The organism is Luteimonas gilva, assembly GCF_005239095.1.
GTDB lineage: Bacteria > Pseudomonadota > Gammaproteobacteria > Xanthomonadales > Xanthomonadaceae > Luteimonas_C > Luteimonas_C gilva.
In genome coordinates this window covers 616,513-706,199 of record NZ_SZUA01000003.1, presented here as the reverse complement: position 1 = coordinate 706,199, position 89,687 = coordinate 616,513, and the positions used below count along the sequence as shown (strand labels likewise).

General features: G+C 66.2%; 79 protein-coding genes, 1 other RNA gene, 2 pseudogenes and 1 riboswitch (1 of these 83 running past the window's edge). Of the genes and pseudogenes, 30 read left to right on the top strand and 52 right to left on the bottom strand.

The genetic code is table 11. The annotated features are described in order from the left end of the window. Together FCE95_RS16990 and FCE95_RS16985 are read right to left on the bottom strand one after the other, a co-directional pair. Positions 1-418, bottom strand: a pseudogene (locus FCE95_RS16990) (RHS repeat domain-containing protein); the annotation flags it as partial. Further along, on the bottom strand, positions 415-2,256 hold the full coding sequence (locus FCE95_RS16985; RefSeq protein WP_189644821.1) for a DUF6531 domain-containing protein: 1,842 nt from the start codon (positions 2,254-2,256) through the stop codon (positions 415-417). The pseudogene FCE95_RS16990 and the gene FCE95_RS16985, both read right to left, overlap by 4 nt. A gap of 636 nt (positions 2,257-2,892) precedes the next feature. Between FCE95_RS16985 and FCE95_RS16980 the strand changes: the two genes are divergently transcribed. The 3 genes from FCE95_RS16980 to FCE95_RS16970 all read left to right on the top strand — a co-directional run bounded on the left by FCE95_RS16980 (position 2,893) and on the right by FCE95_RS16970 (position 5,795). Then, positions 2,893-3,318: a pilin gene (locus FCE95_RS16980; RefSeq protein WP_137268212.1), complete on the top strand. Its 426-nt coding sequence runs from the start codon at positions 2,893-2,895 to the stop codon at positions 3,316-3,318. Between the two features lie 71 nt (positions 3,319-3,389). After that, positions 3,390-5,309, top strand: coding sequence for a hypothetical protein (locus FCE95_RS16975; protein ID WP_137268211.1), 1,920 nt, complete (start codon positions 3,390-3,392; stop codon positions 5,307-5,309). A gap of 60 nt (positions 5,310-5,369) precedes the next feature. Further along, positions 5,370-5,795: a pilin gene (locus tag FCE95_RS16970; RefSeq protein ID WP_137268258.1), complete on the top strand. Its 426-nt coding sequence runs from the start codon at positions 5,370-5,372 to the stop codon at positions 5,793-5,795. Here FCE95_RS16970 and FCE95_RS16965 read toward each other — a convergent pair. From FCE95_RS16965 to FCE95_RS16950, 4 genes are all read right to left on the bottom strand, one after another. Next, positions 5,757-6,437, bottom strand: coding sequence for a class I SAM-dependent methyltransferase (locus tag FCE95_RS16965; protein ID WP_137268210.1), 681 nt, complete (start codon positions 6,435-6,437; stop codon positions 5,757-5,759). The genes FCE95_RS16970 and FCE95_RS16965 overlap by 39 nt on opposite strands. Then, the gene (locus FCE95_RS16960; protein ID WP_189644820.1) at positions 6,430-7,215 is read right to left on the bottom strand and encodes a hypothetical protein; all 786 of its coding nucleotides are present in this window, start codon (positions 7,213-7,215) and stop codon (positions 6,430-6,432) included. Before FCE95_RS16960 ends, FCE95_RS16965 begins: the two co-directional genes overlap by 8 nt. Positions 7,216-7,336: 121 nt before the next feature. Next, positions 7,337-8,440, bottom strand: coding sequence for a UDP-N-acetylglucosamine 2-epimerase (locus FCE95_RS16955; protein ID WP_189644819.1), 1,104 nt, complete (start codon positions 8,438-8,440; stop codon positions 7,337-7,339). Then, positions 8,433-9,284, bottom strand: a complete 852-nt coding sequence (locus tag FCE95_RS16950; protein WP_137268207.1) for a glycosyltransferase family 2 protein — start codon at positions 9,282-9,284, stop codon at positions 8,433-8,435. The genes FCE95_RS16955 and FCE95_RS16950 overlap by 8 nt, the downstream gene beginning before the upstream one ends. A gap of 127 nt (positions 9,285-9,411) precedes the next feature. Here FCE95_RS16950 and pilB point away from each other — a divergent pair, with 127 nt between their 5' ends. The 4 genes from pilB (at position 9,412) to coaE (ending at position 13,927) form a co-directional block, all read left to right on the top strand. Beyond that, positions 9,412-11,139 (top strand): type IV-A pilus assembly ATPase PilB, encoded by a 1,728-nt coding sequence (gene pilB, locus FCE95_RS16945; protein ID WP_137268206.1) that lies wholly within the window; start codon positions 9,412-9,414, stop codon positions 11,137-11,139. Between the two features lie 110 nt (positions 11,140-11,249). Next, positions 11,250-12,404 (top strand): type II secretion system F family protein, encoded by a 1,155-nt coding sequence (locus tag FCE95_RS16940; RefSeq protein ID WP_425481318.1) that lies wholly within the window; start codon positions 11,250-11,252, stop codon positions 12,402-12,404. Positions 12,405-12,411: 7 nt separating this feature from the next. Continuing rightward, a complete protein-coding gene (locus tag FCE95_RS16935; protein ID WP_137268204.1) occupies positions 12,412-13,278 on the top strand; it encodes a prepilin peptidase in 867 nt (288 codons plus the stop codon). Between the two features lie 34 nt (positions 13,279-13,312). Then, complete coding sequence (gene coaE, locus FCE95_RS16930) at positions 13,313-13,927, top strand: dephospho-CoA kinase (protein WP_137268203.1); 615 nt, start codon at positions 13,313-13,315, stop codon at positions 13,925-13,927. Between the two features lie 111 nt (positions 13,928-14,038). Here coaE and FCE95_RS16925 read toward each other — a convergent pair whose 3' ends face one another. The 3 genes from FCE95_RS16925 to FCE95_RS16915 form a co-directional block, all read right to left on the bottom strand. Then, complete coding sequence (locus tag FCE95_RS16925) at positions 14,039-15,106, bottom strand: Nudix family hydrolase (RefSeq protein WP_137268202.1); 1,068 nt, start codon at positions 15,104-15,106, stop codon at positions 14,039-14,041. After that, positions 15,090-17,825, bottom strand: a complete 2,736-nt coding sequence (gene secA, locus FCE95_RS16920; protein WP_137268201.1) for a preprotein translocase subunit SecA — start codon at positions 17,823-17,825, stop codon at positions 15,090-15,092. Before secA ends, FCE95_RS16925 begins: the two co-directional genes overlap by 17 nt. Before the next feature lie 312 nt (positions 17,826-18,137). After that, a complete protein-coding gene (locus FCE95_RS16915; RefSeq protein WP_425481317.1) occupies positions 18,138-19,028 on the bottom strand; it encodes a M23 family metallopeptidase in 891 nt (296 codons plus the stop codon). A 188-nt stretch (positions 19,029-19,216) separates the two neighbouring features. Between FCE95_RS16915 and FCE95_RS16910 the strand changes: the two genes are divergently transcribed. Beyond that, positions 19,217-19,675, top strand: coding sequence for a DciA family protein (locus FCE95_RS16910; RefSeq protein WP_425481316.1), 459 nt, complete (start codon positions 19,217-19,219; stop codon positions 19,673-19,675). A gap of 285 nt (positions 19,676-19,960) precedes the next feature. On the opposite strand, the gene lpxC is transcribed toward FCE95_RS16910, so the two are convergent. Further along, complete coding sequence (gene lpxC / locus FCE95_RS16905) at positions 19,961-20,869, bottom strand: UDP-3-O-acyl-N-acetylglucosamine deacetylase (protein ID WP_137268199.1); 909 nt, start codon at positions 20,867-20,869, stop codon at positions 19,961-19,963. 269 nt (positions 20,870-21,138) lie between these two features. On the opposite strand from lpxC, the gene FCE95_RS16900 reads away from it, so the two are divergent. After that, entirely contained in the window at positions 21,139-21,711 is a 573-nt protein-coding gene (locus FCE95_RS16900; protein ID WP_137268198.1) for a hypothetical protein, read from the top strand. A gap of 15 nt (positions 21,712-21,726) precedes the next feature. After that, the gene (locus FCE95_RS16895) at positions 21,727-22,725 is read left to right on the top strand and encodes a hypothetical protein (RefSeq protein WP_137268197.1); all 999 of its coding nucleotides are present in this window, start codon (positions 21,727-21,729) and stop codon (positions 22,723-22,725) included. A gap of 48 nt (positions 22,726-22,773) precedes the next feature. Here FCE95_RS16895 and FCE95_RS16890 read toward each other — a convergent pair whose 3' ends face one another. The 19 genes from FCE95_RS16890 to rsmI all read right to left on the bottom strand — a co-directional run bounded on the left by FCE95_RS16890 (position 22,774) and on the right by rsmI (position 43,396). Beyond that, complete coding sequence (locus FCE95_RS16890; protein WP_189644818.1) at positions 22,774-24,102, bottom strand: M48 family metalloprotease; 1,329 nt, start codon at positions 24,100-24,102, stop codon at positions 22,774-22,776. Between the two features lie 191 nt (positions 24,103-24,293). Then, on the bottom strand, positions 24,294-25,502 hold the full coding sequence (ftsZ, locus tag FCE95_RS16885) for a cell division protein FtsZ (protein WP_137268195.1): 1,209 nt from the start codon (positions 25,500-25,502) through the stop codon (positions 24,294-24,296). Between the two features lie 207 nt (positions 25,503-25,709). Next, the gene (ftsA, locus tag FCE95_RS16880; protein ID WP_137268194.1) at positions 25,710-26,945 is read right to left on the bottom strand and encodes a cell division protein FtsA; all 1,236 of its coding nucleotides are present in this window, start codon (positions 26,943-26,945) and stop codon (positions 25,710-25,712) included. Next, a complete protein-coding gene (locus FCE95_RS16875; protein WP_137268193.1) occupies positions 26,942-27,718 on the bottom strand; it encodes a cell division protein FtsQ/DivIB in 777 nt (258 codons plus the stop codon). Before FCE95_RS16875 ends, ftsA begins: the two co-directional genes overlap by 4 nt. Beyond that, entirely contained in the window at positions 27,715-28,668 is a 954-nt protein-coding gene (locus FCE95_RS16870; RefSeq protein WP_137268192.1) for a D-alanine--D-alanine ligase, read from the bottom strand. Before FCE95_RS16870 ends, FCE95_RS16875 begins: the two co-directional genes overlap by 4 nt. Further along, on the bottom strand, positions 28,665-30,101 hold the full coding sequence (murC, locus tag FCE95_RS16865) for a UDP-N-acetylmuramate--L-alanine ligase (RefSeq protein ID WP_137268255.1): 1,437 nt from the start codon (positions 30,099-30,101) through the stop codon (positions 28,665-28,667). Before murC ends, FCE95_RS16870 begins: the two co-directional genes overlap by 4 nt. An 11-nt stretch (positions 30,102-30,112) precedes the next feature. Next, entirely contained in the window at positions 30,113-31,207 is a 1,095-nt protein-coding gene (murG, locus tag FCE95_RS16860; RefSeq protein WP_189644817.1) for an undecaprenyldiphospho-muramoylpentapeptide beta-N-acetylglucosaminyltransferase, read from the bottom strand. Next, on the bottom strand, positions 31,204-32,511 hold the full coding sequence (gene ftsW, locus FCE95_RS16855) for a putative lipid II flippase FtsW (RefSeq protein WP_137268191.1): 1,308 nt from the start codon (positions 32,509-32,511) through the stop codon (positions 31,204-31,206). Before ftsW ends, murG begins: the two co-directional genes overlap by 4 nt. Next, positions 32,511-33,596, bottom strand: coding sequence for a phospho-N-acetylmuramoyl-pentapeptide-transferase (gene mraY / locus FCE95_RS16850; RefSeq protein WP_137268190.1), 1,086 nt, complete (start codon positions 33,594-33,596; stop codon positions 32,511-32,513). Before mraY ends, ftsW begins: the two co-directional genes overlap by 1 nt. Continuing rightward, positions 33,586-35,055: a UDP-N-acetylmuramoyl-tripeptide--D-alanyl-D-alanine ligase gene (locus FCE95_RS16845; protein ID WP_137268189.1), complete on the bottom strand. Its 1,470-nt coding sequence runs from the start codon at positions 35,053-35,055 to the stop codon at positions 33,586-33,588. Before FCE95_RS16845 ends, mraY begins: the two co-directional genes overlap by 11 nt. Further along, a complete protein-coding gene (locus tag FCE95_RS16840; protein WP_137268188.1) occupies positions 35,052-36,524 on the bottom strand; it encodes a UDP-N-acetylmuramoyl-L-alanyl-D-glutamate--2,6-diaminopimelate ligase in 1,473 nt (490 codons plus the stop codon). Before FCE95_RS16840 ends, FCE95_RS16845 begins: the two co-directional genes overlap by 4 nt. Beyond that, complete coding sequence (locus FCE95_RS16835; protein ID WP_137268187.1) at positions 36,521-38,335, bottom strand: peptidoglycan D,D-transpeptidase FtsI family protein; 1,815 nt, start codon at positions 38,333-38,335, stop codon at positions 36,521-36,523. Before FCE95_RS16835 ends, FCE95_RS16840 begins: the two co-directional genes overlap by 4 nt. Continuing rightward, the gene (ftsL, locus tag FCE95_RS16830; protein ID WP_137268186.1) at positions 38,332-38,598 is read right to left on the bottom strand and encodes a cell division protein FtsL; all 267 of its coding nucleotides are present in this window, start codon (positions 38,596-38,598) and stop codon (positions 38,332-38,334) included. The genes FCE95_RS16835 and ftsL overlap by 4 nt, the downstream gene beginning before the upstream one ends. Next, complete coding sequence (gene rsmH / locus FCE95_RS16825) at positions 38,595-39,497, bottom strand: 16S rRNA (cytosine(1402)-N(4))-methyltransferase RsmH (protein WP_137268254.1); 903 nt, start codon at positions 39,495-39,497, stop codon at positions 38,595-38,597. The genes ftsL and rsmH overlap by 4 nt, the downstream gene beginning before the upstream one ends. Before the next feature lie 56 nt (positions 39,498-39,553). Next, entirely contained in the window at positions 39,554-40,000 is a 447-nt protein-coding gene (gene mraZ, locus FCE95_RS16820; protein WP_137268185.1) for a division/cell wall cluster transcriptional repressor MraZ, read from the bottom strand. A 375-nt stretch (positions 40,001-40,375) separates the two neighbouring features. Then, on the bottom strand, positions 40,376-40,669 hold the full coding sequence (locus FCE95_RS16815) for a hypothetical protein (protein ID WP_137268184.1): 294 nt from the start codon (positions 40,667-40,669) through the stop codon (positions 40,376-40,378). A gap of 246 nt (positions 40,670-40,915) precedes the next feature. Next, an RNA gene (rnpB, locus tag FCE95_RS16810) (RNase P RNA component class A) lies at positions 40,916-41,265 on the bottom strand. A 78-nt stretch (positions 41,266-41,343) separates the two neighbouring features. Beyond that, complete coding sequence (chrA, locus tag FCE95_RS16805; protein ID WP_137268183.1) at positions 41,344-42,558, bottom strand: chromate efflux transporter; 1,215 nt, start codon at positions 42,556-42,558, stop codon at positions 41,344-41,346. Continuing rightward, positions 42,548-43,396 carry a 16S rRNA (cytidine(1402)-2'-O)-methyltransferase gene (rsmI, locus tag FCE95_RS16800; protein WP_137268182.1) on the bottom strand — a complete coding sequence of 283 codons (849 nt, stop codon included), beginning with the start codon at positions 43,394-43,396 and terminating at the stop codon, positions 42,548-42,550. The genes chrA and rsmI overlap by 11 nt, the downstream gene beginning before the upstream one ends. A gap of 192 nt (positions 43,397-43,588) precedes the next feature. Between rsmI and FCE95_RS16795 the strand changes: the two are divergent. The 4 genes and pseudogenes from FCE95_RS16795 to FCE95_RS16780 all read left to right on the top strand — a co-directional run. Continuing rightward, positions 43,589-44,866, top strand: a pseudogene (locus FCE95_RS16795) (penicillin-binding protein activator); the annotation flags it as partial. Further along, positions 44,856-45,236, top strand: a complete 381-nt coding sequence (locus FCE95_RS16790) for a YraN family protein (protein ID WP_137268180.1) — start codon at positions 44,856-44,858, stop codon at positions 45,234-45,236. The pseudogene FCE95_RS16795 and the gene FCE95_RS16790, both read left to right, overlap by 11 nt. A gap of 100 nt (positions 45,237-45,336) precedes the next feature. Further along, the gene (locus FCE95_RS16785; protein ID WP_137268179.1) at positions 45,337-46,713 is read left to right on the top strand and encodes an FAD-binding oxidoreductase; all 1,377 of its coding nucleotides are present in this window, start codon (positions 45,337-45,339) and stop codon (positions 46,711-46,713) included. Between the two features lie 37 nt (positions 46,714-46,750). Beyond that, a complete protein-coding gene (locus FCE95_RS16780) occupies positions 46,751-47,575 on the top strand; it encodes an SGNH/GDSL hydrolase family protein (protein ID WP_137268178.1) in 825 nt (274 codons plus the stop codon). 64 nt (positions 47,576-47,639) lie between these two features. Here the strand turns inward: FCE95_RS16780 and thiL are convergent, their stop codons facing one another. From thiL to glyA, 9 genes are all read right to left on the bottom strand, one after another. Then, complete coding sequence (gene thiL / locus FCE95_RS16775) at positions 47,640-48,626, bottom strand: thiamine-phosphate kinase (protein WP_137268177.1); 987 nt, start codon at positions 48,624-48,626, stop codon at positions 47,640-47,642. Next, a complete protein-coding gene (gene nusB, locus FCE95_RS16770; protein WP_137268176.1) occupies positions 48,587-49,051 on the bottom strand; it encodes a transcription antitermination factor NusB in 465 nt (154 codons plus the stop codon). Before nusB ends, thiL begins: the two co-directional genes overlap by 40 nt. After that, positions 49,048-49,515 (bottom strand): 6,7-dimethyl-8-ribityllumazine synthase, encoded by a 468-nt coding sequence (gene ribH, locus FCE95_RS16765; RefSeq protein ID WP_137268175.1) that lies wholly within the window; start codon positions 49,513-49,515, stop codon positions 49,048-49,050. Before ribH ends, nusB begins: the two co-directional genes overlap by 4 nt. Positions 49,516-49,673: 158 nt before the next feature. Then, a complete protein-coding gene (gene ribB / locus FCE95_RS16760; protein WP_137268174.1) occupies positions 49,674-50,780 on the bottom strand; it encodes a 3,4-dihydroxy-2-butanone-4-phosphate synthase in 1,107 nt (368 codons plus the stop codon). 115 nt (positions 50,781-50,895) lie between these two features. Next, positions 50,896-51,492 (bottom strand): riboflavin synthase, encoded by a 597-nt coding sequence (locus FCE95_RS16755; protein ID WP_137268173.1) that lies wholly within the window; start codon positions 51,490-51,492, stop codon positions 50,896-50,898. A 76-nt stretch (positions 51,493-51,568) separates the two neighbouring features. Then, positions 51,569-51,724, bottom strand: a riboswitch (FMN riboswitch). Positions 51,725-51,796: 72 nt separating this feature from the next. Next, positions 51,797-52,546, bottom strand: coding sequence for a class I SAM-dependent methyltransferase (locus tag FCE95_RS16750; RefSeq protein ID WP_189644816.1), 750 nt, complete (start codon positions 52,544-52,546; stop codon positions 51,797-51,799). Beyond that, entirely contained in the window at positions 52,543-53,643 is a 1,101-nt protein-coding gene (gene ribD / locus FCE95_RS16745; protein WP_137268171.1) for a bifunctional diaminohydroxyphosphoribosylaminopyrimidine deaminase/5-amino-6-(5-phosphoribosylamino)uracil reductase RibD, read from the bottom strand. Before ribD ends, FCE95_RS16750 begins: the two co-directional genes overlap by 4 nt. Before the next feature lie 166 nt (positions 53,644-53,809). Next, positions 53,810-54,331 (bottom strand): transcriptional regulator NrdR, encoded by a 522-nt coding sequence (gene nrdR / locus FCE95_RS16740; protein ID WP_137268170.1) that lies wholly within the window; start codon positions 54,329-54,331, stop codon positions 53,810-53,812. A 116-nt stretch (positions 54,332-54,447) separates the two neighbouring features. Then, positions 54,448-55,701: a serine hydroxymethyltransferase gene (gene glyA, locus FCE95_RS16735; RefSeq protein WP_137268169.1), complete on the bottom strand. Its 1,254-nt coding sequence runs from the start codon at positions 55,699-55,701 to the stop codon at positions 54,448-54,450. A gap of 149 nt (positions 55,702-55,850) precedes the next feature. Here glyA and lpxO point away from each other — a divergent pair, with 149 nt between their 5' ends. The 4 genes from lpxO (at position 55,851) to pyrF (ending at position 60,225) form a co-directional block, all read left to right on the top strand. Then, complete coding sequence (gene lpxO / locus FCE95_RS16730) at positions 55,851-56,759, top strand: lipid A hydroxylase LpxO (RefSeq protein WP_137268168.1); 909 nt, start codon at positions 55,851-55,853, stop codon at positions 56,757-56,759. A gap of 223 nt (positions 56,760-56,982) precedes the next feature. Further along, positions 56,983-58,644 carry an energy-dependent translational throttle protein EttA gene (gene ettA, locus FCE95_RS16725; RefSeq protein ID WP_137268167.1) on the top strand — a complete coding sequence of 554 codons (1,662 nt, stop codon included), beginning with the start codon at positions 56,983-56,985 and terminating at the stop codon, positions 58,642-58,644. A gap of 2 nt (positions 58,645-58,646) precedes the next feature. Next, positions 58,647-59,384, top strand: coding sequence for a type I methionyl aminopeptidase (map, locus tag FCE95_RS16720; protein ID WP_137268166.1), 738 nt, complete (start codon positions 58,647-58,649; stop codon positions 59,382-59,384). Positions 59,385-59,412: 28 nt separating this feature from the next. Continuing rightward, complete coding sequence (gene pyrF / locus FCE95_RS16715) at positions 59,413-60,225, top strand: orotidine-5'-phosphate decarboxylase (RefSeq protein WP_137268165.1); 813 nt, start codon at positions 59,413-59,415, stop codon at positions 60,223-60,225. A gap of 132 nt (positions 60,226-60,357) precedes the next feature. Here the strand turns inward: pyrF and FCE95_RS16710 are convergent, their stop codons facing one another. The 6 genes from FCE95_RS16710 to xerD form a co-directional block, all read right to left on the bottom strand. After that, positions 60,358-61,212: a glycosyltransferase family 2 protein gene (locus tag FCE95_RS16710; RefSeq protein ID WP_137268164.1), complete on the bottom strand. Its 855-nt coding sequence runs from the start codon at positions 61,210-61,212 to the stop codon at positions 60,358-60,360. Next, positions 61,209-62,081 carry a glycosyltransferase family 2 protein gene (locus tag FCE95_RS16705; protein WP_137268163.1) on the bottom strand — a complete coding sequence of 291 codons (873 nt, stop codon included), beginning with the start codon at positions 62,079-62,081 and terminating at the stop codon, positions 61,209-61,211. The genes FCE95_RS16710 and FCE95_RS16705 overlap by 4 nt, the downstream gene beginning before the upstream one ends. A 353-nt stretch (positions 62,082-62,434) precedes the next feature. After that, complete coding sequence (gene purL, locus FCE95_RS16700) at positions 62,435-66,442, bottom strand: phosphoribosylformylglycinamidine synthase (protein ID WP_137268162.1); 4,008 nt, start codon at positions 66,440-66,442, stop codon at positions 62,435-62,437. 79 nt (positions 66,443-66,521) lie between these two features. Continuing rightward, positions 66,522-66,953: a nuclear transport factor 2 family protein gene (locus tag FCE95_RS16695; protein ID WP_137268161.1), complete on the bottom strand. Its 432-nt coding sequence runs from the start codon at positions 66,951-66,953 to the stop codon at positions 66,522-66,524. 24 nt (positions 66,954-66,977) lie between these two features. Then, entirely contained in the window at positions 66,978-67,805 is an 828-nt protein-coding gene (locus FCE95_RS16690) for a DsbC family protein (RefSeq protein WP_137268160.1), read from the bottom strand. A gap of 148 nt (positions 67,806-67,953) precedes the next feature. Next, the gene (xerD, locus tag FCE95_RS16685) at positions 67,954-68,907 is read right to left on the bottom strand and encodes a site-specific tyrosine recombinase XerD (RefSeq protein WP_137268159.1); all 954 of its coding nucleotides are present in this window, start codon (positions 68,905-68,907) and stop codon (positions 67,954-67,956) included. 47 nt (positions 68,908-68,954) lie between these two features. Here xerD and FCE95_RS16680 point away from each other — a divergent pair, with 47 nt between their 5' ends. After that, positions 68,955-69,425, top strand: a complete 471-nt coding sequence (locus FCE95_RS16680) for an RDD family protein (protein WP_137268158.1) — start codon at positions 68,955-68,957, stop codon at positions 69,423-69,425. A gap of 108 nt (positions 69,426-69,533) precedes the next feature. Here the strand turns inward: FCE95_RS16680 and lptG are convergent, their stop codons facing one another. Beyond that, positions 69,534-70,637 (bottom strand): LPS export ABC transporter permease LptG, encoded by a 1,104-nt coding sequence (gene lptG / locus FCE95_RS16675; RefSeq protein ID WP_137268157.1) that lies wholly within the window; start codon positions 70,635-70,637, stop codon positions 69,534-69,536. Beyond that, complete coding sequence (gene lptF, locus FCE95_RS16670; RefSeq protein WP_137268156.1) at positions 70,634-71,716, bottom strand: LPS export ABC transporter permease LptF; 1,083 nt, start codon at positions 71,714-71,716, stop codon at positions 70,634-70,636. The genes lptG and lptF overlap by 4 nt, the downstream gene beginning before the upstream one ends. Positions 71,717-71,950: 234 nt before the next feature. Between lptF and FCE95_RS16665 the strand changes: the two genes are divergently transcribed. From FCE95_RS16665 to FCE95_RS16655, 3 genes are all read left to right on the top strand, one after another. Continuing rightward, positions 71,951-73,444: a leucyl aminopeptidase gene (locus FCE95_RS16665; RefSeq protein ID WP_137268155.1), complete on the top strand. Its 1,494-nt coding sequence runs from the start codon at positions 71,951-71,953 to the stop codon at positions 73,442-73,444. 78 nt (positions 73,445-73,522) lie between these two features. Beyond that, positions 73,523-73,948: a DNA polymerase III subunit chi gene (locus FCE95_RS16660; protein WP_137268154.1), complete on the top strand. Its 426-nt coding sequence runs from the start codon at positions 73,523-73,525 to the stop codon at positions 73,946-73,948. A 148-nt stretch (positions 73,949-74,096) separates the two neighbouring features. Next, a complete protein-coding gene (locus tag FCE95_RS16655; protein ID WP_137268153.1) occupies positions 74,097-77,036 on the top strand; it encodes a valine--tRNA ligase in 2,940 nt (979 codons plus the stop codon). A 178-nt stretch (positions 77,037-77,214) separates the two neighbouring features. On the opposite strand, the gene rimI is transcribed toward FCE95_RS16655, so the two are convergent. Genes rimI through pssA form a run of 3 tightly spaced genes read right to left on the bottom strand, consistent with a single transcriptional unit; the run spans position 77,215 to position 78,733 of the window. Beyond that, positions 77,215-77,709, bottom strand: a complete 495-nt coding sequence (rimI, locus tag FCE95_RS16650; RefSeq protein ID WP_137268152.1) for a ribosomal protein S18-alanine N-acetyltransferase — start codon at positions 77,707-77,709, stop codon at positions 77,215-77,217. Further along, positions 77,706-77,963 (bottom strand): hypothetical protein, encoded by a 258-nt coding sequence (locus tag FCE95_RS16645; RefSeq protein WP_137268151.1) that lies wholly within the window; start codon positions 77,961-77,963, stop codon positions 77,706-77,708. Before FCE95_RS16645 ends, rimI begins: the two co-directional genes overlap by 4 nt. Then, positions 77,960-78,733: a CDP-diacylglycerol--serine O-phosphatidyltransferase gene (gene pssA, locus FCE95_RS16640; RefSeq protein ID WP_137268150.1), complete on the bottom strand. Its 774-nt coding sequence runs from the start codon at positions 78,731-78,733 to the stop codon at positions 77,960-77,962. The genes FCE95_RS16645 and pssA overlap by 4 nt, the downstream gene beginning before the upstream one ends. A 107-nt stretch (positions 78,734-78,840) precedes the next feature. Between pssA and FCE95_RS16635 the strand changes: the two genes are divergently transcribed. The 3 genes from FCE95_RS16635 (at position 78,841) to FCE95_RS16625 (ending at position 81,368) form a co-directional block, all read left to right on the top strand. Beyond that, on the top strand, positions 78,841-79,233 hold the full coding sequence (locus tag FCE95_RS16635) for a DUF4124 domain-containing protein (protein ID WP_189644815.1): 393 nt from the start codon (positions 78,841-78,843) through the stop codon (positions 79,231-79,233). 10 nt (positions 79,234-79,243) lie between these two features. Beyond that, positions 79,244-79,519 carry a DUF4124 domain-containing protein gene (locus FCE95_RS16630; RefSeq protein WP_137268148.1) on the top strand — a complete coding sequence of 92 codons (276 nt, stop codon included), beginning with the start codon at positions 79,244-79,246 and terminating at the stop codon, positions 79,517-79,519. 154 nt (positions 79,520-79,673) lie between these two features. Beyond that, the gene (locus tag FCE95_RS16625; protein WP_137268147.1) at positions 79,674-81,368 is read left to right on the top strand and encodes a proline--tRNA ligase; all 1,695 of its coding nucleotides are present in this window, start codon (positions 79,674-79,676) and stop codon (positions 81,366-81,368) included. 43 nt (positions 81,369-81,411) lie between these two features. On the opposite strand, the gene FCE95_RS16620 is transcribed toward FCE95_RS16625, so the two are convergent. Further along, complete coding sequence (locus FCE95_RS16620; protein WP_223266943.1) at positions 81,412-82,659, bottom strand: threonine/serine exporter family protein; 1,248 nt, start codon at positions 82,657-82,659, stop codon at positions 81,412-81,414. Between the two features lie 116 nt (positions 82,660-82,775). Between FCE95_RS16620 and FCE95_RS16615 the strand changes: the two genes are divergently transcribed. The 4 genes from FCE95_RS16615 to FCE95_RS16600 all read left to right on the top strand — a co-directional run bounded on the left by FCE95_RS16615 (position 82,776) and on the right by FCE95_RS16600 (position 86,329). Then, the gene (locus tag FCE95_RS16615) at positions 82,776-83,897 is read left to right on the top strand and encodes an MlaE family ABC transporter permease (RefSeq protein WP_137268145.1); all 1,122 of its coding nucleotides are present in this window, start codon (positions 82,776-82,778) and stop codon (positions 83,895-83,897) included. Further along, positions 83,891-84,718: an ABC transporter ATP-binding protein gene (locus FCE95_RS16610; protein ID WP_425481315.1), complete on the top strand. Its 828-nt coding sequence runs from the start codon at positions 83,891-83,893 to the stop codon at positions 84,716-84,718. The genes FCE95_RS16615 and FCE95_RS16610 overlap by 7 nt, the downstream gene beginning before the upstream one ends. Position 84,719: 1 nt before the next feature. Beyond that, positions 84,720-85,646 carry an MlaD family protein gene (locus tag FCE95_RS16605; RefSeq protein WP_137268144.1) on the top strand — a complete coding sequence of 309 codons (927 nt, stop codon included), beginning with the start codon at positions 84,720-84,722 and terminating at the stop codon, positions 85,644-85,646. Between the two features lie 71 nt (positions 85,647-85,717). Further along, positions 85,718-86,329: an ABC-type transport auxiliary lipoprotein family protein gene (locus FCE95_RS16600; RefSeq protein WP_223266955.1), complete on the top strand. Its 612-nt coding sequence runs from the start codon at positions 85,718-85,720 to the stop codon at positions 86,327-86,329. Between the two features lie 33 nt (positions 86,330-86,362). Here FCE95_RS16600 and FCE95_RS16595 read toward each other — a convergent pair whose 3' ends face one another. Continuing rightward, positions 86,363-86,947 (bottom strand): alpha-ketoglutarate-dependent dioxygenase AlkB family protein, encoded by a 585-nt coding sequence (locus FCE95_RS16595; protein WP_137268252.1) that lies wholly within the window; start codon positions 86,945-86,947, stop codon positions 86,363-86,365. 270 nt (positions 86,948-87,217) lie between these two features. Here FCE95_RS16595 and FCE95_RS16590 point away from each other — a divergent pair, with 270 nt between their 5' ends. Beyond that, entirely contained in the window at positions 87,218-88,849 is a 1,632-nt protein-coding gene (locus tag FCE95_RS16590; RefSeq protein ID WP_137268142.1) for an electron transfer flavoprotein-ubiquinone oxidoreductase, read from the top strand. 30 nt (positions 88,850-88,879) lie between these two features. Here FCE95_RS16590 and FCE95_RS16585 read toward each other — a convergent pair whose 3' ends face one another. After that, positions 88,880-89,687, bottom strand: partial view of a reprolysin-like metallopeptidase gene (locus FCE95_RS16585; protein WP_189644814.1) — the 3' portion only. 659 nt of this gene lie beyond the right edge of the window; the window shows 808 of its 1,467 coding nt (coding positions 660-1,467); the start codon falls outside the window, past its right edge; its stop codon occupies positions 88,880-88,882.

The following is an 89,687-nucleotide window of genomic DNA, read 5'->3' as shown; positions in this document are numbered from 1 at the left end:
TGTCGGCGATGTCGGTCAGGCGATGGGCGGCGTCGTAGGTGTAGGCCGTGAACGCGCCGTCGGGTTGGGTGACCTTCTTCACCAGGCCGGTGGGCCAATACTCGATGGCGGTGATCTGGTCGTCGGCTTCCGAGGCGTTGTTGGTGCCGCGCACCTTGCGGGCGGTGAGCCAGCCGCGCGGGTGGTAGGTGAAGTCGGTGACGACGTTGTTCGCATCTTTCACCGACAGCACCCGGCCGGCGCCGTCGTAGGCCAGGGTCTCACTGATGCGGCCCAGCGCGTCGGTGACCTTCCACAGATCGCCCTTGCGGTGCGGACAGGTCGTAGGCGCGGACGCGCACGCCGCGTCGTCGCTGGCGTAGTAGGTGTAGGTGGTGGTGTCGCTCACGTCCGTGCGCGGGCCGTTGACCGAGGTCACCAGCCCAGCAGCGGGCAGGTGCCGTTGGTGAGGTCGGCCGCTTCGCAGTAGGTGGTCGTGGTGGTGCGGGTGGTGGAGGTGGCTGGATTGGTCTGGGTTGAGGTCAGCGTCTGGCCGCGCGAGTTGTAGGTCCAGGTGGATTTGGCGGTCAGATTGCCGGCGGCGCTATATACGCGGCGTTCGGTAGGCTTGCCGTGGCTAGACGACCAGTCCGTCTGAGTAGTACGCAGCTCGCCTGCGGACGGATTGGCCACGTCGATTCCTTCTTCTCGGGACGTTTCCCGGCCGAGACTATCGATGGCGAAGTTCGTGATTGCGCCGTCTTTTTGTTTGGCTTGGACGTATCCGTTCTGATCGTAGGTGTACGCGGTCGTGGAAGTTACGCAACCCGAACAGCTATCGATGATGGAAGTCGGAACGATGCGGCCGCGATACGCGACGTAGTCGATTCGGCGATTCGCGCCATTGGCCAGCGCAATGTCGGCGCGCGATACGAAATCGTGGTAGTTGGACGGCACGTATGTGGCCGACTCGGCGCCCAAGCCTCCGGCCAAGGTCGTGGCGTAGGCCCTGCGATCGCTATCGTATTTCGTCGTCGAAACGCGCACCCCATCTTCCAAAACGCCCGTAAGAGCGCCCTCCGACGAGGGACTGCCTACATGAGCGCTTTCGTCGTAAAGATAGGAGACGGCATGCCCGCCCGGATAATTGACTTCGGACAGGAACAGCCCTTGGTAACTGAAGGTCAAGACCTGGCCATCCGGAGTCGAAAGTTGCTGGAGCCGTCCGTCCGCGTCGTAAACGAACGCCAGGCTTCTTCCGTACTCGTCGCTCGCCGACTCTATCTTGCCGGCAGAGTCGTAAGCGATCTCGACCGTCTTGCCGTCTGGATTCGTCAGCTTCAGCAGTTTGCCGCCGGTGTCGAAATACTCCTCGTTGCCATAAGCATCAGAAAACCGCCAACCGCTTATCTCTTCGTTGAGCTCGTAGTGCGCTTCCGCCACAGGCACCCAGGAGGTCCCGTTGCTGTTGAATCTGACCGTGTTGCCGTCCGGCCTGCCGACATAAGCGGTCCGTGTACCGCCCTGCTCGGCCACTTCCACTCCGCGCGAGAAGACGGTGGAACGCATCGCGCCGAGCATGTCGCCCGGCGTGTGGACCGAGGACGCCCCTTTGCTGTTATATGTCCAAGCAAATTCCAACGGCGACGCCCCTACAGCGGGCACTTCGACTCGGTATTCGAATTTGTTACCGACTCCTGGATTGATAGGATCGCCAAAACAAGTTGGGCACTTCGGCCCCTTATTCTGCGAAGGATCCACTTTACCCAATTGAATCTCGCAAACCTCTGGAAGCGAGGGAGACCAAGGCTCTCGCCAATAATCGTCACCGCAGGTCCAATGTCGAGTAGATGAGTTGTACGGCCATGGCCCAGTCGAGCCGGAACCATCGCATTCCACGAGAAAATAGTTTGCTGACGCCATTTTTCCGTTGTAGCCCGGCTCCAGATAAGACTCGTTAAACACCCAATTGCGCACATCTCCAGGCCCGCAGGGTAATTCAGGGCCATTAGTTATCTCTCCGTACCAGAACCAATCCGAATAGGAAGCCTGGTAGGTCGAAAACCACCGCCGGTGCCACTGCGGTCTGCCTTGATACCAATTGTCGACCGCCCATTTAAATATCGGCGCATACGAATCCGTAGCCTGCGCCTTCACCTCGAACGCTGGCGCCGAAGCCAGCAGCCATCCGCACGCGAGGAGGAACGCAAGCAAAATTCCGGAGAAAAGACTCTTGCGCGATTGCAGACGGCAATCCGCAGGCGAAATCCGACTCATGACGACCCCCATCCCTGAGGCGCCCGCCGACCGGGGCCTCGGCCGACCATATCAAAGGCACAGCTTCGGTTTCGTGACTAGCTTGGCATTCGCATGGCGCCTAGTAAGGACGATTTCTGAAACAAAACAACCGCGCAAAATATGGCGCTAAGTGGATGCACCAACCTGTGCTTCTGCACCACATTGCAGCCCGCATTCGCGCAGGATGCGTATCATCCTTCCATCTCCGCACTCTCAACGACTGCGCTGCTCAGCGAATGCGCTATCGATACGATAGTAGTGGCGGTCAAACTGCGGTCGGCTCCGCTAGCGTCAGGGCACTCCGATGGGGACAACATCCAATAGGCTTGCAGCCAATGCTCAACGTCGACACGCAGGCCAAATCTGACCTAACCCCGAGCCCCGCACCAAAATGTGACGTCATGCGTCAGTTTCTGACATCGGCCTTCGTTAACGAGCCAACACTCCACTAGAGTCTGAAGTCACAGTTCGCGACACTCATCCGCCAAAACCGCCGTTTGGCACGGCTTCTGCGTATTATTCGGGTGCACGTGCGGTGTCGCACGGCTGCCCACGGACCGGAACAGTCGGCCTCCAGCGGCACGTGAATAGCTATCACTCCTAGGGGAAACATCCATGAAGAACGAACAGGGCTTTACCTTGATCGAACTGATGATCGTCGTCGCGATCATCGCCATCCTGGCCGCCATCGCTCTGCCGGCTTACCAGGACTACGTTGCCCGCTCGCAGGTGTCGGAAGGCATGAGCCTGGCCTCGGGCGTCAAGACCGCCGTGGCCGAGTACTATGCCAACTATGCGGCGTGGCCGACCACTAACGGCGCCGCTGGCGTCGCCGGCTCGGGCTCTATCACCGGTAAGTACGTTTCGTCGACCGCCGTTGGCGCCAACGGCCAGATCACCGTGCAGTTCCAAACCTCGTCGGCTAGCTCCAAGATCAGCAGCAGCAACCTGACGCTGACCCCCGCTGATCGCGGCGGCAGCATCGCCTGGACCTGCGGCGGCTCGCTGGCTTCGAAGTATCGTCCGAGCTCCTGCCGCTAATACCGGCCGGTTTCGGCAAGCAAGCAGAAGGGGCCGCACTGCGGCCCCTTCTTTTTGCCAGAATCCCAGACGTGAACCCCTACTTGAAATGGTGCGCGCCGATCGCGCTCCTGGCGGCCGGCCTGCTGGCCTATTGGGCCGGCCTGCACGGCGGCTTCATTTTCGACGACTTCGCCAACCTCGTCGAAGACCCCGACTGGAAAATGACCCATCTGGGCCTGGACGAATTGCGCCGGGCCGCGTTGAACGGCTTCGCCGGCGCCGGCGGCAGGCCGCTGGCGATCCTGAGCTTCGCGTTCAACCATTACTTCACCCAGATGGACGCCTTCGCGCTGAAGGGGACCAACCTTGGGATGCACCTGATCAACGGCTGCCTGGTCCTGGCGCTGTGCACCCGCATCTTCGCGCTGGCGCCAGTGGAAAACGCACGTCTGGGACGCTTCGCCGCCTGGGCGGTAGCGACCGCCTGGGTCGTGCACCCCTTGCAGGCGTCCACTGTGCTGTACGTGGTGCAGCGCATGGAGATCGGAGCGGCCATGGGCACCCTGCTCGCGCTGCTGGCCTACTTGCGCGCGCGCCGCCTGCAGATCGAAGGCCGCGCGAGCCTGCCCTGGTTCCTGGCCGCAGGACTGGCCGTGCTCTTCGGATTGGGTTTCAAGGAATCCGCGCTGTTGGCGCCGGGCTACGCATTACTGCTGGAAATTTTCGTCCTTCGTTTCCGCGTTTCCGCCGGACGTTCGAAGGCGCTGATCGGCCTGTATGCGGCCGGCATCGCCGTCGCGCTGATCCTGTTCGTCGGGTGGGCGCTTCCACACTACGCCTCGGGAGCCGCTTACGCCGCACGTGATTTCGGCTTAGGCGAACGCCTGCTGACTCAGGCGCCGGTCCTGACGATGTATCTCCGTCAGATCGTCGCGCCCACGCCGGGCGCGCTGCTGTTTTATTACGACAACTTCCCCATCTCCGGCGGACTGTTCTCGCCGCCGGCTACGGCCGTATCGCTGGCCGTGCTAGCGGCGCTGATCGCTTCCGCGTTCTTACTGCGCAGGCGTTGGCCGCTTTACGCGCTTGGCATCGGTTGGTTCTTCGTGGGCCATGCGCTCACCAGCAACGTGGTGCCGCTGGAGCTCGCGTTCGAACACCGAAACTATCTCGCGCTTCTGGGTATCCTGATCGCCATCGCGCAGATATTCGCCCGGATCGGCGCGCGCTTGAATACCGACGCGCGCAGAACTTTGGCGACCGCAGCATTGGCGGGTCTAGCGGCGCTATCCATCATTCAGGCGAGCACTTGGGGTGAGCCCATGCGCCTAGCGACGGCCCTGGCCTCGCGCAATCCCGATTCGCCCCGCGCCGGCTTCGAACTCGGCCGGTTGCTGTTGCAACAGTCCGGTGGCGATCCCTCTTCGGCGCAGTGGTTCCTGGCCCACAAAGAATTCGAGCACGCGGCCTTCCTGCCGCGCAGTTCGCCTCTCGCGGAGCAGGCGCTGATCATCATGGACAGCCGTTTGCGACGGCCGGTCCCGCAAGATATCTGGCGAAGCTTCCAGCGCAAGTTCCGCGAACGCGCGATCGGCCCCGAAGGCCTGAACGCGCTGCACGGAGTCCTGGCCTGCCGCCAAAGGGACGAATGCCATTTCGAAGATCGCGACCTCTACGACACCTTCGCCATTGCGCTAACCGTGAATCCAGATTCGGCCATCGTGCACTCCCTGTATGCAACTTTCGCCTTCAACATAATGCGCGATCATGAATTAGGCATTCGCGTAATGCGCGACGCCGTCCGGCTGGCGCCAAACGATGCGCAATACAAAGCGAACTTGGCCCAGTTGCTGGCAGCTTCCGGCGACGCCTCGCCGGAACTCGATGCCCTGATCGCCCAAGTCAACGCAGCGAACGGCAAGGGCACCTACACCGACGTTCTCCGGCAAATCCAAGCTTTGCGGCGGAACGCCGCCCGCCCCGTCCCCACCGGCAGTCCGGCGCGTTAGGCACGAATCTTGCCTGGCTGAATAGCAGGATTTTTGGCCGTGACCGACAGGGGAAGGGAGATGGCAAAAGAACGGGGTTTCACGCTGATCGAGCTGATGATCGTGGTGGCCATCATCGCCATTCTGGCCGCTATCGCTGCGCCCGCCTATCAGGATTACGTGGCTCGGTCGCAAGTAGCCGAAGGCTTGAGTCTTGCCACCGGGGCCAAGGTCGCTATCGCTACGTATTACGGCGACTATGGCGCATTTCCGTCGAATAATGCCGCAGCGGGCATGTCCGCTCCGGGATCCATCCGCGGAAAATATGTGGCGAGCGTCACAATCGATGGCACGGGCCAGATCACTGTCGCGTTCGATCCGGCTGCCGCCTCGGCAAAGATCAATACCAGCAACTTGACCTTGAAGATGCACGACAACAACGGCAGCTTGGGATGGGAATGCGGGGGACTACCCGGGAAGTATCTCCCCACGTCCTGCACCCGCTGACTCGCGTCGCTCGTAAAAGAAAAAAGTCGTCGCCAGACCCCGGTTGAATTCGACCGGCGGCGGCGACGACGATTCTTCTTCCGTCATCCTCGCGAACCCCGGGAAGCGCAAGGCGACATCTTCCGTAACCTTCCGATCCCTCACATGCTTCATGGCTCCGGAACGGTTTTCGTCGGTCGAATAGATGATCACGTAACGTTCGGCGGCGGCGAACAAACGGCCCAGATAATCGTCGTATACGTCGTCCTCGACCAAATGGAACACCACATCCAGCGAGAGCGCCAAATCCGCTCGCTGGCCGCCGTACTCATCAAGCACGACGAAGCGCTTGCTAGGATCGCCCGCAAAACGTCGCGAACACGCCTGGACCGCGTCCCGGCTGATGTCAACGCCGAGATAGCGGGGGTACGCGGCCCGCTCCAACTGGCGGCCGTCGCCGCTGCCGAATTCGATGACCGACGACACCGAATGTCTTGCTACGAAAGCATTCAATACGCCGGCTTTGTACTCCGCCGGCACGCCCGAAGATCCCGCGCCGGAATCGCCGCCGCGGCGGTATCTCTGCCGCCAATATTCCTGCGAATCGCTGAATCTCAACAATGCCGACCAGCGGGCCCAAGCGGTCCGAAGCACGCTAAACATGCTCGCTCCTCCTTGCTTTCCAAGATGCGGTCAACCCTCCGACCGCCAAATCGGAAGCGGTGAAAGCCAACCTCATCGCGGCCGCAAGTGCTGTCGCCTGAGCGGGCGGCATGACGGCGCTGCTCAGCGCTATGAATACGCCTTCGCGAACGAGAATGCCCCCGGGCGCGAAAACCGCGGCGATACCCGCGGCTACGCCCAGGCCATAGCTACCTGCGACGGCGGCACCCTCCGCGAATCCCAGGCCGAATGCCTTCATCGCCACCCCGGCTACCAAGGCGAGTATCGACGATTGCTGAAGCAACGCAATGCAAGCCGCGACGCGCAAGGATCCGCGGGCATCCATGGATCCGATCGCGTCGCGAAAACGCGCTGGCAGCAAGCGACCGAAAACCGTCACGATCGGGCCTATCCATGCCGAAGTGACGACTACGACCATAGGCACCAGCGCGAGCGCTACGAAAACCGATGCGCTTTGCCACCCGAATGAAGCCAAGGCGACCAGCGAAACGAGCGTAATCGTCGAGAGCGACATCCATTGTTCGGCCAAACCGGCCGCCAGCATCTGCGTGGCCGGCAGGCGCGATGCCGAATCCCCCAATCGGGCCAAAAAGCCCCATACGCCGCCTGGAATGTATTTCCCGAGCAACAACAATGCGAGATGGCGCGCCGCAACGAGGAGATCTATCCGCTCACCGCTATAAGCCAGCACCACTTGCCGCCAAGCGACTACGGAAAGGAACCAGATCAGCAACAGAACGGCGACGACCGCAGTCACGCCCTCCATTCCCAACGCGAGAACGATCGCTCGGGACTGTTCCCAGTATTTCGCCGCCGCGACGGCACAGAGGGCTAGGCCTAGCCACAAAAATACTCGCAACGCTAGCGGCCGTATGCCGTCAGCCCGACGCATGCATCTCGCTCCTCAATACGCGCACAATAGCCGCGGAGGGCGAATCTGTTCCGATGGCTTGCAAGGTCCACCGGCGGTGCGCGTTGTTCTCCACGAAATCGCGGATGATACGAGGCTGCAATCCGGACAAGACGACATTCCCGCCCAGACCGTCGGGCCGCTCGGTCGCACGCCGCAGCAATAAGGTCGGCAGGCCGAGCATTGCGGCCTCCTCCTGGTTGCTGCCTCCGTCGGTAAGCAAACAGCTGCTTCCCACGAGCAAACGCACGAAATCCGGGTAATTCATGCGCTCCATCAGTTCCAGGCCTTGGTTGAGCCGCAGCCTATCCATCCATCCCGTCGTCCGCAGTCGCGCCCGAGTCGCCGGATGCAGCACGAATTTCAACGGCATTACAGCGGATGCTCTAACCACTTCCCCCATCAGCAAGTCGAAATCCCCCGCATTGGACAGGTTCTCGTTGCGATGGATCGACACGACGCCATAACCCCCTATGCCTCCTTCGCTCATGCCGGGCTCAACGGCCGCCAGGGCGAGCCGCAAGGCGTCACGCAAAGTGTTGCCGCCCGTGTCGATCACCTTGCCACGAACATGGGCGAGGTTCGCTGCCGCCGTGGAATCCGGCGCGAAATGCAACTTCGACAAACGAGAGACACAGCGCCGGATGATTTCTTCCGGAAACGGATCCATCAGCTTCGGCGAACGTAAACCTGCCTCGATGTGAGCGACGCGCCCGCCGCAATACCGAGTAGCCATTGCGCCGAACAGCGTGGACATCGTGTCCCCGTGGACCACTCCGATGCGGCAGCCGCGCCATTCCTCGCTTCTTGCGCGGGCAGCGACCGCGCGCCAGAAGCGCGCCGACCATCCTAGCAGCGCCGATTTGGTGGCCGCTTCGGTATCGGGTACGAGCACCTCGTCGGGAGGCCTGGTACCGAAGCAAGCCTCCAACGCTTCGAACGTTTCGCTGTGTTGGCCCGTGTATACCAAACGGTATGGGACCTTTTGCACGTCGAGTTCGCGCAGCACCGGCGCAGTCTTGATGAACTGGGCCTTGGTGCCGATCAATACAATCAATGCTGCATCAGTCACGAAGATAAGTCAGATTCGTGATCTGCTCCGAAATCAATCCGATCAGGAAAATGATCACGGCCGCGCTTAACAACAAGGCGCTCATATTCGTGAAACGGTGCTCGGTCACGAAGGTATACGCGTAGTAGCCCAGCCCCAGCAATCCGAACCCCATGCCGATCGGCGCGAACAGCTTCAACGGCGAATACAGCGTGGCGATCTTGAAGATGATCAGCAGGAAGCGGATGCCGTCCTTGATCGGGCGGATGTGGCTGTTGTTACCGACCCGACGGGCTACGGGGATGGGCACGTAGGCGACCGGATAGGCGCTGCGGAAGAAGGCCATCGTGGAGGTGGTCGGGTAGGAGAACCCGTTCGGCAGCAGGTGCAGGAATTCGCGGAAACGGTCGGCGCGCACGGCGCGGAAACCCGAGGTCAGGTCGGCGACCCGCATGCCGGTCATCCAGCTCGCCAGGCGGTTGTAGAGGGCGTTCGCCGCCCCCCGGCCGGCGTTCGCCTGGCCCGAGGAATCCCGCGCCCCGACCACCATGTCGTAGCCCTCGGCCAGCTTGTCCAGCAGGCTTTGAATATGGGCCGGATCGTGCTGACCGTCCGCATCCATGAACACGATCACATCTCCGGAAGCCGCCCGCGCCCCTCTCTTGATCGCCGCCCCGTTTCCCATGGAATAGGGGGCGCTCAGCGCCGTGGCGCCGTGTTGGGCCGCTACGGCGGCGGTATCGTCGGTCGAGCCGTCGTCGACCACGATGATTTCCGCTTCGGGCAGGCGCGAGCGCAGGGCGGGCAGCACCCGGCGCAGGCCCTCGGCTTCGTTTTTCGCGGGCAGGACGATCGATAGACGCATGGCTTCCCCTTGCTTGGCCGCAGATTAGCCCAAAATCCGGTTTGTTATGAAAAAGTGATGGCGGCGGCGTTCGCCGTCGTTGGTTTGAGGTAAAGTCCGAAGACCTCGGGGGAGGAGGTTGATTCTTATGAGCGCGGTCCCGACAGCCAATCTGGTCGGCATCACCGGCATCGCCCGGCGGCTGGTGCTGGACGGTGCTATGGACGAAGCCACCGCGCGTAGCGCGCTCGAAGGCGCCAGCCGCGAGCGCAAGCCGATCGCCGCGTACCTCGCCGAGAACAAATTGGTGAACGCCTCGCAGATGGCGGCCGCCAATTCGATCGAATTCGGCATGCCGCTGTTCGATCCGTCGATCATGGACCCTGCCCAGAACGCGCTGAAGCTGGTCAAGGAAGACCTGATCACCAAACATCATGTATTGCCGCTGTTCAAGCGCGGCAACCGTCTGTTCGTCGGCACTTCCGATCCGACCAACAGCCGCGCGCTGGACGAGATCAAGTTCAACGTGAACATGGCTGTCGAGCCGATCCTGGTCGACGAAGAAAGCATCCGCCGCACGCTCCAGCAATGGCTGGACATGAACGATACGCTCGCCGACATGACCGGCGACGCCGACGGCATGGAAAGCCTGGACGTAGGCAGCGGCGACGAGGATTTGGCTGCGGGCGACAGCGGCGTGGACGCCGCGGGCGACGACACGCCGGTGGTCAAGTTCGTCAACAAGGTCTTGGTCGACGCGATCCGCCGCGGCGCTTCGGACATCCACTTCGAGCCTTACGAGAACGATTACCGCGTGCGCCAGCGCATCGACGGCATCCTCAAGACGGTGGCCAAGCTGCCGGTCAAGCTGCAGGCACGGGTCGCGGCGCGCCTCAAGGTCATGGCGCAGCTGGACATCGCCGAAAAGCGCGTCCCGCAGGACGGGCGCATCAAGCTCAACCTTTCCAAGACCAAGCAGATCGACTTCCGCACCAGTACGCTGCCGACCTTGTTCGGCGAGAAGGTGGTGCTTCGCGTGCTCGATAGCGCGGCCGCCAAGCTCGGCATCGACAAGCTCGGCTACGAAGAAGATCAGAAGAAGCTGTTCCTGGACGCCGTGCAGAAACCGTACGGCATGGTGCTCGTCACCGGTCCGACCGGCTCCGGCAAGACGGTTTCGCTGTATACGGCGCTGAACATCCTCAACGACGAGCAACGCAACATCTCCACCGTCGAGGATCCGGTCGAAATCCGCGTGCCCGGCATCAACCAGGTGCAGATGAACGTCAAGCGCGGCATGACCTTCGCCGCCGCCCTGCGCAGCTTCCTGCGCCAGGATCCGGACGTGATCATGGTCGGCGAAATCCGCGACCTGGAAACCGCCGAGATCGCGATCAAAGCGGCGCAGACCGGCCACATGGTGCTGTCCACGCTGCATACCAACGACGCGCCGCAGACCATCGCCCGCCTGATGAACATGGGCGTGGCCCCGTACAACATCACCAGCTCGGTGAGCCTGGTCATCGCCCAGCGCTTGGCGCGGCGGCTGCACGACTGCAAGCGCGAAGTGCACTTGCCGGACCATGCGCTGCTGGCCGAAGGCTTCACCAGCGACGAAGTCCATGCCGGCATCAAGCTTTACGAGCCGGTGGGCTGCAGCGAATGCACGGAAGGCTACAAAGGACGCATGGGCATCTACCAGGTCATGCCGATGAGCGACGAGATCCAAGAGATCATCCTCGCCGGCGGCAATGCCATGGCCATCGCCGAAGCGGCGCAGAAAGCCGGAGTCCGCGACTTGCGCCAGTCCGCATTGTGGAAAGTCAAGAACGGGCTCACAAGCCTGGCCGAAATCAACCGAGTCACCAAGGACTAACCATGGCCGCCAGCAAATCTGCAGCCGCCGCCAAGGCGCAAGCCAAGATCCGGACCGCCAACTCGCTGGAGACTTTCGTCTGGCAGGGTACCGACAAGCGCGGGACCGTGATGAAGGGCGAACAGCAGGCCAAGAACGCCAACCTGCTGCGCGCCGAGCTGCGCAGGCAGGGGATCACCCCGAAGATCGTCAAGCCCAAGGGCAAGCCGCTGTTCGGCAGCGCGGGCCGCAATATCAGCGCCAAGGAGATCGCGATCTTCAGCCGCCAGTTGGCGACGATGATGAAATCCGGCGTGCCGATCGTGCAGGCGCTGGAAATCATCGCCGGCGGGCAGAAGAACCCGAAGATGCAGAAGATGGTCGACGGCTTGCGCGCGGACATCGCGGGCGGCTCGTCGATCTATGAGGCGATGAGCAAGTATCCCGTGCAGTTCGACGAACTGTTCCGCAACCTGGTCCGCGCGGGCGAGAGCGCGGGCGTGCTGGAAACCGTCCTGGATACGATCGCGACCTACAAGGAGAACACCGAGGCCTTGAAGGGCAAGATCAAGAAAGCCCTGTTCTACCCGGCCATGGTGATCGCGGTGGCGATCATCGTCAGCTCGATCCTGCTGGTGTTCGTGGTCCCGCAGTTCGAGGAAGTGTTCAAGAACTTCGGTGCGGAACTGCCCGCCTTCACCCAGATCATCGTCAACGCCTCGCGCTTCATGGTGGGCTGGTGGTGGCTGATCCTGTTGTTCCTGGCGGGTACGATCATCGCCGCGATCTTCTTCTTCAAGCGTTCGCCGCGGTTCCAGCATTTCATCGACCGGATGATCCTCAAGATCCCGATCATCGGCCAGATCATGCACAACGCCGCCGTCGCCCGTTTCGCGCGGACGCTGGCCACCACCTTCAAGGCGGGCGTGCCGTTGGTGGAGGCGCTGGACACGGTCGCCGGCGCCACCGGCAACACGGTCTACGAGAACGCGGTCAAGCGCATGCGCGACGACGTCTCGGTCGGCTACCAGGTCAACATGGCCATGAAACAGGTCAATCTGTTCCCGCATATGGTGGTGCAGATGACCGCGATCGGCGAAGAGGCCGGCGCGCTGGACACGATGCTGTTCAAGGTCGCCGAATTCTACGAACAGGAAGTCAACAACGCGGTCGACGCCCTGGCCAGCCTGATCGAGCCGATGATCATGGTCTTCATCGGCGTGCTGGTGGGCGGCATGGTGATCGGCATGTACCTGCCTATCTTCAAGCTGGCGGCTGTCGTCTAATAGCGGCATGGCTTTCCTCGACCAAAACCCCGGCCTCGGCTATCCCGCCGCGGCCGGCCTGGGGCTGCTGCTAGGCAGCTTCCTGAACGTCGTCATCCTGCGCCTGCCGCGGCGGCTGGAATGGCAGTGGAAACGCGACAGCCGGGAGATCCTGGGCGAACCGGACCTCTACGATCCGCCGCCGCCGGGGATCGTGGTGGAGCGCTCGCACGATCCGGAGACCGGGCACCCGCTGGCCTGGTGGGAAAACATTCCAGTCCTGAGCTATCTGATGCTGCGCGGCCGCTCGCGCTACAGCGGCAAGCGCATTTCGCTGCAGTACCCGCTGGTGGAATTGCTGACGATGGCGCTGGTGCTGTGCTGCGTATGGAAATTCGGCTTCGGCTGGAAGGGCTTCGGGGCGATTCTCTTCACCTGTTTCCTGATCGCTCTGTCGGGCATCGACCTGCGCACCCAATTGCTGCCGGATCAATTGACCTTGCCGTTGTTGTGGCTGGGATTGATCGCCGCGGTGGAAAATCTCTTCATCGGCCAGAAAGCAGCCTTGTTGGGCGTGATGGCCGGCTATTCCAGCCTATGGACGGTGTGGTGGCTGTTCAAACAGCTGACCGGCAAGGACGGCATGGGCCACGGCGACTTCAAGCTGCTGGCCGCGCTGGGCGCCTGGGTGGGCTTGAACGGCGTCTTGCCCACCATCCTGCTGTCGTCGCTGGTGGGCTTGGTCATCGGTTCGGCTTGGCTGGCGATGAAGGGCCGCGACAAGGCCACCCCGATCCCGTTCGGCCCCTATCTGGCCATCGCCGGCTGGATCGTGTTCTTCTGGGGCAAGGAAATCATCGATTTCTATCTCCGCCTATCGGGAATGAAAGCGTGATTCGTCCCTCTCCCTAACGGGTGAGAATGGAACCATGAGCGAGTTCATCGTAGGCCTCACCGGCGGCGTCGCTTCGGGCAAGACCGCGGCCACGCGCTGCTTCGAAGCGCTGGGCGTCTTCGTCGCCGACGCCGACGTGGCCGCACGCGAAGCGGTGGCGCTCGGGTCCGAAGGCTTGGATGAAGTGGTCGCCGTCTTCGGCGCCGACGTTCTGGACGCTTCGGGGGCGCTGGATCGCGCCGCGATGCGCCGCATCGTGTTCGCCGACGAAGCCGCGCGCAAGCGGCTGGAGGCCATCGTGCATCCGCGCGTGCGCAAGGCGCTGAGGGCCGCGTGCGAAGCGGCGCCCTCGACGTATGCGATCGCCGCGATTCCGCTGTTGGCCGAAGGCGGCGGTCGCGGGGCCTATCCTTGGCTCGACCGCATCCTGGTGATCGACGTGCCGCGCGAAACGCAGATCGAAAGGCTGATGCGCCGCGACGGCGTCGATGCGGCGTTGGCCGAGAAGATGCTCGCCGCGCAATCCAATCGCGAACAGCGGCTGGCGATCGCGGACGATGTGGTCGTCAACGCCGGTTCGCTGCAAGCCCTGGAGGCGCGGATCGCCGAATTGCATGCCCGCTATCTCGCACTGGCCGCCGTTTCGTAGCCGCGGCCCGCTTTTGTGGGAGCGGCTTTAGCCGCGAGCTTTTTCCGGCAGACTGCAGCGAACCGAAGGAAGAGCTCGCGGCTAAAGCCGCTCCCACAAAAAAAGCGGGGCTCAGGACCACAAACCGCGGATCGCGGCGATGCCCTGCGCGCCGTGATCGCGCGCTTCGGCCATATCGGCCGGCGCCAAGCCGCCGATCGCGTAGATCGGCAGCGAAACCCGTTCACGCAACGCAGCGAACGCGCTCCAGCCGATGCCCGGCGTTCCGGGATGCGTAGCGGTCGCCTTGACCGGCCCGACCACCGCGAAATCGCAGCCCAGCGCTTCGGCCATGCGCAATTCTTCGGCGTTGTGGCAGGAAGCGGCGACTTGCAGCGCCGGCGGCAGCGGACGCGCCTCCAGACGCGGCAGTTGCGCCGCGCGCAGGTGGACGCCGACTTGCAGCTCGGCGGCCAAGGCCGCATCGCCGTTCACCAACACGTCCGCGCCCGCTTTGCGGCATAGGCCGATCGCTTTGGCGCAGAGCCGGCGCCAGCGCGCCGCATCCAAGCCGGGCGCTCGCAGTTGCACGCGCCGCACGCCGGCGGCGAGCGCGCGCTGCAATCCTTCCAGCCACGCCTTGTCGTCGGCGGGCGTCGGCGTGACCAGATACCGATCGGTTTGCAGCAACGCAGCGACCACCGGCCGATCGGCCGGCGGCATCGCGTAGCTCGCCAGCTTCGCGGGCGGCACCCAAGCCAAGGCTTGGCCGTCCAATCCTCGCGGCGCCCCGCCCTGCCACGAGGCGATGCGGCGCACATCCAAGCGCAGACGCTTGTGCGGGTAGCGTTGCGGGACCGCGATCAGCGGCGCGCCGAGTTCGACTTCGATGCCGAGCTCTTCGCGCAATTCGCGGGCCAGCGCGGCCTCGGCGGATTCTCCGGGCTCGCGCTTGCCGCCCGGGAATTCCCACAGGCCGGCCAGATCGCGGCCTTCGGTGCGCCGCGCCAGCAAGATGCGGCCGCGTGCGTCGCGGATGACGCCGGCGACGACTTCGACGACGGGCTCGTCGACGCTGCCCGGCGCTCTTGCGGGAGGGGCTTCAACCCCGACATGTTTCGCGGCCGGGGCTGAAGCCCCTCCCGCAAAGCCCCCGGCCGGATCGGCAGAGGGCGGTCTTCGGTCAGGCGAGCTGCCCATGGCAGTACTTGAACTTCTTGCCGCTGCCGCAAGGGCAAGGATCGTTACGGCCGACTTTGGGCCCGGTAGCGCGCTCGACGCTCAACTCGGGAAGGCCGGCCTGCGCCTGCGCCGCTTCTTCGTCGGCGCCGTAACCGCCGGCATCGCGATGCTGGAACTGCATCTGCTGGGCGACCGCGGCTGCCTGACGGCGCTCTTCGGCTTCCAGCGCGGCCACTTCTTCTTCGGTGCGGATCCGCACCCGCGCCAGCAGCGTCACCACTTCGCGCTTGACCTTGTCCAGCATCTCGCCGAACAGCTCGAACGCTTCGCGCTTGTACTCCTGCTTGGGCTGCTTCTGCGCGTAGCCGCGCAGATGGATGCCCTGGCGCAGGTAGTCCATACGCGCCAGATGCTCCTTCCAGTTCTGGTCGAGCACGTTGAGCATGATGTGGCGCTCGAGCATGCGCATGGTTTCGCCGCCGACCTGCGCTTCCTTGTCGTCGAACTGCTTGGCGACCGCGTCCTGCACGTGCTGGGCCAGCTGGCCGGCGTCCAGTTCGTCGGACCGCTGCACCAGATCGGTCAGCGACAGCTGCAGGCCGAATTCGTTGGCCAGTTCGGCTTCCAGGCCCGGCAGGTCCCATTGCTCGTCGATCGAGTTCGGCGGCACGAAGCGCGCGACCATGTCCGCGACCACGTCTTCGCGGATGCCGACCACGTTCTCGTGCACCGACTCGGCCTCCAGCAGCTCGTCGCGCTGCTGGTAGATGACCTTGCGTTGGTCGTTGTTGACGTCGTCGAAGTCGAGCAGGTTCTTGCGGATGTCGAAGTTGTGCGCTTCGACCTTGCGCTGCGCGTTGGCGATCTGCTTGGTCACCAGCGGGCTTTCGATGATGTCGTCTTCCTTCAGGCCCATCCGCGCCATCATCCGCTGCACCCAGTCGGCGGCGAAGATGCGCATCAGGTTGTCTTCCAGCGACAGGTAGAAGCGGGACGAACCCGGATCGCCCTGGCGGCCGGAGCGGCCGCGCAGCTGGTTGTCGATGCGGCGCGATTCGTGGCGTTCGGTGCCGACGATGTGCAGGCCGCCGGCGGCCTTGACCGCGTCGTGGCGCTGCTGCCATTCGGCCTTCACCCGCGCGCGGGTGACTTCGTCGACTTCGCCCTGCGCTTCGAGCGCGGCGAGTTCGGCTTCCAGCGAGCCGCCGAGCACGATGTCGGTGCCGCGGCCGGCCATGTTGGTGGCGATGGTCACCGCGCCCGGACGGCCGGCCTGGGCGACGATGTGCGCTTCGCGCTCATGCTGCTTGGCGTTGAGCACTTCGTGCGGCACGCCGGCCTCCTGCAACTGCTCGGACAGCATTTCCGACACTTCGATCGAGGTGGTGCCGACCAACACCGGCTGCATGCGCGCGTTGGCTTCCTTGATCTCGTTGACCACCGCGCGGTACTTGCCGGCGCGGTTCAGGAACACCTGGTCCGAATGGTCCTTGCGCACCATCGGCTTGTTGGTCGGGATCACGATCACTTCCAAGCCGTAGATGTTCTGGAACTCGAACGCCTCGGTGTCCGCGGTGCCGGTCATGCCCGACAGCTTGTTGTACATGCGGAACAGGTTCTGGAAGGTGATGCTGGCGAGGGTCTGGTTCTCGCGCTGCACGTTGACGCGTTCCTTGGCTTCCACCGCCTGGTGCAGGCCGTCGGACCAGCGCCGGCCCGGCAGGGTGCGGCCGGTGAACTCGTCGACGATGATCACCTCGCCGTCGCGGACGATGTAATCGACGTCGCGCTGGTAGATGGCGTGCGCGCGCAGCGCGGCGTTGAGGTGGTGCACCACGTGGATGTTGTGGGCGTCGTACAGGCCGTCTTCGCCGGACAATACGCCGGCCTTGCGCAGCAAGTCCTCGGCGTGTTCCTGGCCGGCTTCGGACAGGTGCACTTGCTTGCCCTTCTCGTCGACCCAGTAGTCGCCGTCGCCTTCCTCGGTCTTCTGCCGGCTCAGCTTCGGCACGATCGCGTCGACCTTGTGGTACAGCTCGGGCGATTCGTCGGCAGGGCCTGAGATGATCAGCGGCGTGCGCGCCTCGTCGATCAGGATCGAGTCCACTTCGTCGACGATCGCGTAGTTCAGGCCGCGCTGGAACCGGTCTTCCTTGGCCAGCGCCATGTTGTCGCGCAGGTAGTCGAAGCCGAATTCGTTGTTGGTGCCGTAGGTGATGTCGCTGGCGTAGGCGGCGCCCTTGTCGCTATGCGGCATGCCCGGATAGACCACGCCCACCGACAGGCCCAGCCAGTTGTACAGCTTGCCCATCCAGGCCGAGTCGCGGCGGGCCAGGTAGTCGTTCACCGTGACCACGTGCACGCCTTTGCCGGCCAGCGCGTTCAAATACACCGGCAGCGTCGCGACCAGGGTCTTGCCTTCGCCGGTGCGCATCTCGGCGATCTTGCCCAGGTGCAGGACCATGCCGCCGATCAGCTGCACGTCGTAGTGGCGCATGCCGAGCACGCGCTTGGACGCCTCGCGGCAGACCGCGAAGGCTTCGGGCAGCAGCTTGTCCAGCGATTCGCCGTCGGCGATGCGCTTCTGGAATTCGGGAGTCTTGGCTTGCAGCTCGGCGTCGCTGAGCTTCTGCAGTTCGGGCTCGAGAGCGTTGATCTTGGCGACGACGCGATCCAGCTGGCGCAGCAGGCGGTCGTTGCGGCTGCCGAAAACGCGGGTAAGCAGGCTGTTGAGCATGGTTTGACCGATAAAAGGGTAAACGCCGCACCGGGCGACGACCGGGCTGGGCCCGAAAACAGAAAAGGGCGCTGGGCGCCCTTTTTGGCAACGCGCATTGTAGCTTGGGGCCGGAAAGGCTGCTTACAAGGCTTCTTGAACCCTTCTCCCGCCCGCGGGAGAAGCTGGCCGCGCAGCGGGCGGATGAGGGCGCGCGCAGGTTGAAATCGCGTCGAACGCTAGTTCCCACCCGCTTCTAATTCACCGCCAGCGGGCTACTCCGCGCGCCCTCACCCAACCCTCTCCCGCAAGCGAGCGAGGGTTAATGCGAGCTCAACCCCGCTTCAGCAGCCCATTGCCCTGCTCGCCCAGGAACTTGCGCGGATTGACCACCGCGCCGTTCTGCCAGACTTCCAGGTGCACGTGGGCACCGGTGGAACGGCCCGTGGAGCCGGCCTTGGCGATGGTCTGCCCGGCCCGCGCCAGGTCGCCGACCTTCAGCAGCAACTTGGAATTGTGGGCGTAGCGGGTGACGTAGCCATTGCCGTGGTCGATCTCGATCACGTTGCCGTAGCCCGAACGCACGCCGGAATAGCTGACTACGCCGTCGGCCACCGCGGTCACCGGATCGCCGACGTTGGCCTTGAAGTCGATGCCCTTGTGGTATTGGCTGCCGCCGCCGAACGGATCGGCGCGACCGCCGAAGCCCGAAGTGATGTAGGTGTTGGCGATCGGCATCCGCGAAGGCACCGCGTTCTGATCGAGCTGACGGTTGAACAGCAGCGATTCGAGCAGGGTCAGCTGGCCGCCGGAGGACTGCAACTGGGCTTCCAGCTGATCCAGGCCGTCGTGCAACTCGCCCGGCTTCATGTCGCGCACCGGGCCGGCGCCGCCGACGCCGACCGGCTTGTCGAAATCGAATTCCCCGTCCTGCAACTGACCGATGCGGGTCAGGCGTTCGCCCAAAGCGTTCAAGCGATTCGCTTCGGCCTGCAGCTCGGCCAGGCGCGCGGCCATAGCGTTCACTTCTTGCTTGGCGTGCGTGCGCACGTCGTCGAATTGCGCTTGCTGGCGATCGAGCTTGGCCTGAAGTTGATCGACTTCGACGCTGCCGATGCCGCTGCGCATGCCCGCGCCGGCGGCGATGCCGATGGACGCCAACACGATCGCGGCCAAGCCGGGACGGAAGGAAATGAAATCGCGCGTCCGGTAGGGCAGATCCATCACCCAATAGCGCGCATTGTTCAAATAATCGGAAAAATTCATCGAAACCGAAGCATCCATCTCAAGACTCCGCCAGCTAACGAGCAACGCTGCCCCTGTTGCGCTTCTGATAAGACGGAAATCGAAAAAATCTGGGCCGTATGGTTACACTGCCCGCGTTGTGAAATCGCCTTGCTAACCTTTCTTTAATCTCCGAGTCCGCAATGACCGGCTCCGGATCTCGTGACTCCCTACCGCAAGCCGCACTCGAAGCGCTGCTGGCCGATCCGGCCGGCGATCCACTGCGTCGAGCCCTGTGGCTGGATGCGTTGGACCTGCGCTTGCGTCCCTGCTTGCCTCCCGAACTGGCCGCGCATGTGCGGCTGGCCAATGTCGCTCCGGGCGGCAAACTGGTCTTCCTCGCCGATGCCCCGGTGTGGACGGCCAAGCTCAGGCTCGCCGCCGCCGAGGTGCTCGACGCTGCCCGGTCCGTCGGGCTCGATGCGACCGTCCTCACCGTCAAAACGACGGCCGTCCCGCTGATCGACAAGCCATCGCGGGTGGAAAGGACGGTCAAACCGATGTCGACGGCCTCGCGTGACGCCCTGCGAGCCGCCTTGGATTCCCTGCAAGATCCCGACTCCGCGGAACCTGGAGAACGCTCTTGACTGGCCGAGTCCGGCGGGAAAATACGTTTCCCCAGCGGGCCGCCGTACCCAGCCAGGGGGCATGGTAACGGCGTCGTCCGCCCAATTCGTTAATATCCGGGAAGAAAAAAGTTAAATTTGGGCATGCGCTTCACAATCCGCTCACAGGGATGAGCGGGGGCCTGCGCCCGATGGGCGGTTCGGAAAGGTGCTTTTTGGAGTCGAGCCTGCTCGACTGCCCTTAGGGCACGTTCCCGGGATCAGGCCAGAAAGCAGTCGAGCAGGCTCGACCCTAAAAAGGCGGGCTCAGACCGGGGCCAGCTCGCCATAGAAGGCCGGGGCGGCCTCGGCATCCGGGTATGTCACCACTTCCCAAGCCCCGGCATCGGCCTGGAGGGCCCTGACCAGCTTGTTGTTGAGGGCATGGCCGGATTTGTGGCCCTCGTAGGCGCCGACGATGGCGTGGCCGACCAAGTACAGGTCGCCGACCGCATCCAGGATCTTGTGGCGGACGAATTCGTCGGCATAGCGCAGGCCGTCGTCGTTCAATACCCGGAATTCGTCCAGGACGATGGCATTGTCCATCGATCCGCCCAAGCCCAGGTTGCGCTCGCGCATGAATTCCAAGTCGCGCATGAAGCCGAACGTACGGGCGCGGCTGACTTCCTTGACGTAGGCGGCGGTGGAGAAATCGAGGGTGGCTTTCGACTGGGCCGAAGGGATCATCGGGTGGTCGAATTCGATCGTGAAATCGAGCTTGTATCCGTCGTAAGGCGTGAACCGGGCCAGCTTGTCGCCCTCGCGCACTTCCACCGGACGCTTGATCCGGATGAAGCGCTTGGCGGCGTCCTGTTCGACGATGCCGGCCGATTGCAGCAGGAATACGAAGGGGCCCGCCGAGCCGTCCATGATCGGCAGCTCGGCCGAGGACAGCTCCACATAGACGTTGTCGACGCCCAGGCCGGCCAGGGCCGACATCAGGTGCTCGACGGTCTGGACCTTGGCGCCATCGCGGGCCAGGCCGGTGCACAGGGTGGTTTCGGCGACGAGGTCGGCGTCGGCCGGGATCTCGACGACCGGCTCCAAATCGACGCGCCGGAACATGATGCCGGTATTGGCGGGCGCGGGGCGCAAAGTCATATAGACCTTCTCGCCGCTATGCAGTCCCACGCCGGTGGCGCGGATGACGTTTTTAAGGGTGCGTTGACGCAGCATAGGTCGGGGGGCGGAGCCTTGCGCTGACGTTGTAATTATTGGAGCCGCGGGACGCCGCGGCCGGCCACAAGAAGCGTGCCTGGCCGCCAGACGGCGAAGATTAGCATGCGCCTTCCTGAACCTGAACGGAAGGGGCGCCGGGACGGGGAACGATCGTACGGCCGGGCCGGGCGAACAGTCAGCCCTCCCCGGGATACGAAGCGACGTGAGCCGCGTCACAGAACCCGCATGAAGCGCGAAGAGCACGGCCATCAAGGCTCGGTTTTACCGTGCATCGGCAGGTCGGAATCACGCAGGCACCTATGAACTTTCGGCCACTTCTGTGCTGCTTGTTTTTTTCGCTTTCCGCGGGCGCGTGCTCGCCGCCGAACGCAAGACATCCGATATCCGATGCCGGCCTGTCGCCGATCGAATCCGAAACTTCGCTTCTCGCAGAACGCAGGGCCGAATCTGCGGTCATCGAGCGAGCGGAGACCAAGCAACCGCTGAAGCTGTGCCCATCGCTGGACTTTTCGGTATTCATCGAAAATTTTCTTGCAGACGAACGGTTGCAAGAAGCCTTCACCCGTTTCCCGTACGAAACCGTCCAGTACGACCCTCAAGATTTAGACCGGGCTCCTCGCGTGCTTCTTCTCCAGAAAGCGGAGGTGAATTTCCCTCTGATTCTCAACCGGCGCCTTCTAGCTGAAAAAGGCGTCGAGATCGAGATATCGAAGAAAAGCAGTAATCGATACGAGGTTTTTACGCACAGCCAAGGAAGCGGCGCATATAGCCGGGCCTATCTGTTCCAGAAATATGCGGCTTGCTGGTTTCTGATCAGCATGACGGATGGCTCTACCTAATTTTCAAGGAAATTTATGGCTCGCAAATACGAAGTTGCGGAGAGCGTTGGCAAGTCCTGGGGGCACGTCGATTCTTACGAATCTATCGAGAAGCATCACCCCACCTGGGTCGAAGATCTCAATAAACGCAGGTACGCCGAGATCGACGGAAGCCGCGAGGAATATGTCGAATCCCCAACCCATCAAAGGATGGTAAGCAAGGACTTGGTGCTCTCGGTAGAGGGCAGCGCACTAGTGGATGTACCGTCTCCGGTATCTGGATACATCCGACGCTCCCCGCGGCTCGATCGTTGGGGGACCGTTGAAATTTATAACCGATCAAGCGAAGACGCTGAACTGATCGCGCGCGTGCGGCACATGCATCCCATCCATGTACAAGAGGGGCAAAAAATAGAATATGGTCAATTGCTCGGCAGACAGAGCAATAAAGCTCCACCTGGCGTAAAAGTAGGGCTGCATACCCACATCGATTTCAACGAATGGCAACTCAATCATTTTCGTGAATACATTCGTGATCTCGACACCGGAGTCATTACACCGGAAGGGCGGATCGATGAGTATCAGAGACGAGATAGCGTGCGGCCACACATGGATAGCGAACGCCCTGCAGACCGTTGGCTAGGAAATACGGAGCCGCAACAATCTCTGGACAGTCCACGCAGCTACAGCGACCCCCGCCATCCCGACCACGCCCTTCACGAAACCATCCGCCGACACCTACCGGCAGGCACATCCGACGAAATGGCCGCCCACGTAACGCTGCAAGCCAAAGTCGGCTGCGTGCGGGATGCCGAGCATCTGGACATTGTCATGGTGCACGAGGGCCGCGTCTTCGTGATGAGCAAGACGCCTGGCTTCCGGGCGCACGTCGACCTGTCGGAAACGCCGCCGCCGATCAGCGAGACGATGCAACGATCCGAATCGCTGGATGCTCAGCGGGCCCAGCAGCGCGAGCAATGGATGGCGCAGGAACAGCAACTCACGCAAGGCCGCAGCCTGAGCCGCTCGCTATAAACGCTGCCGGACGTGCGGTCCGGCAGCGTCGCCGGATTCAACCGTCTGCTACCGCGACAGATACGGCTCCAATACGCCCTGCCCGCGCTTGTCGATCTGGTCCAAGCGCTTGCCCATCGCCGGGTGGGTTTTGTACAGCTGCGCCAGGAAGCCGGATTTGTTGCCCATCGACCCCATCTTCTGCAGCACCGAGTACAGAGCCAGCGGGTTGTAGCCGGAGCGGGCCAGGTAGATCTGCGCCGCCTCGTCCGAACGGTATTCGGCGCTGCGATCCAGGCCGCGCATCAAGATGGCCGCGCCGTTCTTCTCCACGAAATCGCGCGCGTACGCCGCCGCGGGATTGCCGTCCGCCGGAGTCTTGACATTACGCATGGCGATCTTGGCGCCCGCCTGGGTCATTTCCTGTTTGTGGATGACGTTGTAGTGGTCGCGTTGAACGACATGGCTGATTTCGTGTCCCAACGCGGCCGCGAGTTCGGCGTCGCCATCCAAACGCCGATACAGGCCGCGCGTCATCAGCACATAGCCGCCCGGCATGGCGAAAGCGTTGACTTCGTCGGTGGCGATGACGCCGAAGGTCCAAGGCAAATCGGGACGGCTGGTGTTCGACGCCACCCAGCGGCCGATGAGGTTGATCCGCCGTTGCGCGGCATCGTCGCTCCACAGCGGGCTCGCTCCCAGCACGCGCGCGGCCAAGGCCGGGCCCAGCGCCAATTCCTCTTGCTGCTGTTCGGCTTCGGATTTGCCCGCGGACGCGCTGGCCATCTCTGCGGCGTCGTTGGTCTTGCCGCCGCCCATGCCAAGGCGCCCCATTGCGCCTTGCGCCTGGGAGATGCCTTCGCGCTTTTGCGCTTGCGTCGCCCCGCCCTGCCCCGCCGCGGCCGGCTTGGCTTCGGCGGCGTAAGCCACGGCCGTGGCCGTGAGCCCTTGCTTGCGCGCGTAAGCCGCAGCCGCTTTCGCAGCGGCACGATAACTTTGCATCTTCTCGAGCTGCACGTTATTCGCGGCTGCGATGCGCAATTGATTTTCATCGAGGCCGCGCACGCCGGCGGTTTCGCTGCCTCGCCCCAAGCCCGATTTCCCGACGAACAACACGTTGGGGCCGCTGTCGTCGCGGCCGGCTTGCGCCAACCGCACATCGTTCACCCGAACGAATCCCGATTTGCCGGGCATCGCGCCGACCTCGTACCATAAGCCCTTCTGGCCCGCGATCTTGACCGCGTCGTTCCGCTTGAGTGTCAGCAGGCGCTCGGCGTTCAAGTCGGGGGCGCTATAGACGTCGACGCTGGGTTTGCTGATCTTGGCGGGAAGTTCTTGGGCTACGTCGGCGGCGTAGGCCGCGCCGCCCAGCAAGAGTAAAGCGAACAGGTAACGCATGGACTGCTCCGTTGGCGATATGGCAGAGAGATGCCGTGCCAAAAAGACGGAGACCATGCGAGGCAAGGGCCATGGATCGCAGTGGCGCACCGACGAGCCCGCAGACCCGACAGGACGCCGATACCGAAAATGCTGCCGGGCCGGCGCGGCCCGGCAGCCAAGAGGACGTTACCGCTGGCTAGCTGAAAACCTCAATCGGCCTGCCGGCGCAGGAACGCCGGAATGTCCAGGTAATCGCCCGGCAAATCGGCTACCGCCGGCGCGCTCTCCGACGCATGGGCGCGGCCGCTGCGCAGGCCGCCGAAGCCGTGGGTCGGCGCCGGTTCGACGTGCGACATCGCGTCGAAGTCGGGCTGGCCCGTGGTGGCGTTGCGCACCAGCTTGATCGGCGTGCGGATCGGCTCATGCTCCTGCACGCGCACGTGCTGACGCGAGGCGACGCGGTTCAGGCCGGTCGCGACCACGGTGACCTTCACTTCGTCCTGCATGTCCGGATCGAGCACAGTGCCGATCACGACGGTCGCGTCTTCCGAAGCGAAGTTCTCGATGGTGCGGCCGACTTCGTCGAACTCGGCCATGGTGAAATCCGGACCGGCGGTGATGTTGACCAGGATGCCGTTGGCGCCCGACAGGTTCACGTCGTCCAGCAGCGGGTTCTGGATCGCGCTCTCCGCCGCCGCTTGCGCGCGGTCGTCGCCGCGGGCGTGACCGGTGCCCATCATCGCCAGGCCCATCTCGCTCATCACGGTGCGCACGTCGGCGAAGTCGACGTTGATCAGGCCCGGACGCACGATCAGGTCGGCGATGCCCTGCACGGCGCCCTGCAGCACGTCGTTCGCGGCGCGGAAGGCCTGGATCATCGTCGCGTTGCGGCCGAGCACGGTGATCAGCTTCTCGTTCGGGATCGTGATCAGCGAATCGCAGTGGTGGGACAGCTCCTCGATGCCCTTCAGCGCCACCTGCATGCGGCGACGGCCTTCGAACGGGAACGGCTTGGTGACCACCGCGACCGTCAGGATGCCCATCTCTTTCGCCAGCTGCGCGACGACCGGCGCCGCGCCGGTGCCGGTGCCGCCGCCCATGCCGGCGGTGATGAAGACCATGTCCGCGCCCTGTAGCGCATCCATGATCTGTTCGCGGTCTTCCAACGCCGCCTGCCGGCCGACTTCGGGATTCGCGCCCGCGCCGAGTCCCTTGGTGACGTTGCCGCCCAACTGCAATTGCAGTTTGGAACCGCAGTTCTTGATCGCCTGCGCGTCGGTGTTGGCGGTGATGAATTCCACCCCGTCCACGCTGCTGTTGACCATATGCGCGACCGCGTTGCCGCCGCCGCCGCCCACGCCCACGACCTTGATGATCGCGTTCGGAGCCATTCTTTCAACCAGTTCGAAATGCGCCATGTCCACGTCCTCCGTTCTGTACCGCTAGTTATGAAATCGGGTTGTTGTCGCAATGTGTTGCAATCGTCTTGCCTCTTGCCGCCGCGCGTCGCGCCATCACGCCGCGCTTCTGCCTGTGTAGAGCGGAGCTTGCTCCGCTGCTTTTTCTTCGACTCCTGAAATCAAGATCAAGAGCAGCGGAGCAAGCTCCGCTCTACACAAGCCAAATCAGAATTCGCCCCGGTACCAATCCTTCAATTTGTTGAACAAGCTGCCCGCGCGGCCGGTCGGGATCGATGGCCGCCGCGGGTTCTCCAATTGGCTGCCCATCAGCAACAGGCCGACGCCGGTGGCATGCACCGGATTGCCGACCACTTCGCCCAAACCGGACACGTGCTGCGGAATGCCCACGCGCACCGGCATCTGCAGCATCTCTTCGGCCAGTTCGACCACGCCTTCCATTTTCGAAGCGCCCCCGGTCAGCACCATGCCGGCGCGGACCAGCTCCTCGAAGCCGGAACGGCGCAGTTCGGCCTGCACCATCTCGAAGATTTCCTCGTAACGTCCCTGCACCGCCTGCGCCAGCGAATGCCGCGGCAAGCGCCGCGGCGGACGGTCGCCGACGCTGGGCACCTGGATGCTTTCTTCGGCCGTCGCCAGCTGCGCCAGCGCGCAGGCGTAGCGGACCTTGATCTGCTCGGCCTCGGGCGTGGGCGTGCGCAGCATGTGCGCGATGTCGTTGGTGACGTGATCGCCGGCGATCGGCAGCGAAGCGGTGTGGCAAATCGCGCCCTGCACGAACACGGCCAAGTCGGTGGTGCCCGCGCCGATGTCGACCAGGGCCACGCCCAGCTCGCGCTCGTCGTTGGTCAGCACCGCGATGCTGGAGGCCAGCGGGGACAGCACCAGATCGTCGATCTGCAAACCGCAACGCTGCACGCACTTGCTGATGTTCGCGGCGGCCGACTGCGCGCACACCACCAGATGCGCGTGCACTTCCAGGCGCACGCCGGTCATGCCGACCGGGTTGCGGATGCCTTCCTGCGAGTCGTCGAGCACGTATTCGCGCGCGATCGCGTGCAGGATCTTCTGGTCGGCCGGAATCGCCACCGCCTTGGCCGCGTCGAGCACGCGGTCGAGGTCTTGGTACGTCACCTCGCCGTCGCGGATCGGCACGATCCCGGGCGAATTGCGGCACTGCACGTGGTTGCCGGAGATGGACGCGTACACCGAGCGTATTTCGCAGCCGGCCATCAGCTCGGCTTCCTCGACCGCGCGCTGGATCGACTGCACGGTCGATTCGATGTCGACCACGACGCCGCGCTTGAGCCCGCGCGACTCGTGCGAACCGATGCCGATGACCTCGATCGGATTGCCCGGCGAATACTCGCCGACCAGCGCGACCACTTTCGATGTGCCGATGTCGAGACCGACGATCAGCGATTTGTCGCCTTTGCGGTTCATGTGTTACCTGCTGCTGCATTACCCCCTCTCCCGCTTGCGGGAGAGGGCTGGGGTGAGGGCGTCGCCGGAGCGGCTTCGCCCCAGCTCAAAGCAAAACCATTCGTGTAACGAAGGTCGGCGCGCTGCAGCGGCCGGCCTTCCTGCGACAAAAGCTTCGGCATGAGCCGCGCGAAACGCGCCAAGCGCAGGCGCGCGTCTTCGTCGCCGCGGCCGACCACCACTTGCGCGGCGTTGCCCAGGGTGAGCGACCAGCTGCCGCGCGGATCGAGCGCGATCCCGCGCACGCCGACGCCGGTGGGCGCGAACATTTCGCGCGATTCGTTGTACAGCTCGACCACGTCGGCGGTGCGCGCGTCCGGCCCATCCAACTGCGGCAAGCCCTTCGGCACTTCGATGCCTTTGATCGGCAGCAAGCGGCCTTGCTGCGACAAGAGGCGATCGGCGCCCCAACGCGCGAACGGCTTGTGTTCGATCAAGCGGATTTCCAGCACGTCCGGCCAATGCTTGCGCACCTCGGCGCGATCCACCCACGGCAGCTTGCTGACCGCGTTCTGCGCGTCTTCTAAGCGCACCGCGAAGAAGCCCTGCTTGGCGTAAGGCAGCACGGTCTGCCGCAGCAATTGCGGATCGACGCGCTCGAACTGGCTGGTCACGCGCAGCTTGCGCAGCGGGAAGCGTTCGGCGCCGATCCAGCCGTTGACCACGGCCACCACCGGCAGCGCGACCAGCGCTAAGGCCAGCGCCCAAGCGAAGAAGCGCAGCATCGCGCTCACGGCTTGGCCTCCGGCATCGTCATCTCCAGGATCCGCCAGCAGAGTTCGTCGAACTCGATGCCGACCTGACGTGCGGCCTTGGGCACCAGCGAATGGCTGGTCATGCCCGGCGCGGTGTTCGCTTCCAGCAGATAGAGCTTGCCGGCGCGGTCGCGCATCACGTCGACCCGGCCCCAACCGCTGCAACCGGCCGATTCGAACGCGGCCGACGCCAGCGCGCGGATCGCGTCCTCGTCGGCGCCGGACAGGCCGGGGCACAGATACTGCGTGTCTTCGGCCACGTACTTGGCGTGGTAGTCGTAATACTCGCCGGCCGGCACGATCCGGATCGACGGCAGCGCGACGCCGCCGAGGATGCCGACGGTCAATTCGTCGCCTTCGATCAGCTGCTCCATCAGCAGCTCGCCCGGGTAGCGGGCCGCGAGTTCCACCGCCGCATCCAGGCCCGCATCGTCGAACACGCGCGACACGCCGACGCTGGAACCTTCGCACGATGGCTTCACGATCACCGGCAGGCCGAGTTCGCGCGCCGCGACGTGCACGTCGCCGCCCGGCTGCAAGCGCAGATAGCGCGGCGTGGACAGGCCCAGCGACAGCCACACCTGTTTGGTGCGGATCTTGTCCATGCTCAAAGCCGAGCCGAGCACGCCCGAACCGGTGTAGGGCACGCCCATCGTCTGCAGCAAGCCCTGCAGCACGCCGTTCTCGCCGTCGCCGCCGTGCAGGATGTTGAACACGCGGTCGAACTGCTTGGTGTTGAGTTCGCGCAGCAGGTTCGGGATGCCGTCCACGCCGTTCGCGTCGACGCCGCGCGAGCGCAGCGCCTCCAGCACGTTGCGGCCTGAATCCAGCGACACTTCGCGCTCGGAGCTGTTGCCGCCCATCAGCACGGCGACGCGGCCGAAGGCGGCCGGATCGGTGATGCGCAGCGGTGCGATGGACTTGCTCACTTCTTCTTTTCCTCGAATCCGTTGGTTGCCAGGTTCTGCGCCGCGTAACCGATGTCGCCGGCGCCCATCAGCAAGAGCAGATCGCCGTCCTGCAGCACGTCGGGCAGCAGAGCGGCGAGATCGCCGGCGCTGGCGGTCACCACCGGATCGATCCGGCCGCGGGCGCGGATCGCGCGCGCCAGCGATTTGGCATCGGCGCCGGCGATCGGCGCTTCGCCCGCCGGATAGACCTCGGTCAGCACCAGCGCGTCGACGTTCGATAGCACCGCGGCGAACTCGTCGAACAAATCGCGCGTGCGGCTGTAGCGGTGCGGCTGGAACGCGACGACCAGACGCTTGTTCGGCCAACCGCCGCGCGCCGCCGCGAACACCGCTTCCAGCTCTTTCGGGTGATGGCCGTAATCGTCGACCAGCTGCACTTTCGCGCCGCTGCCGGTCTTCAGTTCCGCCAACAGGTTGAAACGGCGGCCGATGCCGGCGAAGTTCTCCAGCGCGCGCACGATCGCCTCCGCCGGCACGCCCAACTGCCAACCCACGGCCGCGGCGGCCAGCGCGTTCTGCACGTTGTGACGGCCCGGCAGCGCCAGCGTCGCCGGCGTGCGCGAGCCGTCGGGCAGGCACAGGTCGAAACGCATCCGCGCGCCGTCCTGGGCGACGTTTTCGGCGCGCACGTCGGCTTCTTCGGAGAAGCCGTACGCCATCACGTGGCGCGGCGTCTTCGCGGCCAGCGCGGCGACTTCCGGATCGTCCACGCACAGCACCGCCAAGCCGTAGAACGGCAAGCGATGCAGGAATTCTTCGAACGCAGCCTGCACCTGGGCGAAATCGCCGCCGTAGTTTTCCAGGTGATCGGCGTCGATATTGGTGATCACCGCGATTAGCGGATTCAGGCGCAGGAAGCTGCCGTCGCTCTCGTCGGCTTCGGCCACCAGCCACTGGCCGCCGCCCAGGCGCGCATTGGCGCCGGCGGCGAGCAGTTGCCCGCCGATCACGAAAGTCGGATCGATGCCGCCCTCGCCCAGCACGCTGGCGGTGAGCGAAGTGGTGGTGGTCTTGCCGTGCGTGCCGGCCACCGCGATGCCGCGGCGGAAGCGCATCAGCTCGGCCAGCATCTCGGCGCGCGGCACGATCGGGATGCGCTGCGCGCGCGCCTCCATCAATTCGGGATTGTCGGGCTTGATCGCGCTGGACACGACCACGCAATCGGTGCCCAGCACGTTCGCGGCCGCATGGCCCTTGTGCACGGTGGCGCCGAGTTGCGTCAGCCGGCGCGTGACCGCGTTATCGGCATTGTCCGAACCGGAGACTTGGTAGCCGAGCGTGCACAGCACTTCGGCGATGCCGCTCATGCCGACGCCGCCGATGCCGACGAAATGCACGCGGCGATAGGCCGCGGCCAGATCGCCGCTGTCCTGCATGCGCCGGGTGTGCATGGTGCTCGACATCAGGCGGCCTCCTCAAGCACGATCGCCGCGATGCGGTCGGCCGCATCCGGACGCGCCGCGGCGCGCGCGGCTTCGGCCATCGCCAGGCGCTTGCCGGCGTCGGCGAACAAAGGCTTCAACGCAGCGGCGAGGCGGTTTTCGAAATCGGCGCCTTCGGGCACCAGCACCGCGGCGCCGCGCTCGACCAGATATTCGCCGTTGCGGGTCTGGTGATCGTCGACGGCCGCCGGGAACGGCACCAGCACCGCGCCGAGCCCGGCCGCGCACAGCTCGGCGACGGTCAGCGCGCCGGCGCGGCAGACGACCAGATCGGCCCAGGCATAGGCTTCGGCCATGTCGGCGATGAACGGTTCGACGCTGGCGACCACGCCGGATTCCGCATAGCTCTGACGCGCGGCGTCGAGCATCTTCTCGCCGCATTGATGGCGGATCTGCAAACCGTCGACGGCCAACGTACGCAACGCTTTCGGCAACGCGACGTTGAGCGCGCGAGCGCCTTGGCTGCCGCCCAGTACCAGCAGGCGCACGCCGCCTTCGCGGCTGGCGAAGCGCGCGGCCGGCGGCGCGATCGCCGCGATCTGCGCGCGCACCGGATTGCCGACCGTTTCTTCCCCGGCGCCCGCAAAACTGTCCGGAAAGCCGCTCAGCACGTGCTTGGCGAATTTCGCCAACACCCGGTTGGTCAGGCCGGGCGCGCGATTCTGTTCGTGCACGATCAGCGGGATGCCGGCTAAGCGCGCGGCGATGCCGCCCGGGCCGGCGGCGTAACCGCCGAAGCTGATCACGGCGCGCGGCTGACGCTCGCGCAAGGTCTGGCGTGCGGCATTCACGGCCGCTAAAACCTTGAACGGCGCCGCGAGCAAAGCCGCGATGCCTTTGCCGCGGATGCCGCGCACCGCGATCGTATCGATCGCGATGCCGTGCTGCGGGACCAATCGCGTTTCCATGCCGCCCTCCGCGCCGAGCCACAGCACTTCCGCCCCGTGCGCGCGCAATGCCTGCGCGACCGCAAGACCCGGGAAGATGTGACCGCCGGTGCCGCCGGCCAGGATCATCACCGGATGCAAATCGGAATCGGTGGCGGCGCGCGTCATGCGCCCCTCCTCAAACCGAGGTTCGGTTCGATGCGCTGGCGCAGGCGGCTGGTGCCGCGCACCGGAGCGACGTCGGCCGGGGCCGGCTGCGCGGTATGGGGCGTGCCCGCCGAGGGTTGCGCCGCTTCGCCGCGCAAACGCGCGACCTGGCGTTCGGCGCGGTCGAGTTCGTAGGACACGCGCAGCAGCAAGCCGAGCGCCGCGCAGGTCATCAGCACGCTCGATCCGCCCGAAGAGATCAGCGGCAAGGTCAGGCCCTTCGTCGGCAAGAGGCCGAGGTTTACGCCGATCGAAACGAAGCTCTGCAGGCTGATCCACAAAGCGATGCCGAACGCGCAATAGCCGGCGAAATGGCGACGCATCTCCACGCAGCGCAGGCCGATCCAGAACGCGCGGCCGACCAGCAGCGCATACAGGCCGATCACCAGGCAGATGCCGGCGAAACCGAGCTCTTCGCCGATCACGGCGAGGATGAAGTCGGTATGCGCTTCCGGCAGATAGGACAGCTTCTGCACCGAACCGCCCAGGCCCACGCCGAACCATTCGCCGCGGCCGACCGCCATCAGCGCATTGGTCAGCTGATAACCGCTGCCGAGCTGGTCCGCCCACGGGTCCAGGAACGAAGTGAAGCGGCGCACGCGATAAGGTTCGGCGATGGCGATCGCGGCCAGCACCGGCAAGCCGATCAGCACCGGCCCGAACATGCGTGGCATGTGCACGCCGCCCAGCACCAGCATGCCGGCGGTGATCGCCAGGATCAGCGAAAGCGAACCGAAATCCGGCTGCATGATCAGCAGCGCCACCAGCAGGATGGCCACGCCGATCGGCTTGAGCATCGCGATCCAAGTCGCGTTGACCTCGTCGCGGAAGCGGACCAGGTAGCTCGCCAGCCACACCACGTACATCAGCTTGACGGCTTCCACCGCCTGGAAGTTCGACACGCCCAGGTTGATCCAGCGCCGCGCGCCGTTCACGGTCTTGCCGATGCCCGGCACGAACACGGCCAGCAGCAGCACGAAACACAGCAGCAGCAGCCACTGGTTCTTCTGTTCGATCGTCTTCAGTTCGGTGCGCATCGCCCACACGGCGAGCGCGCAACCGCCGGCCAGGAACACCAAATGCCGGGTGAAGTAATAGAACGGGCCGGCGCCGTCGTTCTCGGCGATGGCGATCGAGCTGGACGCGACCATCACCACGCCCAAGCAAGCGAGCGCGATCACCGCGCCGAGCAGCCACGGATCGTAGCGGCCTTGGATCGCGTCCAGTCGCGTCGCTTGGCGGGGCGTGTCGAAGGGCGTGCTCATCAGCGCACCTTCAGCGTGGCTAGGCCGACCAAGACCAGGATCACCGAGATGATCCAGAAGCGCACGATCACGCGCGGCTCGGGCCAGCCTTTGAGTTCGAAGTGGTGGTGGATCGGCGCCATCCGGAACACGCGCTTGCCGGTCAGCTTGAACGAGGCCACCTGGATCATCACCGACAGCGTTTCGATGACGAACACGCCGCCCATGATCACCAGCACCAACTCCTGGCGCACGATCACCGCGACCGTGCCGAGCACCGCGCCCAAAGCCAGCGCGCCGATGTCGCCCATGAACACCATCGCCGGATAGGTGTTGAACCACAGGAAGCCCAAGCCGGCGCCGGCGATGGCCGCGCAGATGATCACCAGCTCGCCCGCACCCGGCACTTGCGGGATCTGCAGATAGTTGGAGAACACCACGTTGCCCGAGGCGTAGGCGAACACGCCCAGCGCGCAGGCGACCAGCACGGTCGGCATGATCGCCAAGCCGTCCAGGCCGTCGGTCAGATTGACCGCATTGGAGAAGCCGACGATCCAGAAATAGGCGATCGCGACGAAGGCCACGCCGACCAGCGGCAGCGCCACCGCCTTGAAGAACGGGATATAGAACGTAATCGCCGCCGGCGCATCGGCGGTGTAGTAAAGGAACAAGCCCGCCGCGAGACCGAAGATCGATTGCGCCAGATATTTCCAGCGCGATTTCAAACCGTTCGGATCGCGCTTGACGATCTTGATCCAGTCGTCGTACCAGCCGATCGCGCCGAAGGCCAGCATCACCCCTAGCACCAGCCACACATAACGGTTGCGCAGATCGCCCCACAGCAGCACCGACAGCAGCACCGCGATCAGGATCAGCGCACCGCCCATGGTCGGCGTGCCGGCTTTGGAGAAATGCGTTTGCGGGCCGTCCTGGCGGATCGGCTGGCCGCCCTTGTATTGGGCCAGCTTGCGGATCACCGCCGGGCCCATCCACAACGACAGGAACAATGCGGTGAGCGCTGCGAGGATGCCGCGGAAAGTGAGATAGCCGAACAGCCCGAACAGGCTTTCCAACTGCTGCAGCCAGCGTGTCAGTTCAAGCAGCATGCGCGGCGCCCTCCCCGTTGGGCAGCAAAGCGGTCACGACCCGGTCCATCGCGCTGCCGCGCGAGCCCTTCACCAATACGCGCAACCTCGTGGGAGGGGCTTCAGCCCCTCCCACAAAAGCCTGCAGGTCGGCGCGCAGCGCTTCGGACAACGCAGCATGCGATTCGAACGATTTCGCGCCTTCGCCGAACGCGTTCGCCGCGGCCGCGCTCAACGCTCCCAGCGCGTACAGGCGGGCGATGCCGGCGCTCTTCGCGCGGCGCCCGGCTTCGGCGTGCAAAGCCTGCGCATCGGCGCCGAGCTCGCGCATGTCGCCCAGCACCAGCCAGCTTTCGCCGCCCTGGCCGGCCAGCATGTCGATCGCGGCGTTCAGCGAACCGGGATTGGCGTTGTAGCTGTCGTCGATCAACTGCACGCCGTGTTCGAGCGCATGCGAAATCAAACGGCCGGCGACCGAACGCGCCGCTTCCAGGCCGGCGACGACGTCCTGCAACGCGACTTCCGCGCCGAGCGCCATGCCGGCGGCCGCGAGCGCGTTCGAAACGTTATGGCGCCCCGGCAGTTGCAACCGGACTTCCGATTCGCCGGACGGCGAAACCAGCACGAAGCGCATGCCCTCGTCGGTCGCGCGGATGTCGCGCGCGGACAAGTCGGCGCTGGCCTCCAAACCGAAACGCAGGATCCGGCGTCCGTGCGCGCGCTCGGCGAAATACGGCGCGAACGCGTCGTCGGCGTTGATTACGGCGGTGCCGTCGGCCGGCAATGCGTCGTAGATCGCCGCCTTGGTGCCGGCCACGCCGAGCAAGCTGCCCATCCGCTCCAGATGCGCTGGCGCGATGTTGTTGACCAGCGACACGTCCGGGCGCGCGATGTTCGTGAGGTAGGCGATGTCGCCCGGCTTGCCCGCGCCCATCTCGTAAATCGCAAAATCGGCGGTCTCGGGCGCATCGATCACCGCCAGCGGCAGGCCGATTTCGTTGTTGCGGTTGCCCGGATTGGCGTACGCGCTTTTGCCGGCGACTTGCTTCAGGATCGACAACAGCAGCGTCTTGACGCTGGTCTTGCCGTTGCTGCCGGTGATCGCGAACACCTTGGCTTTGCGGCCGGCCTGCAGCGCCGCCGCGAAAGCCGCGAGCGCGCGTTCGGTGTCGGCGACCACAATTTGCGGCAGATCGATGCCGAGCTGGCGCGACACTAACGCCGCGGCCACGGCTTTTGTGGGAGGGGCTTCAGCCCCGACAGCCTTGCCTGCGGCTCCTGTCGGGGCTGAAGCCCCTCCCACAAGAGCCGCCAGCGAATCGTGGCCGTCGAAACGCTCGCCCTTCAACGCGACGAACAGCGCCGAGCCCTGGGCCGGCAGGGCGCGGGTATCGGTCGCGAGCGCGTCGATCGTGCGGTCCTCGCCATGCAGGCGGCCGCCGACTTTATTCGCGATCTCAGACAGGCGCAGCGGCTTCATGCCCTGCCCTCCAGCGCCCGGCGCGCGACGTCGCTGTCATCGAAGGGATGCTTCACGCCGGCGACTTCCTGATAGGTTTCGTGGCCCTTGCCCGCGATCAGCACGATGTCGTCCGGCCCGGCCTCGCCGATCGCGCGAGCGATCGCCGCGGCGCGGTTGCGTTCGACCACCGCGTCCTGCGGGCGCGCGAAGCCGGCGACGATGTCGGCGACGATGGCATCGCCGTCTTCGCCGCGCGGATTGTCGTCGGTCACGTAGACGCGCTCGGCGTGCGCTTCGGCGATCGCCGCCATCTGCGGACGCTTGCCGCGGTCGCGCTCGCCGCCGCAGCCGAACACGCAGATGAGGCGGCCGCGCAGATGGCCGCGCAGCGATTCCAAAGCCTGCTGCAGCGGATCGGGCTTGTGCGAGTAGTCGACCACCACCAGCGGCAGCTTGCCGTCGCCGCCGAAGCGGTTCATGCGGCCGGGAATCGGCTGCAGCTTCGGCAGCGCCGCTGCGATGGCTTCGTCGCTTTCGCCCAAGGCGTGCAACACGCCGGCCACCGCCAGCAGATTGTCGATGTTGAAGCGGCCCAACAGCGGCGAACGCACCGGATAGCGCGCATCGCCCAACACCAGGTCGAAAGCGATGCCGGACGCGTCCAGCGCGACGTTCTCGGCCCGCACTTGCGCCTGCGCGTTGCCGCGCGCGCTCAGGCCGATGCCGCGCACGCTCTCGGGCAGTTGCGCCAGCAACGATACGCCGAACTCGTCGTCCAGGTTGATCGCCGCCGCGCGCAGGCCCGGCCGCACGAACAGCTTGGCCTTGGCGGCGCCGTAAGTGGCCATGTCGCCGTGGTAGTCGAGATGGTCGCGGGTGAGGTTGGTGAACACCGCCACGTCGTAATGCACGGCATCGACGCGGCCCTGGTCCAAGGCGTGCGAGCTGACTTCCATCGCCACCGCCGCGGCGCCGGCGTCGCGCAGTTGCGCGAGCAGCGCGTGCATCTGCAGCACGAGCGGCGTGGTGAAGCCGGTGGGCTCTACCGCGCCGTACAGACCGGCGCCGAGCGTGCCGATGGTGCCGGCGCGCTTGCCGCGCGATTCCAAGGCTTGCGCGATCAGCTGCACGGTCGAGGTCTTGCCGCTGGTGCCGGTCACGCCGACCATCGTCATGGCGCGCGAAGGCTGGCCGTGGAACTGGTCGGCCATCGCGCCCATCCGCTTGCGCAAGCCGGGCACGGCGATCGCGTCGTCCGGCGCCGGCAATTCCTGCGGCGCCGGCGGTTCGAACAGGATCGCGCTCGCGCCCGCGGCCTTCGCCTGTTCGACGAAGCCCAAGCCGTGCGCGCCGAAGCCGGCGATGGCGACGAAAGCGTCGCCGGCCCGCAAATCGCGGCTATCGAGCACCAAGCCGGTGATCGCCAGTTCCGGCGGCACCGCGGCCACGTCCGGCAGCAATTCTGCGAGCAGCATGGCGCGGGTCATTGCCGCGCTCCCTGCGTCGGCAGCAGCACCGGCGGCGCCGTTTCTTCTTCGACGGCCGCCGTCGCGGCGATCGGCGCCGGCTTGCCGCCGTTGCGCTTCGCCTCGGCCGCCTGCTGCGCGGCGAGCCAGGTTTCGATGTCGTCCGGCGGCACGTCCATCAGGCGCAAAGCGCCTTCCATCACGTTGCGGAACACCGGCGCCGACACGAAGCCGCCGCCGCCGAACTGCCAGCCCTTACTGGTGTCCGGTTCGTTGATCACCACCGCCATCGCGAAACGCGGGTTGTCCACCGGCACCACGCCGGCGAAAAACGACACGTACTTGCGCGAATAGCCGCCGCCGCTGGCCAGGCGCGCGGTGCCGGTCTTGCCGGCGACGTGATAGCCGAGGATGGCGGCGCGAGTGGCGGTGCCGCCGGGCTCGGTCACCGTCTGCATCATCTTCATCACTTCGTGCGCGATGGCCGGATCGAGCACTTCGCGCGCTTCGTTGTCCTGCCCTTTCACGAACGTCGGCGCGCGCAGCTTGCCGCCGTTGGCCAAGGCGGAGTAGGCCTGCGCGATCTGGATCGGCGTGGCCGAAATGCCGTAGCCGTAGGACATGGTCTGCTTGGTCGTGCCGCTCCAGCGCGCCGGCGCGGGGAACAGGCCCGGCACTTCGCCGGGGAAGCCGCTCTGGGTGCTCTGGCCGTAGCCGAACTTGCGCAGGAAATCGTAGAAGGCCTGGTTCGACAAGCGCGCGGCGATCTTGGACACGCCCACGTTCGAGCTCTTGCGGATCACGCCGGTGGTGTCGAGCACGCCGTAGTTGTGCGTGTCGGTGGTGCGATAGCGCCCGTTCGGGATCCAGCCCGGATTGGTGTCGAAGGTCGAGCGCGGCGTGATCACGCCGGCTTCCAATCCCGCGGCCACGGTCAGCGGCTTCATCGTCGAGCCGGGTTCGATGACGTCGGTGACCGCGCGGTTGCGGTGCGTGTCGCGATTGCCGACGTCGACCGCATTCGGGTTGTAGGACGGCAGGTTGGCCATCGCCAGCACTTCGCCGGAGGCGATGTCCAGCACCACGACCGAACCGCTGCTGGCCCCGGACACGAGCAACGCGTTCTTCAGTTCGCGGTAGGCCAAATACTGGATGCGGCGATCGATGGTGAGCGTCAGGTCCTTGCCCGGCTGCGCCTGCTTGATCAGATCGACGTTTTCGACGATGCGGCCGCGGTTGTCGCGGATCACGCGCTTGCTGCCCGGCGTGCCGCGCAGCCAATCGTCGAAGGCGAGTTCCAAGCCTTCCTGGCCGCGGTCGTCGATGTCGGTGAAGCCCAGCACGTGCGCCATCGCTTCGCCTTGCGGATAGAAGCGGCGGAACTCGCGCTGCGAGGCCACGCCCGGAATATCGAGCGCGACGATTTTCTTGGCCGCGACCGGACTGATCCGGCGCTTGAGCCACATGAATTCCTTGCCGGCGCGCTGCGAGACCTTGCGGGCCAGATAGTCGGCGGGCACGCCCAGCGCCTTCGCCAGTTCCGGCAGGCGCGCCGGATTCTTCAGCAATTCCTGCGGATCGGCCCACACCGATTCCACCGGCGAAGACACCGCCAGCGGTTCGCCGTTGCGGTCGGTGATCATGCCGCGCGATACCGGGATCTCGATGTCGCGCAGGAAGCGCGCATTGCCTTGCTTCTGGTAGAAATCGTTGTCGATCAACTGCAGATCGACCGCGCGCCCGACCAATGCCAGCGAGCACAGTCCCAGCGTGCCGGCGACCATCGCCAAGCGGGCGCGCAGGTTGAATTGGGCGCGGTTGCGCGGCTTCATGGGCGCACCACCACGATTTCGCCGGCTTCCGGGAATTTCATGCCCAGCTTGTTGCGCGCGATCTGGTCGATGCGGTTGCTCTCGGCCCAGGTCGCTTGCTCTAGCTGCAGGCGGCCGAATTCGATGTTCAGCGCGTCGCGCGCCTTCTCCAGCTTGGTCAGCTCGTAGAACAGCTGGCGGTGCCGATGCTGCGCATAGACCGCCGCCACCGCGGTGGCGATGTTGGCGGCGATCAGCAGGGCCAGGAGCACGCGCAGGCTCATGCGGCGGCCTCCAGCTTCTCGGCTACGCGCAGCACCGCGCTGCGCGAGCGCGGATTGGACGCCACTTCCGCGGTATCGGCCTTCTGCGCGTCGCCGATCGCGCGCAAAGTCGGCACGAACGTTTCGGCGACGGGCAAACGGCGGTTGGCCGGCGGCGCTTTGGCGCGCGCGGCGATGAAGCGCTTGACGATGCGGTCTTCCAGCGAATGGAAGCTGATCACCGCCAGCCGTCCTTGCGGCTTCAACGCGGCGTAGGCGGCGTCCAGGCCGGTTTCCAAATCGGCCAGCTCGCGGTTGACGTAGATCCGGATCGCTTGGAACGAGCGCGTAGCGGGGTGGATGTCCTGCTTGCCGCGCGGCATCGCCGAGGCGATCAGCTGCGCCAAGTCGGCGGTGCGCTCGATCGGCTGCTGCGCGCGTCGCGCGACGATGGCGCGGGCGATTTTGCGGCTCATCCGCTCTTCGCCGTAGGTCCACAGCACATCGGCGATCTCGCGCTCGTCGGCGCGCGCCAGCCACTGCGCGGCGCTTTCGCCGGCGTCGGGGTCCATGCGCATGTCGAGCGGGCCGTCCTTGCCGAAGCTGAAGCCGCGTTCGGCCACATCCAGCTGCGGCGAAGACACGCCCAAATCGAACAGGATGCCGTCCAGGCCGGCGCGAACCGCGTCCCAGCGCGCGAGGTCGGCGAAGCTGCCGCGGCGGATCGAGACGCGGGGATCCGTGCCGAACTCGCGTTCGGCCGCGGCGATCGCCTCGGGATCCTTGTCCATCAGCAGCAGCCTTCCTCCCGCGCCGAGCCTCCCCAGCACTCCGCGCGCATGACCGCCGCGCCCGAACGTGCCGTCCAAATAGGTTCCGTTCTCCACCACCCGCAGCCCTTCCATGACCTGCTCGAACATCACAGGTAAATGCGGCACCGGAAGGTGGGCGGACCGGATGTCCGCGCCACCGCCCGTCACAGCTGCAAATCGAGCATGTCCTCGCCCAGATCCTCGTCGCCGAGCGTCCGGCGGATCTGCGCGTGGTGAGCCTGCTCGCTCCACAATTCGAATTTGTCGCCCATGCCCAGCAGCACGGCTTTTTTCTCGATGCCGACCGCGTTGCGGTGGCTGGCCGGCACGCTGATCCGCCCGCTGCCGTCGGGCTCGACGAAACTCGCCGCGCCGACCAACTTGAGCTGCAGATTGCGGCTGACCGATTTGGTCCGCGGCAGCGCATTGATCTGGTCGCGCACGCGCTCCCAAACCGGCTGCGGATAGAGGTAAAGGCTGCCGGCCTCGAACGGGTTGTAGGTGATGACCAGGCGGTTACCGCACTCGCGCGCGACAAGGTCCCGGTAACTGGTCGGGATCGCCAGCCGGCCCTTGTCGTCGATCGTGATCGCGGTCTCGCCCTGGAACACAAACCCGTCCGGTCTTGCCCGTCTTCGGCGGGCTTCAGCGCCGGAAAACCACGAAACTCCCGGTTTTCCCACGAGACGCCACCTTAGGAGTCGTCCAAAGGGTTGTCAACAACTTTCAAAGCTGAATTTCGCTAGGCGCGTCAAGGACTTGCAGCAAACTTCAGAGACTTGTTCAAGCTTTATCCACAAGCTGCTGTTTCGTCTCAAATTTTGAGATTTGGCGAATCTCAGTCGACTAGAGACGAGCGAACGGCGACGGCGGTCGCAGTTCTGTTGCGGCGCAGCATTTGCGTGAGGCGAAGGAATTGTCCTGAAAATAGGACGTATTCTGCGGTAGAAATTCGACTGGCAACAAATCTAGGACGATATCGATTTCTAGGCATCGGCCTCTCCGTCGTAAGCGATCGTCCTATCCTCCAACTCGCCGTCGGCGGCTAATTGCCTCAGCACTGTATCGATGACGGCAGGAGTGAGTTCGCTGACGATGATCATGTGCTTCTCGCCCAGATGCACGCGAACACCGGTTGCTTCTGCGTAGTCGCCCGCCGACGCCAACTGATCGGGCGTAATGAAGAACAACCAACGCTTGCCGGCAGGGAATTCGATGGTGACTTCGACGCACGCTCGTTTCGGCGATTCGATGGCATCGTCGATGGTGTAAGGAAACATGCGCATACGATTCTTCCGAAGATGCGTAACATCGGCTCGAACGCGGTGAAACTCAGCAACATCGATTCCGCGATTCGTCGCTCGCGCATCGCGCATCGCGAAGCAAGCCTAGCGACGAACCCTCATGAAACGAACAGCCCCCTTTAACAAAGGGGGCGCGCGACAGCGCGGGAATTGGAAGCGCATAGCGGGGCCCAAATTGCTTCGCAAAATTCGGGGGTTTTTCAATGCGTAGCATTGAAAAAGCGGCGGAGCCGGCCGATAAGCCGGGTTCTGTCGTGGACAGCCATTCCTCTAGGCGCAGCGTCGCCGCTACGCTCGAGCAACCTACCCGGAGACACCGCGGGCCGCGGCATAGTCTCCCTATTTGGTCTTGCTCCCGGTGGGGTTTGCCGTGCCGGTCCGTTGCCGGACTCGCGGTGCGCTCTTACCGCACCATTTCACCCTTACCTGCCGGATCGCTCCGACATAGGCGGTATCTTTCTGTTGCACTTTCCGTCGGCTCGCGCCGCCCAGGCGTTACCTGGCACCGTGCCCTGTGGAGCCCGGACTTTCCTCGGCACCCTTGCGAGTGACGCGACTGTCTGGCCGGCTCCGCCGCGGGCATTGTCTCACCAACCCGCCGTTCATGGCTTGATGGCCGATGTATGGTCGTTAGCCGCCTGTCCGCGGCATCAACCCAATCCGCCCACGATATAACTCGTCAAAGCCACCCCCAGCACGATCGCCCACGAAGGCAGCTTCCATCGGATCAAGGCGACGATCCCGATCGCGACCAAAGCCACATCCACGAGATCGTGCACCGCGCTGACCCAAACCGGCCGATACAGCGCCGCCAGCAGCAGACCGACCACCGCGGCGTTGACGCCGTTCAGCGCCGCCTGAGCGAACGCATTGCGACGCAGCGCGCTCCAGAACGGCAGCACGCCGACGACCAACAAGAACGACGGCAGAAAAATCGCGATCAGGCACAGCAAGCCGCCGAGCCAACCGCCCGGTCCGGCGGACATCGCCGCGCCGAGATAAGCGGAGAAAGTGAACAAAGGTCCGGGCATCGCCTGCGCCGCGCCGTAGCCCGCCAGGAAGGCGTCGTCGGACATCCACCCGGTCGGCACGACGGCCGTCTGCAACAACGGCAACACGACATGCCCGCCGCCGAACACCAAGGAGCCCGCGCGGTAGAACGCGGCGAAGATCTTCAGTTCCGGCGTCGGCCAAAGTCGGGCCAGCAAGGGCAATGCGAACAGCAATACGAAGAAGGACGCCAGCGCCCATGCCCCGACCCGCCGCGATACGCGCATCGGCGGATCCGCAGCGTGCGGTGCGACCGGCTTGCGCGCGAACAGCGCAAGCCCGGCGATGGCGCCGATCGCGATCGTGCCGACCTGGCCCCAGACATCGGGGCGCAGCAGCGCGACCGCCGCCGCCGACAACGCGATGGCGATGCGCGGCGCATCCGGACACAACGTGCGCGCCATGCTCCACACCGCCTGCGCGACCACGGCCACCGCCGCCAACAACAGGCCGCGCACCGCGCCTGCCGGCCATTGCATGCCCCATCGCGAGGCCGCCAACGCGAACAGGATCATCGCGATCGCCGACGGCGCGGTGAATCCCAACCACGCCGCGAACGCGCCGCGCAAACCGCCGCGCGTCAGGCCGACCGCCATGCCGACTTGGCTGCTCGCCGGCCCGGGCAGAAACTGGCTCAACGCGATCAGGTCCGTATAGCGGCTTTCCGAAAGCCAGCGCCGGCGCGCGACGAATTCTTCGCGGAAATAGCCCAGATGCGCGATCGGGCCGCCGAACGAAGTCAGGCCCAGCCGCAGGAAGACGAGGAAGATCGTCCAGGCGCGATCGCGATCATCCTCGTCCGCGCTATCCACCATACAGCGCCTTGCGCGGCGCGCCGGTCAATTCGGCGGCCAACTTCGCCGCCGTCGACGGCGGCAAATGCTCGCTGAGCTTGGCGTAGACGCGGCGGCCTTCGGCGATCTTGGCGTCGGCGTCTTCGCCGGCGCCTTGCACCAGCAATACGAATTCGCCTTTGCGCTGGTTCGGGTCGCCGGCGACGCGCGCTTGCAGATCCGACAACGCGCCGTCGAGCACGGTCTCGAACAATTTGGTCAGCTCGCGCGCGATCGCCGCCGGGCGTTGCGCGCCGAACGCGGCCGCGGCGTCGGCCAAGGTTTCTTCGATGCGGTGCGCGGATTCGTAGAACACCAAAGTCCGCGGCTCGCCCGCGAGCTGCGACAAGCGCTCGCGGCGGGCGACCGCTTTCGCCGGCAGGAAGCCTTCGAACACGAAACGGTCGCTGGGCAATCCGGCCACGCTGAGCGCGGCGATCAGCGCGCTGGCGCCGGGCACGGGACTGACCTTAATCCCCGCCGCGCGCGCCGCGCGCACCAGGCGGTAGCCGGGATCGCTGACCAGCGGCGTGCCCGCGTCGGACACCAGCGCCAGCGATTCGCCCGCGCGCAAACGCCCGACCAGGCGATCGGCCATCTCGTCCTCGTTGTGCTCATGCAGCGCCAGCAGCGGCCGTTCGACCCCGAAATGGGCCAGCAACTGGCGCGTATGCCGCGTGTCTTCGGCGCAGATCGCATCCGCGCGCTTCAGCGTTTCCAGTGCGCGCGGGCTCAGATCGGCGAGATTGCCGATCGGCGTGGCGACCACGAACAAGGTGCCGGAAGCGGCCGTGCCGTTCAGCGGGGGATGGGCGGACATCGTCTCTCCAGAGCTGCGCGGGTAGAATCCTAGCCGTTCTTCATAACCGGACCCGCGAAGATGCGGAAAGCGACGAGATGGACCGCCCTCGCCCGCCTGTGGCTGGCCGCCGCGCTGTTGGCCTCGCTGGCCGGCTGCGCCACGGTGCAGGTGAGCGGCCCGGACGGCAAGCCCGCCGCGGCTTCCGACAATGCGGCGATCCAGCAGGCCGGCGCGCTGGCGCGCAACGATGCGGCGCTGAGCGGTCAGGCGAAGATCGACAACGCGCGCCAGATCGACCGACTGCTGTCCGGATTGGACGATGCGACCCTGGCCCGCGAAGCCAAAGCCTTGGCGGCCGACGACCCGCTCTACAACTTCGCCGGCCGCGCCTTGCTGCGCCGCGGCCTGCCGCTGCCGCGTCCTTTCGATCGCAGCGCGCAATGGGGTTTCGACACGAGCAAGCGCGCGCCGGCCGACCGCGACGGCTATCGTCCGCCGAACAAGCTCGCCGTGCTGTTGCCTTTGTCCGGCAGTCTCGCCACGGCCGCCGCGCCGGTCCGCGACGGATTGCTCGCCGGTTATTACGGCGAGCGCCGGCAGCGTCCCGACATCCATTTCTACGACACCGCCGGCACCCCGGGCGGCGCCGTCGCGGCCTATGCCAAGGCCGCGGCCGAGGGCAGCGATTTCGTGGTCGGCCCGCTCGGCCGCGACGAAGTCAGCGCTTTGTTCAATCAGGGCAACCTGAGCGTGCCGATGCTGGCGCTGAACCGCGGCAACGTCGCGCCGCCGGCCGGCAACGCCAGTTTCTCGCTGGCGCCGGAAGACGAAGCGATCTCCGCCGCCGAATACCTGATCGCCAACCGCATCCGCCACGTGCTGGTGCTGACCAGCGGCGACGCCACGATGCGGCGCGCCGCCGAAGCCTTCCGCGAGCGCTTCGGCGAACGCGGCGGCACGGTGGCCGACACGCTTACCACCAGCGAAACCGCGGACGGTTTCGGACCGGTGTTGCAGGCCGCCGTGGCCAAGGGCCCGATCGACGCCGTATTCCTCGCGGTGAAAGGCAACCAAGCGCGCCCGCTGGTGCCGCTGCTTGCCGGCGCCGGCTTGGGCGGCAAGCCGCGGGTGGCCACCTCGCAGTTGACCTCGGGCACCGGCAAGCCGGAACAGGATCGGGTACTGGACGGCATCATCTTCCCGAGCGACGCGTGGAGCGTGCGCGGCACGCCCGGCCTGCCTTCGGCGAGCCTGACCGAACAGACGCTTCCGACCGCACGCGGCGGCGCGGCGCGCCTGTTCGCGTTCGGCTACGACGCCTGGATGATCGCTGCGTATCTCGAACGCTTGGCGACCAGCGCGGAAGGCGAAGTGAAAGGCGCCACCGGCGAGCTGAGCATCGACGGTTTCGGCAACGTGATCCGCACGCCGGCCTGGTCGACCTTCAGCGGCGGCCTGGTCGTTCCTGCCGGACGCAGTGGCGGTTGACCGGCGCGGGCGCGGCGCGGCGGTCGAAGCCGCGGCGCGCGCGTTCCTGCTGAAATCCGGACTGGCCGACGTCGCCGCCAACGCGAATTTCCGCGGCGGCGAACTCGATTTGGTGATGTGGGATGCGCGCGCACGCAGCCTGGTCTTCGTCGAAGTGCGTTACCGCCGGGATCCGCGCTTCGGCGGCGGCGCGGCCTCGGTGGATGCGGCGAAGCGGCGCAAATTGGTCCACGCCGCGCAATCGTTCCTGCTCGCGCACCCTGCCTATGCGAATGCGGCGTGCCGGTTCGACGTGGTCGAGGCCGATGGCGATCCCGCAGCGCCGCGCCTGAATTGGCTGCGCGACGCGTTCCGCGGCGACGATGTTTGATCCGTAGGCTGGGTTGAAGCGCAGCGAAACCCAGCGGTGCCATCCATCACACCTCGCGATGCTGGGTTTCGCTGCGCTCAACCCAGCCTACAATAGCGATATGGTCGCTTTGCCCATCGCATTCGTCGAAGAACTCTCCGCCCTGCTCGGCGACGGTTGGTCCGCATCCGACGCCGACCGCAGCGCGCACGGCACGGATAATTCGCGCCGCACCGCCCTGCCCGACGCCGTCGCCAAGCCGCGCACGCGCGAACAGGTGCAGGCGATCGTGCGCGCTTGCGCCGCGCATCGCGTGCCCATCGTCGCGCGCGGCTCGGGCACCAGCAGCACCGGCGCCGCGCTGCCCACCGCCGGCGGCGTGGCGGTGTCGTTCGAACGCATGAACCGCATCGTCGACATCCGCGCCGAAGACCGGATCGCGATCGTCGAGCCCGGCGTGCTGAACGGCGAACTGCAGCAGGCGCTGAAACCGCACGGACTGTTCTGGCCGCCCGATCCGGCCAGCGCCGAGCTGTGCACCGTCGGCGGCAACCTCGCCTGCAACGCCGGCGGCCCGCATACGGTGAAATACGGCGCCACCCGCGACAACGTGCTCGGCTTGTCCGCGATCACCGGCACGGGCGACTTGATCCATTGCGGCAGCGCGACCACCAAGAACTCGACCGGCTACGACCTCACCCATCTGCTGATCGGCAGCGAGGGCACGCTCGGCCTGATCGTCGAAGCGACGCTGAAACTGGCGCCGCTGCCGCCGCATCGCGCCAGCCTGCGTGCGCTGTACGCCGACGTCGCCAGCGCGGCCGCGGCGACGGCGCGGATCATGGCCCAGCCGAACACGCCGGCGATGCTGGAATTCATGGACTCGGCCTGCATCAAGCTGGCGCGCGACGTCGGCGGCGCCGACATTCCCGATGCCGGCGCGTTGTTGATGATCGAAGCCGACGGCGATGCGGCGACGTTGCCGCATGCGGTCGCGGTGTTGGCGCAAGCAGCGCGCGGCGCAGGCTTGCTGTCGCTCGACACCGCGCCTGACGAAATCGCCAGCGAAAAACTGTGGGCGGCGCGCAAAGCCTTGTCGCCGGCGCTGCGCAGCATCGCGCCGGGCAAGATCAACGAAGACGTGGTGGTGCCGGTGTCGCGCATCCCGGAACTGGTCGACGGCATCCAAGCGCTGGCCCGCGAATTCGATCTGCCGATCGTCGCTTTCGGCCATGCCGGCAACGGCAATCTGCACGCCAACATCCTGTACGACCCGGACGACGCCGGCCAGGACGCGCGCGCCCAAGCCGCCTTGCCGCGCCTGTTCGCGCTGACCTTGGAACTGGGCGGCACGCTGTCCGGCGAACACGGGATCGGCCTGGCCAAGCGCGATTTCATGGCCCGGGCGTACGACGCGCCGACGCTGGCGGCGATGCGCGCGGTGAAAGCCGCTTTCGACCCTAATGGCCTATTGAACCCCGGCAAGGTCCTGCCTTAGTTTCTGGACGCGCGATCCGCGCTTGCAGGAGCCGGCCATGCGTCTCTCCCTCCGCTGCGCCGCGGTGCTGATCGGCGGCTGGCTGATCGCCGGCGCGGCGCCGGCCTCGCCTCCTTCCGAACGGCCGACGCAACGCGTGCTGTTCGTAGGCAACAGCCTTGTGTACGTGCAGAACGTATCCGGCCTGCTGCACGCATTGTCGAAAGCGCAAGCGGGCGGCCCGGTCATCGAAACGGCCACCTTCGTCGCGCCCGGCGGCACGCTCGCCGAACGCTGGAAAGACGGCGCCGCGGCGAAGGCGATCCGCGAAGAAAAATGGAACGTGGTGGTGCTGCAGGAACGCGGCGGCGTATTGGCCTGCCTGGCCAGCCCGCAGCGGCGCCAGGAACCCGATTGCCGCGCCAGCGAACGCGCGCACAAGCAGTTCGCCGACTTGGCGAAATCGCGCGGCGCGCGGGTGCTGCTGTACGGCACTTGGGGGCCGGATTCGGCTTGGCAGCAGAATTTGGATCGCGGGCAGACCCTCGTTTCTCGCAGCAGCGGCGCGGAAGTCGTCGAATTGGGCGAGATGCTGCGCGCACAAGACAAGCGCCAGCCCGCGACGCCGATGTTTTCCGACGGCATCCACGCGAGCCTGGAAGGCGCGGTGATGATCGCGGCGCGGCTGTACCGCGGCATTGTCGGCACCGCGCCGAAAGCGAACGATTTGGAATTGGATTTCGCCTTGCTGCCGCCGAATGCGGCGATCAAGCCGGAATTGCCGATCGAGAAGCAGCCGCAATTGGCAGCGACAGGAAAGTCCGTGCGCGTGCCGGCGGATTCGATCGCCGGATTGCTCGCCGTCGCGAACGCCGCTCCCTAAACCTGGGATTTTGTTTTTTAGCCGTCATTCCCGCGAAGGCGGGAATGACGGCCAGAAGCAAGATTCAGCCGAAATGCTCGTATCCCGCGTTCGCAGGCCGCCATTCGCTCCCGTCGGCGAGCAAGACGCGCACGCCGTCGCCTTCGACGATGCGGCCGATGCGCGTTACCGGCGTTCCGGTCCGATCGGATGCCGCTTCGACCGCTGCGCGGGCCTGTGGCGGTGCGCTGAAGCACAATTCGTAATCGTCGCCGCCCGTCGCCTGCAACGTGCGCAACGCATCCGCATCGAAAGCGGCGCGCAAAGCGGCGGATGACGGCAACGCAGCGACATCGATTTCGGCACCCACGCCGCTGCGCGCGCAAAGATGCCCCGCATCGGCCAGCAATCCGTCGGATACGTCGATGGCCGCGCTCGCGAAGCCCACCAGCGACAACCCGAGCGGTAGGCGAGGAAACGGTCTGTCCAGCCGCGACCGCAACGCCGGATCGATCGCTCTGCCCACGCGTCGTTGCGCCAGCGCTCCCGCGGCATCGCCCAACGTGCCACTGACCCAGAGATCGTCGCCCGGTTCGGCCCCGTCGCGGCGCAACGCCTTGCCCGCATCGACGAAACCGTGCGCGGTCACGCAAACCGAAAGCGGACCGCGCGTGGTGTCGCCGCCGACCAAAGCGACCTCGTGCCGCTGCGCCAGTTCGAGGAAGCCGTCGAGGAAAGCGTCGATCCACGCCTCCTCCGCCAGCGGCAGCGACAACGAAAGCGTGCACCAGGCGGGCTGCGCGCCCATCGCGGCCAGGTCGGACAGGTTCACGGCGAGCGCTTTCCAGCCGATGTCGGCAGCACCGGTTTCGGCGGGAAAATGCACGCCGGCGTTCAACGCATCCATCGTCACGGCCAGCTGCTTGCCGGCCGGAACTTGCAACAAAGCGGCATCGTCGCCGATGCCCAGGATCACGTCGGGACGTCCGCGCGCGCGGGCGCGGATGCGGTCGATCAGGTCGAACTCGCCGGTCACTTCGTCCGCGCGGCGTTCGCTTCGATCGCGCGCCATTCGGCGGCGGCGTGGTCCAGCACGCCGTTGACGTAGGTGTGGCCGTGCTCGGAGCCGAAGCGCTTGGCGGTTTCCAGCGCCTCGTTGATGATCACCCGGTACGGCACGTCGATCCGGTGCTTCATCTCGTAGGCGGCGATGCGCAGCACCGCGCGTTCGATCGGATCGACCTGTTCGACATCGCGGTCCAGGTACTGCTGCAAGGCCTGATCGAGTTCGCTGCGGTGCTGCAGCACGCCGCGCACCAGGTCTTCGAAATATTCCAAGTCGGCGACTTCGTGCGCTTGCTCGTGCGCGAACTGCGCGATCACCTGGCGCACGTCGCCGCCGGAGATCTGCCAGGCGTAGACCGCCTGCATCGCCCGCCGGCGCGCGCGCGAACGCGCGACCGGATCCACGCCGCTCTTATGGCGCGAACGGGTCACGGCAGCTTATCCAGCAGATTGGCCATCTCGATCGCGACCAGCGCGCACTCCTCGCCCTTGTTGCCGTGGCTGCCGCCGGCGCGCGCTTCGGCGTCCTCGGGCACGTCGACCGCGAGCACCCCGTTGGCGACCGGCAAGCGGTACTCGACCGACACCTGCATCAAGGCCTGCGCGCAATTATCGGCGACATGTTCGTAATGGCGGGTGTCGCCGCGGATCACGCAGCCCAGCGCCAGGATCGCGCTGTGCTTGCCGGCCTGGGCCAGGTGCGCCGCCGTCGCGGGGATTTCCCAAGCGCCGGGCACGCGGACCACGTCCACCGCCGACTCGGCCACGCCGTGTTCGGCGAAGGTCTTGCGCGCGCCGGCGACCAGCGTATCGACGATACGCGAGTTCCAGCGGCTGGCGATGATCGCGAAGCGCGCGCCTTCGGGGGCGCGCAGGTCGCCTTCGTGATGGGTCATGGGAGGGCGGTCTGGATGGGTCGTGCAGTTTAACAGCGGGGGGAAGCCATAGCTTTTGTGGGAGGGGCTTCAGCCCCGAGATCAACCTCAGCTGCGCGTGTCGGGGCTGAAACCCCTCCCACAAAAACCCGGTTTGCGTCGTAAGCTCGGCATGAATTTCAAGGTTCAACGTACTCCACGACCTCCAACCCGAACCCCGCCAGCCCTACCTGCTTGCGCGGCGTGCCGAGCACGCGGAGCTTGCCCAGGCCCAAATCGGCCAGGATCTGGCTGCCGGCGCCGTTGCGCCGCCACTCGGCTAGCGCGCCGGAGCGGCCCGCGGCCGAGCCGACCTGATCCGGCTGTTCGCGGATGCGGGCCAGCAAGGCTTCGGGGGTCTGCGCTTCGCCCAGCAGCACCAGGGCGCCGCTGCCGGCGGCGGCGATCGCGGCGAGCACCTCGCCCACCGCCGGTCCGAAATCCGGCCGCCGCCAATGCAGCGCATCGGCAAGCGGATTGAGCATGTGCACGCGGACCAGCGTCGGCCGCGCCGCATCGATCGGACCGCGCGACAGCGCGAAATGCAGGCCGTGGCTCAAGCGGTCGCGATAGGTGCGCAGTCGGAAAGGCCCGTGTTCGGTATCGATGTCGCGCTCGTCGACGCGTTCGACGGTGTGCTCGTGGTGCAAGCGATAACGGATGAGTTCTTCGATCGAACCCATCTTCAAGCCGTGCTCGCGCGCGAAAGCTTCGAGCTGCGGGCGCCGCGCCATGGTGCCGTCTGCGTTGAGGATTTCGACCAGGACGCCGGCCGGTTCCAAACCGGCGAGCAGCGCCAAGTCGCTGGCCGCTTCGGTGTGCCCGGCGCGGTTCAGCACGCCGCCCGGCTGCGTCATCAGCGGGAAAATATGCCCGGGCTGGGAAAGGTCGGCCGGACCCGCGTCGGGCCGCACGGCGGTGCGCACGGTGTGGGCGCGGTCGTAAGCGGAGATGCCGGTGGTCACACCTTCGGCGGCTTCGATGCTCACGGTGAAATTGGTGCCGTGCGGCGAGGTGTTGTCGCGCACCATCGGCGGCAGGCCGAGCTGCTTGCAGCGTTCGCGGGTCAGCGACAGGCAGACCAGGCCGCGCGCATGGGTGACCATGAAGTTGATGTCCTGAGGCCGCACGAGTTCGGCGGCCATGATCAGGTCGCCCTCGTTCTCGCGGTCTTCGTCGTCGACGATGACGACCATGCGGCCGGCGCGGATTTCTTCGAGAAGTTCGGGGATCGTCGCAAACGCCATGGGTTTCTCTCTCTTGCCGTCATCCCAGCGAAAGCTGGAATCCAGCTTGCTGTTGCCCTTATTTCTTTGGAGCGAAAAATCAAAAAATGGGTCCCAGCTTTCGCTGGGACGACGGTCATGCGGGGGCCTGCAGCAACCGCTCGACATAGCGCGCCACCAAATCGACTTCCAGATTCACCGAATCCCCGACCCGCGTCCGCGAAAACGCCGTATGCGAAACGGTATGCGGGATCAGCGCGACTTCGAAGCCTTCGCCGTCGACCGCGTTGACGGTGAGGCTGACGCCGTCGACGCAGATCGAGCCTTTCTGCGCGATGTATTTCAGCAGCGCCGGCGGCGCGGAAAACTTCCAGCGCTGCGCGCGAGCGTCTTCCCATACCGCGGCGACTTCGCCGACGCCGTCGACGTGACCGCTGACTAGGTGGCCGCCGAGCCGGTCGCTGGGCTTCATCGCCCGCTCGAGATTGATCGCGCGGCCGACCTGCAGGCCGCCGAGCGTGGTCAGCGAGAGGGTTTCGTTGGAAGCGTCGGCTTCGAACGAGGCCGCGTCGAACGCGACCACCGTCAAACAGACGCCGTTGACCGAAATGCTCTCGCCCAGCGCGACGTCGGCGAACGGCAGCGTGCCGGCACCGATGCGCAAGCGCGCGTCGCCGCCGCGCGTTTCGCGGGAGAGCAAGGAGCCGACGCCTTCGATGAGACCTGTAAACATGCGACATTTCTCGCGACGTGTCTCGCGAAAAACGCCTCAAGGCATGAGGCAGGCGCACGGCCGAGAGGCCATGCGATGCCGTCTTCTTTCATCCGGACTATACCGTCGGCCCCGGCATTGGACCGGGTCTGCTGACCTTCCGCGGTGCGACGACCAGGGAAGCGCTCGCGGGCTCGCGCGGACTGCCGCGCCTACCGCCGGTGGGGAATCGCACCCCGCCCTGAAGACGTTCTACGAGTTGTGGGTGGATCTTGAAGAACAAGCGCTGGCGGCGCCAGACCGGCGAACCGGCGCGCGCATTCTATCACCCGGCGGGCTTGCGCCGGGCGTGCACGAACAGCGGCCAATGCAGACGCTGCGTTGCATCGGCGTCGCCCCAGGCCGCGGCGAACGCGTCGGCGTAGGCAGCCACCGGATCGGCGCCGCGGGCTTCGCGATAGCGCTTGGTCGCCGAATAGCTGGAGAAATAGCCCAGCATGCGCGCCAGCGGCCAATCCGCCTCCAATTCCAAAACCGGCGTTGCGACCGGCGCGAAAGGCCAATCGAAACCGGCGTAGGCGGCATCGATCAGCGCGCGCTCCGGCGGCCAGTAGTCGCGGATGTCGTCCTGGAACGCGTCGTTGACCGCGGCGAGCGCATCGGGCACGACGATGTCCTGATAGCCCCAAACGACGAGCAAGCCGCCCGGCTTGAGCACGCGCTCGGATTCGGCGAAGAACGCGTCGCGGTCGAACCAATGCAACGCCTGCGCCACGCAAACGGCGTCGACGCTCGCATCGGCCAGGCCGCAGCGCTCGCCCGGCTCGACCGCGAAACTCACGTTCGCCGGCGCGGCGGCTTGCGCGATCTGCGCGGCGCTCGGATCGGTGGCGTAAACCGCATCGAAATGGCGCGCCAAGTCGCGGCTGGCTTGGCCGCTGCCGCAACCGGCTTCCCACACGCGTCCTCGCGCCGCCGACTCCGCGGCGATCCATTCGAACAAGGCGGCCGGATACTCGGGCCGCGCGTTCGCGTATTGCGCGGCGACCGCGGAAAAATGGTCGTGGAAGCTCACGCCGCGACGCCGTCGGGCTGCAGCAGCACGCGCACGTCCTCGCCGATGCGGCGCGTCTCCACGATGCGCATCTTCAGGCGGTGCGCCATGTCGTCGATCATCAATCCTTCGAACAAAGGCCGCGCTCGTTCACCCAACAACACCGGCGCGACGTACAGCAGCAACTCGTCGACCAAGCCGGCCGCGATGAACGCGCCGGCCAGCGTGGCCCCGGCCTCGACCTGCACTTCGTTGATCTGGCGCTCGGCCAACAGATCGAGCACCGCGTGCAAGTCCAAGCGGCCGTCGCGGATCGGCACCGGGGCGTGCTGCGCGGCGAATTCGCGCGGTTTTTTCGCGTCCGGCGCGTGCAGGTACAAGGTCGGCGCGTCGCCTTGGCGGATGCGACCGCGCGCGACGGTGGCCAATCCGGGGTCGAGCACCACGCGCAACGGCGGCACGAACTCGGTCGGCGCGCCGAAACGCACGGTCAGTTGCGGGTCGTCGGCGAGCACCGTGCCCGATCCGGTCAGGATCGCGCCGCTGCGCGCGCGCCAGCGGTGCACATCCTCGCGCGCCGCGTCGCCGCTGATCCACTTGGAGTCGCCGTTGGCCATCGCGGTGCGGCCGTCGATGCTGGTGGCGAGCTTGACCCGCAGCCAAGGGCGGCCGCGTTCGACCCGCGACAGGAAGCCGCGGTTGAGCTTGCGCGCCTGCGCTTCCATCAAGCCTTGGTGCACGGCGATGCCGGCCGCGCGCAATTTTTCGAAGCCGGCGCCGTCCACTTGCGGAAACGGATCGCCCATCGCCGCGATCACGCGCGCGACGCCCGCGGCGATCAGCGCATCGGCGCAAGGCCCGGTGCTGCCGGTATGCGCGCAGGGCTCGAGCGTGACGTACGCGGTCGCGCCGCGCGCGCGTTCGCCCGCGGCCTGCAGCGCGAACACTTCGGCGTGCGGCCCGCCTTTGCGCTGATGCCAGCCCTCGCCGACCACTTCTTGGCCCTGTGCGATCACGCAGCCGACCATGGGATTGGGCTTGGTGGTGTAGGCGGCGCGTTCGGCCAGGCGCAGGGCCTGGGCCATCATGGCGTGGTCGGTGGAGGAGAAGTCGGTCATGCGCGCATTTGTTTTTTGTCCCCTCTCCCATCGGGAGAGGGTTGGGGTGAGGGTTCGGCGAAGCGACGAGTGTTCGGACTAAATCGCGCATGCAGCAACGCGACTCCGCCGAACCCTCATCCGGCGCTTCGCGCCACCTTCTCCCGGCGGGAGAAGGAGATCGTTCTCAACGCTTCTTGCCTTTCTCGATCGGCACCACATCCGCAGCCAACAACGGCAATTGCCCTTCGCCCGGCAAGTCGCGTTCGAGGCGGTCGAGCTCTTCGCGGAAATCGGCCACGTCCTCGAACGATCGGTACACCGACGCGAAACGCACGAAGGCGACGTGATCCAATTTGCGCAACTCGGCCATCACGAATTCGCCGACCCGGCGCGACGGCAATTCGCGTTCGGTGGTCATGCGCGCCTGGTGCACCACCGCGCGCACGGCGGCCTCGATCTGCTCTTCGGACACCGGGCGCTTGTGCAGAGCGCGGTCGAAGCCGCGGCGCAGCTTCTTGGCGTCGAAAGGCTCGCGCCGGCCGTCGCCCTTGATGATCGCCGGCATCTTGATTTCGACCGTTTCCAGCGTGCTGAAGCGCTCGCCGCAAGCCTCGCATTCGCGCCGGCGGCGGATCGTGGCGCCGTCGTCGCTGACGCGCGAGTCGATGACGCGGGTGTCGACGTGCTGGCAGAACGGGCAATGCATGGCAGGATTCTAGCCGGTTCCCACTGGGGGCGCCCCTGCCCTCCGGAATCCCTGCGGGCGCCCCAGATCGAGCAGCGCGATCCGCCGCCGTGGATCACGGCGGCGTTCGCCTGCGATCAGCCGTAAACCGGATACTGCTTGCACTGCTTGGTCACGTTCTCGCGCACTCCGGCGATCACGTTCTCGTCCTTGGGCGCGTCCAGCACGTCGCACAGCCAATTCGCCAGCGCCACGCAATCCGGCTCCTTGTAGCCGCGGGTGGTGACGGCCGGGGTGCCGATGCGCAGGCCCGAGGTGACGAAAGGCTTCTGCGGATCGTTCGGCACCGCGTTCTTGTTGACCGTGATGTGGGCGCGGCCGAGCGCGGCTTCCGCGTCCTTGCCGGTGATGCCCTTGCCGATCATGTCGACCAGCATCAAATGGTTCTGGGTGCCGCCGGAGACGATCTTGTAGCCGCGCTGGATGATGGTTTCGGCCATGGCCTGCGCGTTCTTCACTACTTGCTGCTGGTAAGTCTTGAATTCCGGCTCCAGCGCTTCCTTGAACGCGACCGCCTTGGCCGCGATCACGTGCATCAGGGGGCCGCCTTGGATGCCCGGGAAGACGATGGATTGCAGCTTCTTCTCGATCTCCTCGCCCGCGCCCTTCGCCACGATGATGCCGCCGCGCGGCCCGCGCAGGGTCTTGTGCGTGGTCGAGGTGACGACATGCGCATGCGGCAGCGGATTCGGGTACACGCCCGCGGCGACCAAGCCGGCGACGTGCGCCATGTCCACGAACAGATATGCGCCGATCTTGTCGGCGATGGCGCGGAAACGCGCCCAGTCCACCACCTGCGAATAGGCGGAGAAGCCGGCCACGACCATCTTCGGCTTGTGCTCGAGCGCCAGGCGTTCGACTTCGTCGTAATCGATCAGGCCGCTATCGTTCACGCCGTACTGCGCGGCGTCGAACAGCTTGCCCGAAGCGTTGACCTTGGCCCCGTGGGTCAGATGGCCGCCGTGCGCCAGCGACATGCCCAGGATCTTGTCGCCCGGATTGAGCAGGGCGAAGTAGACCGCCTGGTTGGCCTGCGAGCCGGAATGCGGCTGCACGTTGGCGTAATCGGCGCCGAACAGCTGCTTGACGCGGTCGATGGCCAATTGCTCGGCCACGTCGACGAATTCGCAGCCGCCGTAGTAGCGCTTGCCCGGATACCCTTCGGCGTACTTGTTCGTGAGCACGCTGCCCTGCGCTTCGAGCACGCGCGGGCTGGCGTAGTTTTCCGAGGCGATCAGCTCGACATGGTCCTCCTGGCGCCGCGCTTCGTTGGCGATGGCCTGGGCGAGTTCGTCGTCGTAACCGGCGATGCGGGCGGAGCTGGGGAACATGGAGGACCTCGGTGGGGTGGTCGGAGGGGGCGGAAACGGCGCTGTAACGCGGTTTTCGTGCCGATCATGGTAGCCGAGGGCTTAGAATGCGGCCAGCAACCGATCATGCCGCGGACCGCCGTCCGCCCCTCCCCCAGGGAAGCACCGCCTTGTTGAAATGGATCCTCGTCCTGCTGTTCATCGCCAGTGCGCTTTACGTGCACTTCCGCGGCGCCGTGCGCCACCGCTGGAACCGGCAGTTGCTGGACCATTCCACCTTCATGGCCCCGATCAACGTGCTGATGTACGCGTTCTCGCGGGTGCCGACCACGCCCTTCCTGGACGACCCGGGCCGCCATTTCCCCGAACTCGAGCCGCTGCGCGCGAACTGGCAGAACATCCGCGAGGAAGCCCGCCATTTGCGCGAGCAGCAGCACATCAAGGCCGCCTCCGGCTACAACGACGTCGGCTTCAATTCCTTCTTTCGCCGCGGCTGGAAGCGCTTCTACTTGAAGTGGTACGACGACGCCCACCCGTCCGCGGCCGAGCTGTGCCCGAATACCACCGCCCTGCTGCGCTCGATCCCGAGCATCAAGGCGGCGATGTTCACCGAACTGCCGCCCGGCTCGGAGCTGCGGCCGCACCGCGACCCGTACGCCGGTTCGCTGCGCCTGCACCTGGGCCTGGAAACGCCGAACGACGACGAATGCTTCATCAGCGTCGACGGCCAGCGCTACAGCTGGCGCGACGGCCAGTGGACGATGTTCGACGAGACCTACATCCACTTCGCCCGCAACGACACCGAGGAGAACCGGATCATCCTGTTCTGCGACGTGGAACGGCCGATGAAGTTCGGCTGGGCGCGGGCGCTGAACCGCTTCATCGCCAAGCACATGATCGCCGCCGGCGCTTCGCCGAACATGGAAGGCGACAAGACCGGCGGTTTCAACCGCGCCTTCAAGTACTTCTATGCCTTCCGGCTCAAGGCCAAGGCCCTGCGCGAGCGCAACAAGGCGCTTTATTACGGCTTGAAGTACGCGTTGGTGGCCGGCGTGGTCGCCCTGATCGTCTGGATCTGAGGCGTAGGGTGGGCTTTAGCCCACCATTGCCATTTCTCCAGATTCGACAGGCAATGGGCGAAGTTCCGCTCTTCGTTCGTCGTGTCCGACCGATGGCAATGGCGGGCTAAAGCCCGCCCTACCTCTGGAACGCAGGCCCCGCCTGCGGGATAATTAACCCCTAGCCCGCTCATGCCCCAGGCCATCCGGCCGGGCTCGGCGCGCCCGGATTCCGGAGTTCTCCATGCAATACATCTACACCATGAACGGCGTCAGCAAGGTCGTGCCGCCGAAGCGCCAGATCATCAAGGACATCTCGCTGTCGTTCTTCCCGGGCGCCAAGATCGGCCTGCTCGGCCTGAACGGCGCGGGCAAGTCGACGGTGCTGAAGATCATGGCCGGCGTGGACACCGATTTCGTCGGCGAAGCTCGCCCGCAGCCCGGCATCAAGGTCGGCTATCTGGCGCAGGAGCCGTTGCTGGATCCGAACCAGACCGTGCGCGAAGCGGTCGAGCAAGGCGTCGGCGAAGTGCTGCAGGCGCAGGCCGCGCTGGACAAGATCTACGAAGCCTACGCCGAGGAAGGCGCCGACTTCGACAAGCTCGCCGCGGAGCAGCAGCGGCTCGAGTCGATCCTCGCGGCCGGCGACGCCCACACCCTGGAAAACCAGCTGGAAGTGGCCGCCGACGCGCTGCGCCTGCCGCCGTGGGACGCGGTGATCGGCAAGCTGTCCGGCGGCGAGAAGCGCCGCGTGGCCTTGTGCCAGCTGCTGCTGCAGAAGCCGGACATGCTGCTGCTCGACGAACCGACCAACCACCTGGACGCCGAATCGGTCGAGTGGCTGGAACAGTTCCTGGCGCGCTACACCGGCACCGTGGTGGCGGTGACCCACGATCGCTACTTCCTCGACAACGCCGCCGAATGGATCCTGGAGCTCGACCGCGGCCGCGGCATTCCGTGGAAGGGCAACTACACCGAATGGCTGATCCAGAAGGAAGAGCGTCTGAAGCAAGAGGAGTCTTCCGAAAAGGCGCGCCAGAAGGCGATCGCGCGCGAGCTGGAATGGGCGCGCAGCAACGCCAAGGGCGGCCGCAGCAAGGGCAAGGCGCGCCTGGCGCGGATCGAGGAACTGCAATCGGTCGATTACCAGAAGCGCAACGAGACCAACGAGATCTTCATTCCGCCGGGCGAGCGCCTGGGCAATTCGGTGATGGAGTTCAAGGGCGTGACCAAATCCTTCGGCGACCGGCTGCTGATCGACGACCTGAGCTTCATCGTGCCGCCGGGCGCGATCGTCGGCATCATCGGCCCGAACGGCGCCGGTAAATCGACCCTGTTCAAGATGATCACCGGCCAGGAAAAGCCGGACAAGGGCGAGATCGTCAAAGGCCCGACCGTCAACATCGCCTACGTCGACCAGAGCCGCGAGAAGCTGGAAGGCAACCACAACGTATTCCAGGAAGTCTCCGGCGGCGCCGACATCCTCAACATCAACGGCGTGGAGATCCAGTCGCGCGCCTACATCGGCCGCTTCAACTTCAAGGGCCAGGACCAGCAGAAGCTGGTCGGCACGCTGTCGGGCGGCGAACGCGGCCGCCTGCACCTGGCCAAGACCCTGCTGCAGGGCGGCAACGTGCTGCTGCTCGACGAACCGTCGAACGACCTGGACATCGAGACCCTGCGCGCGCTGGAAGACGCGCTGCTCGAGTTCCCGGGCAACACCTTCGTGATCTCGCACGACCGCTGGTTCCTGGACCGCATCGCCACGCACATCCTCGCCTTCGAAGGCGATTCGCACGTGGAGTTCTTCCAGGGCAATTACCGCGAGTACGAGGAAGACAAGAAGCGGCGCATGGGCGAGGAAGGCGCGCAGCCGCACCGGTTGCGGTTCAAGGCGCTCAAGTAAGCATGACCATCCGGCACCCGCACGAACTCGACGGCCTGCGCCGCGCGGGCGCGCTGGTGTCCGGCGTCCTCGCGGCGATGCGCGAACGAGCGGTCGCCGGCGCGGTGTCGCGCGATCTCGACGCGCACGGCGCCGAGCTGATGCGCAAAGCCGGCGCGCGTTCGGCGCCCGAACTGACTTACGGCTTTCCCGGCGCCACCTGCATCAGCGTCAACGCGGTCGCCGCGCACGGCATTCCCGACGACACCGTCTTGCGCGACGGCGATCTGGTCAACATCGACGTCTCCGCCGAACTGGACGGCTATTTCGCCGATACCGGCGCGAGCTTCGTGGTCGGCGGCGCCAACCCGGCGCAGCGGCGCCTGCTGGATGCGACGCTCGAAGCGCGCGACGCGGCGATCGCGCAATTGCGCGCGGGCGATTTGATCAACGGCATCGGCCGCACGGTCGAAGCCGTCGCTGCGAAGCGCGGCTTCCGGGTGATCCGCAATCTCGGCAGCCACGGTGTCGGCCGCGCGCTGCACGAAGCGCCGGGCACCATTCCCGGCCACTACGACCCGCGCGACACGCGCCGTTTGCACGACGGCATGGTGATCACCGTCGAACCGTTCCTCGCTACCCATTGCAGCCAGACCCGCGAAGCCGCCGACGGCTGGTCGATGGTCTGCCCTCGCGGCGTCGCCGCGCAATTCGAACACACGGTCGTCGTCACCCGCGGCGAACCGATCATCGTCACCTGATGCCGGCGGGGGCCGGGGGAGATTGCGGATGGCCTTCATCGCGGATTTGCGGAAACGTTGGGCGAACAGCGGCAGCCTAGTCTGCGTCGGCCTGGATCCTGAGCCCGGCAAATTCCCGGCGAAGTTCGCCAGCGATCCCGACGCCATCTTCGCCTTCTGCCGCGACATCGCCGACGCCGCGGCCGAGTACGTCTGCTGCTTCAAGCCGCAGATCGCCCACTTCGCCGCGCACGGCGCGGAAGACGCGCTGCAGCGGCTGATCGCGCACATCCACGCCGCGCATCCCGGCATCCCGGTGATCCTGGACGCCAAGCGCGGCGACATCGGCAGCACCGCGCAGCAGTACGCGGCCGAGGCCTTCGACCGCTACGGCGCGGATGCGGTGACGGCGAATCCGTATTTGGGCAAGGACTCGGTGCAACCATTCCTGGACCGCGCCGACAAAGGCGTGGTGATCCTGTGCCGCACTTCGAATCCGGGCGCCGGCGATCTGCAGGACCTGCTCGTCGACGGTAAGCCGCTGTACCAGCGCGTCGCCGAAAAAGTCGCGCGCGAGTGGAACGGCAACGGCAACTGCGCGCTGGTGGTCGGCGCGACCTGGCCGGAGCAATTGCGCGAAGTGCGGGAGATCGTCGGCGACGTGCCGTTCCTGGTGCCGGGCGTCGGCGCGCAAGGCGGCGATGTCGAAGCGGTGGTGAAGAACGCGAAGACGGCGGACGGCACGGGTTTGATCGTCAGTTCGTCGCGCGCGATCTTGTATGCATCGAACGGCGGCGATTATGCGCAAGCCGCCGCTGCCGCCGCGAAGACGTTGCGCGACGAGATCAACCGCTATCGATGACCTCCGCTATGCCCCCTTTGAAAAGGGGGCGAATCGGCCGAAGGCCGATGGGGGATTTTGCTTTTGACTTTGTTGTTTCATTCAAGCAAGAGCAAAAGCAAATCCCCCTCAATCCCCCTAAGAACTGCAACTTCAATCTTTTTGCGAGGACCGTGCGACTGCACGCAGTGCGGCGAGCGGAAAACGTCCCCAAATCGCAGCGAACACGCCCAGACGCGTGAACCACCCGCGCCGGCTAGCCTCGAATTTACGGAAATAGCGCCACAAGCCGCGATGCTTGTGCCATTCGACGAACACCGGCCGCGAGCGGCTGGACACGCCGCGCACGTGCACCACCCGCACGTCGTTGGCGACCGCGATCGCCGCGCCGGCTTCGCGCGCGCGGCGACAGAGATCGAGATCCTCTGCGTGCAAGCGATAACCCTCGTCGAAGCCGCCGATCCGCTCGAATAAGCCGCGCGGCATCAGCATCAGCGCGCCGGACACCGCGTCGACGGGCTGCAGCGCTTGCAGATCGTCGGCGGGCACGTCCAACGAACGCGCCGAACGGGAACCGAGCATCGCGCCGAAATCGGGATCGCGCCGGCGCGCGGCGGCGTCGCGCGCGCCCGCCTCGTCGACCAGATCGGCGCCCAGCAGGCATTCGCGGCTCAAACGTTGCGAATGCCGCTGCAAACGCGCGAGCGCATCGGCTTCCAGCAAACAATCGGGATTGACGAAGGCCAGCCACGGCGCGTCGCTGTCGCGCGCACCCTGGTTGCAGGCCACCGCGAAGCCGGGATTGTCCGGATTGGCGACGAAACGCAGGCGCGGATCGTTCGCGGCGTGCCGCTGCACGATGTCCATCGTGCCGTCCGTGGATCCGTTGTCGACCGCGCGGATCTGGGCGACGCCTTCGGCCGCGCGCAGGCGCGACAAGCATTCGTCGATGGTCGCCGCGCTCTGATAGCAGACGACGACCGCGGCGATGCCCGCTTCGCCGTTCATGCGGGCCTCTCCGGCTTCTTGGCCGCGCGCGGGAACAGCTCGCGCTGCGATTGCGGCAGATCGACTTCGGCATAATTCTGCGCCAAACGTTCGCGCATCTCGCGCAGCGGATCCGCCATCAGGAAGTGGGCGATGCGCGCATGCCAATCCGGCCAGCGCGCGGCCAGCGCTTCCATGTCGCCTTCGTAAGGACCGCCTTCGCCGCCGCGCGCGACGTAGGCCGTTTCGCACAACGCGTTGCGCCAACCCAAGCCCGACAAGCGCAGCGACAGATCCACCAAGGCCGCGTACCAGGAACCGTAGCTGCTCGCGTCCAAACCGCCGGCGCGGCGGCGCGCGCTGCCGCGCAGCAGCACGGCGTGGCCGACCGCCGCGGGCAATTCGGGATGCAGCGGCGGCAGCGCCGAAGCCGCGCGCGCGAGGCGTTCGGGATCTTCCGGCATCGGCGCGATCTCGCCGCAACGCGGCCAGGACGCGGATTCGCCGGCGTTGCACCACGGCGTCGCGGTCGCGATGGCGGCGTCGCGCGCCAGGCAAGCGGCGAGCTGCTGCAGCCAACCCGGCGCCGGCATCGCATCGGGCGCGAGCACGGCCACGTCGGCATCGCCGCAGGCCTTCAAAGCTTCGTCGAGATGCGCGGTCTCGCCGACTATACGCTGACGCCGCGTGTAGTCGGCGGCGAGCGGCGTGCGCTGCAGCCAGCGTTCGATGATCGCCAACCCGCGCGGCCCCGCTTGCGCGTCGTCGGCGAGCCAGACCCGCGTGCCTTTGGGCGTGCCCGCGTCGAGCGCGCCCAGGCAACGATCGAGCGCATCGTCGTCGGTGCCGACCGGAAGCAGCACGATCGGCAGGGCGGGATCAGCCGCCATGGTCGAAAGGCTCGCTGTCGCGGGGAAGACGTGGGGCTGGCAACCGCGATCTCGTCGTTGGAAGCTGGGCGGACTTTAGCAGTTTGCTGGCATTCGTCCGCTGCTTGAACCCTCTCCCTTTTACGGGGTGAAGGGGCATTGCTTGCGAATCACTGATTCGCATGCCCCTGAACGCCCTCGCGTAAGCGAGGGCCGGGGTGGGACAGGCGCGAAGCGCCAGGGAGAGGGTTCGGCTTTTGGCGGGCCGCTACAGACAACAGCAAAAGCACGCTTCGCTACGCTCGCGCACCCCGCTCCTGTCCTTCGGGCATCCCGCTGCGCGCCCCGGCCCGCAAGGGGAGAGGAAGAAGCAGTCATCCCACCCAAACCCGCGCATTGCGGAACATCCGCACCCACGGCGATTCGTCCGGCCAATCCTGCGGATGCCAACTCAGATTGACGCTGCGCGGCGTGCGTTCGGGATGCGGCATCAGGATGGTCGCGCGGCCGTCGTCGCTGCACAGGCCGGCGATGCCGTCCGGCGAGCCATTGGGATTGGCCGGATACGCGGACGCGGCACGGCCATCGCCTTCGATGTAGCGCAGCGCCACCGCCGCCGCGGCTTGGTCGGTCGCGCTCGCGAACGAAGCGCGGCCTTCGCCGTGCGACACCACGATCGGAATGCGCGAACCGCCCATGCCGCGGAAGAACAGCGACGCCGATTCGGGCACTTCGACCAGGCTCAAGCGGCCTTCGAACTGCTCGCTGCGGTTGCGCAGGAACTGCGGCCAATGCGCGGCGCCGGGAATGATGTCCTTCAACTGCGCCAGCATCTGGCAGCCGTTGCACACGCCCAGCGAGAACGTATCGCCGCGCGCGAAGAACGCGGCGAACGCATCGCGCAGCGCATTGCGCTCGAGGATCGAAGTGGCCCAGCCGCGGCCCGCGCCCAGCACGTCGCCGTAGCTGAAGCCGCCGCAAGCGGCGATGCCGCGGAAATCCTCCAGCTTCACGCGACCGGCGATCAGATCGCTCATATGCACGTCGTAGGCGACGAAGCCGGCTTTGGCGAACGCCGAGGCCATTTCGATCTGGCCGTTGACGCCCTGCTCGCGCAGGATCGCCACCTTGAGCTTGGCGCCGGTGGAAACAAAAGGCGCGGCGATGTCCTGCGCAGGATCGAACATCAGCTTCGGCTGCAAACCTGGCGCGGCGAACGCGCGCGCGGCCTCGCGTTCCTCGTCGGCGCAGGCCGGATCGTCGCGCAGCTTCTGCATCGCATGCGTCACCGACCACCAGGCGTCGAACAAGGCGTCCCAGCGCCATTCCGCCAGCGTTGCGCCTTCTTCGCTGACCCGGATCGCCGGCGCCGTGCTCGGCCGGGCGATGCGCTGCGCGCATTCCACCAGGCCGTGGCGTGCGACCAGATCGGCGAATTCGGCGCGATCCTCGGCGGAAATCTGCACGACCGCGCCGAGTTCTTCGTTGAACAGCGTGCGGAACACGTCGTCGGTGCGGCCGTCGCCCCAGCCGTCGAGCAGGATGTCCAAGCCCAGGTGCGAGCAGAACGCCATCTCGCACAGCGCCGCGAAAGCGCCGCCGTCGGAACGGTCGTGGTAGGCCAGCAAAAGGCCGGCTTCGCGCGCATCGCGGATCAATTCGAAGAAACCGCGCAGCCGTTCCGGGCTGTCGAGGTCGGGGCAATCGCCGCCGAAGCGTTCGTAGCATTGCGCCAGGATCGAACCGCCCAGGCGCTGCTTGCCCGCGCCCAGGCCGATCAGCCACAGCTCGGTGTCGGCCGCGCGCGACAGCAGCGGCGTCAGCTGCGCGCGCGCGTCGGCGACCGGCGCGAACGCGGTGACGATCAAGGACACCGGCGACACCGATTTGTGCGCCTGGCCGTCCTGCGACCACTGCGCCTGCATCGACAGCGAATCCTTGCCGACCGGAATGCTGAGGTCGAGCGCCGGACACAGTTCCATGCCGACCGCTTTCACCGCGTCGAACAGCTTCGCGTCCTCGCCGGGATGCCCGGCCGCCGCCATCCAGTTCGCCGACAGCTTGACGCGCTCCAGGCTTTCGATCGGCGCGGCGCAAAGATTGGTGATCGCCTCGCCGACCGCCATCCGCGCCGACGCCGCCGCATCCAGCAGCGCGAGCGGCGTGCGTTCGCCGACCGCCATCGCTTCGCCGGCGCCGCCTTCGAAACCGGACAGCGTGATGGCGCAATCGGCCACCGGCAGCTGCCACGGACCGACCATCTGGTCGCGCGCGGTCAAGCCGCCGACGCTGCGGTCGCCGATGCTGACCAGGAAGTTCTTCGCGGCGACGGTCGGATGCGCCAGCACGCGCAAACCGGCTTCGCGCAGCACCTGGCCGATGTCGGCGCCGAGATCGTCGCTGTCGAGTTCCGGCCAGCGCACGGCATTCGGCCGCTGCGTATCGCGATGCATCTTCGGCGGCTTGCCGAACAGCACGTCCATCGGAAGATCGATGGGCAGTTCGCGGTTTGAAGGCCCTCTCCCATCGAAAGAGAGGTTGGGGCGAAAGTTCGGCGCAACGACGCCGTCCGAATTCGCGTCGTGCTCCGAACCCTCATCCGCCCTTCGGGCACCTTCTCCCGAGGGAAGAAGGGAAACGCCATAGCCGACCACCAGCCGCTCTTCCGCCGTCGCCGTGCCGACCACCGCGAACGGGCAGCGTTCGCGCGCGCACAAGGCTTCGAAATCCGCGATCCGGTCCTGCGGAACGCCGAGCACGTAGCGTTCCTGCGATTCGTTGCACCACAGCTGCATCGGCGACAGCGAAGGATCGTCGCTGGGCACCTTGCCCAAATCGATAACGCCGCCGACGCCGGAGTCGTGCAGCAGCTCGGGAATCGCGTTCGACAAACCGCCGGCGCCGACGTCGTGCACCGACAGGATCGGGTTGCGTTCGGCCAGCGCGACGCAAGCGTCGATCACTTCCTGGCAACGCCGCTCCATCTCCGGGTTGTCGCGCTGCACGGATGCGAAATCCAAATCCTCTGCGCTCTCGCCCGATGCCACCGAACTCGCCGCGCCGCCGCCCAGGCCGATCAGCATGGCCGGGCCGCCGAGCACGATCACCGCGTCGCCGGGCGAAAGTTTTTTCTTCGCGACCAGCGGCCGGTCGACTGCGCCCAAACCGCCGGCGAGCATGATCGGCTTGTCGTAGGCGCGCACGGCGCCATGGGTTTCGCGCAACTCGAAACTGCGGAAATAGCCGGCCAAGTTGGGCCGGCCGAATTCGTTGTTGAACGCGGCGGCGCCGATCGGGCCGTCGGTCATGATTTCCAGGGCCGGAGCCATGCGCGGATTGAGCGCGCGCTCGGATTCCCACGGCTGCGGCAATCCGGGAATGCGCAGGTGCGAAACGCTGAAGCCGCACAAGCCGGCCTTGGGCTTGCCGCCGCGTCCGGTGGCGCCTTCGTCGCGGATTTCGCCGCCGGCGCCGGTGCTGGCGCCGGGGAACGGCGCGATCGCGGTCGGGTGGTTGTGGGTTTCGACCTTGATGCAGAACGCGCTGGGCGTTTCGCTTTCGGCGCGGTATTCGCCGTTCGCGCCGTGCGGCCGGAAACGCCGCGCGGGATAGCCTTCCACCACCGCGGCGTTGTCGCTGTACGCCGACAGCGTGTACTCCGGCGTTTGCGCGTGGGTGTGCTTGATCATCTTGAACAGCGACATGGGCTGTTCGCGGCCGTCGATGGCCCAACTGGCGTTGAAGATCTTGTGCCGGCAATGCTCGGAATTGGCCTGCGCGAACATCATCAGCTCGACGTCGGACGGATCGCGGCCGAGTTCGGCGTAGCGTTCGCGCAGATAGTCGATTTCGTCCTCGGCCAGGGCCAAGCCCAGGCGCGCGTTGGCCGAGGCCAAGTCGGCGAGCGGAATGCGCTCCAGCGCGCCGCGCGGCGGCGCCACGAACAGCGCGGCGGCCGCGTCGCGGTCGGCGAGCAGCGATTGGGTCATCGGATCGTGCAAAAGCTTGGACAGCGCCGCTTGCGCCGCTGCGTCCTGAGGCCAGCCGCCCAGGTCGATCCGCGTGCCGCGTTCGACCCGGCGCACCGGCAAGCCGGCGCCGCGCAGCAATTCGGTGGCCTTGCTGGCCCAGGGCGAGATGGTGCCCAGCCGCGGCAGCACGAAGCGCGAAACGGCGCCGCTCGAAAGCGGCTGGGCTTGCGGTTCGGCTTGCAGGATCCGGCGCAACGCGGCCGGGTCCGGCGCGACGCCGCTTTCGGGCTCGATCCAGTAGACGTGCCAAGCGCCGACGAGGCGGACGGTGGGAACGAGGGCTTGCAGGCGGGCTTCTAGCCGCTCGCGACGGAACGGCGACAGGGCCGGCAGGCCCTCGAGGACGATCATGTCCGGATAGATCGAGGAACGGGCGCCTATTGTAGCCGGGCCGGCGGCGGCCTGTCCGCCGGAACCGGAAAAGCGGCGATCAGGGCACGATCTGCGTGCAATGCTCCGACAGGACTTTCCATTCGCCGCTGGCTTTGGTCAGCGCCATGCTGCAACGCTGATCGTCGCGGAAAGGTTTGCCTTTGGACGTACCGTGGCCCTTCCAGCGCGTGCCGACCACGGCCGCCGTGCCGCTGACGTGGGCGTCCATCTCGCCGCGCTCGGTCGAATCGAGCCGGTAGGTGGCGTTGGACAACCGGTCCAACCATTGTTGGCGCGACAGCACGCCGCCCTTGGAGCTGAAGTACACGTACTCCGGCGCCAGCACCGCTTCCAGCCCGGCCAGATCCTTTCGATCCCAAGTCTCGTCGTAGGTCTTGATCGCGGCCGCGATGCCGGCGTCCACGTCGCTCGCCATCGCCGGCGCTGCGAAAACCAAGCCGACCGCGGTCGATAACGCGATGCGTTTCATGCCGCGATGCTCCAAATTCTTGGATCAGCTCTTGGCCGCGGTTTTCGCTTCGGGCTTGGCCAGTCCGTCCAGATAGGCTTTCAGTTCCTTCGGCGGCATGTAACCGGGCACCTGCTCGCCGTCGGCGGTGATGATCATCGGCGTGCCGGTGAGGCCGGCGCGCTGGCCGATGTCGTATTCCATCGATACCGGATTCGTGCAGTTCTTCATCGGCAGCGCCTTGCCCGACTTCGCGGCGGTCAGCGCTTGCTTGCGGTCGGCCGAGCACCACACCGCGATCATCTTCTTGTGGTCGTCGGTGCCCAGGCCCATGCGCGGGAACGCGAGGTACTGGATTTCGATGCCCTCCCGGTTGTACTCGGCGATCTCGCTGTGCATCTTGCGGCAATAGCCGCACTCGACGTCGGTGAACACGCTCAACGTGTACTTCGGGTTGGCCGGCGCGAACACGATGCGGTCGCGCACCGGCACCTGCTTCAGCAGTTCCTTGCGCAGCGCCGACACGCTGGCCTCGCTGAGATCCTTCTTGGCCTGCATGTCGTACAGGGAGCCTTGGATCATGTACTTGCCGTCGTCGGTGATGAACAAGGTCTTGCCGCCGACGATGGCTTCGCGGAAACCGGACATCGGCGCGGCGCCGATCTTGTCGATGGGCACCTGCTGGTTTAGCGCGCGGATCGCGGCGATCGCGCGCGCGTCGGCCGAACCCGGCGCGACCTTGGGCGCCGTGCCGGCCGGCGCGGCGGCGGCGGCCGTCACGGGTTTGCCGGCGGCGGGCGCCGGGGCCTGCGATTGCGCGCAAGCGGACACACTGATCGCACCCAGCAGCGCGGCGGCGGTGAAACGCTTCATCGTGAGGATTTTCCGTTCAGGAGGCCGGGTTGGACCGCGGCGGGCGGGGTTGGTTCGGGATTTTCGCATAGATGGGATCACGCATTCCGGGCCCGGTTTCGGCCTTGCGGGCCGTAGAGTCGAGCCTGCTCGACTCTACAAAAAGCGGTCAGCCGCGCGGGTGATGTTTGGCGTGAAGCTGTTTCAGGTGTTCGCGGGCCACCAAGGTATAGATCTGCGTCGTCGACAGCGAACTATGGCCCAGCAGCATCTGCAGCGCGCGCAGATCGGCGCCGCGGTTGAGCAGGTGCGTTGCGAAACTGTGGCGCAAGCCGTGCGGGCTGATCTTGGCCGGATCGATCCCGGCCGCGCCGGCGTAACGCTTGACCAACTGCCAGAACTGCTGCCGCGAAGGCGGCTCGCCGCCGCTGCCGACGAACAGGGCAGCGACGCTGCGCTTGCCCGCTAATACGGGCCGCGATTGCGCGAGATAGCGCTCAAGCCAGTGCTGCGCCTCCTCGCCCAGCGGCACCAGGCGTTCCTTGCTGCCTTTGCCCATCACCCGCAGCACGCCCTGGCGCAAGTTCAGCGCGGTCGCGGGCAAGCCGACCAGCTCGCTCACGCGCAGGCCGCAGGCGTACATCAGCTCGAGCATGGCGCGGTCGCGCAGGCCCAGCGGCGAATCGACGTCCGGCGCGGCCAGCAGCGCGTCGATCTGGCTTTCGGCCAAGGCCTTGGGCAGCGATCGCGGCAGCTTGGGCGGATCCAGCAGCGCGGTCGGATCGTCGCCGCGGTCGCCGCGGCGCAATCGATAAGCGAAGAAAGCGCGCAACGACGACAGCAAACGCGCGTTGCTGCGCGCCGAATAGCCTTCGCGCGAACGCCAGGCCAGATATTCGAACAACGCGGCGCGGTCGGCGCCGGCCAAACCGCCGCCGCGGCCTTCGCGCCAGCGCGCGAAGCCTTCCAAATCGCGCCGATAGCTGTCGAGCGAGCTGCGCGCCAAGCCGCTTTCGGCCCAGGTCGCGTCGATGAAGGCGGCGATCGCCGCGTCGTCCGCATCCGGCACCGGCGGCAATGCGTTGACCGATCGGCGCCGGTCGGCGGGCGTGCGGGAAACCATGCCGGCAGCTTAGCGATGCGCGCCGCGCCCGGCTATGCTGGCGGGCTATGGAAACCCGCGATTCGCCCCTTCCGCCGAAACCGCGCGCGCTGATCGGCTGGCGCCTGCTCGCCCTGCTCTACGATTTCTGGCCGGCGCTGGCGCTGTGGATGCTCGCCTCGCTCGTCTTCACCGTCGGCTACACCGTGGCCGGGCATGCGCCGCGGCAGAACATCGCGCCGCTCAGCGCGCTGCAGATCGAATTGTGGATCGTGTGCTGGCTGCTGACCGGCGCTTACGCGACCGTCAGCTGGCGCCGCGGCGGACAGACCTTGGGCATGCGGCCGTGGCGATTGCGCCTGACGACGGCCGATGGCGGGCGCCCCGCTTGGCGTGCGTTGTGGTTGCGCTACGCGGTCGCGACCTTGTCGCTGCTGCTCGGCGGATTGGGCTTCTGGTGGGCTTGGATCGATCGCGGCCGCTTGACCTGGCACGACCGCGCCAGCGGCACTCGGCTGATCCGCGAACCTAAGCGCTGACTCGCTTCGTAGAGTCGAGCCGGCTCGACTGCTCTTATTTTCAATGCCGAGAGAAAATCAAAAAGCAGTCGAGCCGGCTCGACTCTACAAGAAGCGGTGCCGCACAAATCAGCCCGAACGGCGCCGGAACAGATAAGCCGATATCGCCAGCATCACCACCGACGGCAGCAAATAAGCGAGCCGGAAGTCGAACTTGAACACGCCGGCCAATTGCACGAACTGTTCCTGCAGCATCCAGAATCCCAGCGCGAACACGATGCCGACGAACAGGCGCTTGCCCAGGCCGCCGCTGCGCAAGGTGCCGAAGGCGAACGGGATCGCCGCCAGGCACAGCGCCAGCACGTTCAGCGGATAGAACCAGCGCGACCAATAGTGCTGCTCGAACTCGCTGGCGTCCAAACCGTTGCGCTTGCGGTAATTGATGCTCTCGCGCAACGAAGCCGAACTCAGATAGCGCGGCCTGGCCACGCTGGCGGCCAGCGCCGAGTCGTCGAGCTTGGACTCCCAGCGTTCTTCCGGGACTTGGGTGCGGACCACCGATTTGGCTTCGAAACGCGTGCGTTCGACATCGCGCAGCAGCCAACCGCCGGGACGGTGCTCGGCGACCGCGGCATGCGCCAGCGACTGCAGCCGGCCTTCCTTGGAAAACTCGTACAAACGCACGTCGCGCAATTCGAGCCAGCGATCGTCGCCATCGCTGCGTTCCTGCCCGGTCTGTGCATTGAGGAAAATATCGCCCTCGCGCGCCCACAAGCCGGTGTACTGGGCCACGATCAGGTCTTTGGATTTCGCCGAAGCCTTGACCGCATCCGCGCGCCGCTGCGCCCACGGCGCCAAGGTTTCGCCGTTGAGCACCATCAGCGCGGTCAGCAGCGCCAGCGATAGCGCCACGGCCATGCTAAGGCGCCGCCGCGACAGGCCCAGCGCGCGCAGCGCGGTGAGTTCGGAACTGGCCGCAAGCTGGCCCAAGCCCATCAGCGAACCGATCACCGCCGCGGTCGGAAACAAGGTGTAGGCGCGGCGCGGCAAGGTGTAGCTCACCGTGGTCAGCGCGGTGAAGAAGTCGTAGTCGCCCTTGCCCAGATCGCTGATCTGCGGCACCAGGCCGCCGAGGATGAAATCCAGGCCCAGCAGCACCATCCAGGTAAGCAGCACCGTGCTCAGCACCACCCGGCCGATGTACAGATCGTGCAGTTTGGGGAACGGTCTCATGCCGGGCGCCTCTTGCGCCAGAAGCGGCCGTCGCGCGAGTACAGCCACACCGCCAGCACCAGCACCGGCAGCAGCAGCCACCACAAGCCCAGGAACATCGGCAGCTTGCCGTCCGCCAACCAGCGCGTGCCCAGCATCATCAAGTTGACGCTGACCATGTAGCCGAGGAAGCCGATCGCGATGCGTCCGTAACGCGCCTGCCGCGGCGAACTGCGCGCCAGCGGCACCGCCAGCAGCATCAGCGCGAAAGCCATCAGCGGCGGCGCGATCCGCCAATGGATCTGCGCATGCGCATCCCGGCGCTCGTCGCCGAACAGGTCCAGGGTCGGCATCAATTCGGGATCTTCTTCGTCGCGGGTGTCGTCGCGATCGGGCATGCGCAGTTCGTTGCCGGCGTAGCGCATCATCCGGTAATCGAGGCCGGCGCCGACCGGCCCTTCCACCTGGAAGCCGTCTTCCAAGCGCAGATAGCGTTCGCGGTCGCCCTGCAACGACAGGCCGCCGTGGTTGGCCGTGGTCACGTCCATCCGGTCGTTGTGCTGGCGGTAGACGAAGATCCGGCTGAAGCGCGTGCCGTCCGACGACATGCTGCCGAGGTAGACGATGCCGCCGCCGCCCGGCAATTCGGTGAAGCGCCCGGGTTCCATGCCGACGAGCAGCAGGCTGCGGTTCGCCTCTTCGACCATCTTGTGCGAATAGCGGTCGGCCCAGGGGCCCAGCCACAACGAGCAGGAGGCGATCACCGCCAGCACCGGCGCGCCGGCCAGCAGCAGCGGACGCATCAGGCGCTTGGGCCCCACGCCGACCGCGGCCAGCACCGGCATCTCCGAGTCGCGGTACATCCGCCCCAGCGAGAGCAGCAAGCCCAGCATCAAGGCCAGGGGCAGGATCAGCGGCATCCACTTCACGACCTGCAAGCCGAGCTGCGAGAGCATCATCACCGCCGGCAGCTTGCCGCGGGCGATGTCGCCCAGCACGTCGGCGAAGATGCCGCCCAGGCTGACCATCATCAGCACCACCAACGCCGCGAAGATGGACTGGGCGAACTCGCGGAACAGATAGCGGTCCAGTTGGGGCATCGGCGCTCGTTGGGCGGAGGGACGGGCATCCGGCCCGTTTTCGGTGGCGGGCCGGAACCGGTGGGGCTTCCTGCCGGATCAGGCGTTTACGCGTTCTTCCGGCGGCGCAACGGCCGCTCGCGCCGTCTCAGGGCGGCCCGCCCTGATAAACTCGAACGTTCTCGTCGGCCCAGCCGGGCGCAAGCCGCCGGAAACGCCGAACGATTGTACGGAATCACTGACGGAATCTGTTTGATGACCCTCGAATTGGAACTGAACCGCGACGCCGCTGCGACCGCGCAGACCGGCTGCGTGGTGGTCGGCGCCTATGCCGACAATACGCTCACCCCCGCCGCGCAGGCGCTGAACGCCGCCAGCGGCGGCCGCCTGACCGCCCTGATCGAACGCGGCGACATCTCCGGCAAGACCGGCAAGACCGCCCTGCTCCACGACTTGCCCGGCGTGACCGCGCCGCGCGTGCTGGTGGTCGGCCTGGGCGAAGCGGCCAAGTTCGGCGTGCCGCAGTACTTGAAGGCGGTCGGCGACGCCGCCCGCGCGCTCAAGGCCGGGGCGGCCGACGACGCGCTGTTCACGATCTCCGAAGTCGACGTGCTCGGCCGCGACTCGGCCTGGAACATCCGCCAGGCCGCGATCGCCGCCAGCCACGCGACTTATCGCTACACCGCGACCCTCGGCGACGCGAACAAGGCGAAGAAGGACGACTCCGGACTGAAGAAGCTGGCGATCGCCGGCGACGACGCGCAAGCGCTGGCGCACGGCAAGGCCATCGCCGCCGGCGTCGCGTTCGCTCGCGAGCTCGGCAACCTGCCGCCGAACGTCTGCAACCCGGCTTATCTCGCCCAGCAGGCGCAATCCTTCGCCGAGCGTTTTGATCGGGCCGAATGCGAAGTGCTGGACCGCGAACAGATGCAGGCGCTGGGCATGGGCTCGCTGCTGGCCGTGTCGCAAGGCTCGGCCAATCCGCCCAAGCTCATCGTGCTGAAGTGGAACAACGGGGGCGACGCCAAGCCCTTCGTGCTGGTCGGCAAGGGCATCACCTTCGACACCGGCGGCATCAATCTGAAGGTGCAAGGCGGCATCGAGGAGATGAAGTACGACATGTGCGGCGCGGCCACCGTGATGGGCGCGTTCGTGTCGGCGGTCGGCCTGCGGTTGCCGATCAATTTGGTGGCGATCGTGCCGGCGGTGGAGAACATGCCCGACGGCAACAGCTACCGCCCCAGCGACGTGCTCACGTCGATGTCGGGCAAGACCATCGAAGTCGGCAACACCGATGCCGAGGGCCGCTTGATCCTGTGCGACGCGCTGACTTACGCGCAGCGCTTCGAACCGCAGGCGCTGATCGACGTGGCCACGCTGACCGGCGCTTGCGTCGTCGCGCTGGGCAAATACGCCGCCGGCCTGATGAGCAAGCACGACGACCTGTCGGGCGAACTGCTCGACGCCGGCGAGAACGTGTTCGACCGCGCCTGGCGCCTGCCGCTGTGGGACGAATACCAGACCCTGCTGGATTCCAGCTTCGCCGACGTCTACAACATCGGCGGCCGCTGGGCCGGCGCGATCACCGCCGGCTGCTTCCTGGCGCGCTTCGCCGAAGGCCAACGCTGGGCGCATCTGGACATCGCCGGCGTGGCCAACGACGACGGCAAGCGCGGCATGGCGACGGGACGGCCGGTCGGATTGCTGTCGCAGTGGCTGATGGATCGGGCGGGAGGAGCGAGAAACTAGTAAAGAGAAACTAGGAACTAGAGAAAGCAACGCGTCCTCACTAGTTCCTAGTTCCTAACCACTAGTTCCTGTCCCCCCATGCCCCGCGCCGATTTCTACCTGATCGCCAAGGACCGCTTCAAAGCCGAGCCGCTGCGCCTGGTGTGCGAACTCGCGCGCAAGGCCTACGACGCGAACCTGTGGACCCTGGTGCTGGCGCGCAACGCCGCGCAGGCCGAAGAACTGGACGAATTGCTGTGGGCGTTCGACGACGACGCCTACATCCCGCACCAGATCGCCGGCACCGACGACGAGGACGAATTGACGCCGGTGCTGATCGCTTCGCCCGAGACCGACGCGCCGCTGCGGCCGCTGGTGATCAACCTGCGCGACGGCGCGGTGGAAGGCGGCTTCGAGCGCGTGCTCGAAGTCGTGCCGGCGGACGAGTCGGCGCGCGGGCCGCTGCGGGAGCGTTGGACGCAGTACAAGGCGCGCGGGCTGGAAGTGAACAAGCACGACATGTAAGCCCTCTCCCGCTTGCGGGAGAGGGTTGGGTGAGGGCCTGGCGGCCGAGAGCCCAAAGTCACTGGATTCCCGCCTTCGCGGGAATGACGGCTATAAAGTCAAAGGCACTGGATTCCGGCTTACGCCGGAATGACGAGCGAAAGAAAAGATGACGACCCTCAGCTCCGGCTACGAACCCAAAACCTTCGAAACCCGCCTCTACGCCGAGTGGGAAAGCGGCGGCGTGTTCGAGCCGCAAGGCGACGGACCGACCTACGCCATCCTGCTCCCGCCGCCGAACGTCACCGGCACGCTGCATATGGGCCACGCCTTCCAGCACACCCTGCAGGACGCGCTGATCCGCTACCACCGCATGCGCGGCTACCGCACTTTGTGGCAGATGGGCACCGACCATGCCGGCATCGCCACCGAAATGGTGGTCGGCCGCAACCTCGCCGCCGAAGGCAAAGGCGAAACGCGCGATTCGCTGGGCCGCGAGAAGTTCATCGAAAAGGTCTGGGAGTGGAAGGCGCAATCGGGCGACACCATCGAACGCCAGATGCGGCGCCTGGGCACGTCGGGCGACTGGTCGCGCAGCGTGTTCACGATGGACCCGATGGCGGCCGACGCGGTCGCCGAAGCCTTCGTGCGCCTCTACGAACGCGGCCTGATCTACCGCGGCAAGCGCCTGGTGAACTGGGACCCGGTGCTGAAGACCGCGATTTCCGACTTGGAAGTCGAGAACCGCGAAGTGCCCGGCCATATGTGGCACTTCAAATATCCATTGGCCGGCGGCGAAACCTACGAATACGTCGAACGCGACGCCGACGGCAACGTAACGCTGCGCGAAACGCGCGACTACATCTCCATCGCTACCACCCGCCCCGAAACCATGCTCGGGGACGGCGCCGTGGCAGTGCATCCTTCCGACGCGCGCTACGCGCCCATCGTCGGCAAGCTGTGCGAGATTCCGGTCGGTCCGAAGCGGCATCGGCGCCTGATCCCGATCATCGTCGACGACTACCCCGATCCGGAATTCGGCTCGGGCGCGGTGAAGATCACCGGCGCGCACGATTTCAACGATTACCAAGTCGCCAAGCGCCACGGCATCCCGCTCTACGCGCTGATGGACGAACAAGCGCGGATGCGCACGGACGGCCTGCCGTACGAAGACAGCGCCGCCGTCGCCGGACGCGCGGCGCGCGGCGAGGACGTCGGCGACGTGTCCGCGGTGAACCTGGTGCCCGACGAATTGCGCGGCCTGGATCGCTACGAGGCGCGCGCCAAGGTGATCGCCGCGATCACCGCCGAAGGCCTGGCCGTGACCGACGCCGAAGGCGCGCCGGTGGTGGACTCGAAGCCGATCATGCAGCCCTTCGGCGACCGCAGCGGCCAGGTGATCGAACCCTTCCTCACCGACCAGTGGTTCGTGAAGATGGACCACCTGGCCAAGCGCGGCTTGCAGCTCGTCGAGTCCGGCGAAGTGAAGTTCGTTCCGCCGAACTGGATCAGCACTTATCGCCACTGGCTGGAGAACATCCAGGATTGGACCATCAGCCGCCAGCTGTGGTGGGGCCATCGCATTCCGGCGTGGTTCGACGAGGCGGGCAACGTCTACGTCGCGCGCAGCGAAAGCGATGCGCGCGCGAAGGCGCCTGCGGGCGCGGCATTGCGCCAAGACGGCGACGTGCTCGAAACCTGGTTCTCCTCGGCCATGTTCCCGTTCTCGACCATGGGCTGGCCCGACGCCACGGCCATGCGCGAACGCGGGTTCGACGAGTTCCTGCCCACCAGCGTGCTGGTCACCGGCTTCGACATCATCTTCTTCTGGGTCGCGCGGATGATCATGATGACCGACGCGCTGATCGGAGAAATTCCGTTCAAGGACGTCTACATCACCGGATTGGTGCGCGACAAGGATGGACAGAAAATGTCCAAGTCCAAGGGCAATATCCTGGACCCGCTGGACATCATCGACGGCATTTCGCTCGACGATCTGGTTGCCAAGCGCACCACCGGCCTGATGCAGCCGAAGATGGCCGAGAAGATCGAGAAGGCCACCCGCAAGGAATTCCCGAACGGCATCGCCGCGCACGGCGCAGACGCGCTGCGCTTCACCATGACCGCGCTGGCCGGCCCCGGCCGCGACATCAAGTTCGACCTGGGCCGCGCCGAAGGCTACAAGAACTTCTGCAACAAGCTGTGGAACGCGACCCGGTTCGCGCTGATGAACACCGAAGGCTTCCAGGCCTCCGGCGCGCCGCAGCCCAAGACCGATGCCGAGCGCTGGATCCTCGCCCGCCTTTCCAAAGTTTGCGCCGAAGCCGAAGCGCATTTCGCCAGCTATCGATTCGACCTGCTGGCGCAGGCGCTGTACGAATTCGCCTGGAACGAGTTCTGCGACTGGTTCGTCGAACTCGCCAAACCCGCCTTGCAAGGCGACGACGCGGCGGCCGCGGACAGCGCTCGGCACACCTTGCTTTACGTGCTCGAAGCGCTGTTGCGCCTGCTGCATCCGCTGATTCCGTTCGTGACGGAAGAATTGTGGCGCCAGGTCGCGCCGAAAATAGGCATCGACGGCAGCACCGTCTCGTTGCGCGATTATCCGCAAGCCGCCGACTTCGCCGGCCAGGATTTCGCCCAAGCCGAAGCCGACATCGAATGGCTGAAGCAAATGGTCTCCGCGTTGCGCCGGATCCGCAGCGAACTCGGCGTTTCGCCCGCGAAGACGATCAAGCTGCTGCTGCAGGGCGGCGGCGCGAACGATGCCGCCCGGGTCGAACGTTTCGGCTCGCAGCTGAAATTCCTGAATCGCCTGGAAGCGATCGAATCCATTTCCGCCGATCCGCCGCCGGCCGCGCCCGCCTTGGTCGGCGAACTGAAATTGTTCGTGCCGCTGGAAGGCCTGGTCGACATGGACGCCGAACGCGTACGACTGGACAAGGAGATCAAGCGCGTCGGCGCCGAGAAGGCGAAGTCCGAAGGCAAGCTGGCCAGCGAAACCTTCGTCAACAACGCGCCGGCCGCGGTCGTCGAACAAGAACGCCAACGCTTGACGGACTGGACCGCGCAGCTCGAAGCCCTGGTCGCGCAGCGCGCCCGCCTCTGATTCGTAGAGCGGAGCTTGCTCCGCTGTTCGGTTTTGTAGAACGGGGCTTGCCCCGCTGTTTTTTTGTCGCCCTTACCGAGGGATCGCCAGAGCGGCGAGGCAAATCTCGCTCTCGACGGCAAGAGCAGCGGAGCGAGCTCCGCTCTACAAAAGCGAAAGCAGCGGCGTTCGGGACCGCCTACTCTTCCGGAAACAACTCGATCGCCATCACCAACGCATCCTCGCGCCCGTCCTTGGCCGGGTAGTAGCGCGGCCGGCGGCCGATCTCGTTGAAGCCTTCGTCGTGGTACAGCGCGATCGCGTACGGATTGGACGGCCGCACTTCCAGGAACATGCGGCGCACGCCGCGGCCGCGGGCGATCTGCAGCAAGGCGCGCAACAGGCGGCGGCCGTGGCCGCGGCCTTGCGCTTCCGGCGCGGTGCAGATGTTGAGGATATGCGCTTCGTCGGCGGCGATGCTGAGCACGCCGTAGCCGATGATGCGATCGCGCTGGATCAGCACCCAGGCCGGATAGTCGGCGCGCAGGCAGTCGCGCAGGATGCCGCGCGTCCATGGGAACGGATAGGCGCGCTGTTCGATCGCGATGACTTCGTCCAGATCGTCCTCGCGCATCGGCCGCAGCGCGGTGGCGCCGCCGGCGTCGCGTTCGGCATCGACCGCGACCGCGCTCATCCGGCCTCTCCGCGCCGCAGCGCGCGCAAACGCGGCCACAGCGCGCGCTTGGCGGTCGGATTCGCGCGCAATGTTTGCGTCGCGGCCAGCAGCGACGCGTCCGGATCGCGGCGGCCGGCGGCGCGCAGCACCGCGCGCTGCAGCGGCGTCAGAGCCGCCGCGTCGGGAACGGCGGCCGGTTCGGCATCGGCCAAGCGATAGACGCTGTGGCCGAGCGCATCGAGCACTTCGCGCTGGAACGCATCCCAACTCACGGCGCCGGCTCCACCGACGCGATCCGCCGGCGCTTGAACCAGAACGCAGGACCCGACAGCGCGTACAGCGTCGCTGCGGCCAACAACGTCTTGGGCGGGTCGATCCACAACGCGATCAGCACCACCACCGCGATCAACAATGCGAAGAACGGCACGCGATCGGACTTCGGCCCGCTGCCGCTGCCCTTGAAGCTGTTGTAGCGCAGGCGGCTGACCATCAGCAGGCCGGCGATCACCGATACCGCGATCGCGGCGTAACGCAAATCCTCGCCCACCCAGCCGAGGTCGTGGCAGGTCCAGACGAAACTGGCCATCAGGCCGGCGGCGGCGGGGCTGGCCAGGCCGATGAACCAGCGCTTGTCGACCTGCGCCACCTGGCTATTGAACCGGGCCAAGCGCAAAGCGGCGCAAGCGGCGTAGAGGAAGGCCGCCAGCCAGCCGATGCGTCCCGCGGTCACGCCGTCCAGCTTCAGCGAGGCCAGCGCCCAGTGGTACATGACCAGCGCCGGCGCCATGCCGAAGCTGACCAGGTCGGCCAGAGAGTCGTACTGCACGCCGAATTCGCTTTGCGTGTTGGTGAGCCGGGCGACCCGGCCGTCCACGCCGTCCAGGATCGCGGCGACGAAAATCGCCACGCAAGCCGCTTCGAACCGGCCCTGGGAGGCGGCGATGATGGCGAAAAAGCCGGCGAACAGGCCGCCGGTGGTGAACAGGTTCGGCAGCAGGTAGATGGTGCGCGAGCGCGGTCGCGGCGATGGGGCATCGGTCATGAACGCAGTGTATCCGCTCGGCCGCTTGCCGGACTTGTGACGGCGCGACTTGCGCCCGCCCGGCGGCGATGCTGCAATCGCGCCCTGTCCCGCCGCAGGAGCCTGCGATGCTACGTCTGGCCATCGGAATCGCCCTGTGCCTGGCCGCCGCCGCCGCGTCGGCGCAAACCAAGGCGGCTTACCAGTGGAAGGACGCCAACGGCGTCACCCAATACTCCAGCACGCCGCCGCCGAAGGGCGACTACAAAGTGCGCGCGGTCAACACCCAGGGCGCCAGCCTGGCCGCCGCCGCCAAGACGACGCAGGCGGCCGAAGACCCGCAATGCACCACTGCCCGCGCCAACCTCGCCCTGCTCGGCGGCAAGGCCGAGGTGAAGATGGACAGCGATGGCGATGGCAAGCCGGACAAGGCCTTGTCGGCCGAAGACCGGGCCAACCAGACCGCCCTGGCCGAAGCGACGCTGAAAGCGAACTGCGCGGCGCCGGCCGCCAAACCCTGATCCGCAGCCGATGCGGCTCGCCTGGGCCCTCGCTGCCGGTCTGGCCGTCGGCATCGGCCTGGCCTGGTGGTTGTCGCGCGAAACGCCCGAGCAGGCCGCGCGCAAGCAAGCACGCGCCGAACGCGCCGCCGCGGCGATGGCCGAAGACGCCAAGCCCGTGCTGTACCGCTGGACCGACGCCGACGGCGTGGTCCACTTGACCGACAAGCCGCCGAAAGGCCGCAAATACCGCAAGATCGACATGCGTCCGCAGGACGGCATCCGGGTCGACGGCGACAAGCAGTAGCGACTGGTAGCCCGGGTAAGCGCAGCGCACCCAGGGAAACACGTCGCGACGTGTCCGGTTGCGCTGCGCTTACCCGAGCTACGGTCTTCCCAGAGTTCCAGCGATCCGGTTGCTGCATGGCACAATGCCAGGCCCTGCTCCAGATACCGTTGCCATGCGCCTGTCGCGATTCCACCTGCACACCACCAAGGAAACCCCGGCCGACGCCGAGATCGTCAGCCACCAGCTGATGCTGCGCGCCGGCATGCTGCGCAAGCTGGCCGCCGGCCTGTACACCTGGTCGCCGCTGGGCCTGCGCGTGCTGCGCAAGGTCGAGCGCATCGTCCGCGAGGAAATGGACCGCGCCGGCGCGATCGAAGTGCTGATGCCGACCGTGCAGCCGCGCGAGCTGTGGGAGGAAACCGGGCGCTGGGAGAAGTTCGGCGGCCAGCTGCTGAAGATCAAGGACCGCAAGGAAGCCGAGTACTGCTACGCGCCGACCGCGGAAGAAGTGATCACTGATTTCGCCCGCGACGAGCTGTCCAGCTACAAGCAGCTGCCGGTGAACTTCTACCAGATCCAGACCAAGTTCCGCGACGAGATCCGTCCGCGCTTCGGGGTGATGCGCGCGCGCGAATTCCTGATGAAGGACGCGTACTCGTTCCACCTGACCGAGGCGGACCTGGAACGCGAATACCGCAACATGCACGCCGCCTACAGCCGCATCTTCGAGCGGCTCGGCTTGCGCTTCCGCGCGGTGCAGGCCGACAGCGGCGCGATCGGCGGCGACGCCTCGCAGGAATTCCACGTGCTGGCCGATTCGGGCGAAGACTCGATCGTGTTCTCCACCGGCTCGGACTATGCAGCCAACGTCGAGGCCGCGCAGGCCGCGGCGCCGGGTGCGCGCCCGGCCGCGAGCGAGGCTATGCGCAAGGTCGACACGCCGACGCAGAAGACCTGCGAAGACGTGGCCGCGCTGCTCGGCATTCCGCTGGCGCGCACCGTCAAGTCGGTCGCGGTGACGACCGACGATGGTTTCGTGCTGGCGCTGGTGCGGGGCGACCACGCTGTCAACGAAATCAAGCTCGGCAAGGTGCCGGGCCTGGGCGATTATCGTTTGGCGACCGAAGCCGAAATCCTAGAACACCTCGGCAGCGAGCCCGGCTTCCTCGGTCCGATCGGCGCGAAAAAAGCGATCCGTGTCGTCGCCGACCGCGACGTCGCGGCGATGGCCGATTTCGTGGTCGGCGCGAACGAGGCCGGCTTCCACCTCGCCGGCGTCAATTGGGGCCGCGACCTGCCCGAAGCGGCGCTGGTGGCCGACATCCGTAACGTGGTCGAAGGCGACCGCGCTATCGACGGCGGCGAACTGCGCTTGGCGCGCGGCATCGAAGTCGGCCACGTGTTCCAGCTCGGCCGCAAATACGCCGAAGCGATGGACGCGACCGTGCTGGACGAGAACGGCAAGGCGGCGGTGATGTCGATGGGCTGCTACGGCATCGGCGTGAGCCGGATCGTGGCGGCGGCGATCGAGCAGAACCACGACGCGGCCGGCATCCTCTGGCCCGAAGCGATGGCGCCGTGGAAAGTCGCGGTGTGCGTGATCAACCCGAAGAACGACGCGGACGTGGCCGCCGCCGCGGAATCGCTGTACGCGGACTTGAACGCCACCGGCCATGAAGCGGTGCTCGACGACCGCGGCCTGCGCCCGGGCGCGATGTTCGCCGACATCGAACTGATCGGCATCCCCCACCGCGTGGTGGTGTCCGAACGCGGACTGGCCGCTGGGACTTTCGAATATCGAGCGCGCAATGCTAGCGAATCGGACAATCTAGATCGCGAAACCTTGTTCGCGAAGCTTTCCGGCTAAGGTCGAAGCATGCTTTGTCCCTCTCCCATTTCGGGAGAGGGCTTTAAAGATTCCGCCGCGCCGGCACGAGCAGATTGCCGATCAGCAACCCCGCGATCAACGCCAACAAAATGTTGATCACCGCCATCATCGCCGCCTGCCCCACCGCGAAATCCTGCTGCTGGATCAGGGTGAGCACGCCGCGCAAACTCGCACTTCCCGGCACCAGCATGATGATGCCCGGCACCCGGATCAGCGCGCCCGGGCGCTGGCCCCAGCGCGCATAAGCGTTGCCCGCGGCGGTCAGCGTCAGCGCCGCCAGGAAGATGCCCACCGGGCTGCCCCAGTAGTCGCCGGCGAAGCGCGAAATGAGATAGCCCGACGCGGCGGCCAGCATCACCAGCCAGTAGTCTCGCCGGTGCGCCCGAAACAGCAGCGCGAACGCGTACGCCGCCAACACCAGCGCGCCCGCTTCGACCCATACCGGTTGCGGCCGCAAACTGCGCACCTGCGGCTCGATGCCCAACAGCTGCGCCACCGTCAGCGCGATCACCGAACCCACCGTGAGCTTCATCACCGTCATCAACGCGCCGGCGAAGCGAGCGGTGCCGGAGACCAGATGCTGGCTGGCGAGTTCGTTGATCGCATTGGTCAGCGCCAGGCCCGGCAACAGCACGATCAGCGCCGCGATGATCGTGGTGTTGAGGTTCAACGGCCCCACGAACGCGGCCACGAGGATCACGATCCCGCTGGCCAGCATCGCCGCGACCGCATCGCTGGCCTCCCTCATCCGCGGCCGCGATTCGGACCACTGTTCGAGCAAGCCGATGCAGAGTCCCGCAAGGCCGGCGGTGGCGATGTCCAGCCACGGCAATTGCAGCAGGCCGCCGACCGCGGCCGCGGCCAAGCCGAAGGCGAAGACCTGCATGGCCCGCCAGCGCGCGCTGGGCTGGCGGTGCAGTTTTTCCAGCGCCGCCTGACCGCCGGCGATATCCAGCCGGCCATCCATCACCTCTTCGGCGATGCGATCGGCCTCGCACAGTTTGTACAGATCGTTCTGACCCGGCGCCAGGCGAACGACCCGGGTCGTGTCGGTTTCTCCCGGCGGACGCGTCGGGTCGCTGAACGACAGGATCATGCCGGTGGGGTTGGACCAGGGTTCGCAATCCAGTCGCAGGCGCTGCGCCACCGCCACCACCGCGGCTTCCAGCCGCTGCGCCGTAGTGCCGTAGCGGTGCAGATGCGCGGCCAAATCGACCACGAACTGGACGCGTGCGGCATAGCGTTCGCTGGCGGGAGAAAAAATCGACACGCGGCAGGCCCGGAACCGAAGGCCGCCAAGGATCGCACGCCGGTCGTCGCGCGCGCAGCCCCGCCGGCGCCGGTGGATAGCCGCGTTCACGCTGGGCATGGGAAACTGCCGCCGCCATGGCCGGACCCTCCGCCAATGCGGAACCGCAGATCGCCGTCGACGAGAGCGACGGCCGCCGCTTGCGCTTGCGCGGCCGCTGGACGCTGCGCTTCGCCCAGCACATCGCCGAGGCCCTGCGCGGCGCGCCGGAAGACGCCCGCAGCATCGACGCCCGCCACATCGATCGGCTCGATTCGGCCGGCGTGCTGCTGTTGCTGCGCTTCCTGCGCCGGCGCGGCTTGGAGTACGACGCGATCGAATTCCGCGCCGACCACCAAGCCCTAGTCACCACCATCGAGGACGTCGCCGACGACCGTCCGCGCAGGAAGCGCGACTACGGCTTCAACGCCGCTCTCGCGCGTTTGGGCATGGCAGTGCAGGACAATTGGAACGAGATCGTCGCCCTGATCAGTTTCCTCGGCGAAAACCTGTCCAAGCTGCTGCGGATGCTGAAGGAGCCGCACCGGTTCCGTTTGACCGCGACTGTCTTCCACATGGAACAGGTCGGCCTGGATGCGGTGCCGCTGGTGATCCTGCTGTCCTATCTGGTCGGCGCGGTGATCGCGTTCCTGGGCGCCAACATCCTGGCCGACTTCGGCGCGACGATCTTCGTGGTCGAACTGGTCAGCATCGCCTTCCTGCGCGAATTCGGCGTGCTCCTGACCGCGATCATCCTGGCCGGCCGCACCGCCAGCGCGTTCACCGCGCAGATCGGCGCGATGGTCAGCCGCGAGGAAGTCGACGCGATCCGCACCTTGGGCCTGGACCCGGTCGACTTGCTGGTGCTGCCGCGGGTGATCGCGCTGCTGATCATGCTGCCGCTGCTGACCTTCATCGCGATGGTGTCCGGCCTGGCCGGCGGCCTCAGCGTCGGCGCCTTCAACCTGGACATCCCGCCGCCGGCGTACCTGGCGCGGATGCAGGACACCTTCGAGATGCGGCACATGCTGGTCGGGCTGTCGAAAGCGCCGATCTTCGCCATGCTGATCGCCCTGATCGGCTGCCTGGAAGGCCTGCAGGTGAAAGGCACCGCGCAGTCGGTGGGCGAACGCACGACCTCCAGCGTGGTGCAGACGATCTCGCTGGTGATCGTGCTCGACGCGATCGCCGCGATCTGGTTCATGGAGATGGGCTGGTGACGGAGCACGAGCGCGCCGACGACGAGATCATCGTATCCGTGCGCGGCCTGGCCAACCGCTTCGGCGAGCAGATCGTGCACGAAGGCCTGGACCTGGACGTGCGGCGCGGCGAAATCCTGGGCGTGGTCGGCGGCTCGGGCACCGGCAAGTCGGTGCTGATGCGCTCGATCCTGGCGCTGCGCCGGCCCGACGAAGGCCGCATCGAAGTGCTGGGCGTGGACGCGCGGTCGGAAGATCCGCACGACCGCCGCCATATCGAACGCAACACCGGCGTGCTGTTCCAGGACGGCGCCTTGTTTTCCTCGCTCACCGTCGGCGAGAACGTGCAGGTGCCGCTGAAGGAGTACTACCCGCATTTGCCCGATTCGCTGCGCTACGAATTGGCGCTGCTGAAGGTGAAGCTGTCCGGCCTGCCGGCCGATGCGCTCGACAAGCTGCCTTCGCAGCTCTCCGGCGGCATGCGCAAGCGCGCCGGCCTGGCCCGCGCGCTGGCGCTGGACCCGCCGCTGCTGTTCCTGGACGAACCCACCGCCGGCTTGGACCCGATCGGCGCGGCCGCGTTCGACCAGCTGATCAAGACCCTGCAGGAGGCGCTGGGCCTGACCGTGTTCCTGATCACACACGATCTCGACACGCTATACGCTATCTGCGACCGGATCGCGGTCCTGGCCGACCGCAAGGTGATCGCGGTGGCGCCGATGGCGGAGATCGAAAAACTGGACCACCCTTGGGCGCACGAGTATTTCCACGGCCCGCGCGCCCGCGCCGCGCAGGATGCGCGCGAGCGCGAAGGCCGCGCACCGCAGACACAGGCGATCTGACATGGAAACCAAAGCCAACTACGTGCTGATCGGCGCTTTCACCATCGCGGTGGCGATCTTCGGCCTCCTGTTCGCCCTGTGGGCGGCGAAATACTCGTCGGAAAAGAGCTTCCGCGAGTACGACGTGATCTTCAACGAGCCGGTCACCGGACTCACCGAAGGCAGCAGCGTGCAGTACAACGGCATCGCTATCGGCACGGTGCAGAGCCTGAAGCTGGCGCCGAACGATCCGCGCCAAGTGATCGCGAGGCTCAAGTTGCAAGCCGACGCGCCGGTGAAGACCGACACCACCGCCAAGCTGTCGATGACCAGCCTGACCGGCAGCCCGATCATCCAGCTCACCGGCGGCGATCCGCGCAGTCCGGCGCTGCGCGCGACGCCGGGACGCGAAGTGCCGGTGATCCGCACCCAGCCTTCGGCCCTGCAGAACATCGCCGACACCGCCAACCGGCTGGTCGAACGGATGGACAAGGTGTTGAGCGAGGAGAACGTCAAGCGCATTTCCGACACGTTGGCGCATATCGAATCGCTGACCGGCTCGATCGCCGGCCAACGCGAGGACTTGCGCGCCATCATCGCCAACGCGCGCGAGGCCAGCGACCAGCTGTCGAAGACGCTGGCGACCACCGATCGCGCCGTCGGCGACGTCGACCGCGAGCTCGTGCAGAAGCTGCCCGGCCTGATCGCCAAACTCGACAGCACGCTGACCAAACTCGACTCGGCCGCGAACGGCGCCAACAACATCGTCAGCGAGAACCGCACCGCGATCAGCAGCTTCGCCAACGACGGCCTGTCGCAACTGGGCCCGACCCTGGGCGAATTGCGTTCGCTGATCCGCGACCTGCGCCGGGTGAGCGATCGCTTGGACAACAATCCCGCGCGCTATCTGCTCGGCCGCGACGCGCCCAAGGAGTTCGAACCGAAATGAACGCGAGATTCGAGATTCGGGGTTCGGGATTCGGCAAACGCGCCGTCGGTGCGGCCGCGCTGGCGCTGACGATGCTGTCGCTAAGCGCCTGTTCGATCCTCGGCGGCGGTTCCGAGCGCGACCGCGCCAGCATCTATGCGCCGGATCCGCGCATCCAGGCCGATCCGGCCTGGCCGACGGTGACGTGGCAATTGGGCATCGCCCCGGCGACCGCGGCGCGGATGAGCGACACGCTGCGCATCGCCGTGCGCCCGACGCCGGGCGAAATCCAGGTGTACAAGGGCGCCAGCTGGGCCAAGACGCCGACCGACATGCTGGAAGACGCGGTGCTGCGCGGCCTGGAGGACTCCGGCAAGATCGCCGCGGTCGCGCGCCAGGGCAGCGGCGTCGCGGCCGACTTCAAGCTGGTGATGGATTTGCGCCGCTTCGAAGCGGACTACGCCGGCGGCGCGGCGCCGGCCGCGACGATCGAAGTGAATGCCAAGCTGCTGCACAGCCTCGATCAGCAGATCGTCTCCTCGCGCACCTTCCTCGCCCGGCAGACGGCGGCGAGCCCGTCGGTGCAGGACGCCGCCGCGGCCTTCGAGCCGGCGCTGGCGCAGATCGCGCGCGAGATAGACGGCTGGGCGCTGACCACGGGCGAAGCGCATATCCGCGTACATAACGACGGCAATGCCCGTTAGCAGTTTGATGCGGCTTTTGCCGCACCCGTTAGGCTAGCGCGGCGCGAGGATCCGCCTGAAGGTCAGGTTGATCCGCGCCCCGACCGGCTTGGCGGTGCGCGGCAAGGCGTGGCGGTAATTCGTCTGCGTATCGCCGGCCATCGTCAGCAAGCTGCCCGGCGCCAGATCCAGCGCGAGCTTCCTCTCCGGATCGCGGCGATTCTTCAGCGCGAAACGCCGGGTGGCGCCCAAGCTCAACGACGCGATGAACGGCTGCGGACCCAATTCGGCTTCGCTGTCGCTATGCCAACCCATCGAATCCGCGCCGTTGCGGTAGAGATTGGCGAGCACGCTGTTGAAATCCGCGCCGAGTTCGCGATTCAGCCGCTCGCGCACCGGACGCAGCGCCGCGGGCCAATCGTGCGGAACGAAACGGGTGCCGGAAAAGGTGTAGACCGCGTCCGGATCGCCGATCCAGCAACTCAGCCGCGGCGAGTCGACCAGACGGCCGTAGATGCGGATGCGATGGGTTTCCCACGGCACCTGTAACATCAGCGCGTCGAACAGCGACCGCGCCGCGGCCGCGTCCAGCCAATGCGGATCGAAAGTGAGTTGGGCGCCGGGCAAGGCGAGCGGCATCGAAGGCATCCCGCGACCCTAGCGCGTCTCGACCGCGCTTTGTAGAGCGGGGCTTGCCCGCTGCTTCATTGCTTGTGTAGAGCGAAGCTTGCTCCGCTGCTCTTACAGTAGCTCTCGTAGAAACCAAAGCAGCGGAGCAAGCTCCGCTCTACACGAGCAAAGGCCAAAACAGCCCGCTCTACGAAGCCGCAGCGGGCCGGAAGGCCCCGGATTTGCCCGCCCGGGCGCAAAAACGCGACAATCCCTGCCGATGCAAGCCAGGCAGCCAGCATGAGCGAAACCCGATCCGCGGCGGCCGAAGCCGTCGAACGCGACGTGATGGAGTACGACGTGGTCGCCGTCGGCGCCGGCCCGGCCGGGCTGTCGTTCGCGATCCGGCTCAAGCAGCTCAATCCGGATATTTCGGTCTGCGTGATCGAGAAAGGCGCCGCCATCGGCGCCCACATCCTGTCCGGCGCGGTGATCGAGCCCGAGCCGTTGGACGCGCTGCTGCCCGGCTGGCGCGAGGCGCCGCCGCCGATCTGCGTGCCGGCTACCGACGACGAATTCTGGCTGCTCAGCAAGGACGGCGGCCGCAAGCTGCCAGTGCCGCCGGGCATGCACAACAAAGGCAACTTCATCGTCAGCCTCGGCGCGCTGTGCGCCTGGCTGGCGCCGCAGGCCGAAGCGCTGGGCGTGGAGATCTATCCGGGCTTCGCCGCCGCCGAAACGCTGCACGACGACGATGGCAAAGTCGTCGGCGTGCGGATCGGCGACATGGGCGTGGCCAAGGACGGGTCGCACAAGCCCGGCTACACCGCCGGCATCGACATCCGCGCTAAGGTCGTCGTCCTCGCCGAAGGCGCGCGCGGCCATCTGACCAAACGCTTGATCAAGCGTTTCGGCCTAGATAAGGACAGCGATCCGCAGGGCTATTCGATCGGCATCAAGGAGCTGTGGCAGGTGCCGGCCGGGCGCGTGTCGCCGGGCAAGATCGTGCACAGCTTCGGCTGGCCCGCCGACAATCATGTGTACGGCGGCAGCTTCCTCTACCACTTGGATAAGGACCGCATTGCGCTCGGCTACGTCAGCGGCCTGGATTACCAGGACCCCGACTACAAGCCGTGGGAAGCGTTCCAGCAGTGGAAGAACCATCCGCAGGTGAAGGCGCTGCTGGAAGGCGGCAGCATCCTTTCCGCCGGCGCGCGCGCGATCGTTACCGGCGGTTTCCAATCGCTGCCTAAGACCGAGATGCCCGGCGCGCTGCTGATCGGCGACACCGCCGGCCTGCTCAACGTGCCCAAGATCAAGGGCACGCACCAGGCGATCCGCAGCGGCATGCTCGCGGCCGAGCATCTGGCGGCCAACGGGCTCGCGCCGGAAGGCTTCGACGCGAAATTGCGCGCGTCCGACGCGATGAAAGAACTGCGCAAAGTCCGCAACGTCAAGCCTGGCTTCAAGCGCGGGCTGTGGTTCGGCCTGTTGAATGCGGCCTGGGAAACCGTCACCGCGGGCTTGTCGCCGTGGACGCTGAAGAACAAGCCCGACTGGTCCGCGCTGGACAAGCTGGGCGAACACGAACAGCCCAAGCGCGATTACGTGCAGCGCGACCTGGCACCGCGCGATCGCTTGCAAGGCGTCTACTACGCCGCCACCGAGCACGACGAAGACCAACCCGTGCATTTGCGCATCGCCGACACGAATATCTGCGTGACGCGCTGCGCCGAGGAATACGGCAACCCCTGCACCCGCTTCTGCCCCGCCGCGGTCTACGAGATCGTCGAGGACGCCACGGGCAAGCGCCTGCAGATCAACGCCGCCAACTGCGTGCACTGCAAGACCTGCGACATCAAGGATCCGTACGAGATCATCAACTGGGTCACGCCCGAGGGCGGGTCGGGACCGAATTACCAGAATCTTTGAGCCGCGGCCGCTATGGCCGGCCGCGCGAAATCAATCCGTCGAGCGGACGGCAGGCGCCGCATCCTGCATCGGCGCGCGCACCTGGCCGGCGAGCGCCGCGCTCGGATCCGCGGCCCCGTCCAAATCGCCGGTCCGGAACGCCGCCACGATCGGTATCGTCTGATTCATGCTGCGGACGTTGTCGGCTTCGTTCATCACCCCGGTAGGCCGATCCTCGTAGGTGGCGTGGGGGCTGGCGAAGTACGGAATCGCGATTTGATCGCCGTCCGGCAAGGCATAGGCCATCACGGTGTAAAACCCGTTATTCGACGGCTCACGATAGCCGTAGGCGTAGGCATGGACGCCAGCTTGTCGGCTGTCATCGCGATCGTGCGCCTGGCCCATGCTGTGGCCGAATTCGTGCGCCAAGGATTCTTCGCGGCAGAAATAGGACAGATCGTCGGTTTCGTCGATATCCGCACCGTCGCCGACCACCGCATAACCGTAGGGTGCGCGCGATACGTCGAAGCCCGCACCGCCGCCGCCGATGAGCCAAGCCGCGCCGCAGCCTTCGTTCTGCGGCGCGCGGAAGCTGCGCACCAACGCGACCAAGTCGGCCGCATGGGATTCTCTCGCGGCGCGCAAGCCGGCGAAAGCGCGCTCGGTCGAGCCGGTCAGCCGCTTCAGGGTGTCGGCGTTGGCGGTCGTATCGGGATAGTCCACCGCAACCGTGCCGACCAGTCGGAGCTGGGCGTTCACGTCGCTGTTGGCATAGGCCTGGTTGGCGACGTCGATCAAATTGTTGAGCCGGGTGACGGCTTCGGATTCGCCGCCCAGCGCGCGCGCATATCCGACCGTG

Bases quoted from the DNA above. Each gene is read 5' to 3' on its own strand.
- rimI (WP_137268152.1), bottom strand. From the start codon at position 77,709: ATGAGCGCGGTCGCGGTCGATGCCGAACGCGACGCCGGCGGCGCCACC.
- ettA (WP_137268167.1), top strand. From the start codon at position 56,983: ATGCAATACATCTACACCATGAACGGCGTCAGCAAGGTCGTGCCGCCG.
- pssA (WP_137268150.1), bottom strand. From the start codon at position 78,733: ATGACCGATGCCCCATCGCCGCGACCGCGCTCGCGCACCATCTACCTG.
- murC (WP_137268255.1), bottom strand. From the start codon at position 30,101: ATGCACACCCGGCGCATGCAGGACAGCGGCGATCTGGCCGCGGCCTAT.
- ribD (WP_137268171.1), bottom strand. From the start codon at position 53,643: ATGACCGACTTCTCCTCCACCGACCACGCCATGATGGCCCAGGCCCTG.
- ftsZ (WP_137268195.1), bottom strand. From the start codon at position 25,502: ATGGCGCATTTCGAACTGGTTGAAAGAATGGCTCCGAACGCGATCATC.
- chrA (WP_137268183.1), bottom strand. From the start codon at position 42,558: ATGGTGGATAGCGCGGACGAGGATGATCGCGATCGCGCCTGGACGATC.
- FCE95_RS16970 (WP_137268258.1), top strand. From the start codon at position 5,370: ATGGCAAAAGAACGGGGTTTCACGCTGATCGAGCTGATGATCGTGGTG.
- ftsL (WP_137268186.1), bottom strand. From the start codon at position 38,598: ATGAGCCTGCGCGTGCTCCTGGCCCTGCTGATCGCCGCCAACATCGCC.
- FCE95_RS16840 (WP_137268188.1), bottom strand. From the start codon at position 36,524: ATGACCCGCGCCATGCTGCTCGCAGAATTGCTGCCGGACGTGGCCGCG.
- ribB (WP_137268174.1), bottom strand. From the start codon at position 50,780: ATGGCGTTTGCGACGATCCCCGAACTTCTCGAAGAAATCCGCGCCGGC.
- mraY (WP_137268190.1), bottom strand. From the start codon at position 33,596: ATGCTGCTTGAACTGACACGCTGGCTGCAGCAGTTGGAAAGCCTGTTC.
- FCE95_RS16835 (WP_137268187.1), bottom strand. From the start codon at position 38,335: ATGAAGCCGCGCAACCGCGCCCAATTCAACCTGCGCGCCCGCTTGGCG.
- rsmH (WP_137268254.1), bottom strand. From the start codon at position 39,497: ATGTTCGAGCAGGTCATGGAAGGGCTGCGGGTGGTGGAGAACGGAACC.
- purL (WP_137268162.1), bottom strand. From the start codon at position 66,442: ATGATCGTCCTCGAGGGCCTGCCGGCCCTGTCGCCGTTCCGTCGCGAG.
- ftsA (WP_137268194.1), bottom strand. From the start codon at position 26,945: ATGAACCGCAAAGGCGACAAATCGCTGATCGTCGGTCTCGACATCGGC.
- pilB (WP_137268206.1), top strand. From the start codon at position 9,412: ATGAGCGCGGTCCCGACAGCCAATCTGGTCGGCATCACCGGCATCGCC.
- FCE95_RS16890 (WP_189644818.1), bottom strand. From the start codon at position 24,102: ATGCGTTACCTGTTCGCTTTACTCTTGCTGGGCGGCGCGGCCTACGCC.
- FCE95_RS16660 (WP_137268154.1), top strand. From the start codon at position 73,523: ATGCCCCGCGCCGATTTCTACCTGATCGCCAAGGACCGCTTCAAAGCC.
- ftsW (WP_137268191.1), bottom strand. From the start codon at position 32,511: ATGAGCACGCCCTTCGACACGCCCCGCCAAGCGACGCGACTGGACGCG.
- lpxC (WP_137268199.1), bottom strand. From the start codon at position 20,869: ATGCTGCGTCAACGCACCCTTAAAAACGTCATCCGCGCCACCGGCGTG.
- FCE95_RS16630 (WP_137268148.1), top strand. From the start codon at position 79,244: ATGCGGCTCGCCTGGGCCCTCGCTGCCGGTCTGGCCGTCGGCATCGGC.
- lptF (WP_137268156.1), bottom strand. From the start codon at position 71,716: ATGCCCCAACTGGACCGCTATCTGTTCCGCGAGTTCGCCCAGTCCATC.
- FCE95_RS16780 (WP_137268178.1), top strand. From the start codon at position 46,751: ATGCGTCTCTCCCTCCGCTGCGCCGCGGTGCTGATCGGCGGCTGGCTG.
- FCE95_RS16950 (WP_137268207.1), bottom strand. From the start codon at position 9,284: ATGCGTCTATCGATCGTCCTGCCCGCGAAAAACGAAGCCGAGGGCCTG.
- nrdR (WP_137268170.1), bottom strand. From the start codon at position 54,331: ATGCATTGCCCGTTCTGCCAGCACGTCGACACCCGCGTCATCGACTCG.
- FCE95_RS16600 (WP_223266955.1), top strand. From the start codon at position 85,718: ATGCTGTCGCTAAGCGCCTGTTCGATCCTCGGCGGCGGTTCCGAGCGC.
- xerD (WP_137268159.1), bottom strand. From the start codon at position 68,907: ATGGTTTCCCGCACGCCCGCCGACCGGCGCCGATCGGTCAACGCATTG.
- FCE95_RS16625 (WP_137268147.1), top strand. From the start codon at position 79,674: ATGCGCCTGTCGCGATTCCACCTGCACACCACCAAGGAAACCCCGGCC.
- secA (WP_137268201.1), bottom strand. From the start codon at position 17,825: ATGCTCAACAGCCTGCTTACCCGCGTTTTCGGCAGCCGCAACGACCGC.
- FCE95_RS16680 (WP_137268158.1), top strand. From the start codon at position 68,955: ATGGAAACCCGCGATTCGCCCCTTCCGCCGAAACCGCGCGCGCTGATC.
- rsmI (WP_137268182.1), bottom strand. From the start codon at position 43,396: ATGTCCGCCCATCCCCCGCTGAACGGCACGGCCGCTTCCGGCACCTTG.
- FCE95_RS16785 (WP_137268179.1), top strand. From the start codon at position 45,337: ATGGTCGCTTTGCCCATCGCATTCGTCGAAGAACTCTCCGCCCTGCTC.
- thiL (WP_137268177.1), bottom strand. From the start codon at position 48,626: ATGGCGCGCGATCGAAGCGAACGCCGCGCGGACGAAGTGACCGGCGAG.
- FCE95_RS16940 (WP_425481318.1), top strand. From the start codon at position 11,250: ATGAAGGGCGAACAGCAGGCCAAGAACGCCAACCTGCTGCGCGCCGAG.
- FCE95_RS16915 (WP_425481317.1), bottom strand. From the start codon at position 19,028: ATGGATCTGCCCTACCGGACGCGCGATTTCATTTCCTTCCGTCCCGGC.
- FCE95_RS16710 (WP_137268164.1), bottom strand. From the start codon at position 61,212: ATGAACGGCGAAGCGGGCATCGCCGCGGTCGTCGTCTGCTATCAGAGC.
- FCE95_RS16655 (WP_137268153.1), top strand. From the start codon at position 74,097: ATGACGACCCTCAGCTCCGGCTACGAACCCAAAACCTTCGAAACCCGC.
- FCE95_RS16985 (WP_189644821.1), bottom strand. From the start codon at position 2,256: ATGAGTCGGATTTCGCCTGCGGATTGCCGTCTGCAATCGCGCAAGAGT.
- FCE95_RS16615 (WP_137268145.1), top strand. From the start codon at position 82,776: ATGGCCGGACCCTCCGCCAATGCGGAACCGCAGATCGCCGTCGACGAG.
- glyA (WP_137268169.1), bottom strand. From the start codon at position 55,701: ATGTTCCCCAGCTCCGCCCGCATCGCCGGTTACGACGACGAACTCGCC.
- FCE95_RS16755 (WP_137268173.1), bottom strand. From the start codon at position 51,492: ATGTTTACAGGTCTCATCGAAGGCGTCGGCTCCTTGCTCTCCCGCGAA.
- FCE95_RS16590 (WP_137268142.1), top strand. From the start codon at position 87,218: ATGAGCGAAACCCGATCCGCGGCGGCCGAAGCCGTCGAACGCGACGTG.
- FCE95_RS16980 (WP_137268212.1), top strand. From the start codon at position 2,893: ATGAAGAACGAACAGGGCTTTACCTTGATCGAACTGATGATCGTCGTC.
- FCE95_RS16595 (WP_137268252.1), bottom strand. From the start codon at position 86,947: ATGCCGCTCGCCTTGCCCGGCGCCCAACTCACTTTCGATCCGCATTGG.
- lptG (WP_137268157.1), bottom strand. From the start codon at position 70,637: ATGAGACCGTTCCCCAAACTGCACGATCTGTACATCGGCCGGGTGGTG.
- murG (WP_189644817.1), bottom strand. From the start codon at position 31,207: ATGACGCGCGCCGCCACCGATTCCGATTTGCATCCGGTGATGATCCTG.
- FCE95_RS16935 (WP_137268204.1), top strand. From the start codon at position 12,412: ATGGCTTTCCTCGACCAAAACCCCGGCCTCGGCTATCCCGCCGCGGCC.
- FCE95_RS16635 (WP_189644815.1), top strand. From the start codon at position 78,841: ATGCTACGTCTGGCCATCGGAATCGCCCTGTGCCTGGCCGCCGCCGCC.
- FCE95_RS16895 (WP_137268197.1), top strand. From the start codon at position 21,727: ATGGCTCGCAAATACGAAGTTGCGGAGAGCGTTGGCAAGTCCTGGGGG.
- FCE95_RS16965 (WP_137268210.1), bottom strand. From the start codon at position 6,437: ATGTTTAGCGTGCTTCGGACCGCTTGGGCCCGCTGGTCGGCATTGTTG.
- map (WP_137268166.1), top strand. From the start codon at position 58,647: ATGACCATCCGGCACCCGCACGAACTCGACGGCCTGCGCCGCGCGGGC.
- FCE95_RS16665 (WP_137268155.1), top strand. From the start codon at position 71,951: ATGACCCTCGAATTGGAACTGAACCGCGACGCCGCTGCGACCGCGCAG.
- FCE95_RS16605 (WP_137268144.1), top strand. From the start codon at position 84,720: ATGGAAACCAAAGCCAACTACGTGCTGATCGGCGCTTTCACCATCGCG.
- ribH (WP_137268175.1), bottom strand. From the start codon at position 49,515: ATGACCCATCACGAAGGCGACCTGCGCGCCCCCGAAGGCGCGCGCTTC.
- FCE95_RS16845 (WP_137268189.1), bottom strand. From the start codon at position 35,055: ATGAAGCCGCTGCGCCTGTCTGAGATCGCGAATAAAGTCGGCGGCCGC.
- FCE95_RS16695 (WP_137268161.1), bottom strand. From the start codon at position 66,953: ATGAAACGCATCGCGTTATCGACCGCGGTCGGCTTGGTTTTCGCAGCG.
- coaE (WP_137268203.1), top strand. From the start codon at position 13,313: ATGAGCGAGTTCATCGTAGGCCTCACCGGCGGCGTCGCTTCGGGCAAG.
- FCE95_RS16690 (WP_137268160.1), bottom strand. From the start codon at position 67,805: ATGAAGCGTTTCACCGCCGCCGCGCTGCTGGGTGCGATCAGTGTGTCC.
- pyrF (WP_137268165.1), top strand. From the start codon at position 59,413: ATGGCCTTCATCGCGGATTTGCGGAAACGTTGGGCGAACAGCGGCAGC.
- FCE95_RS16925 (WP_137268202.1), bottom strand. From the start codon at position 15,106: ATGGGCAGCTCGCCTGACCGAAGACCGCCCTCTGCCGATCCGGCCGGG.
- FCE95_RS16705 (WP_137268163.1), bottom strand. From the start codon at position 62,081: ATGGCGGCTGATCCCGCCCTGCCGATCGTGCTGCTTCCGGTCGGCACC.
- FCE95_RS16815 (WP_137268184.1), bottom strand. From the start codon at position 40,669: ATGTTTCCTTACACCATCGACGATGCCATCGAATCGCCGAAACGAGCG.